This is a genomic window from Mesocryomonas lacus (genome assembly GCF_055730105.2).
This window is the reverse complement of record NZ_JBUZWF020000003.1, coordinates 447446-559846: the sequence shown is the minus strand read 5'-3', so window position 1 is coordinate 559846 and position 112401 is coordinate 447446. Positions and strand designations below refer to the sequence as shown.

The following is a 112401-nucleotide window of genomic DNA, read 5'->3' as shown; positions in this document are numbered from 1 at the left end:
CGGCGGCGACTTCCGGCGTCGCCTCCATCTCGAACAGCGTGGATTTCTTCAGCCGGCTGCGGCGGACGGCGTCGACGTCGCCGAAATGCGCCAGCCGCTTCAGGCCAATCGCCGCGTTGTAGCGGTCGATCTGGTCGGTCTCGCGCGAGCGGTTGGCGATGACGCCGGCGAGCCGGACATTGTAGTTCTTCGACTTGGCGCGAATCGCCGCGACGATGCGGTTCATGGCGAAGATCGAGTCGAAATCGTTGGCGGCCACCACCAGCGCCCTTTCGGCATGCTGCAGCGGTGCCGCGAACCCGCCGCAGACGACGTCGCCAAGGACGTCGAAGATGACGACGTCGGTATCCTCAAGAAGGTGATGCTCCTTGAGGAGCTTCACCGTCTGGCCGACGACGTAGCCGCCGCAGCCCGTGCCCGCCGGCGGCCCGCCCGCCTCGACGCAGCGCACGCCGTTATAGCCCTCGAAGACGAAATCCTCGGCGCGCAGCTCCTCGGTGTGGAAGTCGACGCCTTCGAGAATGTCGATGACCGTCGGGATCAGCGACTTGGTGAGGGTGAAGGTGCTGTCGTGCTTGGGGTCGCAGCCGATCTGGAGCACCCGCTTGCCGAGCTTGGAGAAGGCGACCGAAAGGTTCGAGGAGGTCGTCGACTTGCCGATGCCGCCCTTGCCGTAGATCGCGAAAACTTTCGCGGCGCCGATCTCGACGGAAGGGTCGAGCAACACCTGGACGCTGCCCTCCCCGTCCAGATGTTCTGCGGCAACGGCTGCGTCGCGGGCGACGCGGGGATGGGTGAACACGTTCATGCGGCGACCCCTATGCCTTCGACCCGGTCTTCCAGTTCTTCCCCGGCAAGGCGCAGCGCCTCCAGCATGGCGGGATCGGGCGTCCAGTAGTGGCGCTCGTGCGCCTCGATCAGCCGGTTCGCCATCTTCGCCGAGGCCGTCGGGTTGAGCGCCGACAGCCGCTCCCGCATCGCGGGATCGAGCACGAAGGTCTCGGTCAGCTGGCGGTAGACCCAGGGCTGCACCGCGCCGGTCGTCGCCGACCAGCCCATGGTGTTGCGCACGTGCTCTTCGATCTGCCGCACGCCCTCATAGCCATGGCCGAGCATGCCCTCGTACCATTTAGGGTTGAGCATGCGGGTGCGTGTCTCGATCGCCACCTGCTCAGACAGCGAGCGCACGACGCCCTCGCCGCGTGTCTGGTCGCCGATATAGACCGGCGCCGCCTCGCCCTTGGCGCGCCGCACCAGCCGGCTGATGCCGCCGAGCGTATCGAAGTAATGGTCGACGGTGGTGACCCCGAGCTCGACCGAGTCGAGATTCTGATAGGCAAGGTCGACACCCGCCAGCACGCTGTTCAGGAGCCGCCCCTGTTGCGAGGCGATGCCCGTCCGTCCGTAGGCGAAGCCCTTGCGGCGCGAATAGGTCTCGGCCAGTTCGTCCTCGTCGTACCAACCGCCGTTCTCGATGAGGTGGTTGACGTTGGAGCCATAGGCGCCCTCGGCATTGCCGAAGACCCGCAGCGCTGCGGTCTCGAGATCGCAGCCGGCCTCGGCCATGTGGGCGAGCGCATGCCGGCGGATGAAGTTCATCTCCTCCGGCTCGTCGGCCGCGGCGGCCATGAAGGCCGCCTCGGCCAGCAGCTTAATCTGCAGCGGCAGGAGGTCGCGGAAAATGCCGGACAGAGTGGCGATGACGTCGATACGCGGCCGGCCGAGTTCCACGAGCGGCACCAGCGTCGCGCCGGCGATGCGGCCATAGCTGTCGAACCGCGGCCGCGCGCCGATCAGCGCCAGCGCCTGGGCGATGGGGCCGCCCTCGCTTTTCAGGTTGTCGGTGCCCCAGAGCACCACGGCGACCGTTTCCGGCAGCGCGCCGCTGTCCTCGACATGCCGGTCGAGGAGCCGCTGCGCTTGCCGCGCGCCGTCGGCCATGGCGAAGGCGCTGGGAATGCGGAAGGGATCGAAGCCGTGGAGGTTGCGCCCGGTCGGCAGGATCGACGGCGTGCGCAGAACGTCGCCGCCGGTGACCGGGCGGATGAAGCCGCCGTCGAGGGCGTGCAGCAGCGCCGGGATCTCGTGGTCGGCGGCGAGCAGTCGGTCGGTCGCCGCAAGCGCGCGCAGGGCCGTCAGCAGCGCCTCATCCGCGGTCCGGCCGGCCTGACCAAGCGCGGCTTCCGGCGTCGCACCAGCGACGATCGCGTCGGCGATCGATCGCTCCAGCACCAGGCCATGTCCAGCATCGGCCGCCGCCAGCATCATCTCCGCCCTTTCGGTCGCGGAGGATGCCGTGCCGACAACATGCAGGCCGTGCGGGATCAGCGTGTATTCGAGATCGAGAATGGCCCGGCCGAGCCGCTGCACCCGCTCCTCCGCCGCATCGGCAAAGGCCGGTTCCGCCTCGGCGAGGTCGAGCGCGGCCGCTTGCGCCTGGATCAAAACGGCGAGGTCGGCGCGCTCGTGCACGGCGTCCGGTGCCACGCTCCGCCACCGCTCCAACGAGGCCTTCAGGTCGACAAGCCCGCGGTAGAGCCCGGCATGGGCGATCGGCGGCGTCAGGTAGCTGATCAGCGTCGCGCCCGCGCGCCGCTTGGCGATGGCGCCCTCGGAAGGATTGTTGGCGGCGTAGAGATAGAGGTTCGGCAGGTCGCCGATCAGCCGGTCCGGCCAGTCGCGGGCGGAAAGCCCGGACTGCTTGCCCGGCATGAACTCCAGCGCCCCATGGGTGCCGAAATGCAGAACGGCATGCGCCGCAAAATCCTCGCGGAGATAGCGGTAGAAGGCCGAGAAGGCGTGCGTCGGCGCAAAGCCCTTCTCGAACAGAAGGCGCATCGGATCGCCCTCGTAGCCGAACGCCGGCTGGATGCCGACGAAGACATTGCCGAACTCGGCGCCGAGCACGAAGATCGAGGACCCGTCGCTCTGCTGGCGACCCGGCGCCGGCCCCCATTGCGCCTCGATCTCGGACAACCAGCGCTCGCGCCGGACATGCGTGTCGACCGGCATGCGCAGGTGCACGTTGGCCGGGGCTCCGAAACGTTCGCGGTTGCCATCGACGATCTTGATGCGCAGCGCATCGACGCTCGCCGGCACCTCGACCGTATAGCCGGCGCGCCGCATGGCCGTCAGCGTGGCATGCAGGGAGGCGAAGACCGAGAGATAGGCCGCGGTCCCGGCATTGCCGGCATTTGGCGGGAAGTTGAACAGGACGATGGCGACGCGGCGGTTTGCCCGCTCCGTCCGCCGGAGCGCGACGAGCTTCTCAATCCGCGCCGCCAGCATGTCCGCGCGCTCGGGGCAGGCATGCATGTCGCGGCTGGCCTCGCCTGGCTGGAACCGGCAGCCGCGCTGGCAGCCGGTGCAAGGCCGTCCCGCATGATCCGAGCGGCCGCCGAAGACGATCGGCCCGGTGGCCCCGTCGAGTTCGGGGATCGCCACCATGATCGTGGACTCCACCGGCATCAGCCCGCGCTCGGAAGCGCCCCATTGCTCAAGTGTCTGCAGTTCCGCTGGATGCGCCGCCAGATAGGGCACGTCGAGGCGGGCCAGCACGTCCTCGGCCGCCCGGGCATCGTTGTAGGCAGGCCCCCCCACCAGCGAGAACCCGGTGAGCGAGACCAGCGCGTCGATCGCCGGGCGCCCGTCCTTCAGAAAGAAAGCCTCGATCGCCGGCCGCGCATCGAGGCCGCTGGAGAAGGCCGGAATGACGGAAAGGCCCCGCGCCTCCAGCGCCCGGATCACGCCGTCATAGTGATCGGCATTGCCGGCCAGCATGTAGGAGCGCAGGCCGAGAATCCCGACAGTGCCCTTGCGCCCCTCCGCCGGCAGCGCTTCCGCCCGGGCGGCGATCCGGCCGGGCATGCGGGGATGGTAGACGCCGACCTCGGGATAGGTCACCGGCGCCCCGACGGCGAGCGCGCCGCGCAGCGCGAGGCGCGGGCCTGCGGCATAGCGGTCCACCAGCGCCCGGACGAGATTGGCCATGTTCTCGTCGGAGCCGGCGAGCCAGTATTGCAGCGTCAGGAAATAGGCCCGCACGTCCTGCGCGGTACCAGGAATGAAGCGCAGGATCTGCGGGATGCGCTTCAGCATCTTCATCTGCTTGGCGCCGGCGCTGGCGGTCCGATCCTTGCCGCTGCCCTTCAGGCGCTTCAGGAAGGACAGCGCCCCGCCCTGCGGTGAGTCCATGCGGAAGCGCCCAAGCCGGGTCAGCCGCATCACCGGGCCGTCGGACATGATGCTGACGATGGCGTCGCAGTCGGCCGCCCGCGCCGTCAGGTCGGGCAGGATCTCGGCGTAGTGCGCTTCCATGAACAGCATGGCGCAGAGGATGACGTCGGCGCGGGCGATGTCTGCCCGGCAGCGCGCCAGCGCCGTCGCATCGCCGGCCCATTCCGTCGCCGCGTGCAGTGCGAGGGAAAGCCCCGGCATCTCCCGAACGAGTTCGGACCGCGCGCGGTCTGTTGCGCTGGCGAGGTGCGTGTCCATCGTCACGACGACGACGCGCAGCGGGGTCGCCTCAGCGACTGTAGTAAGCTTTCGCATCGTACAAAGCCTCGACGGTAATGGTCGCCAGTCCCTTTTCGGCGGCAAAGCGCTCGGTGTTGCGCCGTGCCTTCCCCCTGACGAAGAAGGGGATCTTCCTCAATTCCCGCTCGGCCTCGTCAGCCCATAGCTGCGGTCCGTCCGGTCCTTCTCGCGGCGGGGTGGTGGTGGTCTCGCCTACCGGCGGCGCCAGGCTGTCCGTCGCCAGCAGGTGCGAGGGAGCGACGCTGTCGTTGAACTCAAAATCCTCGCGGAACATCTGCAGGAGATGCTCCTCCAGCCCCATCATCAGCGGATGGACGAAGGCGTCGAAGATGACGTTGGCGCCTTCCTCCCCCATCTGCGGCGAGTAGCGGGCCGGAAAGTCCTGCACGTGCACCGGCGCCGAGATCACCGCGCAGGGAATTCTCAGCCGCTTGGCGACATGGCGTTCCATCTGCGTGCCCAGCACCAGTTCCGGCTGCGCGGCGACGATCGCATCCTCGACGGCCAGATGGTCGTCGGTCACCAGAGCCTCGAGGCCATGGCTTGCGGCAGTGGCGCGCACCTCCCGCGCGAACTCGCGGGAGTAGCTGCCGAGGCCGCAGACGGTGAAGCCGAGCTCGTCGACGGCGATGCGTGCGGCAGCGATCGCGTGCGTCGCGTCGCCGAAGATGAAAACCCGCTTGCCCGTAAGATAGGTCGAATCTACCGACCGGCTGTACCAGGGCAGGCGCGAGACCGGCGCCGGGCGCGCCGACGCATCGAGCCCCGCGGCGTCGGCGACGGCGGTGAGAAAATCCTCGGTGGCGAGCGTGCCGATCGGCGGAAGCGTCACCGCCCGCTGGCCGTGCGCACGCTCTAGCCAGCCGGCAGCGACCGCGGCGATCTCGGGATAGAGGACGATGTTGAAGTCCGCCGCAAGCAGCCGCGCCAGATCGTCGACGCTGGCGCCGAGCGGCGCGACGACGTTGACGGTGATCCCCATGCGTTCGACCAGCCTGCGCACCTCGACGATGTCGTCGCGGTGCCGGAAGCCGAGCGCCGTCGGGCCGAGGATGTTGCAGACGCGGCCGGGCGGCCGTGGCGCGACCAAGCCAGATGGAGCCGGCGCAAAACTCCGGACCAGGCGGTAGAAGGTCTCGGAGGCGCCCCAATTCTCCTTCTTCTGATAGGAGGGCAGCTCCAGCGCGATGACCGGAATGTCCAGCGCCAGCGCCGCGGCGAGACCCCCGGGATTGTCCTGGATCAGTTCAGCGGTGCAGGAGGCACCGACCAGAACGACGTCAGGCCGGAACCGCTCGACCGCCTCGCGGCAGCAGGTTTTGAAGATCTCGGCGGTGTCGCTGCCGAGATCACGCGCCTGGAAAGTGGTGTAGGTCACCGGCGGCCGGGTGTCCCGCCGCTCGATCATCGTGAACAGCAGGTCGGCATAGGTATCGCCCTGCGGCGCGTGCAGCACGTAGTGCACCCCGCGCATCGAGGCGGCGATCCGCATCGCGCCGACATGGGGAGGCCCTTCATAGGTCCAGACGGTGAGCTGCATCAGACCCTCACCTTCAATCTTTCGCGCCGCGCGAAAGGCCGGCAGAACAGTTCGGCAAGGTCTCCCGCCTGCTCGTAGCCCTGGATCGGCGTGAAGCTCAGCTCGATCGACCACTTCGTCGCAAAACCTTCGGCCTCCAGCGGGTTGGCAAGGCCGAGACCACAGACGACGAGATCCGGTCGCGCGGCGCGGCAGCGCTCCAGTTGCCGGTCGACATCCTGCCCCTCGCTGACGAAGACGTTGTCGGGCAGCAGCGCGAACTCGGCGGCCAGATGCCGGCGGTGGAGGAACGGCGTGCCGATCTCGACGATCTCGCAGCCGAGCTCGCGGTACAGAAACCGCGCCAGCGCCGGCTCGGTCTGAGAGTCCGGGAAGAAGAAGAGGCGCTTGCCTTCGAGAACAGCCCGATGGCGCGACACCGCCTGCGCGGCCCTGTCGCGGCCGGGTCCGGTAATCGCCTCGAAGCGGCCGGGGTCGACACCGAAAGCGTCAGCCGCCGCACGCAGCCAGGCCGTGGTGCCTTCCCCGCCGAGCGGAAACGGCGCCGGCAGCAGCTGCGCACCGCGCGCCTCCAGCGCGAGAGCGGCAGCGCCAAGGAAAGGCTGCGCCAGAAGGAGCCGTGTTTCGGGGCCGATCGGCGGCAAGGTGGTGGACGAGCGCGACGGCAGGAAGGCGACGGGCCCGATTCCCAGGGCGTCGAAGATGCGGCGGAACTGGTCCTCGACGACATCGGCGAGCGCCCCCGCGATCAGCAGCGACGGCCTCGCGCCGGCGGGCTCGGCGGGAAGGTCCCGGGTCAGCGCCGCCAGAAAATTGTCCTCGCCCTGCGTGAAGGTCGTCTCGATGCCGCTGCCTGAATAGTTGAGGAAGCGGACCGCCGGCCCGTGCCGCGCGCTGAGCCGCTCGGCCGCCTTGGCGAGATCCAGCTTGATCACCTCGGACGGACAGGAGCCGACGAGGACGAGCATCCGGATTTCGGGCCGGCGCGCCAGCAACCGGGCGACCACCGTGTCGAGCTCGGCATGCATGTCGGCCATGCCCGCGAGATCCCGCTCCTCGATGATGGCGGTGGCGAAGCGCGGCTCGGCGAAAATCATCACCCCGGCGGCCGACTGCAGCAGGTGGGCGCAGGTACGCGAGCCGACCACCAGGAAGAAGGCATCCTGCATCTTGCGGTGCAGCCACATGATCGAGGTCAGTCCGCAGAACACCTCGTGCTGGCCGCGCTCGCGCAATGGCCTGACCTGGACGGCGCCAGTCGGCGCGAGGCCCGAGGCGACGCCGTCGCCGCTCACAGCGCCGGCTCCAGCTTGGAAACGTGGGGTGACGCTGCCGACAGCCGGGCCGCCCTCAGCTTCAGCACGAACTGCGCGGCATTGACGGCGTAGCTGGCGTAGGAGCAGAGCGCGAGCATCATCAGCGGACGGTGCGCGAGCCAGCCGCCGAACCAAGCGGCGAGGTAGGCGGTGTGGAGGGCCAGCACCAGCATGCTGACCATGTCTTCCCAGTAGAAAGCCTCGGCGAAGAGATAGCGGCCGAAGACCTCCTTCTCCCAGATCGAGCCGGTGATCATGATGGCGTAGAGCAGGATGGTCTTGAGGACGACCGAGGATGCCGCAAGCGCCAGCCCCTCGCCGGTCGCGAGGTACCGTAGGATCAGCCCGACGCTGACGAGGCAGACGAGGAACTGCAGCGGTGCGAGAACGCCCTGGACGAGGGTCCAGCGTGATGCATCGCGGCGAAGCCTTTGCTCCGGTGTGTAAAGGGGCTTGAACGGCTTTGCCGGCCTCACAGGACTGACGCGCCCCGGCTGCGGCCGAAGAGGCTTAGCGGGCTGCTGGGCGTCACGGCGGGGCGTCTGGTTGTGCAACGTCATCGTCAACCACCTCCCATCCCTACCACTTCCACCTGCATTACCCCGAGCCTATCGCCGCAAAAATGTTGTTGTCAATCCAAAATGACGTAAAACAATATTTACACTTTTGGGTGCCGACGGGCTGGTGTCGCGGTCGCGTGCATCGTATGAATCACTGGCTCGGCGGTTCCTTGGAAAGGGGAGCCGGCACTGCGGAGATCCCTTCGGGCGTTTTCGAAAGGCGCGACGGCGGTGCGGACATCGGGACGGGCAAAGGTCGGGGAGACGCCAGGCATGGGGTACGCGACGAGGATTTCGGCGGAAGCTTCCGGCCAGCCGGGGGACGATCCGCATCGACCGCGGCGTCGACTGGGCACCGGAGGCGACGGTCCGGCGACCCCGCCCCGCCGCCCCGCGCCGCCTGCCGCCGGCAGCGGCGAGGCGGCATCGGACCGAACGGCGCTGTCGTCCGAGGCATGGGCGCCGGCAAGCGCTGGGATCAAGAGCCTCGCTGCGAAATGGCGGGATATTCACGGGCCCGTGTCCCATCAGCCAACGCCGACCTCGCTCGAGCGGCTCCGGTCGCGGGAGGCCCGGCGCATCGCCGATCTCGTCCAGGCCCTCTATCGCGCCGAGGACGAAACCTGCCATCGACTGGTCGCGTGGGCGGCTGGCGACAGCGGCAGCCCACAGGATCTCGCGCGCATGCTGCTTGGCCCCGCCGCCCGCCTGACGGGCGAACACTGGTCGGCGGACCTGACGGATTTCCTGCGGGTGACCATGGCGGTATCAAAGCTGACCTGCCTTTTCCGCGAGGCTTGCCTCTCGGCGCCGCCCTCCGGTCGCTATGATCCCCGGCGCCGGATGCTCCTCGCCCCGGCGCCCGGCAACCAGCACGGTTTCGGCCTTTGCGTGGCGGAGGACGCCTTTCGCCGTGACGGCTGGCTGGTGGAGGGCGGCGATACCGCGTCGGAGGTGCTGGACCTTGTGGCCCGACACCCCTACCGGATCATCGGCCTCTCCATCGGCACCGAGCACGATATTGCAGGGTTGAGGAACTTCGTCACCGCCCTGAAGCAGCGCTCGCGCAACCCCTCGGTCGCGCTGATGGCCGGTGGGTGCCTTGCCGCCAGCCACCCCGCCGCAATCTTCGCCGCGGGCTTCGATCTCGTCCCCACCGATGTCGCCATGGCAACCCGGCAAGCCGCCGCGATTGCGGACGGACGCGCTGTGTTGCACTGCTAGCGAAAGGACCCGGCCATCATCGACGACCAGCGTGTGTCCTGTGCGGTGTCCCGCTCCTTCCGATCCCATGACCGTGTCTTTGCCGGCCTGAGCGCCGACGCCCTTGCGGCATTGACGACGGTCAATTCGGACGTTTCCGTCATCCTGTCCTGGGAAGGCGACGTTCTCGATGTCGCCTATCGCGACCCTGAACTCGCCGAATGGGGTATCGACGACTGGGTCGGCTTGCCCTGGCGCGAGACGGTGACGCCCGAGAGCCGCGACAAGATCGAGGAACTGCTGTCCGATGCCGTCGGGGCGTCGCCGACCCGCTCGCGCCAAGTCAATCACCCCGGCAGGACCGGTGCGGATCTTCCGGTCGGCTATCGCGTCGTGTCCTTCGCCGGCTCGCCCTACCGCATCGCTTTCGGCAGCGACCTCAGGGCGATGGCCGAGATGCAGCAGCGGCTGGCGGCCGCCTACGCCGCAATGGAGAAGGACTATCGCAAACTGCGCGACATCGAGACGCGCTACCGCGTACTCTTCCATCTGGCCGTCGAGCCGCTGGTCGTGGTCGACGCGCAGAGCCTGAAAATTCTCGATGCCAATGAGGGCGCGGCCAGACTTCTCGGCAGGCCGGCCGACGCGATCGTCGGCCTCTCCGCCGCCTCCGTCTTTAACCGCGAGGACCAGGCCCGGGCAACCGAAGCGTTGCGCGGGGCCAGCGGTCACGCCGAGATGTTTCGCGCCCGGCTCGCGGCCGGCGGCCGGGAGATGAGCGCGGCGGTCACGCCGTTCCGCGAACTCGGGCGCACCATCCTGCTCGTCCGCCTTAGCAGCGAGGATTTCGGCGACGACGATGCCCGCCCTGTCGCGGACAACCACATGGGCTCGGTCGCTGAGAAACTGCCGGAGGGCGTCGTCATCGTCGACCAGCACGGCAATATCGTACAGGCGAACCCCGCCTTTCTTGACCTTGTCCGGGTCATCAGCACCGACCGGATCGAAGGCAAGCCGCTCGATACCTGGCTGGGCGGCTCTAGGGTGGATCTGCAGGTGCTGATGGCGAACCTGCGCGAGCACGGCACGATCCGCCGCTTCTCCTCCGTCGTGCGCGACGCGCTCGGCACCAGCCAGCCCGTCGAGGTCTCGGCAGCAACGATCGCCGCCCGCGACGGCCCGCTCTACGGCTTCTCCATCCGCGAAATTCCGGAAGGACGCCGGGCGGGGATCGGACACCCGGTCGGCACGACGACGCACCTCACCGAACTCGTCGGGCGCGTGCCGCTGAAGAGCCTCGTGCGCGATACCGCCGACATCATCGAAAAGCTGTGCATCGAAGCAGCCCTGCGGCTGACCGAGAACAACCGCGCCTCGGCCGCGGACATGCTCGGGCTCAGCCGCCAAAGCCTCTACCTCAAGCTTAAGCGCTTCGGCATTTCCGATGGCGAGCCGCCAGACGGTACTTAGGAATTTCTCGAATCGACGACGTGATGATGTCAACCTTGAATGACGTCGTATCTTGAACCGACTGGGAGCCTGCGAATGTTCGAGCCCTTCGCTTTGGGTCACCGGCAAGGCCTGCCCAAGGCTGCGGCCGTGCTCGAATTGCTGAAGCCGATCACCTGGTTCGCGCCGATGTGGGCTTATGCCTGCGGCACTGTCTCCTCCGGCGCGGAGCTCAGCGAGCGCTGGGTCTATGTGGCCGGCGGCATTCTCCTGGCTGGCCCGCTAGTGTGCGGCACCAGCCAGGCGGTGAACGACTGGTTCGACCGCGAGGTCGACGCGATCAACGAACCCGGCCGCGTCATTCCCTCCGGCCGCATGCCGGGCCAGTGGGGCCTCTGGGTCGCCATCGCCAACACCGCCCTCTCGCTGGTGGTGGGCGCCCTCCTCGGTCCGTTTGTGCTCGGCGCCGCCGTGCTCGGTCTAGTGCTCGCCTGGATCTACAGCGCCCCACCCTTGCGGTTGAAGCGCAGCGGCTGGGTGGGACCGGGCGCCGTCGGGCTCTGCTACGAGGGGCTGCCCTGGTTCACCGCGGCCGCCGCAGCATCCGGCGGATTTCCCGGCTGGCCGACGGTGGCGATCGCCGCGCTCTACAGCCTCGGCGCCCATGGCATCATGACGCTGAACGACTTCAAATCCGTCGAGGGAGACCGGCAGATGGGGCTGGCCAGCCTGCCGGCACGCCTCGGGGTCGACGCGGCGGCACGGCTCGCCTGTGCGGTCATGGCGGTGCCCCAGCTGGTGGTGATCGTCCTCCTCCTGCGCTGGCAGTTCGATGTTGCCGCCCTGATCGTCACTTTCCTCCTCGCCGGGCAGACCTTCTTGATGCCGCGCCTCCTCGGCAATCCGCTGCGCCATGCCGCCTGGTACAATGCCACCGGCACGACGCTCTTCGTCCTCGGGATGATGGTGTCGGCCTTCGCGCTGCGTGCCATGGCCATTCCGTGAGCCCGGCCTACGACGTCGTCGTCGTCGGGGGCGGGCCAGCCGGCGCAACGGCGGCCGAAACGCTGGCACGCGACGGCCGGCGGGTGCTGCTCGTCGACCGCGCCGGCCGGATCAAGCCCTGCGGCGGCGCCATTCCCACCCGCCTGATCCGCGACTTCGCCATTCCGCCCGCGCTGCTGACGGCGCGCATCCGGTCGGCCCGCATCATCGCCCCTTCCGCCGCCGCCATCGACATGCGGATCGACAGCGGTTTCGTCGGCATGGTCGACCGCGAGGCCTTCGACCCGTTCCTGCGCAACCGCGCCGCCGCGGCCGGTGCCGAGCGACTGACCGCGACGTTCCGGTCGGCCGAGCGCGCCGCCGGGGGCGGGCTGGACCTGTCGCTAACGCGGCAGGACGGCACACCGGTCCGTGTCTCGGCCCGCCTCGTCATCGGCGCGGACGGGGCAGGCTCCCGCGTGCGGCGCGCTTTGTTCAACGAGGAGAAGAAGCCGCCCTTCGTCTTCGCCTATCACGAGATCGTCCGCTCGCCGCTGGCCGCCGCCTCTGCCACCACAGGGTTCGATCCCCAGCGCTGCGACATCCACTACCCCTCGCGCCTCTCGCCGGACTTCTATGGCTGGGTTTTCCCGCATGGCGAAACGACGAGCGTCGGCGTCGGCAGCGCCGTCAAGGGCTTCGACCTTCGGCAAGCAACGCGTGCGTTGCGCGAAGCGGCAGGCCTTGCGGGACAGCCGACCCTTCGCCGGGAGGGAGCACCCTTGCCCCTGAAGCCTTTGAGGCGCTGGGACAATGGCCGCGACGCGCTGCTCGCCGGCGATGCCGCCGGCGTCGTCGCCCCCGCTTCAGGCGAGGGCATCTACTACGCCATGCGGGGTGGCCAGCTCGCAGGAGAGGCGGCGCACGCCTTTCTGTCGACCGCGAAAGCCGGTGCCCTGGCGCAGGCCCGCCGCCGGTTCATGCGCGAGCATGGGAAGGTGTTCCTGGTCCTCGGCCTTATGCAGGCCTTCTGGTACCACAGCGACCGGCGGCGCGAACGCTTTGCCGCCTTGTGTGGCGATGCCGACATCCAGCGCCTGGTCTGGACATCCTATCTCGACAAGACTCTCGTCCGCGCTGAGCCGATGGCCTATCTGCGCGTGTTCCTCAAGGACATGGGGCACGTCTTCCGATTGATCGCCGAATGAGCCCGTCCGACCTCGAGGCGCTTTTCCGGGACGGCAACATCGCCTTCATCGCGAGCGGCATTCTTCTCGTGGAGGCGCTCTGCCTCGTCCTCATCGCCCGGCGACCCGCCGTGACCGTGATCGCCAACGGTCTGTCGGGCCTGTTCCTGATCCTCGCCCTCAACGCCTCGCTCTCGGGCGGCGGCTTGCCGTCCGTGGCGCTCTGGCTGTCGCTCGGCGGGCTTGCCCACGTCGCCGACGTCATTGCAAGGCTTCGGCCCTGAGGCTCAGGCGGCGCCGAAGGCGCCTGGATTGCGGCGCCAGACCGACCAGTTGAGGCAGCCGGCAATGCTGACCCACACGAGATACGGCGCGAGCATCCACGCCGCCATGGCGCTGACGGAAGCAAAGCTTGCGATCGTCGCGGCAATGCCGAGCCAGAGAGCCGCAAGGTCGACGAGGGCCAGATCGGGCCGGCGCCGACCGAAGAACAGCCAGGACCACATGGCGTTCAACACCATCTGTACCGCAAAGGGCGTGAACACCGCGACGTCGGCGCCAACCTGCCGCCAGACCAGCCAGCCGGAGACGGCCATCAGCAGGAAAAGGATGCTCCAGACCACGGGAAACGCCCAGTTCGGCGGCGTCCAGTCGGGCTTGGCCAGGCGCGCATACCATTCGCCCGGCCGGAAGATCGCGCCGGAGCTCGCGACGGCAAGCGACAGGAGAATGAAGAAGCAAAGGGCCAGGAAGGATGACAGGGTCATACGCGCTCGCGAGGTCGTTAAGACCCAACACTTACGCCCTTCGCCGCCGTTTTCCAGCCGCCAGCCTGCAATCGTGACCAACTCTCCGTCGCAGCAAAATGTCAGGGCTTGGCGATCATGACGTAGAGCGCCGCCACCAGCGGGACCGTGGCGATGATGCCCCAGATCAGCCATGCCCGAGAGTCCCTGAAGTAGCGCTCCGGGATATCGCCGCCGCCGGCAAAGCTGCGCGCCATCCGCCCCTGGCGGATCTGCAGGGGCACGAGCACCAGAAGCCAGATAAGACCGGACAGCCCGAACAATGCCTCGCCGGCGATCAGCCAATCGGCGCCGAGAAGCGGCATCTCGGCGACACGGGCCGCTCCGATCCCGCCTCCGAGGATGAGAAGAATTCCCACCAAGGTAAAAAGCCAGTCCGCAACGGCGACGCCGCGCTGCGCGTGCGCGATCACGACGGGGTTGCGGCTCATGTCGGCCAGGACCTTCCAAAAGGCGGTGATGGTCACGTTGCCGAGGAGGACGACGACGCCCAGCACGTGGAGCATCTTGAAGATGTCATACACCGGTCGCTCCGATCGTGCTGCAGGTCTCAAGGTACCCTGCTGGCGACAGGATGCACCAGAACGCTTTCCAATGTTGTGTCGGTGACCAGGCTGCTGGTCGATTTCTCGCGATCATCGGGGCAATGCTCACGCCATCGGCGACGCGACGACGGAATAACCAGGAGCCACTTGCGCGGCCGCGGCCTCCTGCAAGGGATGGACGGTCTGGCCAAAGGCGGGATAGCGCCCGCCCCGCCTCGCCCAGCACCTTCGGATCAGGTCTGCCGGAGCATCATCGATGGGGTGCATGCACCCCATCGAAGATAGACTTTGACGGGCAGAAGGGCAGAGCGCCCTCCCGCACCATTGTCGACGGATGGCGCCTTACTGGCAGCCCGCGCCCACCGGCTGGCCCTCAATGATCCGGCAAGTCCGGCTACCACCTTGCCGATCCTCCCTGCCCTCGGAATTGCGCACCGGCGGCGTGTAGCCGCGCGGAGGACGCTGCGGGGCACTGGCGGCTTGGCGCGGCGGCGGTTCCTGGATCCGGACAGTCGCCGGCGACGATCGGCCGGGCGGGTTGCGGTCCGCGCGGTCTCCCCGATCGCGCCCGTCGCCCCGGTCACGGTCGCGGCGGTCATCCCTGTCGCGGCGATCGTCGCGCCGGTCGTAGCGGTCGTAGCGATCCCGGCCAGGACGCCCATAGCCATCGCGGTAAGAGCCATCGCGATAGTAGGGTGGCGGGATGCGGCGATCGGAGTAGCGGTAGTCCGGCTCGACCCGGTAGACATTGGGGCGATCATAGCCCCGCGGCCCCTCGTAATATCCGTCGCTCACCGTCTCGCACCCGGCGAGCGCCACGACCGCCAGCCCAAGAGACAGCACTGTTGCCCTGAAATTCACGTCAGCCCTCCCGAAGGATGATCCTTCTCAGGGCGAATATAATCCGAAGACGAGAGGCGCATAGCGGAATCGTAACAAAGGGTAAGCGGCAAACGCGCGGGGCGGCATTGCCCCGGTGTGCCCCGAGGCGTATCGCTCCTGCGGTTATGCAATGAGACGAACGGACCCATGCGCCTTAAATCCCTTCTCGACCGCATTCCCCTCGACCGCTTCCTGCTGCTGCTCATCCTGACAGTGGTCCTTGCCGCCGTCATTCCGGCCCGCGGCCAGGCGGCGGAAGCGCTGGATTGGATCACCTACGGCGCGATCGCCTTCCTGTTCTTCCTCTACGGTGCCAGGCTGTCGCCGAAGGCGGTCTGGGCAGGCTTGCTGCACTGGCGCCTCCAGGGGCTCGTCTTCTCCTCGACGTTTATCCTGTTCCCGCTGCTCGGACTTGGCGCCGCCGCCCTCGCCGCGCCGTTCCTGCCGCAGGAGCTGCTGCTCGGCATCATCTTCCTTTCCGTGCTGCCCTCGACCGTGCAGTCGTCGATCGCCTTCACCTCGATGGCCGGCGGCAACGTGCCGGCCGCGCTCACCAGCGCCTCGGTCAGCAACCTCCTCGGCATGATCGTCACGCCGATCCTGATCGTCCTCCTCGCCCGCAGCCAGCAGAACGTGCTCAGCCTCGACGCGCTCGAGAAGATCGCACTGCAACTGCTCGCGCCGTTCGTGGCCGGACAGCTCGTGCGGCCGCTGATCGGCGCCTGGCTGCTGCGCCACAAGACGCTGACCTCGGTCGTCGACCGCGGTTCGGTGCTGATCGTCGTCTATGCCGCGTTCAGCGAGGGCATGGTCGCCGGCGTCTGGGGGCTGCTCGGCTGGCAGGAACTCGCGATCATCGCCGGCATCGACGTCGTGCTCCTCGCCATCGTGCTGGTGGCGACGACCGTCTCTGCCCGCAAGCTCGGCTTTTCCAAGGAAGACGAGATCGCCATCGTCTTCTGCGGCTCAAAGAAAAGCATGGCGACCGGCATCCCGATGGCCGGCATCCTCTTCCCCGGCCAGGCGATGTCGATCATCGTGCTGCCGCTGATGCTGTTCCATCAGATCCAGCTGTTCGCTTGCGCGACCATCGCCCAGCGCTATGCCCGCCGCCTCTCGGCCGCACCCGCGACCTTGCCGACGGATGCCGCGACCGGCTCGGCCACGCTGCCGGGCGCGCCGGTGCTCGAGGCGAGCGTTCGCGCGAAATAGCGCGGGCGCCTCGCCCCTCCTCTCAAACTAGAATGGCCGGAGAGCGAAATGCTCTGCCGGCCATTTTTATAATGTGCAGTCGGTTCGTTGGTGGCGTCAGTCGAGCTGACGCACCGCGCCACGGGCGGCGCTGGTCGCAAACTTCGCATAGGCCTTCAGCGCCGTCGTGACCTTGCGCTTGCGCACCTCGGCCGGCACATAGCCCTTCTCCGCCTGCGCCAGCCGGCGCTCGGCCAGCACGCTGTCGTCGACGGCGAGGTGGATCCGGCGGTTCGGGATGTCGATCTCGATGATGTCGCCCTCTTCCACGATGCCGATCATTCCGCCTTCGGCCGCTTCCGGCGAGACGTGGCCGATCGAGAGGCCCGACGAGCCGCCGGAGAACCGTCCGTCGGTGATGAGGGCGCAGTCCTTGCCGAGGCCCTTCGACTTCAGATAGCTCGTGGGATAGAGCATTTCCTGCATGCCCGGCCCACCACGCGGCCCCTCATACCGGATGAGCACGATGTCGCCGGCCTTGATCTTGTTGCCGAGAATCGCCTGCACCGAGGAGTCCTGGCTCTCGAAGATGCGCGCCGGCCCCTTGAAGGTCAGGATCGAGGCGTCGACGCCGGCTGTCTTCACGATGCAGCCGTCCTCCGCGAGATTGCCGTAGAGCACGGCAAGGCCGCCATCGGTGGAATAGGCGTGGGCGAGATCGCGGATGACGCCGGTGGCGCGGTCGCTGTCGACCGCATCGAACCGCCGCTCCTGGCTGAAGGCGACCTGCGTCGGCACGCCGCCGGGCGCCGCGCGGAAGAAGTCGTGCACCGTCCGGCTGTCGGTGCGCATCACGTCCCAGCGGTCCAGCGCGGCGCCGAGGCTCTCGGCATGCACCGAGCCGACATCGGTGTGGATCAGCCCGGCCCGGTCGAGCTCGCCGAGGATAGCGAGCACGCCGCCGGCGCGGTGGACGTCCTCCATGTGGACATTGGCCACCGCCGGCGCGACCTTGCACAAGACCGGCACGCGGCGCGACAGGCGGTCGATGTCGGCCATGGTGAAGTCGACCTCGCCCTCGTGCGCGGCGGCGAGGAGATGCAGCACCGTATTGGTCGAGCCGCCCATGGCGATGTCGAGCGTCATGGCGTTCTCGAAGGCCTCGAAGCTCGCGATCGCCCGCGGCAGCACGCTCATGTCGTCCTGCTCGTAATGGCGCTTGGCGAGATCGACGATGAGGTGGCCGGCCTCGACGAAGAGGCGGCGGCGGTCGCCGTGCGTCGCCAGCGTAGAGCCATTGCCCGGCAGCGACAGGCCGAGCGCCTCGGTCAGGCAGTTCATGGAGTTGGCGGTGAACATGCCCGAGCACGAGCCGCAGGTCGGGCAGGCCGAGCGCTCGATGGTCGCTACGTCCTCGTCCGAGATCCGCTCGTCGGCGGCGGCGACCATGGCGTCGACGAGGTCGAGCTTCTTCTCGGTATTGTCCGGCCAGATCACCTTGCCGGCCTCCATCGGGCCGCCCGAGACGAAGACGACGGGAATGTTGAGGCGCAGCGCCGCCATCAGCATGCCCGGCGTGATCTTGTCGCAGTTGGAGATGCAGACCATGGCGTCGGCGCAGTGCGCGTTGACCATGTACTCGACGCTGTCTGCGATCAGCTCGCGCGAGGGCAGCGAGTAGAGCATGCCGTCATGGCCCATCGCGATGCCGTCGTCGACGGCGATGGTGTTGAACTCCTTGGCGACACCGCCGGCCGCCTCGATCTCGCGGGCGACGAGCTGGCCGAGGTCCTTCAGGTGGACGTGGCCGGGCACGAACTGCGTGAACGAGTTGACGACCGCGATGATCGGCTTGCCGAAATCGCCGTCCTTCATGCCGGTGGCGCGCCACAGGCCGCGGGCGCCGGCCATGTTGCGGCCATGGGTGGTGGTGCGGGAACGATAGACGGGCATCGGAAACCTCGCGGGCATGTCGAAGAGCCGGGATGCCGAGCGCATCCCGCTTCGGAATTTCAAAGGACGAATGTCGCCGCTTCTACCGCCAAGCGGCCGAGGACGGCAAGGCGATGCGGGTGGGAACCATGGTTTTGCGACAGACGGTCGCCGCTCTGCCACCGTTGCCGGCGTCGTCTTCCGGCATCAGCGCTTGAAGCGCTCCGTCGCCGTCAGCCATTGCACGAAGGGCTCGGCGCGGCCCTGGTAGATTTCCTGCTGCAGAAACAGGATCTCGGCCGCGTGCAAATCCTCGTCCACTTCGGTCCACCAGCTCTTCAGCTGTCCGTTGCTGCCGTCGCTCCAGCGATAGCCGCGTCCCTTCAAAAGGTCCTTGGTGTGGAACGGGCTGTTTTCCGCCCAGATCCGCGCGCGGCGGCGCTGCGACGAGGCGAGGAGATGGGCGAACGCGGTGTCGTCGCGGCCGGGCAGCTGCGCCGCCAAGACCTCGAGCAGGGCATGGCAGTCGTCAACGGCGCGGTGACCGTTGTGGAACCAGCCGCCCTGGGAGACGAGATAGCCGAGCTTGGTTCCCTCGAAGCCGAAACCCGCCCAGCCGATTTCCGCCACCGAGCATGCCCACGGCTTGGCATCGAGACCCGGCAGGAAGCGCTCGCAGAACGGCCGGTCGAAGCGGGCATTGTGCGCGATCACGAGGTCGGCAGGTGCAACGAAAGCGGCGACCGCTTCGAGGTCAAGCGCCTGACCCGCCACCATCTCGTCGGTGATGCCGGTGATGCGGGTGATCTCCGCCGAGATCGGCTGGCTCGGCTGGTGCAAGGCGCTGAAGACGTCGATCACCCCGCCGATACCGGCCTCGTCGTACAGGAAGGCGACCATGCCGAGTTCGATGATCTCGTCCTTGCCGTGATCGAGCCCGGTCGTCTCGGTATCGAGGATGATGCCGACCCGTGTCCCGTCGCCAGGTTGCGGCCAGGCCGCCATGGCCGGACGCGGCAGCAATTGCCGGAGGATGCGGTAGCGCCCGGTCTTGGCGAGCCTCTCTGCCATCGCCTCGTCGGCGTCGATTCGCGGGAGCGCCGCTCGTCCGGCGACTTTTACCTGGACCTTTTCCGCGCGCAGGGCCGGTCGGCGGGCGCCGGCGATCTGGTCGAGGGCGAAGAGTTCGTTCTGGTCGGGATCAGGCAGTTTCATCGGGCATTCCGCATTCTGCGACGCGTGCTTCAACCATTCAATGCCGATCGCATCAAGGCAGCGTCGTTCCCTGCAACCGCCGTCCCACAAGTCTGTCGGTGGGAATGACAGCAACGATTGCAGGGTTCAAGTCGGGTTTGCCTTGATAACGGGCATATCGACGAACTCAGTGCATCTTGACCGCGCAAGGATTCGTGTCATTATTTAGCTATCGTTAACTGCGCCGGGCAAGGACGTAAGCGATGATCGCTCCAGCAAACCGCGCCAACGATCTCCACGACACGATCATTCCGGCTTTGCTGACGACAGCCAAGATGATCCGCTCGATGATGGCGATCAACTTGTCCGCGCTTGGACTGCAGATCGGCCAGGAAGAAGTTCTGCTGGCGTTCGAGCGGTCACGGCCCATGTCGCCCGACCAGTTGGCTGCCAAGCTCAACATACGGCCGGACACCGCCGCCAAGCTGCTCTCCCGTCTGGTCCAGCAGCATCTGGCGATGCGGGTCGAGGATACGACCGATCCCAATGCGATGGTGGTAGTGATCACGGCATCCGGGGCGGAAATGCAGGTCCGCCTGCGGATCATGCTGGAGTCGATCGACCGTGAACTGCATTCGGCGCTCGACGGCTCGCTCGTTGACGCCATGCATTCGGAAGTCGCCTTGCTGAACGCCCGCCTGTTCACCTTGCTGACGCCCCAGCGTCCGGCTCAGGATGCCCTCGCCGTCGGCTCTTTAACGCCGTAGAGCCTTTTGCGGCTCGTCTCGCGCTGGAAGGGTGCGTTCAGGCTTCACGCCGACGCCCTGCCCTGTCCGTCAGTTCGCGCCAATGGTCTCGGGGCCGGCGGAGTCTGCGTGCCCGAGAGCGCCTTGCATCGGAAAAGATGCTGAGGGAAATCTCTTGCTGAAGCTGAAACAGATTTCCTCGGTTGGGTAAATCCATCCCATCGAGCATGCCCTAATAGGCACTCGATCGCTCCTGCGCCGGCGCGTAAAAGTCGTCCGCATCTCCGTCGAACCAGTCGTCATGACCCGTCACGAAGATGGTCTCGATGCCGTAACAAAGAAAGACGTCGTTGACGGTGCCGACGACCGTAACGGCAAGACGCGTATCGAGCATGACGCAATCGACCTGACCGGTCGAATGAATGTAGCGAAGTGCTTCTTCAATATCGGGGACCGGCCCGAGCGCCACGCCCGATTCAGCCATAATCGATCGCCGCAACGCCGCCGCGGGCTCGACTTCATCCTCGATAATCAAAATACGCCGCCCTACCATCGTCTGCGATACAAGGCTCAGCATTGATCTTTCCCCCCAGTATATCAGTAAGATCGGCAGCAAAGATCAAACGACATGACTCGCACACTTGCAGGCAAGATCACAACGCTACGCGCAACCGTTTCGGTGGCGCGCATCGAGAATTCTGCCTGAAAATTGCAAATCAGCAGCGGTTCGCCGTCGGCGTTTGTCTTTGTCTTTGTCTTTGTCTGCAGATGAAAATTAAATAAAATAAATCAACGACAAGGACAAGCGCCGGGGACATGCAGGCAGCCAAGCTCTCCAATGCGCGGACTGCATGGCTGATGATCGGCGCGTAAGAGATCGACCCCCGTTCTTTCTGACCGGGGAACGCCAAACCCTTGTGCCGCAGCACTGTGGATGCGTTCAGTGGCTTCGACGAGGGCAGACCTGACGATGAAGGTGACAATAGCAGTCTTGTTTTAATCAAGACCGGAGAGGCCGCGTCTTGCACTGACGCGGAACAGTTGTTGCTAATTTGTCATGGAAGGTTTGCTGCTTTAACGCCGTCGTTGACCTCAGCATTGACCGACCAGACCTTGCGGAACGGCACGATCGGCTCGGGAGGACACCGCCTGCCTCTCTGATGCCGCCGTCAGTTGCCGCGGACGTCCTGTTCGTCGCGCAAGGCACGGGCGACGGCGGGGTCGACCGGTGCGGGCTCTTTCACTGCCGTTGCAGGCGTTGCTGCTTCGGAGCTTCCGGTTACCGTTGTCGGGATGCTGCCGGTCTTGATCTGATCCGGGGCCGTCGGCAGGGGGGTCATCGGCGCGGTCGCTGACGACGGGCGACCATAGAGGCGGCCCTTGCGGTAGTTCTGGGCATAGTCGAGGCAACCTTCGACGACCGGCGTGCACACCGTATTACGCCCCCGCGGACCGTCATTGTCGCCGGAATAAGCCAGGCGGTCGAGACGGCCGTCGATGAACCGCATCTGCACCCGGCAATTGCCGCCGCCCGGCAAGGAAACATTGGTATTGGCGGCGCCGAACAGCACCGGCGCCGACACGTTGATGCCGCCGGAGCGCGACGGCCCGTCATAGCTCCAGATCGTCACGCCGTCTTCGGTGAAGCTGCGGTTCGGAAACCCGGCGCACATCCGGATGTCCTTCTGGTCCATGCCGAGAAGCGCGGTCTTGGCCACCTCGACCGCGTTGAAGCTGTAGCGGGCGGCGCACCCGCCCGCGATCAGGACGGCCGCGAACAGACCGATGCGGGACAGGACGCGTAGAAGCATCGCTCCGCCTTTCTCATTGCCGTCTCCGGGCCTCCTGCGATCGGGCGAACCGGCCCGTCAGAGAAGCCCCCGGAATTGAAAAATACGGGCCGCCATTGCGTCCGCCTGGACACACCGCGCTCCGAAGCAGATGGGGACCGCCGCCTGCATAAGGCGCCTCCGCTGGTCCGGTATGCCGCTCGACGTACGGTCCACGACGAACCGTTCGATGGCTTCATGCTGCAGGGCAACATGACCATTCCTCTGGTGAATGCAAGGCAGAGTGATCAATTCGGCCGGCCGATACGATCACGAAACGGGGTGCGGAAAACGCCGAAGGGCCAGCCTACGTGCGTCGACGGGTGGCCCAGAAAAGGCGACGAGAAGCTTCAATAAAGGCGAGTGGGCGTCAGCCCTGCCGGCCAGCCCAGGGCATGTTCCAGACGATGGCCCTGGGGAGAGTCTCGGGGACAATGCGGTGGACGTGCCCCGGACTGGCGCTGTCGGCCAGCGGCGATGCCGCCACGGCCGGCACCAAGGGAAAATGCGCGGCCTGCTCGTCGTCTTCGGACACGACGTCGAGAAAACGAATGCCCGCCAGCATGCCCCGGCGGTAGACGAGACGCGCCGGCCGCTCGACCTTTTCTTCGCCGATGATGATATCGAAGACCTTCGGCAGATGCGCCGCCTCGTCGATGGTCAGCAGCGCGCCGGTCGATGAAATGTTGCGAACGATGCAATCGAAGGTCGAGTAGTGGTTGTTGAACAGGATTTTCGCGCGCTTCAGCGTGCGGACTCGCGGCGCAACGCGGCGTTCCGATCCGTCGGCTTCCCGTTCGGGCAGGTTGGTCATGGTCTGCCTCCTGTTTCGTTCACCCACTCATTATCCGCATGAAAGGCTAACGAACGATCAAGATCAGCTATAAAGCCGGCACGGACAAGCCATGGCCTTCCTGATATCCGGCAAGACCTGAACGAAAAAGGCCGATGGATTCTCCACCGGCCTCTGCATTTCGTCGGAAGGGCCCTCACCCGGTATCTTTAAAACGCCCGGAGGGGCCGCATTCTTTGGTTCTGCGGCAGCTCTTTGACGGGGCGCGACACCCCATCGAAGCTTCTGTTAGTTGCGGGTCTTGTCGACCAAGGCGTTCGACTTAATCCACGGCATCATGCCGCGAAGCTTCTCGCCGACTTCCTCGATCTGGTGACGGTCGTTCATCCGGCGGATGCCCTTAAAGCGTGCCTGGCCGGCCTTGTTCTCCATCATCCAGTCCGAGGTGAACTTGCCCGACTGGATGTCGTGCAGGACGCGCTTCATTTCGGCCTTGGTCTCGGCGGTGATGATGCGCGGGCCGGTGACGTACTCGCCCCACTCGGCGGTGTTCGAGATCGAGTAGTTCATGTTGGCGATGCCGCCTTCATAGATCAGGTCGACGATCAGCTTCACCTCGTGCAGGCACTCGAAATAGGCCATCTCCGGGGCGTAGCCGCCCTCGACGAGGGTCTCGAAGCCAGCGCGAATGAGTTCGACCAGGCCACCGCAGAGCACGGCCTGCTCGCCGAAGAGATCGGTCTCGCACTCTTCCTTGAAGGTCGTCTCGATGATGCCCGAACGGCCGCCGCCAACGCCACAGGCGTAGGACAGAGCCAAGTCGAGCGCGTTGCCCGAGGCGTCGTGGTCGATGGCGACGAGGCACGGCACGCCGCCGCCCTTCTGGTATTCGCCGCGCACGGTGTGGCCCGGGCCCTTCGGCGCGATCATCACGACGTCGACGGTCTTCTTCGGCTCGATCAGGTTGAAGTGGACGTTGAGGCCGTGCGCAAACGCGATGGCGGCACCGTCGCGGATGTTGTCGGCAATGCTTTCCTTCCAGATCTCGGCCTGGAGTTCGTCCGGGGTCGCCATCATCATCAGGTCCGCCCAGGCGGCGGCCTCGGCGACGGACATGACCTTGAGGCCATCGGCCTCGGCCTTCTTGGCGGTCGCGGAACCCGCTCGGAGCGCCACGGCGATCTCGGTGCAGCCGGAATCCTTGAGGTTCAGCGCATGGGCGCGACCCTGGCTGCCATAGCCGATGATCGCGACCTTCTTGGACTTGATGAGGTTGAGATCGGCGTCACGATCGTAATAGACACGCATGGGGTTTCCTTCCCTTTGATCGTCGGGGAACCGTTCGGCCTCCCCGCTTGGTAGAACAGTCAGCGGCGGGGGTCGCCCGCCGAAGGTGAGCCGTGCAGCGTGAAGAACTGCTGCGTTGCACGGGCGGCCTCGCGGCCGATGTCGTCCGGACCGAGCGTCAGCCGCTCGCCGAGGAGGAGACGGATCTGCATGTCGCGCACGACGAGGCCGAAGAAGGTCCGGTAGGCAGCATCGACGCTGTCGAAGGCGAGGAGACCCGCCGCCTGTCCGGCCTCGAGCACCGGGCCGAGCCTTCGCCGCATGGCGAAGGGCCCGTTCTCGAGGACAATGGCGCCGAGGTCGTGCTTGTCCGAGCCGCCCTGCCCTACCGCCAGACGGTTGAGCGCGACAGAGGTATCGCTCGACAGCACCGCCAGCCAGTCGCGCGCGAAGCCCTCGAGGTTGGAGAACAGGGCCTCGCGGTCCAGGCCGTCCGGCGATAGCGGCACGGAGCGCACCTTGGACGCTTGGAACTGCACGGTCGCGGTCAACAAGCCGTCGCGGCCGCCGAACCATTTGTAGAGCGTTTCCTTGGAGCAGCTGGCACGCTGGGCGACGGCGCCCATGGTCAGCGACTCCCGAGAGTCGACGAGGAGTCCCAGCGCCGCGTCCAGCACTTCGCGCTGGCGGTCGGTCAGGGGCGTGTCGTCGATCTCAGCCTGCTGCTGCATTCCAGCTCCGGATGACGGCCCCCGAGGTCGAAGGCGACCACACGCGTACCGTACGTTACGGTACTGCCTACAGGATCGCGTTTGGCCTGGCAAGACGCCGTCGCGGAACCGCGTACGATTTGCCTTCGCGAGCCATTGCGGACCAGCGATCGCGCTTTGACCCTGTCGGCCGCGTCAGGAAATTGGAGCCTGACGCAGCGTTGGCATCCGCTGATGCGGGGATCAGATCGCCTGGCCGCAGGCACGGCGGAAGCGCCGCACCGTTTCGGCCATGCCATATTCTAGCGCGTCTGCGGTGAGGCCGTGGCCGATCGAGACCTCCGCAAGGGCCGGGATGCGATGGACGAGGGCCGGCAGGTTCGCGACCGTCAGGTCGTGACCGGCGTTGACGCCGAGCCCGTTGTCCAGCGCGGCATCGGCGGTGGCGCCCAGCCTTTCGATTTCAGCTTCCGCCGCCGCTGCGTCATCGAACGTGCCGCCATAGGGCCCGGTATAGAGTTCCACGCGGTCGCAGCCGGTCTTCGCCGCATCCGCCATCGCGGAGGGCACCGCGTCGGCGAACAGCGAGACGCGGGCGCCGCCGGCCTTCAGCCGGGCCACCACGTCCGCGAGCAGCGCGGCGTCGCGGACGAAGTCCCAGCCGTGATCGGAGGTCGGCTGCGAGGGGTCGTCCGGCACCAGCGTGACCTGTTCGGGCCGAACGCTCTCGGCCAGCACCAGGAACTCTTCCGTCGGATAGCCCTCGATGTTGAACTCCGCGCCGGGAAACTCGGCGTCGATCAGCGCCCGGATGTCCGGCAGGTCGGCGAAGCGGATGTGCCGCTGGTCCGGCCGTGGATGAACCGTCAGGCCATGCGCCCCGCTGGCGAGGGCGATGCGGCTGAGATGCGTCAGGCTCGGCCAGGGCAGGTCTCGCCGGTTGCGCAGCATGGCGATGGCATTGATGTTGACGGAGAGTTGCGTCGGCATGCGGGCCTCCTCGAATCGCCGCCGATCCATAGACCCGTCGCCCGGAGAGAGCCAGCGTTCTGGGGACCGATGTCCCGTCCTGCCGGCGCGGAAAGTAGCTCAGCCGGCGTCAGAGTTGCTGCGGGCGTCCGGCCATCGCCTCGGCGCATCCCACGTGGTGACGGCTTCTCCGCGGCGGCTTGCCACATCGTCCGGTTTGCGTGGTTGACAGGCGCTGCCGAGACTTGTTCCCTGACCGCATGGGCCTGGGAGGGCCGTTTGGGAGAATGAAATGGGTAGCTCGAGATTCCTGCCGCTGGTGATCGCCGGCCTGATCGGACTGTTCGTCGGATGGCTGTTCGGCCCTGATGTCGACGACATCGAGGACGCACAGACCGCGCGCTTCGATCAGCTGGACGCACGGGTCGCCGCGATCGAATCACCGCTCGCCGGCCTTCAGACAACGATTAACGCACAAGCCGCCGCCAGCGCCGGCCCCGCCGAGGCGATCGCCGCGCTCGGCGCCAAGGTCGATGCCGCAGCAGCGGCCGCAACGGCCGGTCAGGCCTCCGGCGAGACGATTACCCAGAGCATCGCCGCCCTGCAGGCCAAGCTCGATGCGCTCGCGGCAGCGCCGCCGCCGGCACCTCCGGCAGCCGCGCCCGCCGGCGGCGGAAAGGCCGACGCGCTCGCCGCTGAAATCGGCAATACGGGCGCCGTGCTTCTCGCCGGCCAGACGGCGATCTTCGGCAACAAGCGACTGACCGTCGCGGCTGTCAGCGACACGGGTGCCTCGCTCGGCGCCGAGGGCGCAGCTCCCGCTGAAACCGCCACAGGCGGAAAGATCGACCTCGGCGGCGGCTGCAACGTGACGCTCGCCGGCGTGTCGGGCACCGCGGCCTACCTCGCCCCGACCGACTGCAGCAATGCAGGCGCGCCTGCAGCGCCGGCGGCACCAGCCGCCCCTGCTCCGGCTGCGGAAGCTGCACCGGCGGCACCCGCACCCGCTGCTGCCGCGCCCGCCCCCGCTGCTCCGGCTGCTCCCGCACCGGCTGCTGCCGCGGCGCCTGCCGCCGCTCCGTCGCCCGACGGAACCTCGATCATGGTGGGCCAGACCGCGATGTTCGGCAGCAAGGGCGTTTTCCTGACCCGGCTCTCGCCCGACGGCAAGGCCTTCCTGTTCCTCGCCGGCAGCCAGGGCAAGGGACAGATCCCCGTCGCCACCGGCGCCGCCGCTGATCTCGGCGATGGCTGCAGCGTCACGCTGGTGAAGATCGACGGCCGTACCGCCACCTTCAAGGCTACCGGCTGCGGTGGCGAGGCGGCTGCGGCTCCAGGCGCCCCCGCTCCTGCTTCTGCCCCCGCAGCACCGGCTCCGGCAGCCCCCGCCGCACCGGCACCGGCACCGGAAGCTGCCCCTGCGCCCGCACCGGCTGCTCCGGCGCCAGAGCCTGCAGCGGCCGCACCGGCTCCGGCAGCGCCGGCCCCGGCGGCTGCGGCAGCACCTGCAGGCGCCGAGGCTCCGGCTGGCGAGGCACCCGCCCCGACACAGGCCACCGCCGGAGGCCCCGCCGCCCTGACGATCGGACAGACGGCGACCTTCGGCACGCAGCGCATGTTCCTCTCCCGCCTGACGCCGGAGAAGGCCTTCGTCGTGGTCGTCGGCAGTGGCAACAAGGAAGTGGCTGTCGGCGCGGCGCTCGACCTTGGCGGCGGCTGCACCGCCAAGTTCGACGGCATCAGCGACAAGACAGCGAATTTCACCCCGTCGGGCTGCTGAACCTTCTCCAGTCACCTTACAGAAAAGCGGCGGTGGATCTCTCCACCGCCGCTTTTCTGTGTCCGGATCGCTCGCGTCGCAGCTATTTGACGATGGTGAGTTTTTCCGCCGCCCGCGTGATCGCGGTATAGAGCCAGCGCTCGCGGCTGTCCTTGAAGGCCCAGCTCTCGTCGAACAGCATCACGTCGTTCCACTGCGAGCCCTGCGCCTTGTGGACGGTCAGCGCGTAGCCGTAATCGAAATCGTCGTAACGCTTCTTGGTCGCCCAGGCGACTTCCTCGTCCGGCGCCTCGAAGGCCGACTTCAGCAGCTTGATCTTCGCCGCGCCCTGGTCGACGTCGTCGTCGTCCGGCCGCACGATCAGGTTGATGCCGGGCTTCACCGTCTCGGGCGATGCCGTCATCACCTGCCAGAGCGAGCCGTTGAGCAGCCCCTTAGCCGGGTCGTTGCGCAGGCACACCAGCTTGTCGCCGGCATAGGGGAGAAAGCCCTTGAACCCTTTGAGCTCGCGCAGCCGCGCATTGTAGCGCCGGCGGGTGCGGTTGGTGCCGACCAGCACCTGGTCGGCGGCGAGCACCCGGTCGCGGTCGACGTCCTGCTTCGAGATGATCTGCGCTGCGCCATAGTCGCCGAGCATCAGCGGCTTGCCCTCGCGCACGTCCATGGCGAGCGCGATGATCGGGTTGTCGCGCGCTTGGCGGTGGATCTCAGTCAGCAGGAAATCCGGCGGCGCCTCGGTGAAGAAGCCGCCCCCGGTGACCGGCGGCAGCTGGCCGGGATCGCCGAGGACCAGCACCGGCGTTCCGAACGACAGAAGGTCGCGACCGAGTGCCTCGTCGACCATCGAGCACTCGTCGACGATGATAAGCTTGGCCTTGGCGACCGGGCTCTGGCGGTTCAAGGAGAACGTCGGCGAGACGCGGGCGGTGCCGGCGGTGTCGTCGGCGATCACGTCCTCCCCGCGCGGGCGGTAGATCAGCGAATGCAGCGTCCGCGCGCTCTTCGCGCCCTTTGAACGCAGCACCTGCGCCGCCTTGCCGGTGAAGGCGGCGAACTGCACGCTGCCGTCGATGCCCTCGGCAAAGTGTTTTGCGAGCGTCGTCTTGCCGGTCCCGGCATAGCCGAAAAGCCGGAAGATCGGCTGGCCGCCATCCTGCAGCCACGTGGCGACGGCCTGGAGGGCCTGATCTTGCTGGGGCGAGAATTTCATTCTGCCGACAGACAGGATTCCCGAGATGAGGGCAAGTCGGAGACCGCGGGTTTACCCCTTATCCCGCCCTTCGGGGCACCCGGCCGGCAGCGATCGGACGCGATAGACCCGGACGAACCAGCCGTTTCCGTTTTCATCCCCGGTCGGCCCCCTGCGGCGGGTTGCCGGCCGCAGATCCGGAGAAGAGGTAGGTAACATCGCCGAAGCCGTCGACCGGGAAGACGTAGAGGACGCGCGCTCGCGCGGCCGAGACGTTCCGCGAGCCGTGCTCGGCCATTCCTGGGATGAAAAGGCAGTCGCCTTTGGCAATCTCGCGGTCGACACCATCGATCGTCACCCGCACCTGTCCTTCCAGGACGAAGTAGATCTCGTCCGGCGCGTGCCGGTGCGGCGCCAGGAAACCTTCCGGCTCGAGCGTCGCAATACCCGCCGTCAGTCCCGCCGTCGGCGTCAGTCCTGCCGAGATCAGCGTCTGCCAGCCGATGACGCCGCGTCCCTCCGGTTCGTTCCACCCTTCGGGACAGTGGCCGCTATCGGCGACGACGCAGGCTTCGGTCGCTGTCGCTCCGGCATGGTTCATGTCCGCTCTCCCCCTGACCGCGCTGGCCCCGCAGCCCGATCTAGCCACAGATCATGGCCGGATGCGACGCCTGTCGGTGCCGGATGCAACACGGCTTGCCGGCCGCAGGGCCTAAAGAAGGATCGGGACCACCGTCAGGGCGAGCAGCACCCCCATCGCGATGTTGAACCACTTCAGCCGAACGGGATTGGACAGGAAACCCCGCAGCGCGACGCCGAAGCCCGCCCAGACCGAGACGCTCGGAAAATTGACGAGCCCGAAGGCGAAGCCGACGACGAAGACGGACGTCACCGGATGGTCGGCGCTGGTGTAGGCACCCATCGCGACCAGCGCCATCGCCCAGGCTTTCGGGTTGACCCACTGGAAGGCCGCCGCCTGCAGGAAGGTCATCGGCACGGCGCCCGCCCTGCCCTCGCCGAGGCCCCTCGAGTTGCCGATCTTCCACGCAAGCCAGATGAGATAGGCGGCACTCAGCCATTTCAGAGCCGTCTCGAGGACCGGAAGAGCGGCTAACAGGGCGCCGAGGCCGAAACCAACGGCAAGCAGCAAGGCGACGAAACCGACCGCGATGCCCAGCATGTGCGGGATCGTGCGCAGGAAGCCGAAATTCACGCCGGACGCCAGCAGCATCATGTTGTTCGGCCCCGGCGTCACCGACGAGACGAAGGCGAAGGTGACCAGCGCGAGAAAGACGTCGAGGGACATCGTTTTTCCTTCGGGGCCGACCGCGGTCGCCCGCGCACCCCGGTGAAGGAGAGGCCGCCACGCCTCCCGGTGAAACCTACATCCCGTGCCGGCCGCGCGAGAGGGCAGCGACGCCGGTGCGGCAGAGCTCGACGAGGCCGAGCGGCGCCATCAGGGCGATGAACTGGTCGACTTCCCAGACCCGGCCGGTGATCTCGAAGATGAAATGCTCCACCGAGGCGTCGATGATGCTGGCGCCCAGCGCATCGCTGAGGCGCAGGGCCTCGGCGCGGTTCTCGCCGGAACAGGCCACCTTGACGATCGCGAGTTCGCGCTCGATCGGGCTGTCCATCGTGCCGTCGCGGCCGTGCAGCGTCAGGTCGACCACCCGGTGCACCGGCACGACGCGGTCGAGCTGGCTCTTCAGCTGTTCCAGGAGGTGTGGCGTGCCGCGGGTGACGATGGTGATGCGCGATAGGTGCTTGGCGTGCTCGGTCTCGGAGACGGTGAGGCTCTCGATGTTGTAGCCGCGGCCGGAAAATAGACCGATGACGCGGGCCAGAACCCCCGGCTCGTTGTCGACGAGAAGCGCGAGGGTGCGCGTCTCGACCGCCTCCTTCTCCTGGGTGATGAAATAGGCAGAGGCCGGCGGCTGGATCGGGCGGTTCATGGGGTTCTCTGGCGTTGGCGGCGCGGGTCGGCGCGGCGTGAGACGGGCGGCAAAGGCACGCGCCACCTTTCGGCGGCGCGTGCCCGATACCTCAAACGAGAGCAGCGCCCTTGGCGTCGATGGCATTGGCGACCGCGTCGTCCGTCGCCTCGTCGGGCAGCAGGATCTCGTTATGCGCCTTGCCCGACGGGATCATCGGGAAGCAGTTGGCAAGGTTCTCGACATGGCAGTCGAAGATCACCGGCCGGCGCACGTCGATCATCTCCTGGATCGCCGCGTCGAGGTCTCCCGGCTTGTCGCAGCGGATGCCGACGCCGCCATAGGCTTCCGCGAGCTTCACGAAGTCCGGCAGCGCATCGGAGTAGGAATGCGACAGACGGTTGCCATGCAGCAGCTGCTGCCACTGCCGGACCATGCCCATGTACTGGTTGTTGAGGATGAAGATCTTGATCGGCGCGTCGTGCTGCACCGCCGCCGACATTTCCTGAATCGTCATCTGCACCGAGGCGTCGCCGGCGATGTCGATCACCAGCGCGTCGGGATGGGCGATCTGCACGCCCAAAGCCGCCGGCAGGCCGTAGCCCATCGTCCCCAAGCCGCCGGAGGTCATCCAGCGGTTCGGCTCCTCGAAACCATAGAACTGCGCGGCCCACATCTGATGCTGGCCGACCTCGGTGGTGATGTAGGTGTCGCGATCCTTGGTCAGCTCGTAGAGCCGCTGGATCGCGTATTGCGGCATGATCAGCTGGTCGTTCGGCTTGTAGGCCAGGCAGTTGCGGCCGCGCCAGGCGTTGATCCGCGCCCACCAGTCGGCCACCTCAGGGTCTGCGCGCCGGCTCTCGGCCTTCCAGGTCGAGACCATGTCGGCGAGGACATGCGCGACATCGCCGATGATCGGCAGCTCGACGCGGACGATCTTGTTGATCGAGGACGGGTCGATGTCGATGTGGATCTTCTTCGAGTTCGGCGAGAAGGCGTCGAGGCGGCCGGTGATGCGGTCGTCGAAGCGCGCGCCGATGCACAGCATGACGTCGCAGTCATGCATGGCAAGGTTCGCCTCGTAGGTGCCGTGCATGCCGAGCATGCCGAGCCAGTTCTCGCCGGACGCCGGATAGGCGCCAAGCCCCATCAGCGTCGAGGTGATGGGGAAACCGGTGACCGCGACGAGCTCGCGCAACAGACGGCTCGCCTCAGGCCCCGAATTGATGACGCCGCCGCCGGAATAGATGATCGGCTTCTTGGCATTCGCCAGCATCTCGATCGCCGCACGGATGCGCTCGTGGTCGCCCTCGAGCTGCGGCCGATAGCTCTCGTGCCGGTGGATCGGCTGCGGCGGCGTGTAAGTGCCGGTCGCGAACTGGACGTCTTTCGGGATATCGACGACGACCGGGCCGGGCCGGCCGGTGGTGGCCACGTGGAACGCCTCGTGCAGGACGCGGCTGAGATCCTCGACGTCCTTCACCAGCCAATTGTGCTTGGTGCACGGCCGGGTGATGCCGACGGTATCGCATTCCTGGAAGGCGTCGGAGCCGATCAGCATGGTCGGCGCCTGGCCGGTGATGCAGACCATCGGAATTGAATCGGACAGCGCATCCTGCAACGGCGTCACCATGTTGGTGGCGCCGGGACCGGAGGTGACGAGGACCATGCCGGGCTTGCCGGTCGAGCGGGCATAGCCCTCGGCCGCGTGTCCCGCGCCTTGCTCGTGCCGGACGAGGATGTGCTTGATCGCATCCTGCTGGAACAGAACGTCGTAGATCGGCAGCACCGCTCCGCCGGGATAGCCGAAGAGATGCTCGACGCCGTGGTCGACCATCGCCTGCACGACCATCTGGGCGCCCGTCATTTTACGTTGTCCGGCAGTCATCGTTTCGGTCCGTTTCCTGGTCGATCGATCCGCTGCATCCCGTAGTCCGGGTTTTCGCTGAGAGATCGTCGAAGTGGCTGAAAAGGCGGAAAATGCGAGCAATAAAAAAGGCCCCTGAAGGGCCTTGGGCAGCGCACACGTGGCTTTCGCCGGACGGTCCCTAGACCGTCTCGCGTGTGCGCCCTCGTACTACGATTAGAATCTTGCTCATGGTGAAGACGTTAATCGCAACGGAGAGGCGCGTCAACGCCCCTCCGTCACGCGATCAAACATCCACCGATCAGCCGGCGGACACCTCGATGCGACGATAGCGCGCCTGGGCCAGCGCGTAGACGCCGAAGGCCATCAGTCCGAGGCCAGTCGCGGCCAGGAAGGCCCAGCCGTAGCGCCAGTCCGCCATAGCGTCGAGCGCGGTGCCAAGGCCCGGCGTCTCGCTGTCGGCATAGGACACCGCCCCGGTGAAGATCAGGAAGCCGAGCAGCAGAAACGTAGCGCCACGGGCCATGAGGCCAACCTGGCAGACCGGCTTCAGCCAGCTGCGGTCGGCCGGAAACCGCATGTATTTCTCAAACCCCGCGGTGGCGCCCTTGAAGATGTGAGCCAAGCCCGCCACCAGCATGATCGCGGCGGCAGCCAGCGTCAGGGCCCGGCCAAAGCCCGCGGCATAAGCCATGGAGATGCCGTCATGCATCATCCCGCCGCCGCCGGAACCGGCGCCGATGGCGAGGGTCGCGGCAAACAGCGCCAGCGCGCCGTAGGACACGCCGCTCGCCAGAAGACCGGTCCGCACGAAGAGGCCCTTCGCCCCCGTACCATGTCGGTCCGGATCGAGACCGGCCTGCAAGAAGCGCCAGAGCGAGAACGCCAGCAAGGCCACGACGAGAACGGAGAGAAGTACGACGCCGCCGACCGAGCCAAAAACCGTACCGATCGCTTCCTTCGAGCCCATCGCCCGTCCGGTGGAATAGGCAGCCTTGAAGGCGAAGTAGCCGATGATCAGATAGACCGCGCCGCGTGCGACATAGCCGGCGCGGGCCGCCTTCTCGATCGGACGCCGGTGCTGGTGAAGAACGTCGGTGGCGGACATGAAAGCTTCCAGGCTGCCGCCGGGATGACCGACAGCGTTTCGACAATGGTCGGCCGAAACCGCTTGTCGGCGGATCGGTTCCGGCGCCGGCTGATATCGTCAGGCGCAGATGCGGTTTCGGCCGGATTGCTTGGCGTTGTAGAGATTGATGTCGGCGCGCTTGTAAAGCGATGCCGCGTTCTCGCCCGGCCGGGCCTCGGCGAGGCCGATGGACATGGTGATGCGCAGCCGCACGTTGCCCGACTGGATCCGCAGCCGCTCGACGGCGAGCCGCAACCGGTCGGCGAAGTCACCGAGATCGCGCGGGCTCATGTTCGGGACGACCACCGCGAATTCCTCGCCGCCCAGTCTCGCGACGGTGTCGTGATGGCGCGTGTAGTCCATCAGGCACTTCGAGACCTTGCGCAGTACCTCGTCACCGACATCGTGGCCGTGGGTGTCGTTGATGCCCTTGAAGTGATCGAGATCAAGGATCATCAGGCCCAGCGGCTCGGCACTCCTGTCGAAGGCGCTGAGTTGCTGGTCCAGGGCATCGTCGAAATGCCGACGGTTCGCCAGTCCCGTCAGACCGTCGGTCAGAGCCGCCTGCTCCATCTCCTTGGTGCGGCGCCGAAGGACACTGGTCAGCATGGAGAGCTTGCCGTGCTCGCGCGACTGCGCCCGCAGGAAGGGCAGCACGAAGACAAGGGCGACAATAGCGGCCGTGATCAGCAGGCCCTCGATGGAGAGGTAAAGGAACCGTATATAGTCCCCGTTCGGAACCCCGCCGGAAACCGCCAGCTGGCGGCCGAACTCGCCCGCCATCTCCGAAACGAGGACCGCAGCCGCGAAAATGACCGCCAGCAGCACGACGAATGAAATCTCAACTTTTCTCGATGTCATTCTCACCCATGCCATGCCTGACGTCCGTGGATGAGACTTAGCTGCCTGAAGGTTTACTGAACTTAAAGTTTTGGAGCACTTTGCCGAGATCGGCATCCAATTGTTCGGTCGGCTGCAGACGGCCGCCGTCGAACTGGTGCCGGAACCAGGTTTCCTGCCGCTTGGCATATTGCCGACTGCGGGTGACCGCGCGGTCCGTCGCCGCATCGAGGTCGAGCCGCCCCTCGAGGTGCTCGACAAGCTCGGCAACGCCGATGGCCTTGCCCGCCGTCCCGGCGAGCGCGCCGGGGATTTTAGCAAAGGCTTCCGCCTCGGCCAGAGCGCCGGCCGTCAGCATGGCGTCGAACCGCTGGCGGATCTGATCGCGCAAAACCGGACGCGGCGGGGTGAGGAGGATCGTCAGCGCCGAGTCCGCCGCGATCAGCGGGGCGCCGGCGCCCCGCTGCAGCGCCGCCAGCGGCTCGCCTGTGACCGCCAAGATCTCCAGCGCCCGCAGGATCCGCTGCGGATCCCCCGGCCGCAGCCGCGCTGCCGTCTCGGGATCGCGCCGCGCGAGTTCGGCATGGAGGGCTTGCGGCCCCTCGTCCGCCATGCGGGCCCGCCAGGCCGTCCGGACGGCATCGGGCACTGCGGGCATCGCGTCGATGCCGCCGAGCAGCGCCTTGAAGTAGAGGCCGGTGCCGCCGCAGATGATCGGCATCCGGCCCTCGGCAGCAAGCGTCGCCAGAAGCGGCGCAACGTCCCGCGCCCAGGCGCCGACGCTGTAATCGGCATCCGGCGGCACGTGGCCGTAGAGGGCATGCGGCGCGGCGGCGAGATCGGCGTCGGACGGTCGCGCGGTTAGGAGCCGCAGGCCGTCATAGACCTGCATGGAGTCGGCGTTGACGACGACGCCGCCGAAAGCCCTCGCCAGCTGCACGGCCAGCCCCGACTTGCCGCTCGCGGTCGGCCCGGCTATCAGGACCGACCGGATTTGTCCGGCTGGTTGGGACATTCGCGCCATGCTCGTCGTCACGCTCATCTCCGCCCGGCACAGCCTGCCCATCGCCCGCGACGTCGCGGAAAGCCTTGGCGGTGCGCTGACCTGGCTGCAGCCGGACGTCGCCTGCGACATCCATCTGCCCGGAGCGCCGACGGCGGCGGCGATGGCCGAGGTCCGCGCGCTCGCGGCCGCCACCAAGGTCGACTGCGTGGTGCAGGAGGCGGCCGGTCGGCGCAAGCAGATTCTGATCGCCGACATGGATTCAACGATGATCGGGGAAGAGTGCATCGACGAGCTCGCCGCCCTTGTCGGGCTGAAGACCGAGGTCGCCGAGATCACCGCGCGGGCGATGAACGGCGAGATCGACTTCGAGCCGGCGCTCATCGCCCGCGTCGCGCTGCTGAAGGGGCTCCCAGAAAGCGTCATCGCCGACGTCATCGCCTCGCGCATTACCCTCGCCCCCGGCGGCGCCACGCTCGTCGCCACGATGCGCGCCAACGGTGCCTATGCTGCGCTGGTGTCGGGTGGCTTCACCGCCTTCACCTCGGTCATCGCGGCCCGCCTCGGTTTCGACGAGAACCGCGCCAACAGGCTCGACATCACCGATGGCCATCTCGCCGGCACCGTCGAAGCGCCTATCCTCGGCCGCGAGGCCAAGGTCGAGGCGCTCCGGCAGATCGCGGGGATGCGCGGCCTGACGCCTGCCGACGCGCTGGCCGTCGGCGACGGCGCCAACGATCTCGGCATGATCGGCATCGCCGGCACTGGCGTCGCGATCCACGCCAAGCCCGCGGTCGCCGCCGCCGCCCCGCACCGGATCGACCATGGCGACCTCACCGCCCTGCTCTTCCTCCAGGGCTATGCGGCGACCGACTTCGTCGGATGATCCCGTTCGAGACCGAGCGGCTGATTGTCCGCCGCTGGATGGACCGCGACCGCGCGGCGTTTCACCGGCTGAACAGCGACGAAACGGTGATGCGTTTCTTTCCCTTTCGCCGCGACCGGGCCGAGTCCGATGCCGCCCTCGACCGCTTCAACGCCATGCTCGACCGCGACGGCATGACCTTCTTCGCGCTGGAGGCCAAAGAGGACGGGCGGGTCGTCGGCATGACCGGCACGGCCCGGCTCGATGCCAATATGCCCCGTGCCCCGGGGGTCGAGATCGGCTGGCGGCTTCTGCCGGAAGAATGCGGCAATGGATTTGCCACAGAAGCGGGCCGCGCCTGCCGCGACTTCGCTTTTGCCGGCTTCGACATCGGCGAGATCGTCAGCTTCTGCGTCGTCGACAATATTGCCTCGGAAGCGGTGATGTTGCGCCTTGGCTTGGAGCGGGTTGCCGACTTCGACCATCCCAAGGTCGATCCAAGGACCCATCCCCATCTCGTCCGCCACAAACTCTATCGCCTTTCGCGGGGGCAATGGTCGGCGCTTGCGACTCACCAAAGCTAGACGGCTTTACGAGACACGCGCCCTCGCCTCGTCAAAGCCGGTGAAGCGATGGCGCTGGTCCGGCGGCACCAAGGTGCAATTCTCGCGCCGACCGAACCAGCGATAGCGTCGCCGTGCGACGAGATCATAAGCGCTGTCACGCCAGGAGCGCGGGACGATGCGCAAAAGCCCGAGCCAGCGCCAGGGCGCCTTCAGGTACCGGCTGATCTCGATCGCCGCATCGGATCGCATCAGGCCCTTACTCACCACAACCAAGAAGGTCGCATCGAGGTCTTCGGGCGTGAGCCCATGGGCCGCAGCGAGCCCCGCGCCCTCCGGCGACCAGGCGCCAACGAAATGCAGCGCCGCATCGCGCTCGAAGCGCAGCACAAACGCGACCATCCCGCTGCACAACACGCAGTCGGTATCGAAGACGATCACTGGATGGGGCACCGGAACGGGCTTTGCCCCGGCCTCCGGCGCCAGAGTCACGACGTCAATCGATCGGCACCACCACGAAGCGCAGTTCGCCCGTCGCGGTGGCAAGCAGCAGCAGCGCGTTTTTGCGGCCGCTGGTCTTCAGGCTGGCGATCTTCTTGGCGATGTCGGCGGGCTTTGCCACTTGCTCCTGCGCGACCTCCCGGATGACCATGCCGGGCTCGATCCCCTTCTCGGCCGCGCCGGACGACGGCGCGACGGCGGTGATCACGACGCCTGACACGTCGGCGCCGAGCCCGAACTTCGTGCGGGCCGCCTCGTCGATCTCGTCGAGAGCCAAGCCGAGCACCTCGACACCCTCCTGCGCCTTCGCGCCGGGCTGGCTGTCCTCGGTGTCCGCCTTGTCCTCGTCACCCATCAGCTTCTCGCCGTCCTCGAGCCGGCCGAGCGTCACGTCGACGTCGATCTGTTGCACGGGATCGGAGGTCTTCGCTTCCTTACGCAGCAGCTTCACCACGACCTTCTTGCCGACCGGAGTCTCCGCGACGATGCGCGGCAGGTCGCGCGAGGTCAGGATGTCCTTGCCGTCGAAGGTGACGATGACGTCGCCGACCTTTAGCAAGCCGTTGTCGGACGGGCCTTTCGGGACGACGCCCATCACCAGCGCGCCCTTGGCGGCCGGCAGGCCGAGGCCCTCGGCGATGTCGTCCGTCACCTCCTGCAGACGAATGCCGAGCCAGCCGCGCCGCGTCTCGCCGAACTGGCGGAGCTGGCCGATGACGTTGGAGGCGATCACCGAGGGAATGGAGAAGCCGATGCCGATCGAGCCACCGGTCGGCGAGATGATGGCGGTGTTGATGCCGACGACATCGCCATACATGTCGAACAGCGGGCCACCGGAATTGCCCCGGTTGATCGCCGCATCGGTCTGGATGAAGTTGTCGTAGGGGCCAGCATTGATGTTGCGGCCTCGGGCCGAGACGATGCCGACGGTCACCGAACCGCCGAGCCCGAAAGGGTTGCCGATGGCCATCACCCAGTCGCCGATCCGCAGCTTCTCGGAATTGCCGAACTTTACGGCCTTCAGCGGCGTCTTCGGTACGACCTTCAACAGCGCAATGTCCGTCTTGGTGTCGACACCGACGAGTTCGGCATCGAGCTTGGAGCCGTCGGCGAAATTGGCGGTGATCTCGTCGGCGTCGGCGATGACGTGGTTGTTGGTGACGATGTAGCCGGCGGGGTCGATGACGAAGCCCGAGCCCAGCGACTGCACCTTGCGGGAATCACTGCCGTCGCCGTCCTTCAGGAGATCGTCGAAGAAGTCCTGAAGCGGCGAGCCTTCGGGCGCCTCGAGCCGCGGCACGTTGCGCGAGGAACCCTCGACGGTCTGGGAGGTCGAGATGTTGACCACGGCGTCGAGCAGCGGCTCGGCGACATCGGCAACGGATTCCGGACCGTTCGACCGATGCGGCGTCGCGGGAACGCCGGGGGCTGCGGGATTGACGGTGTCGGCGACCGGGGGCTGCGGGGCTACCGTCTGGCCTTGGGGCGGCGGCGCGATCACCCCTTGCGCGCCGGCGGGCACTGCGAGACCGAGGAGAAGAAGACCCGTCAGGGCGTGCAGCGGGCGGCGGTCGGACATAGCGGTTCCCGTGGTTCTCGCGCCCGGGCCGTCGCCGGCATGGGCCCCGGAGATCGCGCCCTGCGCACCCGATCGAGGCAAACGGAAAAACATGGCCGAAGCAAGAAGATTACGGCCACTTCACGGCTTTGCACCGCCGACGTGACCCGCTCGGCAGCCCTAAAATGAAAATGCCGGGCGGTGGAAGCCGCCCGGCATAAAGACTTACTGTGCGGGCGCCGAGGCCGGCGCTTCTGCGGGCGCCGGCGTCCCGGCTGGCGCCGGTGCTTCCGCGGGAGCCGGTGCATCTGCCGGCGCTGGCGTATCCAGCGCCGGCGCCTGCAACGCCGCGGGGGCGCCTGCGGGTGCCGGTGCGTCCGCTGCCGGTGCTGTCGGCGGCGTTGCGGCTTCCGCAGCGGCTTCGGCTGCAGCGGCCGCGACACCCGGGGGCACCGCGACGGAAGCCGTGGCGCCGGCCGCACCATCGCTCTTGAAGTAGCGGAAGAACTCAGAGTCCGGGCTTAGGACCATCGAGGGTCCGTTGCCGTCGAGCGCGGTCTTGTAGGCCTGCATCGAGCGGTAGAACTCGAAGAACTCCGGGTTGCGCCCGAACACCGCGGCGAAGATCGCGTTGCGCTGGGCCTGGCCGCCGCCCTGCAGGACAGCTGCCTCGCGGCGTGCGCCGGCGAGGAGCTCGGAGGATTCACGTTCAGCGGCGGCGCGGATCTCGCGGGCCGAAACCTGGCCGTCGGCGCGCAGCCGCTCGGCCTCAGTCAGACGCTCTGCCGCCATCCGGCGGTAGGTGTTCTCAGACACTTCGCTGGTGAGGTCGGTCCGGCTGATGCGGATGTCCTCGAGGCTGATGCCGAGCGCCGAGGCCTCCGGCCGAACCTGGTCGCGGATCTCGACCATCATTTCCGCCCGCGCCGAGGAGAGCGCCGCGTCGAAGCTGCGCTTGCCGTAGGTGGCGCGGATGGCGGAGTTGAAGCGCGTCAGCAGCCGCTGCTCGGCGATCTCCAACTGGCCGCCCTGGACGCCGGCCCGGAACTTGCGGGCATCGGTGATGCGGTAGACCATGAACGCATCGACGACATAACGCGCGCCGCCGGACACCTGAACCTCGAGGTCGGTGATGTCGGAGCGCAGCAGGCGGTCCGGCAGCATCTGGACGATGTCGGCATTGGCGAAGGCGAAGGGCAGCTTGGCGTAAAGGCCGGGCTCGGTGATCACCCGCTGGATCTGACCAAGGCGGATCACCACGGCCTGCTCGCGCTCGTTGACGACGAAGATCGAGCTCCAGATGATGAACAGGACGACGGCGAAGCCGAGCAGGCCGGCATAGAAACGGTTGCTCATCAGTTGGCTCCCTGGCTGGCGGTCGCGCCGGTGCTGGTCGAGCCGTAGTTCTGGTTCGGGGTGTTCGGGGCAACGGTCGTCCCGCCGCGCCGCTGCAGATCGTTCAGCGGCAGGTAGGGCACGACACCCTGTCCGTTGGTGCCGGACTCAATGATCACCTTCTTGGCGTCGCGGTAGACGCCTTCCATGGTCTCGAGGAAGATCCGACGACGCGTGATTTCAGGCGCCTTCTCGTACTCGTCCAGAATGGCAGTGAAGCGCTGCGATTCACCTTGCGCGTCCTGGATCAAACGGTTGCGCTCGGCGGCCGCGTCTTCGCGGATCTGAACGGCCTGACCACGGGCTTCACCCAGCTGCTGGTTGCGGTAGAGGTTGGCTTCTTCGACAAAACGGGTCTGGTCCTGGCCGGCGCGCTGCACTTCCTCGAAGGCGGTCGCAACCTGCTGCGGCGGCGCCGCGTCCTCGATGGAGACGCCGCTGATGCGCAGGCCCGAGCCGTAGCGGTCGAGGGCATCCTGCATGATCGCGCGGACCGACTCGGCAATGCCGGCGCGGTTGTCGCGGAACACCTCGTCGACAGGCCGACGTCCGACGACTTCACGCATCGCGCTCTCGGCGACTTGCCGCAGCATGCCCTGCGGATCGTCGACGTTGAAGAGATAGGCTTGCGGATTGTCGATGCGGTAGAGCACGGAGAACTGGACGTTGACGATGTTCTGGTCGCCCGAGAGCATCTGCCCTGCGAGAGCGCCGGAGCCATCCGGGCTGGCACTGCCGATGCGCAGCTGGTTCTCGACGGCCGGCACGGTCTGGAACGTCTCGAGCGGCCAGGCGGTGAAATTCAGGCCCTCGCTGGCGAGTTCCTGGCGTGGCTTGCCGAGGAAGATCTTCACGCCGTATTCGCCGGGCTGGACGGTATGGACCGCGTTGAAGACCCAGATCAGCGCGAGGACGACGAGAATAAGGCCGCCGAAGGCAAAACCGCTGGCCGCTCCGCCGGGAGGACCACCGCGACCGCCGCCGCCACCGCCACCACCTGGGATGGCGCGCCGAAGACGGTCCTGGCCGCGCCTCAGGATTTCCTCGAGGTCGGGAGATTTCCCGCCGTTACCGGGGCGCGGGCCTTGGCCCCAAGGGCCGTTGCCATTGCCGTTGCCGCCGCTGCCTTTATAGCCGCCGCCACCACCGGTCTGATTGCTCCAGGGCATGCATGTCCTCTCGATTGACATGAAGGACACGGGAACTGCCCCGCATCGTCGATCATTCGTCCAAAACCCTTATAGGAACTGGCTTGAGCCCTTTCAACGCGAGGACGCGGTTTTACCGGTCGCGCCGCCGGTCATCGTTACCGGATGCCTGCCGCCCAGGCGGCAAACGGCGGCCCCTCGAGGGTGATCTCAGATCCGGTCGTAGATGACGAAACGGCTGGCTGCGCTGTCCCGCTCGCCAGCGGAAACATCCTCGTACTGCACGATTTTCCACCGCAGCGGATCGATGGCCGGAAACAGCGTATCCCCCTCCGGCCTCGCCTCGACATGGGTGACGTAAAGGCGCTCGAGCCGGTCCATGAACAGGGTATAGATCTCTGCCCCGCCGGCGATCACGATCTCGTCGGCGCCGCGTTGACCGGCAAGCTCCTCCGCAAGAGCGAGGGCCGCCTCCGGCGTCGCGACGGCGTGCGCACCGGCGATCGGCAAAGTTGCGCTCCGAGTCAGCACGACCGAATCCCGCCCGTCGAGCACCCGCCCGATCGAGACCAGCGTCTTGCGTCCCATGATCATCGGCTTGCCCATGGTGAGCCGGCGGTAGCGCTTGAGGTCGGTGGCGAGGCGCCAGGGCATTTCGCCGTCCCGGCCGATGACGTTGTTTTCGGCCATGGCGACGACGGCGACCAGTCGGGTCATGCCGCGTCCCGCTGCAGGCCGCGGGCCAGCGCCGGACGGACCGACATCCGCTCGGCATGCGCCCGGAGCACTTCGAGGTCCGGCATCAGTGAGGCCGACCACTGCATGACGCTGGCGACCAGGATGTCGGCAGCCGACACGGTGTCGCCGAGCAGATAGTCGTGCCGTGAGAGGGTCGCCTGCAGCCTTTCCCCGAGTTCGTCGAATTGCCGGGCGAAGAGCGAGCCCGGCGTCGCGATCTGCAGCTGCCGCGCGGTCACCGCCGGCTCGAGGACGCCGGCATAATAGGCGAGCCATGTCAGGTAGGCGCCGCGTTCGGGGTGGCCGATCGGCCGTCCCATCTCGGAATCGGGGAAGAGATCGGTGAGGTACAGCACGATGGCGCTGGACTCCGAGATCACTGCGCCGTCGTGCAGCAGCGCCGGCACCTGTCCGGCCGGGTGCGGGTTGGCGGGATCGCGGGCACCGGACCCGTCCATGCGGCGGATGCCGACATAGCGGACGTCGTAGGTCGCGCCGAGCTCCTCCAGCAGCCAGAGAATGCGCGTCGAGCGCGACTGCGGCGAATGAATCAAGGTCAGCATCGCGTTTCTCCCGGCGTCAGACATCGGAAATTGCGCCAGAACGGATTGTGAAACCAGCCCTGACGGTTGCTCAGACGGCGATGGGCGCCTTGATGCTGTCGTGCGCCTGGTAGTTCTCGATGGTGATGTCGTCGAAGCCAAAGGCGAAGAGATCGGTGACCGCGGGGTTCAGCCGCAGCTGCGGCAGCGGCAGCGGCTCCCGCGTCAGCTGCAGCCGCGCCTGCTCGAAATGGTTGGCATAGAGATGCGCGTCGCCGAGCGTGTGGATGAACTCGCCGGGCCGATATCCCGTCGCCTGGGCGATCATCGCCGTCAGCAGCGCGTAGGAGGCGATGTTGAAGGGCACGCCGAGGAAGATGTCGGCAGAGCGCTGGTAGAGCTGGCAGGACAGTTTGCCGTCGGCGACGTAGAACTGGAACAGGCAATGGCAGGGCGGCAGCGCCATCTCGTCGACGAGGGCCGGATTCCAGGCCGAGACGATCAGCCGGCGCGAATTCGGGTTCCGCTTGATGGCCTCGACGACGCCGGCGATCTGGTCGATGTGGCCGCCCTGATAGTCGGGCCAAGACCGCCACTGCGCCCCGTAGACCGGGCCGAGCTCGCCGTCCGCATCCGCCCACTCGTCCCAGATCTTCACGCCGTTGGCGTTGAGATAGGCGATGTTGGTGTCGCCCTTCAGGAACCAGAGCAGCTCGTGGATGATCGAGCGAAGGTGGAGCTTCTTGGTGGTGACGAGCGGAAAGCCGGCGGCGAGATCAAACCGCATCTGACGGCCGAACACCGAACGGGTGCCGGTGCCGGTCCGGTCGCCCTTGTCGGCGCCGCCGGCCAGAACGTCGGCCATGAGATCGAGATAGGCACGCATCGAAACCTCGGAAAGGAAATGTCGGCGACTATCTCGCCGGCTTAGAATGGCTTGGCGCTTTCGGCCTTTTCAGATGGCAGGGAACTGCCTATATTCGTCTCGCCGGTGCAAGCCGGCTATAGCGATAAACGGACGATGAAATAAGCCATTCGGACCCGGGGGCGGTACCCGGCGCCTCCACCTGAACCCTTCCGCAGTGGAAAAGTCCTCCCTCATCGGGGGTCAATCTTCCACGGGAAGGGTTGAGGCGGGGGCGAAATAGGATCGACGAGGGTGTAAAGATCGAACTTTTGCTCGGCATGGTACCACCGTCATCGGGCTATATAGTAGTTGCCAATGACAACTATGCGGAAGCACGTCTCGCAGCCTAAGGCTGTGCGATAGCTTCAAATCAAGCCCTGGGGGTTCGCACTTCTAGGCGGGGTTCGGAGGCACCTGGCAACAGAAGCCTCCACTGATTTACGGGCCCGCCGTCCCGGCAAGCCCCCGAGAAGAGCAGTCAGAGCGTCACGATGGGCCAGGATCTAATCCGCTACGATATTCTCGCGCAGGATGCCCTGCGCGGCGTCATCCGGAAGGTCTTGAACGAAGTCATCAAGACCGGACTGCCGGGCGAGCATCACTTCTTCATCACCTTCCTGACCTCCGCACCCGGCGTGCGGATTTCGTCGCGGCTGCGCGAAAAATACCCGGAGCTGATGACGATCGTCATCCAGCACCAGTATTGGGACCTTGCGGTGACCGATACGACCTTCGAGGTCGGCCTGTCCTTCTCCGACATCCCGGAGCGCCTGCTGATCCCGTTCGCAGCGATCCGCGGCTTCTACGATCCGGCCGTCAACTTCGAGCTCGAGTTCGACGTGCGCGAGGTCGAGGCCGCCAATGGATCGAGCGACGACGCGCCGGTGTCGATCGCGCCGCCCGCCTTGCAGGAAGTGCCGAAGACGCCGCGCGCCGCGCCGGCGAAGCTGCCGGCCAAGGCCCGTTCCAAGGACCAAGGCGAGGCGCCGACCGAAGAAAAGCCAGCCCCTGCTGCGGCCGAAAAGAAGAACGCCGAGGTCGTGTCGCTGGACGCGTTTCGCAAGAAGACCTGAGCCGGCGCATGGCCGAGATCGTCAATCTCCGGCAGGCGCGCAAGCGGCTCGCGCGGGCCGCGGCGGCCGATCAAGCCGATGCCAACCGTACGGCTTTCGGCCTTCCGAAGCGCTTGCGGGAGGCGGCGAAGACCGAACGCGAGACGCTCGCGTCACGCCTCGACGGGCGTAGACTGGGGAAGCCGCAGACCGATGCGGGCTCGAACGGCTTCGCCGATACGGCTGCCGACACCGCCACTGTCCCCTCAACGCTTACCGAGGGCCCGGCGGATACTCGCTCGGCCGACTGAAAGCCGGCGATGATCGTCAAGCGCTCGATCAGCATTCGCGGCCACCGGACGTCGATCAGCATCGAGGACGCGTTCTGGGCACGCCTCCAGGCGATTGCCGCCGATCGGCGGACGGCTCTGGCCGCCCTCGTCGCCGGAATCGACACCGCCCGAACACCCGGCACCAACCTTTCCTCCGCCATCCGGCTGTTCGTGCTCGACGAAGCCCTGGCCGCCCGAGGCGAGACTGCACCACCTCGCCCGGCTGCGCCTGTTGCGCACGAGGTGGCAGCGCGCGATTGAGGCGGCTACCACACCGGTCAGGTCCCGTCGGCGTACAACCGAGCGCAGCGCCGGTTGTGGGAGGTCAGATCAGGCCCGTATCGGAAAGCCTATTTCCCGCCGCGCCTTGGGGTGCAGTGCCGCAGTTCGATCAGCGGGGCCATTCGGCGCTGTTTGCAGGACACGCGAAGCGCCTAGGTCGACGCAGGCCCTCCCCTCATCTCACCGAAGCGATCATCTCTCATGAGGCTGACGCGGAGGGCACCACATCCCTTCGACCGGCAACGAGGCAGCGACGTCATCGCCTCGCCGACCCAACGCCTGAGCCTGAGCCTGAGCCTGAGCCTGAGCCTGAGCCTGTAGCGAGGCACACCTTATCTCGGTCCGAACTGCAACGGGTTCTTCACGCCGGGTAGCGAAGGAAAATCCCTCGGCGCTTCGGTCGGCGGCGCGAGTTCGAGCGGCCGGGTGATCTGGTCGGTGTCGAGCGTGCGCCGCTCCGTCGGCGGCGTGGTGGCCTCGCCCGCACCCGCATTGCCGGCAGCGCCGCTGTCATCTTGCTCAGCCTTTGCCCGGGCTGCCGCGCGTGCCGCCTCGCGAAGGCGCGCCTCGGCAATCGCCTTGGCGGCCGCGGCTTCCTGTTCTGCCTCTGCAGCCGCATCGGCCCTCGCCGCTTCTGCTTCCGCAGCTGCCGCCCTTTCGGCTGCCTGTTGCGCGGCGTCCCGCCGCTCCGCCGCCAGCCTGTCCGCCAACGCCTTCTCGGCAGCCGCTTTCTCGGCCGCGGCCTTGTCGGCGGCCACACGGTCGGCCAGGGCTTTTGCCACCGCGGCTCTTTCAGCCGCAGCTGCGGCCGCCGCCGCCTTCGCCTTGGCCGCCGCTTCTGCCGCCAAGCGTTCCTCTTCGGCCTTGGCCGCGGCCTTCTCGGCTTCGACCCGCGTCGCCTCGGCCCGCGCCTGCTCTTCCTTCAGCCGCACTTCCTCGCGCGCAGCTTCGGCCGCCGCGGCCTCTTGTGCCGCAATCCGGCTGGTCTCGCGCCAGCGGTAGTAGCGCGCCTCGCGCCGCAGCCGCAGCCGCTCCTGAAGTGCCTCCTGCATGGCCTCGACCCGTGCCTGCTCCCGCTCATAGGCGCGCACCGAGAGGTAACTCGCCAGCGGCTGGACGTCGGCCGTCAGCGTTGGCCGGGAGATCGGACCGGACAGGCGGTAGAGGATGGAAGGCGCCGCGCCCTCCACCGCATCGTCGCCGGCCTGCATGTCGAGCCTCAGATCGGCGGAAACGCTGAGGTTTTTCAGATCGAGCGCCGCACTGCCCGTCAGCGTCTCGGCGTCTCCCGGCAGCGTGGTCGCCGCGAACCGGGCGACCCCGCCCGCCACGGTGAAGTCGGTCTTCGCCGCCGCCACCGGGTAGCGCGCGCCTTCGTCAAGGTCCGCCACGAGCCGCGACGCGGTGTCGGCGCCGGGGACAAAACCCTCGGCATCCGCCGCCTTGAGGATCGGCCTGAACATGCCCGGCCGCACGCCGGCAAAGGACGCATCGCTGACGCTCACCGTGCCGGCGCCGGTCAGCGACGAGACCAGCGCCCGATAGGACTGCCCGGTGCCGTCGAGCTTGACCGTCGCGTCGATGGCCCCGGCCACGGCCGCGTCGGGCCCGTCCGGGTCGTTCTCTTCCGCCGCCGCGTCGTCATCTTCCCCCGCACGCCCAAGTGCCAGGGCGCCGGCATCGATGCCGCTCAGCTGTGCCTGCAGCGAGAGCCCGCCAATGCCGTTGGCGTTGCGCAGCACCGCCTCGCCGGCGACATAGCCGCCGGCGACCGATGCCTGCAGGTTCCGGAACGCCAGCTGCCCGTCGGAGGCAGCGAGGGTCGCCGAGAAATCCCGAGCCGCGACACCGTCTGCCAGCCGCAGCCGCTCCGCCGTCACCCCCAGCACCATCTCCATCGGCGGCAGCAAGGGCGCGGGAAAGCTCTCCGCCGCGCCGCCAGCGTCTTCCGGCGAGCGGCCGTAGGCCAACGTCGCGAGCCAGGGCAGCGACAGGTTCCGCGCGAAGACGTTGCCGGTCAGAGGTCCGTCGCTGTCCTTTTCCAGTTCGGCCGAAACCTCGGTGCCGCCGGCGGACCCCGCGAGGTTGCGCAGCGCCAGCGTCTTGCCGTCGAAGGCGAGGTGCGCACCGAGATCGATCGGCAGCGGATCGAGCTGCGACTGGCCGATGGCGGAGCCCGTGGTGATCAGCCAAGGCCCCAAATCCTGGCTCTTGGCGGTGAGGCCGAAATCGGCCGCGGTGATGGTGCTGGCGGCAAGGTCGAACGTGCCCTCGGCATTGAGATCGGTCCCCGGCGCGCGCAGCGCCGCACTCGCGGCCACCGGCCCCGCGGTTCCCGCCGAGAGGGACAGCTCGAGCTCCAGCGGCGACGGCGCGCGCACCGGCAGCGTCTCCAGCCCGAGCTGACCGAGCAGCGTCGCCGGCACCGTGTTGGAGAGCTTCAGCTCCAGCCCGAAGCGCCCGTTGGTCCCTGCGGCATAGAGGCCATTGCCGAGCGAGAGCTGCATGCCAATGTCGGTTCCGGCGGCCTTGCCCGTCAGGTCGGCAGCGAGCGAGGGCTTCTCGCCCGGCGCATCCTCAACCGTGCGAACCTCGCCGCGCAGGCTCAACGGCCCGAGCGCGGGCGCCCGCACGCGCAACGCCTCCAGCGCCGGACTGCGCGGCAGCCGCTGGACGAGCGCCTCCACCAGCCGTTCCGGATCGGCCGCATCGAGCGCCACGGTCAACCGCCCGGCGATATCGCTGGCGAGGTCGCCGAGCTCGCCGGAGACCTCGAGGTCGGCACCGTCGACATCGCCGAGCGCGAGCTTGCGGATCGCCAGCTGGCGGCCGTCATAGCCGATGTCGGCATCGATCCGGGCGGCGGTCGCGCCGGCATAGCGCACCGGTCCGGCGGCGATCCTGAGGTTGAGCCGATCGGCTCGCGCCAGTGTATCGTCCTCGCCGGTGAACAGGCGCGAGAGCGCGAGCAAGGCGTCGAGGTCCATGCTGCCGGCGGTGAAGTCCGCCGTCATCGCGCGGTCCTGCCGTGGTCCGCTTCGCGCCAGGCTGCCGCGCAGCGTGTCTCCGCCGACGTCGACTTCCAGATCGCGAAACTGCTGCGCCTCTCGGCTGAGCTCGACCTTGCCGGAGAAGCCCGCCTGCGGCAGGGCGCGGATGGCCGGATCGACCGTCCCGGTCAGCCAGCCGGCGAAGCCCGACGGCTGGCGCGAGGCGACGAGCAGATCGCCTTTGAACTCGATCGCCCGGTCAAGCGTCATCACGCCGGACGCCTCCATCCGGGTCCGTCCCGGCAGTTCGGCACCGAAACGCTCGACCGACCAGCCGGTGTCGGTCGGCGAAACCGTGAAGGCGACGTCGCGGATCGTCGTGTCGCCGGCGACCACGATCGGCAGCGCCACCTTGACCGTCCCGGGGATCCTCGGTTTAGGCACGGCGGCAAACACCGCGCGCGCCGCTTCCAGCCGCTGGTCGAAGGTCACCGTGTCGGGTCGGGCGGTGGCCTTGCCCGCGATCTTGTCAACGTCGACCTGCTCGCCCTTGAGGTCGAGATCGAAATGCGGCAGCTGCGACAGGCCGATACTGCCGCTGCCGGTGAGGATATAGGGAACCTCGCCACTGCCGGCAGCCAAACGTATATCGCTCAGCGCCAAGGCATCGGGCGTGCCGGCGATCGCCGAGGTCAGCGCAAAGGGAGGCAGCAGCTTGACCGCCGGCGCGTCCTGGCGGATCGGCGCCTTCTCGGCGGCGGCGAAGGGCTCGACCGACTTCGGCAGCGCAACCGGCAGCGGGCTCGCCACCTGCAGCTTGCCGGCGAGCGTCGGACGGCGCTCCGCCAGATTGACTGAGCCGTCAAAGACGACGCTGGCGTCGAGATCCGGCGAGTCGACCGTCAGCTTGAACGGCAGTCCGGTCTCCGGCTGCAGCGGCCCGGACGAGATGCCGAAAGAGAGCGGCTTTCCCCCGGCGGTGAGCATTCCCGTCCCGCTGAACGGACCGCTCAGCGACTTCGCCGAGAACCGTCCCCCCACGGCGGCGAGATCATAGCTTCGGCCGGTCAGCCCGTTCTCGACGGTGACCGCCCCGTCGACGACCTCAACGTCCTCGAGCACCACTTGTGCCGTGGTCGGCAGGCGGGCGCGGCTGCCGACGAAGGCGAGCCGTCCATCCGCGCCCAGCGGAACCCGCAGCCTTGGGCGGTCGAGCCGCATGGAAAAAATCCGGATCTCGCCCGACAGATAGGGGGCGAGCTCGGCGTCCATTCGGAACTTCGCGATGCTCATCAACGGCTTGGTGCCGTCGCCCGGATCGGCGACGACGACATCCGAGAATGTCACGCTCGGAAACGGCAGCAGCCGGGCGGACGCCTCGCCGCGCACCGTGACGGACTGGCCGAGGATCTGGCTCGCCTCGCGCTCGAAATCGGCGCGGTAGGCGGTCCAATCGACGAACCACGGCGCAATCAACACGCCGAGCAGAGCGACGACAAGCAGCCCGCCGATCGCGACAAAGGCTCTGACCAGGGTCCATTCCTCCGCTGAACGACCCCATCCTTCCGGACCTCAGGTCGCTGCTTCCCGACACATCATCGCGGCGCTGAGGCGCACGGCGACAGACGCTCCATCCGATAACCCGGCGGCTTAGCGCCGGGCTCCGGTGACGATAGGCCAGAATGCAGCGGCTTTGTCGATTCAGTCGGCCATGAAGATCTTGCCGGGATTGAGGATATTGCGCGGATCGAGCGCCTGCTTGATCTGCCGCATCACTCCCAGCGCTTCGCCGAGCTCATCCTCGAGATAGCCGCGCTTGCCCTGGCCGACGCCGTGCTCGCCGGTGCAGGTGCCGTCGAACTTCAACGCGCGCTGCGACAGCCGGGCAATGAAGGCCTCGGCGCGGTCGATCTCCTCCGGGTTCTCGCGGTCGAGCAGCAGCGTCACGTGAAAATTGCCGTCGCCGACATGGCCGACGATCGGCGCGATCATGCCGATCGCGGCGATGTCGTCCTGGGTCTCGCCGATGCAGTCCGACAGCGACGAGACCGGCACGCAGACGTCGGTCGCGATCGCCTCGGCGCCCGGCCGCAGCGTCATGCCGGCCCAGTAGAAGTCGTGCCGCGCCTTCCAGAGCTTCGCGCGTTCTTCGGTGCGCGTCGAGCTGGCGAAGGTCCCGCCGCCGTTCTCGGCGGTGATCGCCTCGAAGAACTCGGCCTGCTCCGCCACCGATGCGGCCGAGCCGTGCAGTTCCACGAAAAGGCACGGCGAGTGCGGCAGGTCGATCTGCGAATAGTTGATCGAGGCCTGCACCGCGAGCGCGTCCAGAAGCTCGATGCGGGCCACCGGAATGCCCGCCTGGATCGTCTGGATGACCGCGTCGCAGGCCTGCCGAACGCTGGGAAACGGGCAGACGCCGGAGAGGATGGTGTCGGGAATGCCGTAGAGCTTGAGGTTCAGCTGGGTGATGATGCCGAGCGTGCCTTCCGAGCCGACCAGCAGCCGCGTCAGGTCGTAGCCGGCCGAGGTCTTCTTGGCGCGGCGCGCGGTGCGCACGATCCGCCCGTCCGCCATCACCGCCGTCAGCCCGATCACGTTGTCGCGCATCGTGCCGTAGCGCACCGCGCTCGTCCCACTCGCCCGCGTCGCGGCCATGCCGCCGAGCGTGGCGTTCGCGCCGGGATCAATCGGAAAGAACAGGCCGGTGTCGCGCAGCTGGGCGTTCAGCGCTTCGCGGGTGATGCCCGGCTGGACCGTGACGTCGAAATCCTCGGGGTTGAGCTGCAGAATCCTGTCCATGCGCGACAGGTCGACGGAGATGCCGCCTTGCGGCGCGTTGACGTGGCCTTCGAGCGACGAGCCGATGCCGAAAGGCACGATCGGGCAGGAATGCTGATGGCAGACCAGCACGAGGTCGCGCACGTCCTCCTCGCTTTCGGCGAAGAACACGGCGTCGGGCATCTGGTTGGGGATGTAGGTCGTCGTGTGCGCATGGGCACGTCGGACATCCGCGCCGGTCGACAGCCGCTCGCCGAACTTCTCCTTCAGGGCCGCCACGGCCGTGGCCGTTCCCGTCCGAGGCTCTACGCTCTCGCGCCTGATGTCGGCCAGTGTCATGCCCGTTCTCCTGCTTTTCTCAGACGGGCATGCCATAAAGCGGCGGGGTCGCGCCAGAGGTCTGGGCTGCGCGTTTGCGCCGCTACCGCCAGGCCGCCAGCCGACCGGGCTCGTCGCCGCTCAGCGGGTCCATCACCGGCAGCGCGAGCTGGCCGATCGACCGCGCAGCGACCACCAGCGCCATCGCGCCGGCGCGGGTGATGGCGCCATTCTGGTCGGGCGGATAGGCGCCGACCACCTGGAAGTCGGGCGAGGCCGAAAGCCGCTTGTGCCCGACGCCAGCGGGAATGATCACGGCATCGCCGGGCGTCATCTCCACTTCCTCGCCGGTATCGCCGCCGAAACCGATGCGGGCATGCCCGGCAATGCAGACGAGAACCTCGTGCCCGGCCGCGTGATAATGCCAGTAGTCGTAGACCGTGTAGGTCCACGTTCCCTGCCAGCCGTGGCTGCGCAGGAGATCGTGGACGGCATTCTCCGACAGATCGGGACCGACAGCCCCCGCCGCGACGATCAGCGGCAGCGTGCTGTTCGGCATCTCGCCGAGCGGATCGGGATGCAGGTAGTGCAGCATGGGCCCTCCTCAGCTGAGCTTGGTCCTCAGGAATGTCGTCGTGCGCTCGAAGGCGAGATCGGACGCCGCCTTGTCGTAGCGGGCGACTGATGTGTCGTTGTTGAAGGCATGGTTGACGCCATCATAGACGAAGATCTGATGCTCGACGCCTGCCTTCTCGAGGGCATCGCGGTAGGCGGGAATGCCGGCATTGATCCGGTCGTCGAGGCCGCCATAGTGCAGCATGACCGCAGCCTTGATCTTCACCACATCCTCGGCCTTCGGCTGGCGGCCGTAATAGGCGACGCCGGCGGCGAGGGCAGGATCGGCGACCGCGAGGTCGTTGACGAGACCGCCACCCCAGCAGAAGCCGACGGCGCCGACCTTGCCGTTGACGCCGTCGGCCTTCGTCAGCCAGTCCGCCGAATCCTTGGCGAGCGCCGTGGTCACCGAGGGATCGAGCGTGCCGATGAGGTCGCGTGCCTTGTCCTCGTCCGGCGGGGTGCCGCCGTTCGCCGACAGGAAGTCCGGCGCCAGCGCCACGAAGCCGGCCTTGGCGAGCCGCCGTGCCACATCCTGGATATGCCCGTTGAGGCCGCGGTTCTCGTGGATCACCATGACGCCGGGAAGCGAACCCGCCGCATCCTTCGGCCGCGCGAGATAGGCCTTCATCTCGGTCTCGCCGGCGCTGAAGAGGACCCAGGACGTCTCGATGCCGGGATCGCCCTCCGGCACGATCGCCGCCTCGGCGTTGGAGGCCCCCAGCATCGGCGCGATCGCGGCGGCAGCGGCCGCCGAACCGGCAAGGCCGGTCAGCTTCTGCATGAAGCCCCGTCGGTCGAGCGTCAGATGGGTGTACTCGTCATAGGCGTTGATCATCGCCTGGGTGATGGCGGGCGTCTTGGTCATCTCGTATCTCCCTGGTTTGGTCCTCAGCTTAAATGCTGACCCCGCCGGATCAACCACGGCGCGACCAAATATCTGGAAGATTGCCGCAGATGGCAGCGCCCGCGCCGGAGGACGGCGGGAACCGAGGTGTGACCGCGTTCCCCTAGTGTTCCGGCGAGCGGCCGATTAGATAGGGAATATGAGCGATTCCAGCATTCCCCGCCGGCCCGACGGCGCGTCCCGGCCCGACGGCGAGAGCCGGCCCCCGGCCCCCCGCGCCGGCGGCATCGCCGCACGCGCGCTGGCCGCCCGCGGCGGACCGAAAGCGCCGGACTATCTCGAGGGCCTCAACGCCGAACAGCGGGCCGCGGTCGAGGCGACCGAGGGGCCCGTGCTGGTGCTCGCCGGTGCCGGCACCGGCAAGACACGCGTTCTGACTACGCGCATCGCCCACATCCTCGCCACCGGCAAGGCCTTCCCCAGCCAGATCCTTGCGGTGACCTTCACCAACAAGGCGGCGCGCGAGATGAAGACGCGCATCGGGCTTCTCGTCGGCGGCGGCGCGGTCGAGGGCATGCCCTGGCTCGGCACCTTCCACTCCATCGGCGTCAAGATCCTGCGCCGGCACGCCGAGCTGGTCGGGCTGAAGTCGAACTTCACCATCCTCGACACCGACGACCAAATCCGGCTGATGAAGCAGCTGATCCAGGCCGAGAAGCTCGACGACAAGCGCTGGCCGGCACGCGCCTTCGCCGGCCTCGTCGACGGCTGGAAGAACAAGGGCCTGACGCCGAAGGACATTCCCGAGGGGGATGCGCGCGCCTTCGCCAACGGCCGCGGCCGCGAGCTCTACCAGGCCTATCAGGACCGTCTCGTGGCGCTCAACGCCACCGATTTCGGCGACCTCCTGATGCACCCGATCGCCATCTTCCGCGCGCATCCCGACGTCCTCGCCGACTACCACCGGCGGTTCAAGTACATCCTGGTCGACGAGTACCAGGACACCAACATCTCCCAGTACCTCTGGCTCCGCCTCCTCGCCCAGCGCCCGAAGCGGCGGGATCAGGCACAGTCGATCTCCCCCCTTGAGGGGGAGATGCCTGGCAAGGCAGAGGGGGGCGCGCGAGATGCAGCGCTTGCGAATAGCGCAACAGCAGAGGTGGGCGGCAGCTCGCCCCCCTCTGGCCTGCCGGCCATCTCCCCCTCAAGGGGGGAGATCAGCGCGTCAGCGTATGACGACCTCGTTGACGACGGCGACAACACCCCTCCCCCCTGGGGCGAAGCCTCCGGTGGCCGATCGGCCGTAGCGGCTGCGGAAGCCGAGCCCCGCCGCTACAGCGCGAGCGACAGCGTCAACATCTGCTGCGTCGGCGATGACGACCAGTCGATCTACGGCTGGCGCGGCGCGGAGGTCGACAACATCCTGCGTTTCGACAAGGATTTCCCCGGCGCCACCGTCATCCGCCTCGAGCGCAACTACCGCTCCACCGCCCATATCCTCGGCGCGGCGTCCAAACTCATCGCGCACAACGAGGACCGCCTCGGCAAGACGCTGTTCACCGAAAAGTCCGACCCCGCCGACGACAAGGTCGAGGTGCATGCCGGCTGGGATTCGGAAGAGGAAGCGCGCGGCGTCGGCGAGGAGATCGAGCAGCTTCAGCGCCAGGGCCATAAGCTCAACGACATGGCGATCCTGGTGCGCGCCTCGTTCCAGATGCGCGAGTTCGAAGACCGCTTCGTCACCCTCGGCCTCAACTATCGCGTCATCGGTGGCCCGCGCTTCTACGAGCGGCAGGAGATCCGCGACGCGCTGGCCTATTTCCGCATCGTGGTGCAGCCGGCCGACGACCTCGCCTTCGAGCGCATCATCAACACGCCGAAGCGCGGCCTCGGCGACGCCGCCATCCGCTTCCTGCACGACCACGCGCGGGCCCGCGGCATCCCGATGATGGCCGCCGCAGAAGAGGTTGCCGCCACCGAGGAATTCAAGCCGAAACCACGGAAATCGCTGCAGGAGGTGGTGGCCAACTTCCAGCGCTGGTCCGGCCTCCTCGCCACGATGAAGCACACCGACCTCGGCGAGATGATCCTCGAAGAGAGCGGCTATACCGAGATGTGGCAGAACGACCGCTCCGCCGAGGCGCCGGGCCGGCTGGAAAACCTCAAGGAGCTGATCCGCTCCATGGACCTCTACGAGAGCTTGCCCGGCTTTCTCGAGCACGTCTCGCTGGTGATGGACGCCGAGCAGAACGCCGAGCTCGACGCCGTCTCGATCATGACGCTGCATTCGGCGAAAGGCCTTGAGTTCGAGACGGTGTTCCTGCCTGGCTGGGAAGAGGGCCTCTTCCCGCACCAGCGGGCGCTCGACGAGGGCGGCCGCTCCGGCCTCGAGGAGGAGCGACGGCTCGCCTATGTCGGCATCACCCGCGGCAAGAAGCGGGTGAAGATCTGGTTCGTCTCCAACCGGCGCATCCACGGCCTCTGGCAGTCGACCATCCCCTCGCGCTTCCTCGACGAGCTGCCGGAGGCGCATGTCGAGGTGATGGAGCCCTCGACCTCCTATGGCGGCTACGGCGCCGGCGGCATGGGCGGCTACGGCGCCTCGCGCTGGGATGCCGACGCCTTCTCCACCACCTCCTACCAGACCCCCGGCTGGAAGCGGGCACAAGCCGCGCGCGCCCAGCAAGGCGGCGGCGCCGCCGGCGGCCGCGACACCGCCTGGGGCAACCGCTCCGGCCCGAAGGACACCGCGATCAGCTACGGCGAGCGCGGCGCGACCGGCGCCAACCCGCGCAGCAACGTCTCCGCCAAGGCCGACCGCTACGCCGCCGAAAGCGCCAGGAAGGCCGGTTTCGAGGACCACGAGTTCTCGCAGGTTCCGCCCGACGACAACGACGACGAGTTCGGTTCGAGCGGGGGCAGCGGCTCTTCGCACGGATACAGCAACACGTCCGGCCCGTCCGCCGGTGCGCGCCACGCTTCCGGTTCCGCCGCTGGCGCCCGCACCGCCGCCGGCAGCGGCGGCCAACCCGGCTTCAGCGACGCCACCGGCTTTGCCGGCCGGATGCAGCCGCCGGCCCGCGGCAGCGTCTCGCCCGGCTCCAACCAGCCGCCGCCGCGCCAAGGCTTCCACGCCGCCGCGCGCGCCGGCGGCCCGCGCGAGATCCAGGGCGAGCTGGTCGCCAAATCCGTCATCCAGGAGGCCAGCCGCTTCACCATCGGCGACCGCGTCTTCCACCTGAAATTCGGCAACGGCACCGTCGCGGTCGTCGAGGGCAACAAGCTGACGGTCGACTTCGACCGCGCCGGCCAGAAGCGCGTGCTGGACGGGTACGTGCAGGGGGCGTGAGGGCCCGGTCACGGTCAAAGGTTTGCCGGGCATGCAAGGTCTAGCGTCGGCGCTGCCACGATGTATGCTTTGGGCATCCGAGTGAGATCGAGAGACCAATCTATCGATTTCGCGGGAGGCGCGCAGGCCAGACATTATTCTGACAGCAAGTCGGGAGGGTTGGCGCATGAACCACTTCCGATCCGTGGATCCCGCCGAATGGCGTCGACCCTTCGCGGCGCTCAAGAGGACGTTGCGGCGGGCGCTGATGCGTCTCGCACCCCTGCTCGGATCGAAGGGCGCCGGACCTCACCAGACTCAGCCGGAGAACGATGACCCGCCACTATCGCCCCGCGACACAGAAGCGTTCGCGCCCGAGGTCCATTCCCTTCGACGCTATGCTTCGAAGAAAGCCCGTTTCAACAATCTGACGCATCTCGATTATTATGCTTATACCAAAGAATTCGACGAGACGATCGATGCCCTGTCCATGCTCGACGAGGCGGAAGCGGATTTCTTGGCCAGCCGTCTAAGCAAACTCAAGGTCGATCGCCGCGCTCAAACTCAACATGCAAAACATCTTCTGGCGGCCAGCCTGCAAGGTTGTGCCGCCGGTGGCGTCGCCGTTTCATTTCTGATCGACAACTCCGGCAGCATGCGCGGAGAGAAGATCGCTAAGATCGTTTGCTGGATCTCGGAGATATCGAGCGTACTTTCCGGTCTTGGCATTGCCCATGAAGTCCTCGGCTTCACGACCAGAGAGTGGATCGGTGGTCGCTCGCGAGCGCTGTGGATTTCCGATGGGAGGCCGCCCTCTCCAGGCCGTCTAAACGATCTTCGACACATCGTGTACAAGAGCTTCGAGGCACACGGTGATGCGGACCGGACGTTTGCCTTGATGCTGTCCCCGGCGATTCTGAGAGAAAACGTCGACGGCGAGGCTCTTCTGTGGGCGTATTCACGGCTTTCCGTGGTGCCACAAACGCGCAAAATCCTGCTCGTCATTAGCGACGGGGCACCCGTTGACGACTCGACGCTGAACGAAAATTCGGAAAAGATACTTCGTCAACACCTCCTCAAGACGATCGAATGGATCGGAGCAGGATCAAAAATAGAGTTGTACGGAATTGGGATCGGCTTCAGAGTACAAGACTATTATGATGAGCATGGATTCCTAATTGAAGATGAACACGGCTGGCCTAGATTTGCAGCTATTATAATTAATATCTTATCCCGTAGAGCACACGCGCAATAGCTTTACTTTTGTAAGCCCCTTGTAAATGCGCTTAGCGTAGCACGAATGCCAGGAATGCACTCAAGGCATCCACTTTCGGTTCACTGGTCTGACGACGTTAATTTCCTTGCGCTGCAACCAACATCGCTTTTTAAAGGCCTTTGCCGCGCAAGGTTGGATGCGCAAGCTTCCAGTTCCCGCCAAAAGATTATCGCGGAGACGAATGCTCGTTGCCGTTCTAGCTCGGAACATAGCTCCCTTCGTCCAGCGAGCGCAGCATACCGCTGGCATCCGCAGCGCAGGGCGGAATCTTCCAATCGCGAATTCGCTCGAGCATTCTTCGCGCTGCGACCGGCTCGACCGCGAGCAAGGCGATGGCGGCATTGAGCCTTGCTCGATCGCTTCGATGGTGGAACAGCGCCATCAACGCCCGCCGCCCATCGCTTGGCCGCCGACGCAGTTCTTTCTCTACGGCCTCGCGCATGACAAAGAGCCGATTGAAGCGCGCAATCTCGTCATTAAGTTCGGCGTCGTCTTGTGCTGTGCCGATATCGGCAAAGCGCTGGACGAGTTCACTTGTGCTCAATTTCTTAAGATCAGAACAATTTAACTGCACAACCATCATGGCAACAGAACTCCCCTGCTGATAAGCTCCTCGATTCCAACTTTATAGCGCTCGTCCCAACTCCTCCCCCGAAGATAATCTCTTGGCGACAATTCATCAAAACGCTGATTTCGACGTTGAAACCAAGCATTGATCTCATGATGCTTGAATTTCGGAACCCGTACCAAGTTGTCCCTACCATTGATCTGTGACCACGGAAAACCGTCTTTAGCAGCGCTTTCCTTCTCGACGATGTGGTGGATCTCATACCCCTTCTGTCCGGGCACCGCCAAGCGCTTCAAGTCGTCCAGTGTTCTGGGTGGATCAAAATATGATTGGATCTCTGGATAGTGCTCGTCCAACCATTGTACCACTCGGATCGCGTCGATGAAGATGCGGATTGGCAACGGCGCTCGGCGGGCCAGCGCCATGGCGATCCACTTGACCACCTTCTTAACGATCAGGTTCCTTGCTTTCACCGTTGCAGGTGCTTGGGAGGGAAGGGTCAGTGGATTGTCGGGCGGCAGGTCGACTGCGCCTTCTCCCTCGGAGCCGGGCGTCCGCACCCGTGACCCCTTCGGCGGCGTCTTCGGGTCCTCCGGCGGCAACGGGATGTTGACCTCAATCCCGGCCAGCCGGCTTCCTTCCTGCCGCCTTCCCTCGTCCCGCCATTGCCCGCTGATGTCGCCGCTGCCCTTCGGCCAGCGGGGCTGACTTTCCCGGTATCCGGACTTCAACGTCAGCCGGTGCAGGGTGGCGAACGCGAGCAGCACCTGTAGGCCGCGACACTCCATCCGCTGCGCCAGCAGCGCGGGGAGTGTCTCGAAGTATTCCCTTCCTGCCCCCATCAAACCCTCCCGTTGCGTTTCCGGATTTTATTCCGGTACAGCGGGGAGGCGGAAAACTTTCAGGAGGGGCACATTTGAAGTCTCTACCCTGCCCAAGAGCACTGAAAATTTGCTAAAACCGGCACCTGAACAGGCGCAAACATCGCCTCGCCTCGCGATCAAAGCCGGTGAATATCTAAGACCCTAGATGCCTAAATAAGATTAATTTCCTTTATGTTCCCTCCCCCGCTATCTTCCCCTCACCGCTGTCCCCGCGAGGGACGCGAGTGATCACCGGGATCGCTCGGGGGATGGCGGGCGGTGTCCGGGCGTTGCTCTCTCCGGGGAGCGGTAGCCGGCCTCCCCGGAGAGGCCGCCTTTGGCACGGGCGGCGGCGCCGGTATCCGGTGGCGGCGCGCCCGTGGCAACGGCGCGGCGGCGGCGGAGTGGGAGGATGGGTGGAGCGTCGGGCGGCCGGAAAGGCCCCCACAGCTCGGCCGGGCGCCGCGCGGAACGCCGGAGGCGCTTCGCTTTCATCCAACCCCGCGCCTCCGGCGCCCGCTGTCTTTTCGGAGCGTCGGGACGGATGCCGGAACCCCTGCAAAACCCGGCTCGAACGCGAGGGCGGGAACCCTTCGCTTGCCCGCCGCAAGGAAAGTCCGACCAGCCTCGATGCCCTGGCGGCCCCTCGCGGCTCGCTCCGCCGCCCCGGCTCTCAGCCGGCGACGGCGCCGATCGCGACCGGCGCCGGCGCCGTACCGCGGGTGATCCAGCCCTCGCCGCTCCATTCGCGCACGGCGATGTCGATCCGCTGCGGGCCGATGGCGACGAGGTTGTAGGCGTTCGGCTCGCCGCGCAGCCGGGTCGAGATCGAGGTCGAGGCCTGCGCGACGATCATCGCCGGTGCGCCCCCCTCCCCGACGACGACGAGGCCCGGCGGGTGATGGCGGACGTAGGACATGTGGAAATGCCCGGAGAGCACCAGCCGCACGCCCAGCCGGGCGAATGTCGCGAGCGCGAGATCCGCCCGCTTGACCAGGCGGATCGACACCGGCACCTCCGGCTGCATCAGCGGATGGTGCGCGACGACAATGCGCACAGCGCCCGGCGCGCTGGCCACGAAGCGCTGCTCGAGCCGCTCGAGTTGGCGCCGTCCAATCGAGCCGTTCGCCCAGTTCCAGCCCGGCCGCACCCGCCGGGCGGTGTTCAGTCCGGCAATGGCGAGAGGACCGATCTCTCGGAACGGCTCGAGGTCGTCGGCGATGAACTGGCGGTACCGCCCATAGGCGTCGGCGAAGCGCTTGTAGACATTGCGCGCCGGCACGTCGTGATTGCCGGGCACCGCGAAGACGGGCGCGGTCAGGCGATCGAGGAAGGCGCGGGCCGCCGCAAATTCGCGCCGGCTGCCGATCTGCGCAAAATCCCCGCTGATCACCACGAGATCGGGCGCCTGCTCCTCGACGTCGGCGAGCAGCGTTTCGGCAAGCCTCGTATCGTGACGTCCAAAATGCAGGTCGGAGAGATGCGCGATGCGGAACGTGTCGGCCAAAAGGTCCCTCTTCCGGTGTCGCCGCTCGTCACCGCTGTGCTGGACGGGGTTTTCCAGGAGAACCCGACATCCGCGCCCCGATTAGCGCGTCCTGGCGAATTCGTGAAGATGCGGGCATCCGGCAGGGACCAGCGTCGGGCTGCTTGCGCACGGTGACCTTACGTTAACGCTGCCGCGCGGGTTGGCAGGGCAAACGTCCATCCCAGGCTCCCTTCAGGAACCGTTCATGTGGGGAATGGTTAGTCGAAGAACATCCAATGACAAAATCGGAGAACAGGCATGCGCATTTTCAGGTCGCTGGCGACCAAGGTTTTGGCGGTAGCACTGGCATTCTCGGTGGTCCCGGCGGCAATTCCGTCGAACGTTCCGGTGGTCGGCATCAGCAAGGCCGAGGCACGTGATCATGGCGGACGCCGCTATCACGGCGGCAGAAGCTATGGCGGCGGGCGCCATTACCGCGGTGGCCATTCCTACCGTGGGGGCCGCTCGTACCGCGGTGGTCGCTACTACGGCAACAACCGCCGCTACTACAACCGCCGCCACCACCGCAACAACAGCGGCGCGCTGATCGGCGGCGCGATCCTCGGGCTCGGCGTCGGCGCAGCGATCGCCAACTCGAACCAGCCACGCGCCTATCGCGGCGGCAGCTATGCCGTCCGCAGCCAGGCATGGTACGATTCCTGCGCCGCCCGCTACCGCACCTTCGACCCGCGCAGCGGTACCTACCAGCCGAACAACGGCCCACGCCGCATGTGCCGCTAACCGGCACTGACACGGTCGACCCTTCAGAAGGCCCCGCGAGATTTTCGCGGGGCCTTTTTCATTGCGCTCTCGAAGGTGCGACCATGCCGTACTTCACTGGCGACGGGCTGTGGCCCTCTCAGAAACCCGGACGGGAAACTCATCGCGCGGCGCGGAAAAATCCGTGCGTGTTCTTGGCAGAGACGCTGGATAATTCTCCTGCAGGAAACCCATCATCGCCTCGCGTACTTCGCAGCGCAGATCGAAAGCCTTGCCGGAATTGTGCGCGCTGACGAGCATGCGGATTTCCACCGTGCTCTCCTTGAAGTCCGTCACCTGTAGATTGACGACCTTGCCGTCCCAGAGCGGCGAAGCGCGGGCGATCTCCTCGAGCTTGGTGCGCAGCGCGGCCACGGGGACGGTGAAGTCGGTGTAGAGGAAGACGCTGCCGATCAGTGCCGAGCCCTCGCGCGTCCAGTTCTGGAACGGCTTCTCGATGAAATGGCTGAGCGGGACGATCAGGCGCCGCCAGTCCCAGAGACGGACGACGACGTAGGTCGCTGTGATCTCCTCGACATTGCCCCATTCGCCCTCGACCAGAAGCGCGTCGTCGATCCGGATCGGCTGGGTGATCGCCAGCTGGATGCCGGCGACGAGGTTCTTCAGGATCGGCTGGAGGGCGAGGCCGGCGACAAGGCCCGCCGCACCCGCCGAGGCGAGAAGGCTGACGCCATACTGGCGAACGCTGTCGAAGGTCATCAAAGCGGCCGAGACCGTCACCACGAGGATCAGCGTCTCGGCGACCCGCTGCAGGATCCGCGACTGCGTGGCGTGCTTGCGGGCGAGAAGATTGTCCTCGGAGTCCAGCTTGAACCGGCGGAGGTGAATGGTCGTCCAGATCTGCAGCGCCGTCCGCGCGAACCAGCCGACGAGGATGACGAAGGCGACCGTCGTCAGGCGCGCGACCACGACGGCGGCCTCGTAGGGCAGCGGTGCCGCGGGCGCCACCGCCGCGACGGCCAGCGTCATGAAGGCCAGGCGCGTCGGGTTCTTGGTCCGTGACACCAGCGAGCGGGTGAACAGGCTGCGGGTCTGCACGATCCGCATGACCGACTGGAAGACGATCCGGTGCAGTCCCCAGGCCAGAAGCACCGCCACGCAGAGGATGATGGTGCTGGAGACCCAATCCGGTGCCCAGGACAGGTAGCGGTCGATCTCGATCGGAAGTTCGTCCATGCTGGCCTCGCTTTTCCAATCCCTTCCAAAGGGCCCGCGAGTCCGAACCGTTCCGCACCGCAGCATGCCGATTTCGCAAGTGCAGTATGCGGGAAGGACATCACGCCCGAGGGCAGCCGGTGCTCTCCCCCCGCGCGCGCAAACGCTCTGATCGACGGCGCAAGCGTACCGGCGGGCGGGACTTAGGCCTTCCCGCCCGCTGCCCGGTCAGCGTTCCAGTGGCGCCGTTGCAGTCGCCAGCCATTCCCCTGTCTCGGCATCGACGACGGGCGTCAGCAAGGCCGCGACCTCCGCATGATAGCCGTCGATCCAGGCGCGCTCGCTGGCGTCGAGCAGGCCGGGGACGATCAGCCGCCGGTCGATCGGGGCGAAGGTCAAGGTGGAGAACGAATGCATCGGCAGGTCGCCACCCTCCGGCACCTCGGCCGGTTCGATGTGGATGAGGTTCTCGATCCGGATGCCGAAAGCCCCTTCGCGGTAGTAGCCCGGCTCGTTCGACAGCATCATTCCGGCCTCCAGTACCGCGATGCCGCGCTTCGAGATCGACTGCGGCCCCTCGTGCACCGCCAAGTAGGAGCCGACGCCATGGCCGGTGCCGTGCGCATAGTCGCAGCCGGCCTTCCACAGCGCGATGCGGGCCAGCGGGTCGAGGTCGACGCCGCGGGTGCCCTTCGGGAAGCGGGCGGTGGAGATGGCGATCATCCCCTTCAGCACCAGCGTGAATTTTTGGCGCATCTCCTCCGTCGGCGTGCCGATCGGCACGGTGCGGGTGATGTCGGTGGTGCCGTCCTGGTACTGCGCCCCGGAGTCCAGCAGGAACAACTCGCCCGCACCGAGCATCCGGTTGCTCTCGCGGTTGACGCGGTAGTGGACGATCGCGCCATTCGGCCCGGAGCCCGAAATGGTGTCGAAGGAAATGTCGCGCAGCGCCATGCCGTCGGCGTCGCCCGCCTTCCGGCGAAAAGCCTCCAGTGTTTCGGCGGCGACGATTTCGCTCACCGTCCCCGGCGTCTGGCGGTCGAGCCAGCACAGGAATTGCGTGATCGCGGCACCGTCGCGGCGATGGGCGGCGCGGGAGCCCGCCAGTTCCACCGCGTTCTTGATCGCCCGCGGCAGCCGCGCCGGGTCGGTCCCCTTCAGGACCGTCGCCCCGCCCTCCTCCACCAGCGTGGCAACGCGCGCCGCCGCCAGTTGCGGATCGAGCATCACGGTGCCGCCGAGCCTGCGCAGCGCCGGCTCGAAGGCGGCGGGTTCGGCAAGATCGGCGAGACCGTTGAGATAGGCCCTCGCGGCCGAATCGAGCTTGTCGGGATCGATGAAGAGGCTCGGCCGCCCCGCCGCCCGCAGCACCGCGAAGGCGAGCGGCAAAGGGGTGTGCGAGACGTCGGTGCCGCGGATGTTGAAGACCCAGGCGATCGAGGACGGATCGGTCAGGACGACGCTGTCGGCGCCCTCCCGTGTCAGCACGGTGGATAGCGCCGCAAGCTTTTCGGCCGCGGGCACCCCGGCATAGCGCTCGGGATGCGGGCTGACCGCGCCCTTCGGCGGCGCCGGCCGGTCGTTCCACAGCCGGTCGACCGGGTTGCCGGCGAGCGTCACCAGCGCGCCACCCTTCGGCTCCAGCGCCCCGGAGAGCTGGCGCACTTCCGCCAGCGTATGCAGCCAGGGATCGACGCCGATCTTCAGGCCGCCCGCATGCTCCTTGAGGAAGGCCGGCAGCGAGGTCTCGACCGAGTTCCACGGCTCGAACACCTGAAGGTCGACCTGATCGCGGACCTGCAGCGTATAGCGCCCGTCGACGAAGATTGCGGCCCGGTCTGCCAGCACCAGCGCGACGCCGGCCGAGCCGGTGAAGCCGGTCAGCCAGGCCAGCCGGGCGGCCGAGTCCGGGATGTACTCGCCCTGGTGCTCGTCGGCGCGGGGGATGACGAAGCCGTCGATCCCCTGGTCGGCCATGATCTGACGCAGCCGCGCGACCCGCCCGGCGCTCTGGCTGAAGTCGATGGCGTCGTCGAAGTTCTGGAACATGGAAATCCTCGCATCGCATCGGCCGGCACCGGCCCGCCGGCCTTAGACCATATCCGCCGTTGCCATGGAAAGTACCGGGGCCGTCCCGCCCGGCAAGCTTTGCCACCCACCGAACCAGGCATGGACACTCCCGCCCCGGCGTTTTTAAGTAAGGCGAAGCAGTGCCGGCGCCGGCCTATCGGCCCGTCCCGACAGTTCCCTGAGGAGAACCGCATGCCGACGATCCATACGCAGGACGGCACCGAAATCTTCTACAAGGACTGGGGCAGCGGACAGCCGCTCGTCTTCCACCACGGCTGGCCACTCTCCGCCGACGACTGGAACAGCCAAATGCTGTTCTTCGTGCAGCACGGCTTTCGCGTCATCGCGCACGACCGTCGGGGCCACGGCCGCTCGGGCCAGACGACCACCGGCAACGAGATGGACACCTATGCCGACGATGTCGCCGCGCTCGCAGCGGCGCTTGACCTCCAGAACGCCGTGCACATCGGCCATTCCACCGGTGGCGGCGAAGTCGCGCGCTATCTCGGCCGGCACGGCACCAGCCGCGTCGCCAAGGCCGTGCTCATCGGCGCCGTGCCGCCGATCATGCTGAAGACGGAAGCCTATCCCGGCGGCTTGCCGATGGCGGTCTTCGACGGCCTGCGAAAGGCACTGGCCGACGACATGGCGCAGTTCTACCGAGACCTCCCGGCAGGTCCCTTCTACGGCTACAACCGCGCCAACGCGAAAATCTCCGAGGGCGTCAAGGAGAACTGGTGGCGGCAAGGCATGATGGGCTCGATCCACGCCCATTACGAGTGCATCAAGGCCTTCTCCGAGACCGACTTCACCGAAGACCTGAAGTCGATCGACGTGCCGGTGCTCGTGATGCACGGCACCGACGATCAGATCGTCCCCTACGCCGCCTCGGCCCCGCTTGCCGCAAAACGGCTGCCGAAAGGCACGTTGAAAACCTATGAGGACTTTCCGCACGGCATGGCCACCTCCCATGCGGACGTGATCAACGCCGACATCCTGGCCTTCCTTAAAAGCTAAAACGGCGGGCGCCCTGAAGGCCCCCCGAAGGGCGCTCCGTCTTCCGAGCCCTCGGCCGGTTCAGCCGAAACGCGCGAGCGAAAGCGCCGGCTGGGCAGGCTCGAAGCCATTCATCAGGCCGGCAACGCGCTCGCCGGTGAGCGGGCCGAGGGTCAGGCCGAGATGCTGATGGCCGAAGGCGTAGAACAGGTTTGCGGCCTGCGGGGCTCGGCCGATGGCGGGGAGATAATCGGGCAGCGTCGGCCGCGCCCCGACCCAGCGGCTGAAGGGGCCTGCCACTGGCAAGCCGAGCTCGGCGACGTGTCGTTCCAGCGTCTCCCACCGGCGCGGATTGCCGGGTTTGTCGAAGCTGCCGAACTCGACGAAGCCGGCCGCCCGGAGGCCGCTCTCGAACGGCGTGACGATCATAGACCGCTCCTCGAACACCACCGGCGGCAGGCCTTCCGGCCAGCGGTGGTCGGCGGCCTGGATGTGATAGCCGCGCTCGGCGATGATCGGCACCGACAGGCCGAGCGGCCGCAGAAGCTCGCCGGACTCGACGCCCGCAGCGATCAGCAGCGCTTCCGGCGACAGCTTGGCGCCAGAAGCAAGATGCAGCACCGCCTTGCCGTCCTCCAGCCCGACGCCCCGAACGAGGCCGGCAAGGACGGTGCCACCCGCTGCCGCGAACGCCTGTCGCAACGCCACCATCACGGCGCCGGGATCGGTGACCTGGCCGGTGTTCTCGAAGATGACCGCGGCCGTCGGCGGCTGCGCCATCACGCGGCCGAGCGCGGCCCGCTCTGCGGCATCCGCCACATGGAAGCGCGCCGTCCCGGTATCAGTCTGCTGCCAGGCGGCGACGCCGGCGGCGGCGGCACGAGGATCATGCCAGACGACGGCATGGCCGTTCTCGATGAGGACACCCTCTGCGCCAAGGCTTCCCGCCAGACGATGCCAGGCCGGCATTGCCCCGGCCAGCAGCCCCGCCAACACCGCATGGCCCTCGGCAAGGCGGGCCGGCGTCGAGGCCCTTGCGAGGCGCAGCGCGAAGGGCAGCCAGCGCCGGACGTCGCTCGGCGGCAGCGACAGCGCCCCGCCGCGCACGGTCAGCCGGCGCGGCGCGGACGTCAGTGTCGCCATCGACGCCAGCGGCACCACCTGCTCGATCGCGACATGGCCGGCATTCCCCCAGGATGCCGGCGGCACGGCGCGCGCGGGATCGACGAGCAGCACCGGAACGCCCTGCCGCTGGAGCGCCAGCGCCGAACACAGGCCGACGATGCCGCCACCCACCACCACCGTCCGCTTGTCGCCCACTTGACACCCTCCGCTTCACAGTATCGTATATATTATACGATTTTGAGATCAAGAGGAGCCCGAGATGGCGAAGACCGGTTGGCATGGCGTATTTCCCGCAGTCACGACGCAGTTCCGCGAGGACATGTCGGTCGACGTCGAGGCGACGCAGGGCGTGCAGGATGCGCTGGTGCGCGACGGCGTCAACGGCCTGATCCTGATGGGCACCTGCGGCGAGAACAACTCGCTCGACGGCGAGGAGAAGCGGACGATCCTGAAGGCCGCCGTCGAAGTCGTCGCCGGCCGCGTGCCGGTGCTGACAGGCGTCTCCGAGTTCGACACCCGCCGGGCCGTCGCCTATGCCAAGGACGCCGAGAAACTCGGCGCCGACGGCCTGATGGTGCTGCCGGCCATGGTGTACGTGCCGAAGCCCGCAGAGCTCGTCGCCCACTTCCGCGCCGTTGCCGAAGCGACCAGCCTGCCGATCATGCTCTACAACAACCCGCCGGCCTACCGCGTCAACATCGGCGCCGACGTGCTGCGGGCGCTGGAGGACGTGCCGAACATCCTCGCGGTCAAGGAAAGCGCCCCGGACCCGCGCCGCTTCACCGACCTCATCAACGATTTCGGTGATCGCTTCGACCTCTTCGCCGGCCTCGACGACGTCGCGCTGGAAGGGCTGATGCTCGGCGCCAAGGGCTGGGTCTCCGGCCTCACCAGCGCCTTCCCGGCCGAGTCGGTACAGCTCGTCGCCGCCTGCGACCGCGGCGACTGGGAGACCGCGCGCATGATCTACCGCTGGTTCATGCCGCTCCTGCACCTCGATGCCGAGCACGACCTCGTGCAGTCGATCAAGCTGGCCGAAGAGATCATGGGCCGCGGCTCCGAGCGCGTGCGTATGCCCCGCATGCCGCTCACCGGCGAGCGGCGCGCGGAGGTCACCGCCATGGTCGAGAAGGCCGCGGCGACCCGGCCGACGCTGACCATGTCCAAGGCCGCCTGATGCGCCACACCTTTTTCTGCATCGACGGCCACACCGCCGGCAATCCGGTTCGGCTGGTGGTCGGCGGCGCGCCGCTGCTGCAGGGAAGCTCCATGTCGGAGCGCCGCCAGGATTTCCTGGCGCGCTTCGACTGGATCCGCACCGGCCTCTGCTTCGAGCCACGGGGCCACGACATGATGTCGGGCGGCTTCCTCTACCCGCCGACGCAAGCGGACACCGACATCGGCATCCTGTTCATCGAGACCAGCGGCTGCCTTCCGATGTGCGGCCACGGCACCATCGGCATGATCACTTTCGGCCTCGAGCATGGGCTGATCCAGCCGCGCACGCCGGGCCGGCTGCGCGTCGAGGTGCCGGCCGGGGTGATCGACATCGGCTATGCCACCGAGGGCGCCAAGGTGACCTCGGTGAAGATCACCAACGTTCCCGCCTACGTCGCCGCGCGCGGCATCGAAATCGACGTGCCGGACTTCGGCCCGCTCACCGTCGACGTCTCCTATGGCGGCAACTACTACGCCATCGTCGAGCCGCAGGGCGCCTATACCGGGCTCGACGCGCTGGGCGCGAGCCGCATCGTCGAGCTGTCGACGCTGGTCCGCACACTGGTCCGGGAGAAATTCGAGCCGGTGCATCCGCTCGACCCGACCATCCGCGGCGTCAGCCACGTGCTCTGGGCGGACGTGCCGCGCGGCGACGGCGCCGATGGGCGCAATGCGGTGTTCTACGGCGACAAGGCGATCGACCGCTCGCCTTGCGGCACCGGCACCTCCGCCCGCCTCGCCCATCTTGCCGCTACCGGCCGACTCCAGCCCGGACAGACCTTCGTCCACGAGAGCTATATCGGCAGCCGCTTCGTCGGCACCGTGGAAGCCGAGACCACGCTCGGTGGCGAGACGGCGATCGTGCCGTCGATCGAGGGATCGGCTGTCGCCACCGGCTTCAACACGATCTGGATCGACCGCGAGGATCCCTTCTGGCAGGGCTTCCAGGTCGTCTGATGAGCCTGATCGTCAAGACGGCGCTGGCCGACCGCATCGTCGACATCCTCCGCGACCGGATCATCGCCGGCAGCATTCCTGCGCATGCGGCGATCCGCCAGGATGCGCTGGCGACCGAGCTCGGCGTCTCGAAGATCCCGCTGCGCGAGGCCTTCGCCAAGCTCGAGCAGGACGGGCTGGTGCTGTCGGAGATGAACCGCGGCTACTTCGTCCGGCCGCTCTCGGCCATCGAGGCCGAGGACGTCTTCGATCTGCGCCTGAAGATCGAGCCAGACGCCGTCGGCGCCGCGTCGCAAAGGCTGACGCCGGACGACATCGCGCAGGCGCGCGCCGCGCTGGACGGGCTGAACCGCGCCGCGCGGGAGCACAGCACCAGCGCGGGCACGCTGAACCGCGCCTTCCACATGGCGCTGATCCGGCCGGGCGGGCGCCCGGTGACGGTGCAGACGGTGGAGCGGCTGCAGGTGATCGCCGAACGCTACGTCGTCAAGCATCTCGAGCCCCGCGGCCGCGCCGAGCGGGCCATCGACGAGCACGAGACGCTGTTCGACGCCTGGGCGGCCGGGTTGAGAAGCGAAGCCGCAAGGCTCAGCACCGCCCACATCGCCAGCACCCGCGACGATCTCGACGCCGAACTTCGGCGGGCCGCGGCAAACGCCTGAACGGCCCTTGCCCCTATCCCGCCCCGCGCCGCCGCCGAAACGGGTTGACGACCTCTCGCAAGAGGATTACCAGACTGATAGCCTAGCTAACTAGTTTGGACATCCGCCATGTTGTCGCTCGAGGATTTCGGCCTCAAGCTCCACCTTCTCTCGCGGCTCCTGCGGCGGGAGATCGATGTGCTGCTGGAACCGCACGGCCTCTCCGAGGCGAGCTTCCTGCCGGTGCGCTATCTCGCCCGCTTCGGCGAGGGCCTGCGGCAAGTGGAACTTGCCGATGCCATGGGCATCGAGGGGCCGACCCTCGTGCGGGTGCTCGACCAGCTGGTGAAAGCCGGGCTCGTCGAGCGGATCGACGATGCGGTCGACCGCCGCGCCAAGCGCGTCCACCTCACCACCGAAGGCGAAGCCTTCCATCGACGTTTCCAGGAGACTTTGCTGGAGCGTCGGCAAGTTTTGTTTGCCGGGGCGACCGCCGAAGATCTGGAGGCGGCGCTTCGCGTCTTCGACGTGCTGGAGACGACGCTGCGAAAAAGCCGCTCGTCCTGATCTTTTCCCAGTCTTTTTCAAGCCGGAACCAACGCCGCCATGAGCGCGGCGAAGCCGGTCCAACTCTGTGTGTGTAAGGAGAATTCGATGATAGCGGTCATAACAGGCTGGGTTGTCGCGCTGGTGGGCGCGGCGATCCTCGCGGCGGGGGTTTACCTCGTCTCGCTGGGCGGCAGTCCCTTCTATATCGTCATGGGCCTTGGCTTGCTTCTGTCGGCTTTCCAGCTGATCCGCCGCCGCCAGTCGGCGCTGACGGTCTTTGCCGTCGTCCTCATCCTCACCTTCGCCTGGACGCTCTGGGAAGTCGGGCTGGACAAGTGGCAGTGGATCCCGCGCGGCGCGCTGATCACCTTCATCGGCCTCTGGATGGCGCTGCCCTTCGTCACCGGCACCTTGCGCCGCGCCGATGCCGCCCGCGGCACGTCGCCGTCTGCCGCCGCCGGCCTCTTGCGCGGCACCGTCGCTGCCATCGCCGTCCTCGCCGTCGGCGCCTGGTTCTACGATCCGTTGCTCGTCGCCGGCGAGCTGCCGCGCGAGGCCGCCGCGGCGCCACCGGCCGCCGTCGGCACACCCGCTTATCCAACAGACGACTGGACGGCCTATGGCGGCACCAATCTCGGCCAGCGCTATTCGGCGCTGTCGGACATCAACCTCGATACGGTCAAGAACCTGAAAATCGCCTGGGAGCACCATACCGGCGACCTGAAAGGGCCCGACGACGCCTCAGAATATACCTTCGAGGCGACGCCGCTGAAGGTCAACGGGATGCTCTACCTCTGCACCCCGCACAACATCGTCGAGGCGCTCGAGCCCGAGACCGGCGCGGTGAAGTGGAAGTTCGATCCCGGCCTGAAGCCGAACGCGGTTTACCAGCACCAGACCTGCCGCGGCGTCTCCTATCATGACGAGGCGACGGCACCGGCTTCGCAGCCCGCCTCCGCCGAGACCGCCGCCGCCATCGCCGCCTGCCCGCGCCGGGTCATCGCGACGACCGTCGATGCCCGGCTGTTCGCGATCAATGCCGACACCGGCGCGCTTTGCGCTGGCTTTGGCGACAACGGCTACGTCAACCTCCTCGACCAGATGCCGAACGTCCGCGAAGCCACCTACATGCAGACCTCGGCGCCGCTGGTGACCAAGGGCCTGATCGTGCTCGGCGGCTCGATTGCCGACAACTACTACAAGGACAACGCGTCCGGCGTGATCCGTGCCTATGACGTCAGGACCGGCCAGGTCGTCTGGAAGTTCGATGCCGGCAAGCCGGACGAGACCGCGCCCCTGGCGCCCGGCGCCACCTACGAGGCGAACTCGCCGGTCGCCTGGACGACGCTCAGCGCCGACGAGGCGCTCGGCCTCGTCTATGTTCCCTTCGGCAACAAATCGCCGGACATGTTCGGCCAGACCCGGACGGCAGAGGACGAGCGCTTCGTCGATGCGCTGACCGCGCTCGACATCACCACCGGCCAGCTGCGCTGGACCTTCCGGTCGTCCTATCACGACCTCTGGGACCGGGATAACCCGTCGCAGCCGACGCTGATCGACCTGCCGGTGAACGGCGCGAATGTGCCCTCGGTGGTGCTGCCGACCAAGAACGGCAACCTCTTCGTTCTCGACCGCCGCGACGGCAAGCCGGTCCTTCCGGTCTCGGAGCAGCAAGTGTCGACGGTGACGGACGTGCCGAACGAGCACCCGTCGCCGGTACAGCCGATCTCGTCGCTGAACTTCACCCCGCCGCCGCTCACCGAGAGCGACATGTGGGGCATCTCGCCGATCGACCAGATCCTCTGCCGCGCCGAGTTCCGCCAGCGGCGCTATGACGGCAACCCGTTCACCCCGCCGACCATCGCGGGATCGCTGACCTATCCCGGCAATATCGGCGTGTTCAACTGGGGCAGTATCGCCGTCGATCCCGTCAACAAATGGCTGATCGCCACGCCGCTCCGCCTCTCCTACCTCTACAACGTGCTGCCGCGCCCGGCCGGCAACACCGACGAGCGGCTGGTGACGAAGGAGGGCACGCGGCCGATCAACGAGAACATGGGCGGCCCCTATGCGGTCTCGATCCAGAACTTCCGCTCCGGCCTCGGCCTGCCCTGCCAGGCGCCGCCTTGGGGCCTGATGGCCGGCGTCGACCTGAAGACCGGCAAGACCGCCTGGACGCGCCGCAACGGCACGGTAAAGGACCAGAAGATCATGGGCCTCACCTGGCCAATCCCGATGCCGATGGGCATCGTCGCGCATGGCGGCACACTGACGACGGCGGGCGGCGTCTCCTTCACCGCGGCGACACTCGACAACTATCTGCGCGCCTACGACATGAGGAGCGGCGAGAAGGTCTGGCAGGCGCGCCTGCCGGCGGGCGGCCAGGCCACGCCGATGACCTATCGCGGCAAGGACGGCAAGCAGTACGTCGTGCTCGCCGCCGGCGGTCACGGCTCGATCGGCACGACGCCGGGCGACAGCGTCATCGCCTACACGCTGCAGTAGCGCGGCGAACATTCAGGAGAGGGGCAAGGACGGCACGTCCCGCCCCTCTCCCATCCGCCTTTGCTGCGACCGGCGGCAAGCCGGCAGGTCGACAAACTTCCGGGATTGGTCTGGCGCCCGCCAGCGTTGAATCGTATGTAGCCCTTGCATTTAACCGGGGCAGAGACCTCGTCGTGCCCGAAGGCCCCGCTTATGGCTCCCCCTCCGCCTCCCAGTGCCAGTGCCAGTGCCGATGCCGCGGCAGCCGTGCCCGCCGCCTCACCGGCGAAGACCGCCCCTAATTTCCGGACCATCGCCATGATCGTCGCCTCGGCGATGTTCATGGAACAGCTCGACGCGACGATCCTCGCCACCGCGCTGCCGACCATGGCGCGCGACTTCGCCGTCTCGGCACCGGCGATGAGCATTGCGCTCACCTCCTATCTCATCAGCCTCGCCGTCTTCATCCCGGCCAGCGGCGCGATGGCCGATCGCTTCGGTTCCCGCACCGTGTTCCGGGCCGCGATCGGCGTGTTTCTCCTCGGCTCGATCCTCTGTGCCCTCGCCCCGACGCTTTCTTTCCTTGTCTTCGCCCGGCTGCTCCAAGGCGTCGGCGGCGCGATGATGATGCCGGTCGGCCGGCTGGTGCTCCTGCGCAGCGTCGCGCGCAAAGACCTCGTCTCGGCGATGTCCTGGCTGCTGGTGCCGGCGATGATCGGGCCGATCCTCGGCCCCCCGGTCGGCGGCCTGATCGTCACCTATGCCGACTGGCGATGGATCTTCTACATCAACCTGCCGATCGGCATCCTCGGCATGGTCCTCGTCACCTTCTTCATCGAGGACGTGAAGGGCGAGCGCGCGGGACGGTTCGACTGGCTGGGCATGGGCCTTTCCGGCGTATCGCTCGGCTCCCTGCTGTTCGGCTTCGAGATGGCCAGCCGCGACGGTGAGGGCCTGTTCGCGCTGGTGCTCTCCCTCGTCGGCCTGGCCTTCGGCCTCATTTACATCCGCCATGCCCGCCGCCACCCCGCCCCGATCCTCGACCTGTCCCTCATGCGGGTGCCAAGCTTCGGGACCTCGGTGATCGCGGGATCGCTGACGCGGATCACCCAAGGGGCGCAGCCCTTCCTGCTGCCGCTGATGATGCAGTTGGGCTTTGGTCTGTCGGCCGCCACCAGCGGCGGCATCACCATCGCCACCGCCATCGGCTCGCTGGCGATGAAGGCGGTGGCGCCGAGGATCCTGCGCCGCTTCGGCTTCCGCAACGCGCTTCTCGTCAACGGCATCTTTGCCAGCCTCGGCTACGGCGTCTGTGCTGCCTTCCGGCCGGACTGGCCGCTGTGGACGATCTTCGGCGTGCTGCTCGCCTGCGGCTTCTCGATGTCGTTCCAGTTCACCGGGTACAACACGGTCGCCTACGACCAAATCTCGGCCCGGCAGATGAGCTCGGCGACGAGCTTCTACACGACCTTCCAGCAGCTGATGCTCTCGCTCGGCATCTGCGTGGCGGCGCTGGCGCTGCACGGTGCGATGCAGATGCACGGTCACGCGCAACCGCAGCTCGGCGACTTCTCCGCCGCCTTCATCCTGGTCGCGGCGATCTCGCTGACCGCCACCGTCTGGAACCGCCGCTTCGCCGCCGATGCCGGCCAGGAAATCAGCGGCCACGGCGCCGTCGCCGATACCGTCAAGCGCCCGGCAGCCGTCGCGGCCGACAGCGTCGACCAGACGCGATGAGGGCGGAACAGCAAAAGGCATCGTGCTGGTTTTCGGAATTGGACGCGGTGTCGCCGAGATGACGGTTCGTCAGCGTCGACGCGAACTCGGCCGCGGCTGCAGGGCGTCGAGCGCGTCGTCGTTGCGCCGCCCCCAGTCGTAGAGCATCTCGACAGGCTCGACGAAGCGCCGGCCGAGCGGCGTCAGGGCGTAGTCCACCCCCGGTGGGACCGTCGGGTGGACGATGCGCTCGACCAGACCGTTCGTCTCCATGCCCCGCAGCGTCTGCGTCAGCATCTTCTGTGAAATGCCGGGCAGGCTCCGCAACAGCGCGCTGGAGCGGCAGCTGCCGCCGTGGCGGGCGTGCAGCGTGTGCAGCACCATGCTGGTCCACTTGGTACCGAAGAGTTCCAGCACGCGGCGCGGCGCGCAATCCTCGGTCCAGTCCTCGTCCGGCGCTGCCTTTTCCATCCGATGGATACCCTTTGGTGCCGTCTTGATACACAGGCTGGTCTTACCCTAGTTCGCCACAAAACGAACAGGAGAACGACATGACGAAGACGGCACTGGTGGTGGGTGGAACCGGGATCATCGGTCGGGCGACGATCGCCCTTCTGGAAAAGGAAGGCTGGGACGTCGCTGGCCTGTCGCGCAGCCCGCAGCCGGGCGGCATCGCGGCTGACCTCCAGGATCCGGCCTCGCTCGCCGCGGCGCTGAAGGACAAGCGGCCGACGCATGTCTTCATCACGACCTGGGCGCGCCAGGCAAACGAGGCGGAGAACATCCGCGTCAACGGCATGATGGTGCGCAACCTCCTCGACGCGCTGCGGCCCGCCGGCGGCGTCGAGCACGTGGCGCTCGTCACCGGGCTGAAGCACTACCTCGGACCGTTCGAGGCCTACGGCAAGGGCGTGCTGCCGCAGACGCCATTCCGCGAGGAGCAAGGCCGGCTCGACGTCGACAACTTCTATTATGCGCAGGAGGACGAGGTCTTCGCCGCCGCCAAGCGGGACGGCTTCAACTGGAGCGTCCACCGGCCGCACACCGTGATCGGCCATGCCGTCGGCAATGCGATGAACATGGGGCAGACGCTCGCGGTCTATGCCAGCCTGTGCAAGGAGACCGGCCGCCCCTTCCGCTTCCCGGGCTCGGCCGCACAGTGGAACGGCCTCACCGACATGACCGATGCCGGCATGCTGGCCAAGCAGCTGCTCTGGGCTTCGACGACGCCGGCCGCCGCCAACGAGGCGTTCAACATCGTCAACGGCGATGTCTTCCGCTGGAGCTGGCTGTGGACGCGCATCGCCCATTGGTTCGGCCTTGAGCCCGCCCCTTTCGACGGCACCGTCCTGCCGCTGGAAGTGCAGATGGCCGAGGACGCGGCGCTCTGGACCGAGATCGCCGAGCGCGAGAACCTTCAGGAGACAAATCTCTCCCGGCTCGCTTCGCCGTGGCACACCGATGCCGATCTCGGTCGCCCGATCGAGGTGGTCACCGACATGTCGAAAAGCCGCCGTCTCGGCTTCACCGCCTATCAGGCGACGGACGACGCGTTCTTCGCGCTGTTCGAGCAACTGCGCGCCGACCGCTACATCCCGTGATCACGGGCTGACGACACCCGTCGCGGCGGTCGATCGAAGCATCGCCGCGACGGAGAAGGACCGAATCAGGCTACACCGAAAAGGTCGGGCAGTCCGCCATCCCAAAGCCCTTTTTCCTGGCGCGCGGCCGCTGCCGCCCCCGGCACACACGTCAAACTCCGCTATGCCGCAATGCAGCAAATGCGGAGGTGCTATGCGGCGCCGGGGATGGCAGACGTTCCGCATTGCCAGCATGATCGTATCGAGCGGGAGGGTTGATTCGAAAGCTGGAGTTCGACGCCATGCCGACCCGCGCAGACTTCCCCGCCCGCCCCGCCACGCGCGCCCAACATGCCCCTTTTTCCGCTTTCGACTGGCGGCACGAAGGTCGGCGCCTCACCTCGGCAGCGGCCGCCTATCTCGGTGTCGCCCATCCCTGCCGCTTCGAGGTAGAGCCAGCATCGCTCTGCGACATCGTCTTTCCCGAGCGCCGCTGAGACGTCCGGCGATGGGCTGAGCTAACGCCATGCAGCAGCCGCTTCCGGATCAGAGGGACAGGTCGCCGATGGGGCAATCTCTGCGGTGCGAGATCGATGCGCCGCTGCAAGCACGGCGCCGTGAGACCCACTGTCCCCACTGAACGACCGCCCGGGAGAACGCTCCGTGGCTATTCTGCGGCATCCTGGTGGGCATTGGCGTTGTCACCCCTTGGCTTGCGGCCAAGGCGGAACTTCTTTGCCAGCGCCGAGCGCGAGGCGGCGTAGTTTGGCGCCACGATCGGATAATCGTCGGGCAAGCCCCATTTGCGGCGATACTCATCCGGCGTCATGCCGAGATTGGCCAAATGGCCTTTCATCGACTTGAAGCGTTTTCCGTCCTCGAGGCAGATAATGTAGTCGGGTGTCACCGATTTCTTGATCGGGACGAACGGCTTCAGCACGATCTTTTCAATTTTTTCCGGCGTGCCGTTGGCAGCCGTCTTTAATGCCGTATAGACGCTGGTGATCAGGTCCGGCAGATCCGCCGCAGCGACCTTGCTTTGCTGTATACAGGCATTGACGATTGTCGCCGACAGCTCGAGCAGCAGGGTTCTTTCAGCATCTACGGTTTCCATTGACACCCCAAAACTTAGAAAATCATCTTAGGGTGATACTAAAAGCCCCCAGCTTGTTCAAATAATTTGATTGAAGGTGGCTGATGAATAAAAAAACGGAACAATAGATAATGTTACCTTACGTAATTTTTGTCGGTCTATCGGCTCAGCGCGACAGATGCAGGGTCACCCACTCGCCCCGACGCAAGGTCTCGCGGTGCACCAGGCCTTGCGTGCGATAGGCTGCGAGCACCGCCTGACGCTGTCTTTCGAGGATTCCCGACAGGATCACGTCGCCTCCCGGGGCCAGCTGACGCTCGACCGCCGGGGCCAGCTTGATTAGCGGCTGGGCCAGGATATTGGCAACGACGAGGTCATAGGGCGCGAAGGCGCGAATGTCATGCGAGGCCATGCCGGTGGCGACGACGGCGCGCACGAGGTTGCCGACGCCGTTGTTGACGATGTTCTCGCGCGCCACGGCGATGGCGACGGGATCAATGTCGGTCGCCAGCACCGGCACCCGGGCAAGCTTGGCAAGGCCGATCGCCAGGACCGCGCTGCCGGTGCCGAGATCGAGCGTGTTGGTGAACTGCCGGCGGCGCACCAGCCGGTCGATCATCGTCAGGCAACCTGAGGTCGTGCCGTGATGTCCTGTGCCGAAGGCCTGGCCGGCCTCGATCTCGATGCCGAGGTCATTGGCGCGAATCATCCCCCTGTCATGCGCGCCATGCACGATGAAGCGCCCTGCTCGCACCGGCTTCAGCTCCGCCAGCACCGCCTTCATCCAGTCGGTATCGGGAATCGCCTCTACCGAGATCGGGGGGGTGTCGAGCGCGGACAGCGCTGCCGTCACGTCCGCAAGCCGATCGGCGCCGCCGGTCTCGTCGTCGAAATAGACCGAGACCTCGTGGATATCGGCGGCCTCGTCGATCTCGGTGACGCCGACCGGGGCATCCTCGTCCTCGAAGGCCGCATCCAAGGCGTCAAAGATGCGCTGGGCCAGCAGCTTGCCGGTGCGGGTGTGATAGCGGGTCTGGGTCACAGGTCTACCGAGGTCAGAGGGCAGCGAGACGGTCGAGCTTTTCCTTCGCCGTCTTCGGGTTCTCGCCATAGGCGATGGTGCCGGAAAAGCGGCCGGCCGAGTCGAGGAGGAAGGTGGTCGCGGTGTGGTCCATGGCATATTCCGGACCGTCGCCGACCTTCTTGGCATAGACCCCCCAGCCCTTCAGCATCGCGGCAACCTTGGTGGGTTCGCCGGTGATCGCGGTGATGTCCGGTGAGACGGCGCCGAGGTAGTTCTTTAGCACCGCCGGCGTATCGCGCTCGGGGTCGACGCTGACGAACACCACCTGCAGGTCCTTGCCGTCCTGCTTCAGCGCCTTCTGGTATCCCGCGAGCTCGGCGAGCGTCGTCGGGCACACGTCGGGGCAATGGGTGAAGCCGAAGAACACGGCCGAGGGCTTGCCGTTGCGCAGCGCTGCCTCGGTGATCTCCGCGCCGTTCTGGTCGACGAGGCTGAACGGTGACCCGTAAGCCGCCTCTTCCTGGCCTGTTTCGCTGCCGTAGTAATAGACACTGATGGCCGCGCCGGCGCAGAGCGCGACGAAGGCCCAGAGGCCGATTCGGAAGAGAGCGATGCCGCGCATGGTGAACTCCGTGAAACGCGGCTCGGGCCGCCCTTTCCCCGGCGATACAGCAGCCGCCGCCGGACCGCAAAGAAGATCGGCGTGAGACCGCGCTGATCCCCCTCTGCCGAACGCAATGCGGCTTTGCCGCAGCGCCTTGGCGCTCCCTGAAGAAGCGTCAGCGTGCCGGCGAGGCGTCGGCTGCGGCGTGCTGACGAAGTATCAGCCCCTGCGTTCACCGACGAGGAGGTAGACGAGGGCCATCGCCGGGAAGGCGACGCCGAGCACGCAGATGCCGGGCCAGCCGAAGGCCTGGAGAACCGGGCTAGTCAACGCCGAGCCGACGGCGCCGCCGATGAAGAAGGTGGTCATGTAGACCGCGTTCAGCCGGTTGCGGATCTCGGCATCGAGCGAGAAGATCTCGCGCTGGCCGACGACGAGATTGGCCTGGACGCCGAGATCGATCAGAATGCCGGCCGCGACGAAGCCGGCGAGCGTCGCCAGGCCCGCGATCGCAAAGCCCGCCATCACCGTCAGCATGGCGCCAATGGTGGCCGCCCGGCCGTGGCCGCGGTCGGCGAGCCGCCGAGCCACCGGCGCCGCGAGGATTCCAAGGACGCCGGACAGCGAGAACAGGGCGACCTCGGTCGCCGAGTAGCCGTCCGCGAAGAGGACGAGGGGCGTGCCGGTCCAGAACAGCGAGAAGCTCGCAAAGATCGCGGCATGGAACAGAGCGCGTCGCCGCAGCACCCGCTCGCGCACGAACAGCTTGCCGAGCGAGGCGATCAGCGCGCCGTAGGATTCCGTGACGGTCGGGCGTCGCTGCGGAAACAGCAGCATGCCGGCGCCGAGCAAAACCGTCAGCAGCGCCGCCGAGGCGCCGAAAACGCCGCGCCATCCGATATGCTCGGCGAGGATGCCGGCGAGCGGCCGGGCGAGGAGAATACCGGCGATGAGGCCGCTCATCACATTGCCGACCACGCTGCCGCGCTTCTCCGGCGGGGCCATGCCCGCGGCCAGCGGCACCAGCATCTGCGCAGCGGTCGACGTCATGCCGACCACCAGCGTCAGCGCGAACAACGCGAAAAGGCCCGGCAGCACCACGAGGCCGATCAGGCTGAGGACGTTGGCCGCCATGGTCAGCAGGATGACGCGGCGGTTCTCGAAAACGTCGCCGAGCGGCACGAGCGCCACCAGGCCCAGGCCGTAGCCGACCTGGGCCGCCGTCACGAGCCAGCTCTCGGCCGAGGGCGCCAGCCCGGTCTCGGCACCGATCAGCGCCACCAGCGGCTGGGCATAGTAGATGTTCGCCACCAGCGCCCCGCAAGCCAGGGCGAAGAACAAGGTGAGTCCGGGCCCGAGGCCGGGATGGGCCGCGGGCGGCGTGGCGGGAAAGCTGGTCATGGCATGTCCGTTCGAGCGGCGCTGCGGGCGCTATGTCCCGGCGGATATAGGACAACGCGGCTTGACCCGCTATCGCCGGTGACGCAAGGCTGCCGCCCACCGGGCGCCAGCCCGCCGGCTTTCCGGAGTACAACGCCGGATCTGACGAAGTCTTGCGCGGCCGTTCCGAGCCGATAGAGATGGCCGCCGGTGCTACCGGACGACGCCGCCGCCCCCGGAAGCCAATAGCGACGGGCGACACGGCGCCCATCAAAGCCGGGAGGCGCGACACCTCTCCCGCCCATTCGAGTGGAGCCCCGCCATGTCCCTTGCCCTCTACCAGGTCGACGCCTTCACGGACACGCGCTTTGCCGGCAACCCGGCCGCCGTCGTGCTGCTGGATGCCTGGCTGCCGGACGCGCTGCTGCAGCAGATGGCGGCCGAGAACAACCTGTCGGAGACCGCCTATCTCGTGCCGGCCGGCGACAGCCGCTGGGAACTGCGCTGGTTCACCCCGAAGGTCGAGGTGCCGCTCTGCGGCCACGCGACGCTCGCCAGCGCCTTCGTGCTGGCCGAGGTTCTCGGCATGGCCGGCCCGGTGATGACGTTCGCCACCCGCTCCTCCGGCGATCTGACGGTGACGCGCGAGGGCGGGCGCTTCGCCATGCGCCTGCCGATAAGGCGGGTCGCCTCGCCCCGGGCCATCGACCCCGTCGCCGCAGCGCTCGGCGCACGGCCGCTCGAAGTGCTGACGGTCCCGGCCGCGGGCGACGACACGGCGCTGGCGGTGTTTGCGACCGAGGCCGAGGTGCGCGCGCTGCAGCCGGACATGCGGGCGCTCAGCGCCCTCCCCGTGCGCAACGTCATCGCCACCGCCAAGGGCACGTCCTCGGACTTCGTCTCGCGCATGTTCGCGCCGAAGGCCGGCATCGACGAGGACCCGGTCACCGGCTCGGCGCACTGCGCTCTGGTGCCATTCTGGGCCGAAAGGCTCGGCGGCAGGACGTTTCACGCCCGCCAGGTCTCGGCCCGCGGCGGCGACCTCTACTGCACCCTCGAAGCCGATGCGGTGATCGTCGCCGGCTCGGCAGTGCTCTACCTCGATGGCAGGATCCATCTGCCCGCCTGAGGCTCCACCCATGTGGCGATCGGAGGCGGCTTACTGATAGGTGATGGTGACGGTGACGATGTCGGCATAGTTCCCCGATGGAACGTCCTGAGGCTGGACGCGTCCATAGACGGGTACGGAGACCGTCCCAGCCACCCCGGTATCAGTCACCACCGCCCCGACAGTGCTTCCCCAAGGCTGCGTGCGGCTCACATCGGAATAGAGGCCGTAGAGCAGCCGGTTGACCCCCGAGAGCATCACCCGTGCTTCGGGATCGCCCGACCCATTGCGGCCAGTGCCGAGCGCGATCGCGTAGTCCACGCCCGGCGTACAGGTAACCCCGACAGCCCCTTGGCCATCGACCGGCCGGGTGATCCGCCCATGGGTCCCGAAATTGACGTCCCGGGTGGTAATGCGACAGTTGGCGGCAATACTTGCATCGGCCGTGAAGGAGGCCTGCGTGGTGGTGCCTCCCGCTGGCGCTGCGCAGTCGAGCGCGCCCTCCGCGTAGACGAAAGCGGCGTCCCCACCGGCGAAGGTCGAGAGATAGGTCCCCCTTGGCGCCCCCCCTTGCTCGATCGCGACGCGGCCGTAGACCGTCGCGGTGCCCGAGGCCTCTGTGCCGTTGACCGAGAGCGGGATCAGCCGCGGATCCCCGAGCGCCGGCTCGGACACGCTGCCCCAGGAAATCGTGCGGCCGGCATCCGCGTAGAGGCCGAACAGAAGCGCGTCACTCCCCTGTGCGAGCTGCCGCGCGCCGCCGGTGCTCGGCGCGCTGCCCCGCCCGAGACTTGCGCAGACCGACACCGTGCTGGTGCCGGCCGCAACCTCGGTGCAGGTGACGGAAATGGTCGCACTGCTGTCATCCGGAAAGTCGCTCAGCGTGTCGACGGGGCCGAAGCTGAGGCTGGACACGGTCGCGCTGCAGTTGGCAGCCTGCGCCGTCCCCGGCAAAAGCCAGAACGTACCGCTGAAGAGGATTACGGCGAGAAGCCGCCTGAGATCAGAGAGGGCGACAGACCGCATCTGGAATACTTACCTGTCGTCCCTTGCGGGAGGAGTAGGCGAAATCGGCGGCGCACGCGCTGCCATCGGTTCGCGTGATGGCGACACGGTTTTGGGCCGTCAGTCCGTCGATCATCGCCTGACCGTCGTAGCCGATGACGAAAGGCTCGCCATCGGCGCCCAGCCGGGCCAGGGCCCCCATCTCGATCGGGGTGCCAGCGGGGTCGGTGAAGGTGACCAAAGCGACCGCCGCCGCATCGCTCACCCCGAAGCGCAGGACGACGCCGGCCCGATCGGCGGGCACGACCTCATCCCGCGTCTTGTTCACCACCGCGTCCAGCGACAGGCGGGTCGGGTCGATGGAGATCTGGTTGGGCTCGTAGGCCCTCAGGCGCGGCAGCAGCAGCTTGCCGTTGCGGCCCGATCGGCCGGCCGGCCGGTTCTCGTAGCTGACCTCGACATCGGGCGCCCCGACATCGACGATGGCAAAGGCGTCGTCGATGCGGTTCGACAGGAAGACGTCGCCGCCGGCCGCGACCACTGCCCCCTCCATGCGGCCGCTCGCCCGGTACTGGTCGTCCTGGGCATCGACCCGCGCGGTCAGCAGCGCGAAGGGCGCGCGGTAGCTTCCTTCGCCCGAGCTGACGGGATCGTCGATCCCGTCGCGCCGGACCCGCCAGCCGTAGTCGCCGACCCGCTCCCCTTGCGACTTCGAGACCTCCGACGAGATGCCGAGGCCGTCGCGATCGGCCGCGGCCGAGACGGAGCCGCGGACGCCGCCGCCGAGCGGCATGGAAAGCGTGGCGTAGAGGCCGAAACGGTCGTCGTCGAGATCGGTGAAGGCCGAGACGGACCCGGTGAGGTTGGCGTAGAGCGTGCGGCTGTAGCTGAGGCTCGCCAGACGCTGCTCCTCCCCCTCGACGGTCACCAGCCGGGTGTAGCCGAGATTAAGAAAGGACGCATCGAACACCAGGGGCACCGAGAGGGAGATCTGGTCGAGCGCGCGTGGCGGCCGGGCGGACAACAGGAGGACTTCGTTGTCCCGGCGCGAGACCGGCTCGGCGGTGACCGAAGCGATGTCGTCGTAGTCGCCGAACGTCCGCTGCACCCGCCCCTGCATCCGCACGCCGACGAGGTCCATTTCCACGCCCGCATCGGCGAGATAGCCGGTGCCCGCCTTGCTGCGGCTGGCGGCGCCGGCGAGCGATCCGACACCGAGCGCGCCGAGGCTGAAGACAGCGCCGGCCCCCGCGTTGATGAGGTCCTCGCCGCCTTCCGCATGCGCCTCCACGGTCAGGCGGTCGGCGATGCCGTAGCGGACGCTGGCCGAGCCCATCGGACGCCCGTCGTAATCGTTGGAGTCCCGGCCAAAATCGTTACGGGCGAAGCCGGCCTCGGCGGAAAAGTCGAGGAGGCCGGGCGCCAGCATCTTGCTGGAGGCGTAGAAGGCGCTTTCCGTCTCCACCTCCTGTCCCTGCGCGTCCCGAACGACGATGCGCGCCCTTCCATTGCCGGTGGAAATCGGCAGGTTGACGATCTCGAACGGTCCCGCCGGCACCGCGCCGGAATAGCGCCGGGCATTGTTGAGATAGACGTCGACGGTCGACGGGACGGCGGCGCTGCCCGACAGCTCGGGCACCGGGATGGTTACGAGATCGGACCGCAGCGAGAAACTGCGCTGGATCTGCGCGCCGCCGAGCCGGCTCGGACGCGTCCAGCCGAGACCACCGGTGATGAGGTCGCCGCCCCGATAGGTCACGAGGGATCCCGGATCCGAATAGGACCAAGTGCTCTGAAGTCGGGTCGAATCGTAATAGGCATCGTCCGACGTGCTGGCGATGAAGCCTTGCGAGAAGACGCCGTAAGGCCCGTAGGTCCGCGCCTCGAACGCGCCGGACACCCCCTGGAAGGCATAGGGGCGACGCTTGGCGGCGTTGTCGACGCTGGACGTCAGCGAATAGTTCATCAGCGCGCCGTAGCCGGACGGGGTCACGAGAGGAGCCTCTTCCGCCTCCGGCGTCTTGCCCCGCACGTCGACCTTTCGGGCGGCGCGCCCGGCGTCGGACGCGGTGAAGTCGAGGGATTGCAGGGCTGCGTCGTAGACGAAGGAGACTGCGGGCAATTGGTCGAGCTGGACCCGCCCGTCCGGGCGCAAGGCCGACGGCACGGGGATGATCCCGACATTGCGCAGCTGGTCGCTCGCTATCGACAGCGTCCCGTCCGCGTCCTCCTGCACTTCGGCGATCAGACCAGACTCGACACCATTGATCGAGACCGCGAGGTAGAGAAAGGCCTCCGGCTGGAGCGCCTCGTCGACCGCCACCGGATCCGGCACCGGCACATCCTGTGCCGGCGCCGCGGTGGTCACAAAAAGAGCCGCCAGCGTGCCGAGAAGGTTTGCCCGGCACGCCAAGACCGCGACCGCCTTCAGGGCGCGAAGCGGACGGGGATGGAATGGCGAACGACGATGTTCACCGTCCCGGCCGCCGGGCGCTTCGCGCTCGGCAACTGGTCGACCATCAGGCGGTAGTTTTCTTCCTCGCCGAGAGGCCGCTTGGTCACCCGAACGACCCGGATGAGGTTTTCGCTGCCGCCGGCGAGCTTCGTCAGCGGCGGGCTGACGACCACGTCGGTCGTCGCCTCGAAGCGATCCTTCCCGCCGACCTTCGTCCAGCGGAAGATCCGGACTTGGACGCTGACCGGCGCCTTCTCCTCGTTCCACACCCGGATCGTCGAGGCGGCAGTGCCGCCCCGCAGATCGAGACCGGTCGGAGAGACCCGCAGAGACGCGGCCCCAGCGTGCGAAAGACCAAGCCCCAAGGCAAGGCCGACGGCCACCAACCGTTGGATCATCATTTCACTCTCTCCTTGTTGGAAGCCGTCAGACGAAAGCTCAATAGGTGATCGTGGCGAGGACCGAGTCGGCATAGGTTCCTGTCGGCACGACCTGTCCGGCCGGCACGGTGCCATACGCGGTGAACTCTTCGCCGGCTTCCGTTGCTGCCGCGACAGCAAGGGTAGCGGTGGGGCTCCACGGCAGCGTGTTCGCTGCGTCCTGATAGATCATATAGTCGATGGTGTTCGCGCCGCTCGTCATCTGACGCAGCGTATCGGTTGCGCCGGCGCCGCCGCCGATGCTCAGGGCGATGGCGTAGGGCGTGCCCGGCGTGCACTGGACCGTCAGTTCCGCGGTGGCGGCAAGGTTCGCGTCGATCAGGCCGGTACCGGTAAAAGCCATGGCCGTTGTGGCGAGGGTGCACTCGGCGGCGACGACCATGCTGACCCCCATGGGGGCATTTGCCGTCTGGGCTCGTGCGGCACTCGAAACGCCGACGAGGCAGGCCATGCCGAGCATGACCGTGAGAGACATGTTCATGGAGAACTCCTTAGAGGCGCGTATTCGCAGCGCTGCCGTCAGCAAAGATATCCCCGCCAGGCCCCTTATCAGTATCTAATAAGCCTAACACATCAAAACGATAATCAGTAATTTCGAGTAATTTACTCTCGATATATTTTCCTGACTATCTAAAGTCATAAATAATAATTCGCGAATGTATCATTAAAGCTAGGCTCACTGAGTATTTTGAATCAAATAGAGGGTTTTTTGTTTGGACTTACTGAGCACCCATCCTCGCGATGCCGCGCTTCTGCAGCCCTCTCCGGGCTGCAGTGCGTCCTGTTCAGCTGGTGCGAAGGTACCTGCTCCACCTGGCTTTTGCAGCGGAATGGCGAGTCTGGCGGCACATGAAGTGACGCTCGCGAAACCACCGATAAAATGACGTTCGACGTCTACACATTGCCGGCGGCGCTTCTTACATTCGAGAACACCAAGATCTTTCAGCCGAGGAACCGCCTTTATGTTTTCTACCCGGAAGCTCCGCTTCGCAGGCGTGTTCGCGGTTGCCGCGATGGCCTTCTCCATGGTTGCGGTCGACCATGCCGACGCGCGCCGGATGGGCGGAGGCGGCTTTGGCAGCCGGGGCGCGAGGACCTATCAGTCGGCACCGCCAACGGCGACAGCGCCGAGTGCCGCGGCGCCGGTCCAGCGCTCGATGACGCCGAATGCCGGCCCGCAGACGGCAAATGCTGCACGTAATGCCGGGCAGCAGCGCCCCGGCTTCTTGAACGGCTTCGGCGGCTCGCTGCTGCGCGGCCTCGCCATCGGTGGCCTAATCGGCATGCTGTTCGGCGGCGGCTTTGGCGGCATGGCCGGCCTGTTCGGCATGATCCTGCAGATCGCGCTGATCGGCGGCGGCATCTATCTCCTGATGCGCTTCCTGCGCTCGCGCTCGTCGTCCACCCCGGCCATGGCCGGCGGCCCGGCTGGCGGCAACGGCATGAACCGGTCCGGATATGAGCCGCAGTCGTCCAACCGGCCAGCGGCCGGCGGCCTTGGCGGACAGGGCGGCGGCCTTGGCGGTGGGCTCTCGGGCCTCAGCGCCAAGCTTGGCGGCCAGAAGGCCTCGATCGGCAATCCCGACGAGATCGGCGTCTCCCCGCAGGACCTCTCGACCTTCGAACGCATGCTCGCCGACATCCAGGGCGCTTACGGGCGCGAGGATTACGCTAGCTTGAGGGCTGCGACGACGCCGGAGATGATGTCCTACTTCTCCGAGGAACTCGGCACCAACGCTTCGAACGGCGTGAAGAACGAGGTGTCGGACGTCAAGCTGCTGCAAGGCGACGTGTCGGAAGCCTGGCGCGAGGGGCAGACGGAGTATGCGACCGTCGCCATGCGCTATTCTTCGATCGACGCGACGCGCGAGCGGGCGACAGGCCGGGTCATCGAAGGCAATGCCGAAACGCCGAGCGAGAGCACCGAGGTCTGGACTTTCACCCGTCAGGGCCGGGGCGCTTGGCTCCTGTCGGCGATCCAGTCGGTCTGATTGATCTACAGTCTTGGAAGAATGCTTTGCGGGCGCCGAGAGGCGCCCGTTTTGCTGTCGGCCTTTGTCAGAACCCTGCCGCGCGGGCCAGCGCCACGAAGGCCGTGCCGATGGCGACCACGGCGATCACCGGCAGCCTCAGCGACAGGACGCCTGCGAGCAGGATGGCGACGCGCTCCGGCCAGTCGCCAGTGATAAGGACCGGCGCGACGATGGTGGTGATCACCGCCGCCGGGACGGCGTTGAGCGCCGCCTCGAGCCTTGGCGGGATCCGCTCGACGCGGGCCAGCAAGAGATGGCCGGCGAAGCGGGTGACATAGGTGAGGCCGGCGCTTAGCCAGATGATCCACCAGATGTCGCTCATGCGCCCACCTCCCGCGAGGAGCGTCCGTCCGGGGCGGCCCCTTTAGGCAGCGGCGCCAGCACGGCGTAGAGGATGCCGCCGAGCGCGCCGACGGTCACATGCCAGGGCGGCCCAAGCGTCAGGTAGCTCGCGATGGCGGCAGCGGCGCTGGCCATCACCACGGGATAGAAGGCGGCCCGGGCGCGAAAACCCATCAGCAGCGTCAGGAAATAGACCGGCAGGATGAAGTCGAGCGCGAAGGCCTTCGGGTTCTCGATCAGACCGCCGAACAGCGCGCCGATGAGCGTCGACAGAAGCCAGGCGGCATAGAGCGCGAGGTTGTAGGCGAAGTAGAAGCTCTTGGTGAGCGGCCCCCGCGCTGCGCGCGCCTCGGCCTCGGCAAAGGTCGGGTCGGTCAGGAGGAAGAAGGCGGCGGCCTTCTGCACCGGCGAAAAACGCGTCAGCCGCCGGCCGATCGAGGCGGAGTAGAGCACGTGGCGGAAGTTCAGCGCGAACACCGACAGCGCCACGACGAGCACCGGCGAGCCGAGGCCGATCATCTCGATGGCGACGAACTGGCTCGCGCCGCCATAGACCGTGGCGGAGAAGCCGACGGCCTGGAACACGGTCAGGCCGGCATCAACCGCAATCGCGCCGTAGACCATGCCGAAAGGCAGCACGGCGACGAGAACGGGCAGCACCTGGCGCAGGCCGGCGCGGGCTTCTGAGACTTGGATCAAGGGCGGAGCTCACCGGTTGAGGGGCGTGCGCTGGTGCAACGACGGCGCAAGGCGTCGTAGCCGACCGGCCGGCGACCGGCAACGCGCAGCACCGCGTTCATCTTGCCAAGAGCAGCTCTTCCCTGGGAAAGCGGGTTGGAGCGCGACGGAAAGGAGGACCCTGGCGGCAACCTTCAGCGGAGCGGCGCTCTACCCGCGGAACATCTCCACGAGCTTTCTGGCTTCCTTCCGGTTGTCGGAGAGAAGGTCCTTGAGATCACCGGCCTTCAAGAGCTTCACGTGCCGGCACTCCGGCCGGAAGCGGGCGCCGATGCAGCCGCAGAGGAGTTGCGGCGCGGCGCCTGGCTTCAGTTTCAGGCGGATCTCGTAGGGCGTGCCGCTGGAGCCCTTCACCACGAACAGCCCGGCCTCCGGCGGCTGCGGCGTGCGCACCGCGTTCAGCGCCTCCAGCGCCCTTGCGGCGATGCCGCCCTTGGCCAGCGACGGCAGCGCCGGATGGTTCTTGCGCAAGCCCATGGCGAGGGCCAGTTCGGCGACGCCCTTGGCCTTCCTCGCCTTCACGCCGGCCAGCGCGATCGCCGCGCAGGCGAAAGCATCTTCGCCGGCGTGGTGGTGCTGGAAGCGGACCCCGAAGCGATCGGCGAGCGCGTTCAGCCGGTGGCTCGGCTCGGACGGCCAGAGCTGGCGGGCCATGCCGAGCGTGCAGCTGGACGACAGCGCCGGGCGGCCGAGTCCGTAGGACTGGAGGCAAGCATTCAGCACAGAGACGTCGAAGCTTGCATTGTGCGCGAGCAGCAGCGCGCCGTCAAAGGCCGCGGCGAACTCGCGGTAGACGTCAGGAAACTGCGGCGCGTTGCGTACGTCATGGGCGGTGATGCCGTGGATCGAGGTGTTAATCGCCTCGAAGCGCAGCTCGCGCGGGCGGATCAGCCGGTATTCCCGCCGCGTGACGGTGCCGCCCTCGATCCAGGCGAGGCCGATCGCGCAGGCGCTGTCGCGCCGGTTGGTGGCGGTCTCGAAATCGATCGCGATGATGGTCATGCCCGGCCCGCCCGCATGCGGCGGCATCCGCATGGGCCAACCGGAGCCGTCATGCTTGCCCCGCCAGCTGGCGCCACTCGTCCTCGGAGATCACCTTGACGCCGTGCTTCTTGGCATCGGCCAGCTTCGACCCGGCGCCGGGGCCGGCGACGACGAGATGCGTCTTGGCCGAGACCGAGCCGGACACTTTCGCGCCAAGCGCTTCGGCCTGCGCTTGCGCCTCCGGCCGCGTCATCGTCTCCAGCGAGCCGGTGAAGACGATCGTCTGCCCGTCGAATATCCGCTGCGACGCATCCGCGGTCTTCCAGGTGACCTTCACCTGTTCCAGCAGCTCGGCGACTGCGACGCTGTTGTGCTCCTCGCCGAAGAAGTCGATCAGCGAGAGCGCGGCCACCTCGCCGATATCGGCGCCTTCCGCGAGCGTCCGGAAGACCGGGCCGGGCTCCTGGCTGACCGCCTTCTGCAGCGCCACCCGCAGACCGTCGCCTTCGCCGTAATGCTCCTTCAGCGCCAGCCGCTGGCGGGTGTTTAGCTTGGCGGTCTTGTCGCGGATCGGGTCCCAGGCCGCGTCGCCTTCGTGCATCCGCGCGGCCTCGATCATCCGGTCGAGGGTGATTGTGCCGACCGAGTTCACCGAGCCGAGCTCCAGCCAGTCGTCGCCGGGGCGCTCGCTGGCGGCGATCCGCACGGCCTCGATGACCTTTTCGACGGTGCCGTAGAGCTTCACCAGCGCCTTCGACGTGGTCTCGCCGACATCCTCGATGCCCAGCGCGAAGAAGAAGCGGTCGAGCGCGATCTCGCGGCGGCCGTCGACGGCGGCGAGGAGGTTCTTGATCGACCGGTCCTCGTCGTCGCCCTTCTTCTTGGCCGCCTTCTTCACCGGCTCGGCCTTGCCGCTGGCAAGTCGCTTGGCTTGCGCCAGCTCCGCCCGCCGGTCGCCGATCACCTTCTTCAGCGGCTCGAACTCCAGCTTGAAGATGTCGGCGGGTCCCTTGACCAGCCCGGCGTCGAACAGCGCCTCGACGTAGATGTCGCCGAACCCCTCGATGTCGAAGGCATTGCGCGAGACGAAATGCTTCAGCCGCTCGCGCCCCTGCGCCGGACAGGTCAAGCCGGCGGTGCAGTGGGTCTTCGCATCGTGCCGGCCGATGCGCGGGTTGAAGGCGCGAACCGCGTGGCTGCCGCAGCTCGGGCAGCGCGTCGGGAAGCGGAACGGGGTGCTGTCGTCCGGGCGCTTCTCCGGTAGGATGTCGACGATCTGCGGGATCACGTCGCCGGCGCGCTGGACGATCACCGTGTCGCCGATGCGGATGTCGCGGCCTTCCCGGAGAGGCGCACCGTCCGGGCCGATGCCCTTGATGTAGTCCTCGTTGTGGAGCGTCGCGTTGGAGACGACGACGCCGCCGACGGTGACTGGCTGGAGCTTTGCGACCGGCGTCAGCGCGCCGGTACGGCCAACTTGGATCTCGATGTCGCGCAAGACGGTCGTCGCCTGCTCGGCCGCGAACTTGTGGGCGATCGCCCAGCGGGGGCTGCGCGAGACGAAGCCGAGCCGCTTCTGGAGCGCGAGATCGTCGACCTTGTAGACGACGCCGTCGATGTCGTAGCCAAGGCTCGCCCGCTGTTCCTCGATGGCGTGGTAGTGCGCGATGAGCCCGTCGATGGTGTCGAGGCGGCGCATCAGGGGGTTGACGGCAAAGCCGAGCCGGCCGATGGCGGCCACCACCTCGGTCTGCGTCGCCGCAGCCTCGCCGCTCTCGGCGAGCGGCAGCGCGCTTGCCTCGCCCCAGGCATAGGCGAAGAAGCGCAAGGGGCGCGCGCGCGTGATCTCGGCGTTCTTCTGGCGCAGCGAGCCGGCGGCGGCATTGCGCGGGTTGGCGAACTGGCGGATTTTTGCCGTATCCGCCTCGCTTTCACTTGGCTCGTCACCATCCGCGGCGGCCGTATCGCCGCCCTCGCCCGCCAGCCGCGCATTCAGCGCGGCGAAGTCGGCATGCGACATGTAGACCTCGCCGCGCACCTCGAACACGTCCGGCTTCCAGCCGCTGAGCCGGTGCGGGATGTCGTCGACGGTCAGCGCGTTGGCGGTCACGTCCTCGCCGACGGCGCCATCGCCCCGCGTCGCCGCCGAGACGAGACGGCCCTTCTCGTAGCGCAGCGACAGCGAGAGGCCGTCGATCTTCGGTTCGGCGGTGATCGCGAGCGGCGCGTCGTCCGCGAGCTGCAGGAAGCGGCGGACGCGACGGCCGAACTCGGCGACGTCCCGATCGTCGAAGGCGTTGTCGAGCGAGAGCATCGGCAGCGCGTGCGTCACCTTCGCGAATTTCGATGAGGGCGCGGCGCCGACACGGGCCGAGGGCGAGTCGGCGCGGATGAGATCGGGAAACCGGCGCTCGATCGCGGAATTCCGTCGGCGCAGGGCGTCGTAGTCGGCATCGGAGATGGTCGGCGCATCGTCCTCGTAATAGCGAAGGTCGTGTCCCGCCATCTCCAGCGCGATCCGCTCCAGCTCGGCGGCGGCTTCGTCGGCGGTGAGGTTGTCGATCTCGGTCATGGGATACGCCGTTGCAAAGGGGGTCGATCTCCCCCCTTGAGAAGGAGATGCCGGTGGGCAGAGGGGGGCGAACTGCTGCCCCACGCGAGAATAACGTTCGAAGCGGGGGGAGGCTACCGCCAGAGGCGGCGTTGCACGTCTCTTGCAAAGGCCCCGCCTTTCGGCGCCCTCCTCTGGCCTGCCGGCCATCTCCCCCTCAAGGGGGGAGAGCGGCAGCTCACGTCGCCCCGATCAGCTGCGCCGCGGCCGCCCTCGCCTCGGCGGTCACGTGCTCTCCGGCCAGCATGCGCGCGATCTCCTCGGTGCGGAACTCGCCGGCGATGGGCTCGACGCGGGTCGCCAGGCGTTCGTCGTCGGCGCGGGTCTGCGCCTTGGAGATGAGGAGATGGGTCGAGGCGCGGGCCGCCACCTGGGGCGCGTGGGTGACCGAGAGCACCTGGACGCGGGCGGCGAGGCGCGCGAGCCGGCGACCGATGGCATCGGCGACTGCGCCGCCGACGCCGGTGTCGATCTCGTCGAAGACCAAAGTCGGCGCCGAACCCTTGTCGGCGAGCGCCACCTTCAGCGCGAGCAGGAAGCGCGACAGCTCGCCGCCGGAAGCGACCTTCATCATCGGGCCGGCGCGGGTGCCGGGATTGGTCCGGACCCAGAACTCGACGGTGTCGATGCCGGCGGCGGTCGGGCTTTCGGGATCGCGCTTCATGTCGGCGATGAAGGCCGCGCGCTCGAGCTTCATGTCCGGCAGCTCGGCCATCACGGCGGCCTCGAGCAGCGCAGCGGTGGCGACGCGCTTGTCCGACAGGTCGACGGCCAGCTGGTCGAGCTTCTCGCGGTGGGCGTGCACCTCCGCCTCCAGCGCGGTCAGCTTCTCCTCGCCCGCGTCGAGATCGGCGAGGTCCTCGATCATCCCCGCCATCAAGGCTGGCAAGGCATCGACGGGCCGCGAGAATTTCCGCCCCGCAGCGCGCAGCGCGAAGAGGCGCTCCTCGGTCTGCTCCAGGGCGCGCGGGTCGAATTCGAGGTTGCGCAGCGCCGTCTGGAGGCTCATCTGCGCGTCCGACAGCGCGTCGAGCGCTGTGTCCAGCCGCTCGATCGCCTCGTCGAGCAGGCCTGGCAGCTCGTCTTTCTTTCGGTCGAGTCGCTTCAGGAGGCCGGCGAGACCGGGGATCGGCGAGGAATGGCCGGAGAGCTCCTCGTGCGCGTCGCCGACATCGGTCGCGATCTTCTCCGAGCGCATCATGATCTGGCGGCTGGCGGCGAGCTCCTCCTCCTCGCCGACGACGGGGGCGAGTTCGGAGAGTTCATCGACCGAGGCGCGGATATAGTCGGCCTCGCGGGCGGCCGCCTCCACCTTGGCGCGGTGGCGGACGAGCTCGGCCTCGGCGCGCTTCCAGTCGGCATGCGTGCGGGCGACCGCCTCGGCTTCGCCTCGGAGCGCCCCGTACTCGTCGAGAAGCCGCCGGTGCGCCTCGGGATCGACCAGCGCACGGTCATCGTGCTGGCCGTGGATCTCGACGAGGCTGACGCCGATGTCGCGCATCAGGCCGACACTGGACGGGCGGTCGTTGATGAAGACGCGGGTGCGTCCGTCAGCGCTCTGGATCCGGCGCAGGATGACATCGCCGTCGTCGTCGAAGCCGTTCTCGGTGAGGAGCTTGCGCGAGGGATGGGCGGCCGGCGGATCGAACACCGCCACCACCTCGCCTTGCTTGGCGCCGTGCCGCACCAGGCTGCCGTCGCCGCGGCCGCCGAGGGCCAATGCCAGCGCATCCAGAAGGATAGACTTGCCCGCACCCGTCTCGCCGGTGAGCACGGACAGGCCGTCGCTCAGCTGGAGATCGAGGCGTTCGATCAGGACGATATCGCGGATCGAAAGGTGAACAAGCATGCGCGCCGATGGCTAATCGCTGTCCGGTCGAAAGGCAACCGGCGGGATGGAAGATATGTGCGGTCGAACGCGAAACGCCAATGGGCGAGCACCGCCGTAACCGCCTCCGCCTACGAAAAAACCGGGTTGGAAGGCCCGGCCATGAAAAAAGCCGGGTCGCCCCGGCTTGCTTCCGTTCTCGTTCGCTCTGCCGCACCCGGGGGCGCGCCCCTTCAGGAAGGGTCGCCGCCGCCGGTGATGGCGTTGGTCGCCTTGACGAACCAGGAATTGCCGCCGGTGCTGGCGCGCGGCTCCAGGCCCTTGGACTGCAGCAGCGAATAGCTGTCCTTGTACCACTGCGATTCCGGGAAGTTCTGGCCGAGCACCGAGGCCGAGGCCTGGGCTTCCTGGACGAGGCCCATGGCGTAGTAGGCCTCGGTCAGGCGGGCCAGCGCCTCCTCGACATGGCGGGTCTGCGGGAAGGCCTCGACGACACGCTTGAAGCGGTTGATGGCGGCGATGTACTCGCGGCGCTCGAGATAATAGCGGCCGACCTGCATTTCCTTGCCGGCCAGCTGGTCACGCGAGACGCGGATCTTGGTGCGGGCATCCTCGGCATATTCTGAGTCGGGATAGCGGTCGACGACCTCTTGCATAGCGGCCGCGGCGCGCGCCGTCGCCTTCTGGTCGCGCGTCACGTCCGGGATCTGCCGGTAATAGGCGAGGCCGATGATGTACTGGGCGTAGGCGGCTTCGCTCGTGCCGGGATAGGTGTTGAGGTAGCGGCGCGAGGAAGTGACCGCCTCCTCGTAATCGCCGGAGCGGTAGCTGGTGAAGGCGCTCATCACCAGAGCCTTGCGGGCCCATTCGGAATAGGGGTGCTGGCGGTCGATCGACTTGAATTTCGCCGCAGCCTCCTTGAGGCGGCCGCCTTCGAGGTTGGCGAGGCCCTGGTTGTAGAGCACATCCGGCGGATCGGTCTCGGCGGCCAGCGCCAGAACGTCGATGTCGTCATCCTTCCCGGACATGCAGCCGGAGAGGACGAGGGGCGTGGCGACGAGCACGAGGCAAGCCGAGAGCCGCGCCAGGCGTGACGTCGCTCGCAATGGCGTCGAGATCAGCATCAATCGGATTCCCCTGCGTGTTTCCTGCGGCCCCAGCGCTGTCTAGAACAGACACCGGCCCCCGGCAACGTTTGAAGGGGGCGCAAGGCGCCTTTTTTATGGCACCGGGGAGCGTCATCCCATGCAAAGGCGCCGCGCATCCCAAGATGTCGCAGCGCCCTGCACCAGCATAAACAGTATTGAAGAGAGAACTGTCAGTCTAACGACGAATCGACACGCAGATTCTTGTCTTGAGACGACCGAGCGCCGCCTTAAAGAGTCTGCGGGCCGTAGGCAGGCGCGGCGACGGCCGCGGTGATCAGCGGCGAGTGCCGAACGATTTCGCGGCGACGCGACGGCATCTCGACGATCTCGTAGGCGGTGCGGTCGGCGAGCAGCGCCTGCAGCGCCAGCGCGTTCAGCTTGTGGCCGCCGCGATAGGAGCTGTAGCAGCCAAGAATGCGGCCGCCGGCCAGCGCCTGGTCGCCGATCGCGTCCAACGCCTTGTGCCGCACGAACTCGTCGACGAAGCGAAGGCCGCCCTGGTTGATGATCCGGTCGTCGTCGCCGATAACGACGGAATTTTCCAGCGAGGAGCCGAGCGCGTGGCCCGAGGCCCAGAGCCGCTCGACATCCTTCATGAAGCCGAAGGTGCGGGCGCGGGCGAGCTCGTCGCGGAACATGCGCGCCGAGAGGTCGGCCTTGAACGTCTGGCGGCCGATGGCGGCGGTGGGGAAGTCGATCTCGATCTCGAAGCGGGTACCAGCATGCGGCGTGTACTCGGCCGAGCAGCCGTTCATCTCGACGCGAACCGGCTTCAGCACGCGGATGTAGCGGCGCATCGTCGCCTGGCTGCGCAGGCCGACGGACTCGATCGCCGCGACGAAGGCCGCCGAGCAGCCGTCCATGATCGGGATCTCGTTGCCGTCGATCTCGATGACCGTGTTGTCGACGCCCATGGCGTAGAGCGCTGCCATCAAATGTTCGATGGTCGCCACATGAACGCCATGAGGGTTGCCGATGATCGTCGACAGGTCGGTGGCCGGCACGTTCGAGGAGATCGCCTTGATGGTCTTCGGCAGGCCGGGACCGCCGCAAACGCGGAAGACGACGCCGGTATCGGCGGGAGCGGGCAGCAAGGTCAGTTGCACGGGGTTGCCGCTGTGGACGCCGACGCCGTCGAAATCGATGCGTGCGCCGAGCGTCTGCTGATACATTGTCACGTGCGGTAGTCCCTTTCACTTGCCTCGCCGAAGCGGGATGCACCGGGCATCACCATCTCTCGCGAGAAGGGCTCCTGCGCTGTCCCTGGCCCCCTCCCCAGGAAGGCCATGGCGCCGAAGCCCCGAATTCTTGATGTTAAAATAGGCCGGGGGACCACCTGAGCCAAATCACGGATTCTTACCCCGTATTACCATTCGATCCATTTCGATTGAGTAAAAATCAACATAAACAATACCTTAACGAAAAAGGCCCGCCGTCATGTGACGGCGGGCCTTGTGTCAAGCTTGCAACGGTTGGGATCAGTTGGACTGGCGGCGCAGGAAGGCCGGGATTTCCAGCTGCTCGTCGTCGCTGATCGCCCGCTGCGGGGCAGCCGTCGGACGCGCCGCGGATTCGGCGGCCTGCCGGCGCGGTGCGTAGGGGTTCTGCTCGGCCGGGGCTGCAGCGCGGCGGGGCTCGACGCGGGCCTGGCGGGCCAACTCGTTCTGCTCTTCCTCGCTGTGGCGCGACAGGCCGGTGGTCAGGCGACGCAGCAGGCCCATCGGACCCTTGTCCTCACCCGAGACCGGGTCGACGGCAGACTTGGCACCGTATTCGGCCTGCACCATCGGCGGGAAATCCTCGACGCGGGGCATGCGGGCGGCAGCGACGGGTGCCTCGCGGCGCAGGCTGTGGTTTGGTGCCATCGGCGCCGGCGTCCGGATCTGGACCTCGGCGATCTCGGCCTCGAGGGCGCTGGTGAAGTCGTCCTCGACGTCGTCGATCGGCATTTCCTGGTAGACCGGCGCGGCGCGCGGCGCCTCGGCGACCATCGGCATCGGCTGCGGCGCCATCGGCTGCTGAACCTGCTGGACCGGGGCCTGCGCGGCGACCGGGCGCTGCATCATCGGCGCATGGCGGATCTCGATCGGACGGTCGTAGGCTTCCTGCGCCGTCTTATCGATGCCGGTGGCGACGACGGAGACGCGGATGACGCCCTCGAGGCTCTCATCGAAGGTGGCGCCGAGGATGATGTTGGCGTCCGAATCGACTTCCTCGCGGATGCGGGTTGCGGCTTCGTCGACCTCGAAGAGGGTGAGGTCACGGCCACCGGTGATCGAGATGAGGAGGCCCTTGGCGCCCTTCATCGAGATCTCGTCGAGCAGCGGGTTGGCGATCGCAGCTTCCGCGGCGGCCATCGCACGGCCCTCGCCCGAGGCTTCGCCGGTGCCCATCATCGCCTTGCCCATCTCGCGCATCACCGAACGGACGTCGGCGAAGTCGAGGTTGATCAGGCCTTCCTTGACCATCAGGTCGGTGATGCAGGCGACGCCGGAATAGAGCACCTGGTCGGCCATGCCAAAGGCGTCGGCGAAGGTGGTCTTGTCGTTGGCGATCCGGAAGAGGTTCTGGTTCGGGATGACGATCAGCGTGTCGACGTTCTTCTGCAGGTCTTCGATGCCCTGCTCGGCGATGCGCAGGCGGCGCTGGCCTTCGAAGTGGAACGGCTTGGTGACGACGCCGACGGTGAGGATGCCCTTTTCGCGGGCAGCGCGGGCGACGACCGGTGCTGCACCCGTGCCGGTGCCGCCGCCCATGCCGGCGGTGACGAAGCACATGTGCGAGCCCATCAGGTGATCGCAGATCTCGTCGAGCGACTCTTCGGCGGCGGCGCGGCCGACTTCCGGCTGCGAGCCGGCGCCGAGGCCCTCGGTGACGGCAACGCCCATCTGGATGACGCGCTCGGCGCGGGAGGACCGCAGGGCCTGCGCATCGGTGTTCGCGATCACGAACTCGACGCCCTCGAGGCCGGCATTGATCATGTTGTTGACGGCATTGCAGCCACCGCCGCCGACGCCGAAGACGGTGATCCGGGGCTTGAGTTCCGTGATGTCCGGCTTTGCGAGGTTGATGGGCATGGTCCTGTTTCCTCTTCGCTGTGGTGGCCGTCTCGCCGCGTCGGCCTGACGTCTGTGGGGCACTAAGGCGCGCGGCGCGCGACTTTTCGGTCCGGCGGGGCGTACCCCGCCGGTATGGCTAGAAACTCTTCCGCAGCCAGGAGCCGAGACGGCCGACCTTGGTGGTTTCGTCGAAGGCGAAGCTCGACGCCGAGTTGTCGGCGAAGTGCTCCATCACCGCGACCTGCGGATAGATCAGGAGCCCTACCGACGTGGCGAAAGCAGGGCTCTTGTTGGCGGCGCTGAGCCCGGCGACGCCCACGGGGCGTCCGAGCCGGACATTGCGCTGCATGATGGTGCGGGCCGTGTCGCTGAGACCGGCGAGCTGGCTGGCACCGCCCGTGAGGACGACGCGCTTGCCGATGACGTGGCCGAGACCCGAGGCCGCGAGCCGGTCGCGGATCAGCTCGAGCGTCTCCTCGACGCGCGGACGGATGATGCGGGCGACCAGCGAGCGGGCGACCGAGATCGGCGCCTCGAAGCCGTTCTCGCCGAGCGGGGCGACTTCGACGGTGTCTGAGTCTTCCATCAGCTCGCTCATCGCCGAGCCGTGCATGACCTTCAGGCGCTCGGCATCTTCGGGCCGGATCGACAGGCCGCGGGCGAGATCCATGGTGATGTGGTGGCCGCCCATGGCGACGCTGTCGGCGTAAACGAAGCGGCCGTTCTGGAAGATCGCGATGGTGGTCGCGCCGCCGCCCATGTCGATGCAGGCCGAGCCCATTTCCGCCTCGTCGTCGACGAGCGTCGACAGGCCGGAGGCGAAGGGTGTGGCGACGAAGGCCTCGACCACGAGGTGGGCGCGGTTGATCGCGGCCTCGAGGTTGCGCAGCGGCGTCTCCTCGGCGGTGAGGATGTGCATATCGGCGCCGAGCTTCTGGCCGATCATGCCCTGCGGGTTCTCGAGGCCCGTCTCGCCGTCGAGCGAGACGTCGAACGGGACGGAATGCAGGATGATGCGGCCCTGATCGAGCGGCGCCCGTGCCGCCATGCCGAGCACGCGCTTCAGATCGGCGCTCGACACCTCGGCGCCGTGCATCGGCAGCTCGGCCTTGCCGCGCACGCTCTTCAGCCGGCCCGCGGTGAGCGAGACGATCAGCGATTCGATGGTGAGGCCGGCCATGCGCTCGGCCGCGTCGACGCAGAAGCGGATCGACTTCTCGGCCGCGTCGAGGTCGACGACGACGCCCGACTTGATGCCGCGCGAGCGCTGGTGGCCGATGCCGATGACTTCGATCTCGTGGGTGCGGCCCGGCAGGATCTCGCTCTCGGCACGCGGCTTCAGCCGGGCGATCAGGCAGGTGACCTTGGTCGTGCCGACGTCGAGGATCGAGATGATGCGGGTCTTGCGTCCCGGCAAGGCGCGCATGCGCGGCAGGCCGCCGGCGGATCCGGAAAAGAACGTCATGCCGGGTTCGCCTTCTGACTGCGCTTGATCACCTTGGCGCGCTCCTTGAGGGCGGCATCGCGCCGCACCAGGGCATCGGGCGTCAACCGAATGACCATCCGGTCCTCGATCCGCATATCCACCACCAGAATGTCACGCGACAACAAGCCGATATCCCTATCCATCCGCGCGACTTCCGCAGCGGCTTCCACCGCCCCTTCCTCGGGCAGACGCAAGGTCTTGCCGTTGTCCAGGCGCAGGTCCCAACGTCGGTCCCCGACGCGGATGTAGGCCTTCACCCTTGCGCGAAGCTCAGGTACCGCATCCATTTTGTCGAGAAATTCGGCGGCATGCTTGGCCGCGCCGACGCCCACCACGAACGGCAGGTTGGAAAAGCGGTTGGCGGCATAGGGCACGATCTCGCGGCCATCGCGGTCGATGACGAAGAGCTCGCGGCCCTTCTGCCAGAGAGCGAACGGCTTGCGCTCGGTCAGCTTGATGGCGACGCGATCGGGATAGGTCTTGGCGACCGCCGCCTTCTCGATCCACGGCATGGCTTCCAGCGTCTGCCGGGCGGCATCGGGGTTCAGCGACGGAAGGCTCTCGGCCCCGGTCTGCCAAAGCGCCTGCAGTACGTCGATCTCCGAGGTCTCGGTGTTGCCGGACACGTCGATCGTCTCGATCGAGAAGCCGAGCGGCTCGGCGACGGAGTCGATCACCGCGGTCGTATGGCCGCCGAGCGACATGCCGTAGAGCCCGGTCGAGGCGAGAAGGATCACGGTCAGCTTGCCGAAGGTCAGTTGCGGCATGCGCGCCAGGCTTTCGCCGGTCGCGGCGAGCCGGCGGCCGAACATCGACAGCTTGAGGGCCAGACGGTTGCGCGGGCCGCGCTCCGGGCGATCGGCATTCAGCGATGACATGACGCGTCTCCCACCAGCCAGGCCAGCAATTCGCCGAAGGAATGTCCGGCCTCGCGGCCGATGTCGGGCACCAGTGAGGTCGGGGTCATGCCGGGCTGGGTGTTAATTTCGAGCCAGACCAGTTCGCCGCCCTCGCCAAAACGGTCGTCGTAGCGAAAGTCCGAGCGGCTGACGCCGCGGCAGCCCATCGCGGCGTGCGCGGCCAGCGAATATTCCTGCACACGGCGGGTGACGCTTGCCGGGATCTTTGCCGGGATGACATGGGTCGAGCCGCCTGGCAGGTATTTCGAATCATAGTCGTAGAAGGCACTGCCCTCGGTGGTGATCTCGCAGACGCCGAGCGCGACGTCGCCGAGCACCGCGCAGGTCAGCTCGCGGCCGTGGATGAACCGCTCGACCATCACCATGTCGCCGAAGACCCAGTCGGACCCATGCAGCTGCTGCGGCGGGTGCGCCTGGTCCTCGCGGACGATGAGGACGCCGAAGCTGGAGCCTTCCGCGATCGGCTTGACCACATAGGGCGTCGGCATGACGTGTTTCTCGGCGACGACGCGGCGGTCGAGCACCTTGGCCTCGGCCAGCGGAATGCCGGCAGCCTTGGCGATGGTCTTCGCCTTGACCTTGTTCATGGCGAGCGCCGAGGCGAGGACGCCGGAATGGGTGTAGGGAATGCCGAGATATTCGAGCACGCCCTGGATCGTGCCGTCTTCGCCGAACGGGCCGTGCAGCGCGTTGAAGGCGACGTCCGGCTTCAACTCGGCCAGCACCGTCATGATATCGCGGCCGACATCGACACGCGTGACGCGAAAACCCTCGGCCTCCAGCGCGTCGGCGCAGGCATTGCCCGAGGACAGGCTGACTGGCCTCTCGCTCGACAACCCACCCATCAACACCGCCACATGCTTCGTCATCAACCGCCGTCCCCAAGCCCAAAATGGCGTGTTTGCTATTCATGGCTGACGATGGTTAAGCGAAAGTTAAGGCCCGTGGCTGATCGAAACAAAATCGTAACGGCGTTGGAAGGATTGCGGAAACCCCTCTGGACCGCGGCTTTTGGGTCACGCCGGCGGGCGCGCAAGGCCGTCGGAGGGTAAGAATGGTTAACGGAGGTTAACGCCCTGCAGGTGCCAACGCAGCTTCTCAGATGACGCGCAGCCGCGGGTCGAGCTTAGGCGAAAGCGTGTCGTAGATGTCCCGAAGCGACAGCGACGCACCGATCTCCGCCAGGTCGACCGCCTGATCCAGATCGTCATATCTCTCGACATTCCAAAGGCCCGCTGGATCCCGCCGGTAAAGCTTGACGGCCACCAAGTCGGGCTCGACCAGCATGATCAACCGGAGGCCACGATGCACACGGTACTCATCCAGTTTATCGGTGATATCGATGCTGGAGGTCCGCGGCGACGAAACCTCGACCACCACAACGGGCCGAATGGCCTCTCGCGCGGAAGGATCGCGCGGTCCGCAGTCGACGACGACGTCGGAATAGCGGATATCGCGTGCGCCGGTCCTGACCGCCGTATCGCTCGACGTTGTTCGACATCCGTTTCGCTTCGCCTGCGGCGCCAGCGCGACCAGGATGTTACTGGTGACCACGGCATGGTTCTGTTTCACACCGGCCATCAGGCGGACGGGCACACCATCAACCAATTCATGGCATTGATCCTGAGCCTCAATCCAGACGAGAAACTCATCGGCGGACATCGAGATTTGTTCAGGATCAGCCATGAAGCCCTCCCCCATGCCGTCAGATCCTAGACCCAGGGGAAGAACAGCTCAAAGGAAATAGGGGCGCTGCGGACGGCGACCTTGCGGCCTCCCATCGCGCTCGGGCTCAGGCCGCGAACGGCGCCACGGCCTGCCCGTCGAGGAAACGGCCGAGCCGCTTGATCTCCCAGTGCAGCTCGATGCCGGAGGCGGCGAGCACCCTCGCCCGCACCGTCTCGCCCAGCAGTTCGAGGTCGCGCCCGGTCGCGGTGCCGGTGTTGATCATGAAGTTGGAGTGGAGTTCGGACATCTCGGCGCCGCCGATGGAGAGCCCGCGGCAGCCGGCCCGGTCGATCTCCTTCCAGGCGGAGGTGCCTTCCGGATTGCGGAAGGTCGAGCCGCCGGTCTTCTCGCGCACCGGCTGGACGGTCTCGCGGTGATGCTGCACCTCGTCCATCCGCGCCCGGATCACGTCTCGTTCGGCCGGCTCGCCGCCGAGGAGGACGGAGGTGAAAATCAGGTCGTCCGCCGCACCGGAATGACGGTAGCCATAGCCCATATCGGCATTGGACAGGACGTGCAGCCGCCCCTGCCGGTCGACGGCGCGCACCTCGCGCACCCGCTCGCGGGTCTCGGTGCCGTTGGCGCCGGCGTTCATCCGAAGGGCGCCGCCGATAGAGCCGGGAATGCCGTGGTAGAAGTGAAAGCCGCCGATGCCGGCCTCGAGCGCCACCGCGGCGACCCGCTTGTCGGAGGCCGCGGCCCCGGCGCGGATGGTGGTGGCATTGATCGCCTCGGCGGTGCCGAAACCTTTCGCGGACAGCCGGATCACCACGCCCTCGATGCCGCCGTCGCGCACCAGGAGGTTGGAGCCGATGCCAACGGGCGTCACCGGGACGTCTGCGGGAAGCGCGGCGAGGAAGGCTGCGAGATCTTCCTCGTCGGCGGGCTGGAACATCAGTTCCGCCGGTCCGCCGGCGCGGAACCACGTGACCTTATCCATGCCGGCATTCGGCGTCAGCCGCCCGCGGATATTGGCTACGCTGTCGCCGAGGCGCGCGAGCAAGGCTGCGCCATCGATCGGGCGCCCGGCAGCCGTCGCGGGCATCAGCCGCGCTTCGCCGCGAGGGCCGTCAGTTCCTTCGGCAAGGCGTAGGCCCATTGCGTGATCGAGCCGGCGCCGAGGAAGACGACCATGTCGCCCGGCTGCGCCAGCTGGTCGATCAGCGGTGCGAGCTCCTCCGGGCCGTCGACCAGCCGCGCATCGCGGTGGCCGCCGAGCTTCATGCGCTCGACCAGCATTTCCGAGTTCACGAACTCGATCGGTTCCTCGCCCGCGGCATAGACCGGGGCGTGGATGACGGTGTCGGCATCGTTGAAGCAAGCAGCGAAGTCGGCGAAGAGGCTCTGCAGCCGGCTGAAGCGGTGCGGCTGCACCACGGCGATCACCCGGCCCTTGGCCGAGGAGCGCGCGGCGGCGAGCACGGCGCGGATTTCGACGGGGTGGTGGCCGTAGTCGTCGTAGATCTCGACGCCGTTCACCGTCCCGGTATGGGTGAAGCGCCGCTTCACGCCGCCGAAGGCACCGAGTCCGGTCTTGATTGCCTCGGCCGAAATGCCGATGCGCGAGGCGACGGCGATCGCCGCGGTGGCGTTGGAGACGTTGTGACGGCCCGGCATCGGCAGCACGACATCGCGGATTTCTGAGGTCGTGCCGGTGACGCGGTCGCGCATCGTGACGTCGAACACCGAGCGCGGTCCGTCGACGCGCAGGTTCGAGAAGCGCACGTCGGACTGCGGGTTCTCGCCATAGGTGATGACGCGGCGGTCCTCGATCTCGCCGATCAGCGTCTGCACCTCGGGATGGTCGAGGCACATCACGGCGAAACCGTAAAAGGGCACGTTCTCGACGAAGGCTTTGAACGCCTCCTTCACCTTGTCGAAGCTCCCGTAATGGTCGAGGTGCTCGGGATCGATGTTGGTGACGATCACGACGTCGGCCGGCAGCCGCAAGAAGGTGCCGTCGGACTCGTCGGCCTCGACCACCATCCAGTCGCCGCCGCCCATGCGGGCATTGGTGCCATAGGCGTTGATGATGCCGCCATTGACGACCGTCGGGTCAAGCCCGCCGGCATCGAGCAGCGTCGCGACCATCGAAGTCGTCGTGGTCTTGCCGTGCGTGCCGCCGATGGCGATCGCCTGGCGGAAGCGCATCAGTTCGGCCAGCATCTCCGCCCGCCGCACGATCGGCAGCAGGCGCTCGCGGGCCGCGGCGAGTTCCGGGTTGGCGCGGCGGATGGCGGTCGACACGACCACCACCTCGGCAAGGCCGAGATTGTCGGCGTGGTGGCCGATGTGGACGGTGACACCCTTCTCGCGCAGCCGCTGGACGTTGGCGTTTTCGCTCTGGTCGGAGCCTTGCACGGTGTAGCCAAGCGTCACCAGCACCTCGGCAATGCCCGACATGCCGATGCCGCCAATGCCGATGAAGTGCACCGGGCCGATATTGGGCGGCATCTTCATGGGGTAGTCTCCGTGCAATTCTTCAAAGGACTGGTTTTCAGGCAGCTGAGGTGGGGCGGGACATAGACTCAACGAGATCGGCTAGCAACCGTGCGGCATCGGGAATCCCGGTCGCGCGCGCTGCCGCCGCCATGCCCGCAGCCCGCGCCGCATCGTTGGCGAGCCCCTCGATCAGACCGGCCAGGCGTGTCGGCGACAGCTCGGCCTGCTTGACGACGATCGCCCCACCGGCCGCTTCGATGCGCGCCGCATTCGCCGCCTGGTCGTGGTCGAGCGCGTAAGGGTAGGGCACCAGGATCGCCGGCCGTCCGATCACTGCGATCTCCGATACGGTCGAGGCGCCAGAACGGCTGACGACAAGGTGCGCGCGGCCGATGCGCTTGGCCATGTCGGTGAAGAAGGGCGAGACGTCGGCCTCGACGCCGGCGGCGGCATAGAAGGCGCGCACGCGTTCCTCCTGCTCGGGCCGCGCCTGCTGCGTCACGTGCAGGCGGCGGCGCACGGCCTCGGACAACAGCGGGATCGTCTCCGGCATCACGTCGGAAAAGAACTGCGCGCCTTGGCTGCCGCCGAAGACGACGAGGCGGAAACGATCGTTCGGACCGCTCGGCTTGTAGGGGAAGCCCGCCGATTCCAGCACCGCGGGCCTTACCGGGTTGCCAGTAACGGTGATTTTGGCGGAAAATGGCGAGCCGTCCTGCGGGATGCCGGCGGCGATGCGCGTCACGCGCGGCGCCAGGAACTTGTTGGCGCGACCCATCACGGCGTTCTGCTCGTGCACCAGCGTCGGCCGCCCGGCCCGCACCGCCGCCATCATCGGCGGGATCGTCGGGTAGCCGCCGAAGCCGACGACCACCGACGGGCGAATGTCGCGGATTACCTTGCCGGCGGTGCGGAAGCCCCGCCAGAGTTTTGACAGCGAGGCCAGCACCTTCACCGGGTTCTTCGAGCCGAAAGTGGCGGAGGGCACGACGTGGATCGTCTTCACCGGAAACCGCTCGGCGTATTTTCCCGCCCGCTCGTCGGTCGCCAGATGCACGTCGAAGCCGCGCGCGACGAGTTCATGCGCCAGCGCCTCGGCAGGGAACAGATGACCGCCGGTACCGCCGGCGGAGAGAAGGATGGGTCCGTTCATGGCGCCGCTCCGTGATTGTTGCGCATCACCAGACGACGCGTCAGCGGGTCGGCATGGATGTCTTTATCGCTGGAAAATCGGGAAGCGACCCGTTGGCCTGCAAGCCCGTTCAGCGAAGCGGATGCTTTGATGATCCAGACTTTGCGTCAATGCGTGCGAGGTCGCGGTCCTGTTGCCAAACGACGAAGTGCGCGATGAGGACCGAACCGACAGGCAGGGCCAGCGCCGCCAAAGCGTACAAAATGAAATCGTTCATCTGTCCAGCCCTCCCAAAACCTTCGTCGCTATCCAGTGAATATAGGGGCTGGCAACAAAGCTGAACAGGAAAAGTGAAGCAGCGATCAGGAGTTCCGAAGGAGTTTGGGCATTGAAGGCTATCGTGGTCGGCAGGGAAAGGCCGCCCACGAGGACAAGGCCGATGGACAAACCATTGAGATAGGTTGCCCTCAGCTTGATCCGCTTGCGCTGGCCCTCGCTGAGGTCGGGCATGGCCACCTCCCCCGCCCTTCCATCAGATACCGTGCAACGCCATGGTTCGATCCATCAGCCGGTCGGTCTGCGAGCTGTTCTCCGGCTTGCGACGGGTCAGCGCCAGGATGAAGCCGGCGGCGATCGCCACCGCCATCATCGACGAGCCGCCATAGGAGATGAACGGCAAGGTCATGCCCTTGGCGGGCATCAACTGCAGGTTCACCGCCATGTTGATGATCGACTGCAGGCCGAACAGGAAGACGAGGCCGGAGATCGCGAGCCTGGCGAAGACGTCGCGCTGGGCAAAGGCGACGGACAGGCCGCGGATGACGATGAAGCAGAAGATCGAGGCGAGCAGCATGCAGGTGATGATGCCGAACTCCTCGGCGATCACCGAGAAGGCGAAGTCGGTATGGCTGTCCGGCAGCATGCGCTTCACGGTGCCCTCGCCCGGACCCTGGCCGAGCCAGCCGCCGCGCATGATGGCCTCGCGCGCCGTGTCGATCTGGAAGGTGTCGCCCTCGCCGGTGAGGAAGCGGTCGATGCGGCTGGCGACGTGCGGAAAGAACGAGTAGGCGGCGACGAAGCCGCCCGCCGCGATGCCGCCAAGGCCGGCGATCCAGAACCAGGGCATGCCGGCCATGAAGAACAGGCCGCCCCAGGCGCCGGCGGTGAGGATGGTCTGGCCAAGATCCGGCTGGGCCACCAGCAGCGCGCAGACGATGAAGAGGAGGATGATGGCGAAGAGGTTGCCCGGAATATCCGGCCGCCGCGCCTTCTCAGCGAACAGCCAGGCGCAGATCACGACGAAGGCCGGCTTCATGAACTCCGACGGCTGGATGCTGAGCGGGCCGAGCTCGACCCAGCGCCGTGCGCCCTTCACCTCGACGCCGAAGAACAGCGCGAAGATCATCAGGACAATCGCGCCGCCGAGGATCAGCAGCGACGCCCGGCGGATGCCGCGCAGCGACAGCATCGACGTCAGGATCATCACCGCGATCGACGGGAGCAGGAACACCGCATGCCGCTTGACGAAGTGGAACGGCTCGAGACCGATCTTCTCGGCCACCGGCGGGCTCGCGGCGAAGGACAGGACGAGCCCGCCGATCATCAGCACCAGGAAGGCGGCGAGGAACCAGCGGTCGACGCTCCACCACCAGTCGGTCAGTGTTCCCCTCTTGGCACGGGCGTTCATGGTCATCCCTTCCGGAAGAGTTGGATACCGTCGAGGCGCCCCACGGCCTCGCGGAAACTGTCGCCCCGCACCTCGAAATTGCGGAACTGGTCGAAGCTGGCGCAGGCGGGTGACAGAAGCACCACCTCCGGCCCGCCTGTCTCGGCAGCATCCCGGGCAGCGTGCGCAACGGCATTCTCGAGAGTAGCCGATATTTCGTAAGGAATTCGTTCACCAAGAGTCGCCGCGAAGGCAGGTGCGGCCTCGCCGATCAGATAGGCCTTGGCGATCCGCGGGAAGAACGGCGCGAGTGCCGCGATCCCGCCCTCCTTGGGCAGGCCGCCGGCGATCCAGTGGATGCGCGGGAAGGCCGCAAGCGCCGGTGCGGCCGCCTCGGCATTGGTCGCTTTCGAGTCGTTGACGAACAGCACCGCGCCGACCGTGCCGATCTCTTCCATGCGGTGCGCAAGGCCCGGAAAACTCTTCAGCCCCGCGCCGATCTCGGCGGACGACAGCCCGCTGGCGGTCAGCGCCGCGACGGCGGCGGCGGCGTTCTGGCCGTTGTGACGTCCGCGCAGCGAGCCGATGCCGGCGAGGTCGTAGCGGGCGATGACCTCGTTCTGCCGCCGGTGGACAATCGCGGTGCCGTCGAAGAACACGCCGGTGGAGAGTTCGGTCGCCTGCGAGATCCGCACGACCGTCCGCCCGGCCGCCTCGAGCTCGTCGGCAATCCGGCGAGAAATGGCATCATCGACGCCGACGACGCAGACGCCGGCCTGCTGCAGCAGCCGTGCCTTCACCGCGGCGTAATGCTGCAGCGTGCCGTGCCGGTCGAGATGATCGGGCGTGACGTTCAGGAGCAGCGCCACCGAGGGCGCGACGGTCGGAGCGAGGTCGATCTGGTAGGACGAGCACTCGACGACGTAGAAGCGGTCCGGCGCGGGCGGATCGAGCGTCAGCACGGCGACACCGATATTGCCGCCGAGCTGCGTGTCGCGGCCGGCATGGCGAAGGCAGTGGGCGATCAGCGCCGTGGTGGTCGACTTGCCGTTGGTGCCGGTGATCGCCACGAACGGCGCCGTCGGAGCATGGGCCGCGCGCTCGCGGCTGAACAGCTCGATGTCACCGATCACCTCGGCCCCGGCTGCGCGCGCGAGGTCGACCGTCCAGTGGGGCTTGGGGTGCGTCAGCGGCACGCCGGGCGAAAGGATGAGCGCGGAGAAGCCGGACCAGTCGGCGGTCCGCAGGTCGGTGCAGGTGATGCCGGCGGCCTCGGCGGACGCGACGCTCGCCGGGTTGTCGTCGTGTGCGGCGACGTCGGCCCCGCCAACGATCAGCGCCAGCGCCGTCGCCTTGCCGGAGCCGCCGAGGCCAAAGAGCGCGACCCGCCGGCCGCTGAAGGAAGTGACCGGGATCATCGCGCCGCCCTCACCGCAGCTTGAGGGTCGACAGGCCGACGAAGGCCAGCATGAAGGCGATGATCCAGAACCGCACCACAACCTGGCTCTCGGTCCAGCCGAGCTTCTCGAAATGGTGGTGGATCGGGGCCATCAGAAACACGCGCTTGCCCGTCAGCTTGAACGAGGCGACCTGGATGATGACGCTCATCGCCTCGATCACGAACAGGCCGCCGATGATCGCCAGCACCAGCTCGTGCTTGGTGGCGACAGCGATGGTGCCGACCATGCCGCCCAGCGCCAGCGACCCGGTATCGCCCATGAAGATCGCCGCCGGAGGGGCGTTGAACCAGAGGAAGCCGAGGCCCGCGCCGATCACCGCGCCGCAGACGACGGCGAGTTCGCCGGTGCCGAAGACGTAGTGGATCTGCAGGTAGTTGGAGAAGTTCACATTGCCGGCGAGATAGGCGATGAGGCCAAAGGCGGCGCAGGCGATCATGATCGGGACGATGGCGAGGCCGTCGAGCCCGTCGGTAAGGTTCACCGCATTGCCCGCGCCGACGATCACGAAGGCGGCGAAGACGACATAGAACCAGCCGAGGTCGATCAGCAGCGATTTCACGAAGGGGAAGGCCAGCGAGGAGGCGAAGCTGCCGGTGCCAGCATAGACGATCAGCGTGCAGGCGATGCCGGCGATCAGGAATTCCAGCGCCAGACGGGCCTTGCCGGAGAAGCCCTTGTGCGACTGCTTCGTCACCTTGAGATAGTCGTCGTAGAAACCGATGCCGCCGAAGCCGACGGTCACGAGCAGCACGGTCCAGACGTAGATGTTGGTGAGGTCGGCCCAGAGCAGCGTCGAGGAGATGATGCCGGTGAGGATCATCAGCCCGCCCATGGTGGGCGTGCCGGCCTTCTTGAAATGCGTCTGCGGGCCGTCGGCGCGGATCGGCTGGCCCTTGCCCTGGCGGATGCGCAGGTTCGCAATGATCGCCGGGCCGAACAGGAAGACCACGATGAACGAGGTGATCATCGCGCTGCCGGTGCGGAAGGTGATGTAGCGAAAGACGTTGAAGGCGGCGATGTCTTCGGAGAAATGACCGAGATATTCGAGCATCGATCAGCTCTCCTGATGCGGCGCGGCGTCCGGGGCGCGGTCAGGCGCGGCCGGTGCCGGAGAAAAAGTCGCGATCAGGGTCTCCACCAGTTTGGATAGTCCGATGCCGTTCGACGCCTTGACCATGATCACGTCGCCGGCGCGACCGTCCTTCACGAGGCTTGCGCGAAGCTCGTCTCGCGTTTCGTGCCATTCGCACGGCAGCGTGCCGTCGAGTGCGTCGTCGAGCGCCTTCATCTCCTCGCCGAGCAGATAGACCTTCGCCGCCCCCGCCCCGATCAGCGCATCGGCAAGCCCTGCATGCAAAGCCTGCGACTGCTCGCCGAGCTCCAGCATGTCGCCGAGGACGGCGATGCGGCGTCCCTCGCCGCTCGGCACGCTCGAGGCCAGCACGTCGATCGCCGCGCGCATCGAGACCGGGTTGGCGTTGTAGCTCTCGTCGACGAGGGTCAGCGTACCGCCACCCGGAAGCGTCAGGACGTGACGCTCGCCGCGACCCTTGCCGGTGCGCCAGGAGGAAAGCGCCGTCGCGGTGACCGTGAGATCGGCGCCGGCGAGCTTGGCGGCGCCAAGGACGGTCAGCAGGTTGTCGGCGATGTGCCGGCCGGCGGCCGCCAACGCAATGTCCACGCTCTCGCCGTCGATCACCGCGCGCAGCCGCGCGCCCTCGGCGGTCGGCGTATAGGCGGCAAGCCTGTAGTCGGCCGAGGCTGCCTCGCCGAACGTCTTGATCTCGGTCACCCCGGCGGCCCGCGCCATGTCGGCAAGCGCCGGGCCGAAGGGATCGTCGGCATTGACGATGGCGGTGCCGCCCGGTTCCAGCCCCTCGAAGATCTCGCCCTTGGCGACGGCGATCTCCCCGAGGTCCTTGAAGAAGCCGAGATGGGCCGGCGCGATCAGCGTGACGATCGCCGCATGCGGCCGCACGAGCTTGACCAGCGGCCGGATCTCGCCGGGATGGTTCATGCCGATCTCGAACACGCCGAAGCGCGTGTTGCGCGGCATGCGCGCGAGACTCAGCGGCACGCCCCAGTGGTTGTTGAACGAGGCGGCGGAAGCGTGGACCGGTCCGGAAGCGCCCAGCGCATGGCGCAGCGCGTCCTTGGTGGTGGTCTTGCCGACGCTGCCGGTGACCGCGATGATCCGCGCCTTCGAGCGGGCGCGCGAGGCGGCCGCGAGCCGTCCCAGCGAGGCCAGCACGTCCTCGACGACGATCAGCTGCGCCTGCACCCGGCCGAGCGCCGGCAGCTTGCTCTTGGCGACGACCATCACGCCGGCGCCGCCAGCGGCAGCGGCCGTCAGGAAGGCGTGGCCGTCGAACTTGTCACCCTTGATGGCGAAATAGGCCTCGCCCGGCTGCAGCGTGCGCGTGTCGATCGACAGGCCGGTGACACCTGCCGGCATGGTGCCGATCGGCCGGCCACCCAAGGCCTCAATCAGCGCATCGGTTTCCCAGAGCCAGTCGGTCATCGGGTCGCCTCCGCAATGGCGGTTCGCACTTCGTCGTGGTCGCTGAACGGATGGACGGTCGCGCCAACGGTCTGGCCTTGCTCATGGCCCTTGCCGGCGACGACGACGGTGTCGCCTTCCCGGGCTTCGGCAATAGCGGTGCGGATCGCCAGCCGGCGGTCGCCGATCTCGCGCGCGCCGGTGGCCGCCTCCATGATCGCCGCGCGGATCGAGCCTGGCTCCTCGGAGCGCGGATTGTCGTCGGTGACGATGACGATGTCGGCAAGGCGCGCGGCGATCTCGCCCATGATCGGGCGCTTGCCGCGATCGCGGTCGCCGCCGCAGCCGAAGACGACGATGATGCGGCCGGTGGTGAAGGGCCGCACCGCAGACAGCACGTTCTCCATCGCCTCCGGCTTGTGCGCGTAGTCGACGAAGACCGGGGCGCCCAGCGCCGTCGTGCCCGCAAGCTCCAGCCGGCCGGGCGCGCCCTTCAAATCCTCCAGCGCTTCCAGCGCGACGCGCGGCTCGACGCCGGTGGCGATCGCAAGGCCGGCAGCGACCAGCGCGTTGGCCATCTGGAACTCGCCGGCGAGCGGCAGCACGATGCGGTGGATCCGTCCCTCGGCCTCGATCTCGGCGATCTGGCGGTGCCGCTCGTGCTCCAGACGCTTCAGCGTCAGAAACGTGCCCTTGCGCCCGACGGTCAGGACGTCGGCGCCCGAATGCAGCGCCGTCGCCAGCGCCCGGTCGGACCACTCGTCGTCGGCGTAGATTACCGCCGGCGCGCCCTTCGGCAGCAGCGTATCGAACAGCCGCATCTTGGCGGCGAAATAGTCCTCGATGGTCGGGTGGTAGTCGAGATGGTCGCGGCCAAGATTGATGAAGCCGGCGGCCGCCAGCGTCACGCCGTCAAGCCGGCGCTGGTCGAGGCCATGGCTCGACGCTTCCATCGAGACGTGCGTGACGCCCTCGGCGGCGAGTTCCGCCAGCAGCCGGGCGAGTTCCACCGGGTCCGGCGTCGTGAGCGAGCCGTATTCGTCGCGCGTCGGGGATACGACGCCAGTGGTGCCGATCGACGCGGCGGCCTGACCGGCGGCCGCCCAGATCTGACGGGTGAAGGCCGCGATCGACGTCTTGCCCGACGTGCCGGTGACGGCGACGATGGTGTCCGGCTGGCGGCCGGCGAGACGCGTGGCCATCAGTGCCAGCACCCGCCGCGGATCGGCGACCCGCAGCACCGGCAGCGTCGTCTCGATCACGTCGTTCTCACCCGCCAGCACCGCCACCGCCCCGTTCGCCTCGGCGTCGGAGACGAAGCGTGCGCCGTCAGCCTTGCTGCCCGACAGCGCGGCGAACAACGTTCCCGGCCGGACCGTCCGCGAGTCGGCGGAGATCGCGGTGATCTCTGCGTCCCCTGCGCCGCCCGCGGCAAGGCCGTCTGCAAGATCGGAAATTTTCATTCACCATAACCCGTCTGTTACGAGAAAGCCGGCAGTCACCCGCCGGCTGTCAGAACTGCGTCGCCCGTTCTAGCCCCAAAAGCCGC

At 67.2% G+C, this 112401-nt stretch carries 99 protein-coding genes and 1 other RNA gene (1 of these 100 running past the window's edge); 28 read left to right on the top strand and 72 right to left on the bottom strand.

Annotated elements, in window-relative coordinates; genetic code table 11:
- The 5 genes in view from bchL to bchF are tightly spaced (each overlapping or abutting the next) and all read right to left on the bottom strand, a layout consistent with a single transcriptional unit that may run on beyond the window.
- On the bottom strand, positions 1-808 hold the 5' portion of the coding sequence (gene bchL / locus ACZLZQ_RS12425; protein ID WP_472949617.1) for a ferredoxin:protochlorophyllide reductase (ATP-dependent) iron-sulfur ATP-binding protein. 110 nt of this gene lie to the left of the window's left edge; only the first 808 of its 918 coding nucleotides appear in the window; it begins with the start codon at positions 806-808; the stop codon falls past the left edge of the window.
- A complete protein-coding gene (locus tag ACZLZQ_RS12420; RefSeq protein WP_472949616.1) occupies positions 805-4551 on the bottom strand; it encodes a magnesium chelatase subunit H in 3747 nt (1248 codons plus the stop codon). The genes bchL and ACZLZQ_RS12420 overlap by 4 nt, the downstream gene beginning before the upstream one ends.
- Positions 4526-6076, bottom strand: a complete 1551-nt coding sequence (bchB, locus tag ACZLZQ_RS12415; protein ID WP_472949615.1) for a ferredoxin:protochlorophyllide reductase (ATP-dependent) subunit B — start codon at positions 6074-6076, stop codon at positions 4526-4528. The genes ACZLZQ_RS12420 and bchB overlap by 26 nt, the downstream gene beginning before the upstream one ends.
- On the bottom strand, positions 6076-7371 hold the full coding sequence (locus tag ACZLZQ_RS12410) for a ferredoxin:protochlorophyllide reductase (ATP-dependent) subunit N (RefSeq protein ID WP_472949614.1): 1296 nt from the start codon (positions 7369-7371) through the stop codon (positions 6076-6078). Before ACZLZQ_RS12410 ends, bchB begins: the two co-directional genes overlap by 1 nt.
- Positions 7368-7952, bottom strand: a complete 585-nt coding sequence (gene bchF, locus ACZLZQ_RS12405; protein ID WP_472949613.1) for a 2-vinyl bacteriochlorophyllide hydratase — start codon at positions 7950-7952, stop codon at positions 7368-7370. The genes ACZLZQ_RS12410 and bchF overlap by 4 nt, the downstream gene beginning before the upstream one ends.
- Before the next feature lie 519 nt (positions 7953-8471).
- On the opposite strand from bchF, the gene ACZLZQ_RS12400 reads away from it, so the two are divergent.
- From ACZLZQ_RS12400 to ACZLZQ_RS12380, 5 genes are all read left to right on the top strand, one after another.
- Positions 8472-9176 carry a cobalamin B12-binding domain-containing protein gene (locus ACZLZQ_RS12400; protein WP_472949612.1) on the top strand — a complete coding sequence of 235 codons (705 nt, stop codon included), beginning with the start codon at positions 8472-8474 and terminating at the stop codon, positions 9174-9176.
- 111 nt (positions 9177-9287) lie between these two features.
- Positions 9288-10625, top strand: coding sequence for a transcriptional regulator PpsR (gene ppsR / locus ACZLZQ_RS12395; protein WP_472949611.1), 1338 nt, complete (start codon positions 9288-9290; stop codon positions 10623-10625).
- A 75-nt stretch (positions 10626-10700) separates the two neighbouring features.
- A complete protein-coding gene (gene chlG, locus ACZLZQ_RS12390; RefSeq protein WP_472949610.1) occupies positions 10701-11609 on the top strand; it encodes a chlorophyll synthase ChlG in 909 nt (302 codons plus the stop codon).
- Positions 11606-12796, top strand: a complete 1191-nt coding sequence (locus tag ACZLZQ_RS12385) for a geranylgeranyl diphosphate reductase (RefSeq protein WP_472949609.1) — start codon at positions 11606-11608, stop codon at positions 12794-12796. Before chlG ends, ACZLZQ_RS12385 begins: the two co-directional genes overlap by 4 nt.
- The gene (locus ACZLZQ_RS12380; RefSeq protein ID WP_472949608.1) at positions 12793-13059 is read left to right on the top strand and encodes a hypothetical protein; all 267 of its coding nucleotides are present in this window, start codon (positions 12793-12795) and stop codon (positions 13057-13059) included. The genes ACZLZQ_RS12385 and ACZLZQ_RS12380 overlap by 4 nt, the downstream gene beginning before the upstream one ends.
- A 3-nt stretch (positions 13060-13062) precedes the next feature.
- Here the strand turns inward: ACZLZQ_RS12380 and ACZLZQ_RS12375 are convergent, their stop codons facing one another.
- From ACZLZQ_RS12375 to ACZLZQ_RS12365, 3 genes are all read right to left on the bottom strand, one after another.
- Complete coding sequence (locus ACZLZQ_RS12375) at positions 13063-13542, bottom strand: TspO/MBR family protein (RefSeq protein WP_472932528.1); 480 nt, start codon at positions 13540-13542, stop codon at positions 13063-13065.
- Between the two features lie 101 nt (positions 13543-13643).
- Positions 13644-14105 (bottom strand): DUF2269 family protein, encoded by a 462-nt coding sequence (locus ACZLZQ_RS12370; RefSeq protein ID WP_472949607.1) that lies wholly within the window; start codon positions 14103-14105, stop codon positions 13644-13646.
- A 363-nt stretch (positions 14106-14468) separates the two neighbouring features.
- Positions 14469-14987 carry a hypothetical protein gene (locus tag ACZLZQ_RS12365; RefSeq protein WP_472949606.1) on the bottom strand — a complete coding sequence of 173 codons (519 nt, stop codon included), beginning with the start codon at positions 14985-14987 and terminating at the stop codon, positions 14469-14471.
- A gap of 168 nt (positions 14988-15155) precedes the next feature.
- Here ACZLZQ_RS12365 and ACZLZQ_RS12360 point away from each other — a divergent pair, with 168 nt between their 5' ends.
- The gene (locus tag ACZLZQ_RS12360) at positions 15156-16220 is read left to right on the top strand and encodes a bile acid:sodium symporter family protein (protein WP_472949605.1); all 1065 of its coding nucleotides are present in this window, start codon (positions 15156-15158) and stop codon (positions 16218-16220) included.
- A 96-nt stretch (positions 16221-16316) separates the two neighbouring features.
- On the opposite strand, the gene ilvD is transcribed toward ACZLZQ_RS12360, so the two are convergent.
- Positions 16317-18152, bottom strand: a complete 1836-nt coding sequence (gene ilvD / locus ACZLZQ_RS12355) for a dihydroxy-acid dehydratase (RefSeq protein WP_472949604.1) — start codon at positions 18150-18152, stop codon at positions 16317-16319.
- A gap of 186 nt (positions 18153-18338) precedes the next feature.
- Positions 18339-19346 (bottom strand): 3'-5' exonuclease, encoded by a 1008-nt coding sequence (locus ACZLZQ_RS12350; protein WP_472949603.1) that lies wholly within the window; start codon positions 19344-19346, stop codon positions 18339-18341.
- A gap of 242 nt (positions 19347-19588) precedes the next feature.
- Here ACZLZQ_RS12350 and ACZLZQ_RS12345 point away from each other — a divergent pair, with 242 nt between their 5' ends.
- The gene (locus ACZLZQ_RS12345) at positions 19589-20092 is read left to right on the top strand and encodes a MarR family winged helix-turn-helix transcriptional regulator (RefSeq protein ID WP_472932538.1); all 504 of its coding nucleotides are present in this window, start codon (positions 19589-19591) and stop codon (positions 20090-20092) included.
- 211 nt (positions 20093-20303) lie between these two features.
- Here ACZLZQ_RS12345 and ACZLZQ_RS12340 read toward each other — a convergent pair whose 3' ends face one another.
- The 6 genes from ACZLZQ_RS12340 to ACZLZQ_RS12315 form a co-directional block, all read right to left on the bottom strand.
- Positions 20304-20648, bottom strand: coding sequence for a response regulator (locus ACZLZQ_RS12340; protein ID WP_472932540.1), 345 nt, complete (start codon positions 20646-20648; stop codon positions 20304-20306).
- 592 nt (positions 20649-21240) lie between these two features.
- Positions 21241-21882, bottom strand: a complete 642-nt coding sequence (locus tag ACZLZQ_RS12335; RefSeq protein ID WP_472949602.1) for a hypothetical protein — start codon at positions 21880-21882, stop codon at positions 21241-21243.
- Positions 21883-22270: 388 nt separating this feature from the next.
- Positions 22271-22714, bottom strand: a complete 444-nt coding sequence (locus tag ACZLZQ_RS12330) for a PilZ domain-containing protein (protein ID WP_472937149.1) — start codon at positions 22712-22714, stop codon at positions 22271-22273.
- A 267-nt stretch (positions 22715-22981) separates the two neighbouring features.
- Complete coding sequence (gene ilvC, locus ACZLZQ_RS12325; protein ID WP_472932546.1) at positions 22982-24001, bottom strand: ketol-acid reductoisomerase; 1020 nt, start codon at positions 23999-24001, stop codon at positions 22982-22984.
- 59 nt (positions 24002-24060) lie between these two features.
- A complete protein-coding gene (locus ACZLZQ_RS12320; RefSeq protein WP_472949601.1) occupies positions 24061-24711 on the bottom strand; it encodes a TetR/AcrR family transcriptional regulator C-terminal domain-containing protein in 651 nt (216 codons plus the stop codon).
- Positions 24712-24933: 222 nt separating this feature from the next.
- On the bottom strand, positions 24934-25680 hold the full coding sequence (locus ACZLZQ_RS12315) for a pyridoxine 5'-phosphate synthase (RefSeq protein WP_472949600.1): 747 nt from the start codon (positions 25678-25680) through the stop codon (positions 24934-24936).
- A 271-nt stretch (positions 25681-25951) separates the two neighbouring features.
- Between ACZLZQ_RS12315 and ACZLZQ_RS12310 the strand changes: the two genes are divergently transcribed.
- On the top strand, positions 25952-27439 hold the full coding sequence (locus ACZLZQ_RS12310) for a hypothetical protein (protein ID WP_472949599.1): 1488 nt from the start codon (positions 25952-25954) through the stop codon (positions 27437-27439).
- A gap of 82 nt (positions 27440-27521) precedes the next feature.
- On the opposite strand, the gene ACZLZQ_RS12305 is transcribed toward ACZLZQ_RS12310, so the two are convergent.
- The 8 genes from ACZLZQ_RS12305 to miaA form a co-directional block, all read right to left on the bottom strand.
- Complete coding sequence (locus tag ACZLZQ_RS12305) at positions 27522-28649, bottom strand: ATP-dependent DNA helicase (RefSeq protein WP_472932554.1); 1128 nt, start codon at positions 28647-28649, stop codon at positions 27522-27524.
- Between the two features lie 133 nt (positions 28650-28782).
- Positions 28783-29229 (bottom strand): cupin domain-containing protein, encoded by a 447-nt coding sequence (locus ACZLZQ_RS12300; RefSeq protein WP_472949598.1) that lies wholly within the window; start codon positions 29227-29229, stop codon positions 28783-28785.
- 111 nt (positions 29230-29340) lie between these two features.
- Positions 29341-29934 carry a LysE family translocator gene (locus tag ACZLZQ_RS12295; RefSeq protein WP_472949597.1) on the bottom strand — a complete coding sequence of 198 codons (594 nt, stop codon included), beginning with the start codon at positions 29932-29934 and terminating at the stop codon, positions 29341-29343.
- 76 nt (positions 29935-30010) lie between these two features.
- Positions 30011-30583 carry an acetolactate synthase small subunit gene (gene ilvN, locus ACZLZQ_RS12290; RefSeq protein WP_472932559.1) on the bottom strand — a complete coding sequence of 191 codons (573 nt, stop codon included), beginning with the start codon at positions 30581-30583 and terminating at the stop codon, positions 30011-30013.
- A gap of 91 nt (positions 30584-30674) precedes the next feature.
- Positions 30675-32450, bottom strand: a complete 1776-nt coding sequence (locus ACZLZQ_RS12285; RefSeq protein ID WP_472932561.1) for an acetolactate synthase 3 large subunit — start codon at positions 32448-32450, stop codon at positions 30675-30677.
- A gap of 280 nt (positions 32451-32730) precedes the next feature.
- Positions 32731-33537 (bottom strand): DUF1206 domain-containing protein, encoded by an 807-nt coding sequence (locus tag ACZLZQ_RS12280; RefSeq protein ID WP_472932562.1) that lies wholly within the window; start codon positions 33535-33537, stop codon positions 32731-32733.
- 99 nt (positions 33538-33636) lie between these two features.
- Positions 33637-34419: a GGDEF domain-containing protein gene (locus ACZLZQ_RS12275; protein ID WP_472932564.1), complete on the bottom strand. Its 783-nt coding sequence runs from the start codon at positions 34417-34419 to the stop codon at positions 33637-33639.
- A 37-nt stretch (positions 34420-34456) separates the two neighbouring features.
- Positions 34457-35413, bottom strand: coding sequence for a tRNA (adenosine(37)-N6)-dimethylallyltransferase MiaA (gene miaA, locus ACZLZQ_RS12270; protein ID WP_472949596.1), 957 nt, complete (start codon positions 35411-35413; stop codon positions 34457-34459).
- A gap of 7 nt (positions 35414-35420) precedes the next feature.
- Between miaA and serB the strand changes: the two genes are divergently transcribed.
- The gene (serB, locus tag ACZLZQ_RS12265) at positions 35421-36287 is read left to right on the top strand and encodes a phosphoserine phosphatase SerB (protein ID WP_472949595.1); all 867 of its coding nucleotides are present in this window, start codon (positions 35421-35423) and stop codon (positions 36285-36287) included.
- A complete protein-coding gene (locus tag ACZLZQ_RS12260; RefSeq protein ID WP_472949594.1) occupies positions 36284-36850 on the top strand; it encodes a GNAT family N-acetyltransferase in 567 nt (188 codons plus the stop codon). Before serB ends, ACZLZQ_RS12260 begins: the two co-directional genes overlap by 4 nt.
- Positions 36851-36856: 6 nt before the next feature.
- Here ACZLZQ_RS12260 and ACZLZQ_RS12255 read toward each other — a convergent pair whose 3' ends face one another.
- The 7 genes from ACZLZQ_RS12255 to ACZLZQ_RS12225 all read right to left on the bottom strand — a co-directional run bounded on the left by ACZLZQ_RS12255 (position 36857) and on the right by ACZLZQ_RS12225 (position 43597).
- Positions 36857-37270 (bottom strand): thiol-disulfide oxidoreductase DCC family protein, encoded by a 414-nt coding sequence (locus ACZLZQ_RS12255; protein ID WP_472949593.1) that lies wholly within the window; start codon positions 37268-37270, stop codon positions 36857-36859.
- A 55-nt stretch (positions 37271-37325) separates the two neighbouring features.
- Positions 37326-38909 (bottom strand): Do family serine endopeptidase, encoded by a 1584-nt coding sequence (locus tag ACZLZQ_RS12250; RefSeq protein ID WP_472949592.1) that lies wholly within the window; start codon positions 38907-38909, stop codon positions 37326-37328.
- A 204-nt stretch (positions 38910-39113) separates the two neighbouring features.
- Positions 39114-40244, bottom strand: a complete 1131-nt coding sequence (gene hflC, locus ACZLZQ_RS12245; protein ID WP_472949591.1) for a protease modulator HflC — start codon at positions 40242-40244, stop codon at positions 39114-39116.
- A complete protein-coding gene (gene hflK, locus ACZLZQ_RS12240; protein ID WP_472932576.1) occupies positions 40244-41452 on the bottom strand; it encodes an FtsH protease activity modulator HflK in 1209 nt (402 codons plus the stop codon). Before hflK ends, hflC begins: the two co-directional genes overlap by 1 nt.
- A gap of 189 nt (positions 41453-41641) precedes the next feature.
- On the bottom strand, positions 41642-42148 hold the full coding sequence (locus tag ACZLZQ_RS12235; protein ID WP_472949590.1) for a dihydrofolate reductase: 507 nt from the start codon (positions 42146-42148) through the stop codon (positions 41642-41644).
- Positions 42145-42732 carry a glutathione S-transferase family protein gene (locus tag ACZLZQ_RS12230; protein ID WP_472949589.1) on the bottom strand — a complete coding sequence of 196 codons (588 nt, stop codon included), beginning with the start codon at positions 42730-42732 and terminating at the stop codon, positions 42145-42147. Before ACZLZQ_RS12230 ends, ACZLZQ_RS12235 begins: the two co-directional genes overlap by 4 nt.
- A gap of 70 nt (positions 42733-42802) precedes the next feature.
- Positions 42803-43597, bottom strand: a complete 795-nt coding sequence (locus ACZLZQ_RS12225) for a thymidylate synthase (protein ID WP_472949588.1) — start codon at positions 43595-43597, stop codon at positions 42803-42805.
- Positions 43598-43659: 62 nt separating this feature from the next.
- Here ACZLZQ_RS12225 and ssrA point away from each other — a divergent pair.
- The 4 genes from ssrA (at position 43660) to ACZLZQ_RS12205 (ending at position 45263) form a co-directional block, all read left to right on the top strand.
- Positions 43660-44053: a transfer-messenger RNA gene (ssrA, locus tag ACZLZQ_RS12220) on the top strand.
- Positions 44054-44109: 56 nt separating this feature from the next.
- Positions 44110-44691, top strand: coding sequence for an SspB family protein (locus tag ACZLZQ_RS12215; RefSeq protein WP_472932582.1), 582 nt, complete (start codon positions 44110-44112; stop codon positions 44689-44691).
- An 8-nt stretch (positions 44692-44699) separates the two neighbouring features.
- Entirely contained in the window at positions 44700-44981 is a 282-nt protein-coding gene (locus ACZLZQ_RS12210) for a DUF4169 family protein (RefSeq protein ID WP_472949587.1), read from the top strand.
- A 9-nt stretch (positions 44982-44990) separates the two neighbouring features.
- Positions 44991-45263 carry a ribbon-helix-helix domain-containing protein gene (locus tag ACZLZQ_RS12205; protein WP_472949586.1) on the top strand — a complete coding sequence of 91 codons (273 nt, stop codon included), beginning with the start codon at positions 44991-44993 and terminating at the stop codon, positions 45261-45263.
- A 353-nt stretch (positions 45264-45616) separates the two neighbouring features.
- Here ACZLZQ_RS12205 and ACZLZQ_RS12200 read toward each other — a convergent pair whose 3' ends face one another.
- The 4 genes from ACZLZQ_RS12200 to ACZLZQ_RS12185 all read right to left on the bottom strand — a co-directional run bounded on the left by ACZLZQ_RS12200 (position 45617) and on the right by ACZLZQ_RS12185 (position 52853).
- A complete protein-coding gene (locus tag ACZLZQ_RS12200) occupies positions 45617-49777 on the bottom strand; it encodes an AsmA family protein (protein ID WP_472949918.1) in 4161 nt (1386 codons plus the stop codon).
- A gap of 198 nt (positions 49778-49975) precedes the next feature.
- A complete protein-coding gene (locus ACZLZQ_RS12195; RefSeq protein WP_472949585.1) occupies positions 49976-51391 on the bottom strand; it encodes an FAD-binding oxidoreductase in 1416 nt (471 codons plus the stop codon).
- Between the two features lie 82 nt (positions 51392-51473).
- The gene (locus ACZLZQ_RS12190) at positions 51474-51965 is read right to left on the bottom strand and encodes a cupin domain-containing protein (RefSeq protein WP_472949584.1); all 492 of its coding nucleotides are present in this window, start codon (positions 51963-51965) and stop codon (positions 51474-51476) included.
- A gap of 9 nt (positions 51966-51974) precedes the next feature.
- Positions 51975-52853, bottom strand: a complete 879-nt coding sequence (locus ACZLZQ_RS12185) for a dienelactone hydrolase family protein (protein WP_472949583.1) — start codon at positions 52851-52853, stop codon at positions 51975-51977.
- 178 nt (positions 52854-53031) lie between these two features.
- On the opposite strand from ACZLZQ_RS12185, the gene ACZLZQ_RS12180 reads away from it, so the two are divergent.
- Together ACZLZQ_RS12180 and ACZLZQ_RS12175 are read left to right on the top strand one after the other, a co-directional pair.
- On the top strand, positions 53032-56181 hold the full coding sequence (locus ACZLZQ_RS12180) for an ATP-dependent helicase (RefSeq protein WP_472949582.1): 3150 nt from the start codon (positions 53032-53034) through the stop codon (positions 56179-56181).
- Between the two features lie 166 nt (positions 56182-56347).
- Complete coding sequence (locus ACZLZQ_RS12175) at positions 56348-57415, top strand: cobaltochelatase CobT-related protein (RefSeq protein ID WP_472949581.1); 1068 nt, start codon at positions 56348-56350, stop codon at positions 57413-57415.
- Between the two features lie 217 nt (positions 57416-57632).
- Here ACZLZQ_RS12175 and ACZLZQ_RS12170 read toward each other — a convergent pair whose 3' ends face one another.
- The 3 genes from ACZLZQ_RS12170 to ACZLZQ_RS12160 form a co-directional block, all read right to left on the bottom strand.
- Positions 57633-58019 carry a DUF2019 domain-containing protein gene (locus ACZLZQ_RS12170; RefSeq protein ID WP_472949580.1) on the bottom strand — a complete coding sequence of 129 codons (387 nt, stop codon included), beginning with the start codon at positions 58017-58019 and terminating at the stop codon, positions 57633-57635.
- Positions 58016-58846, bottom strand: coding sequence for a hypothetical protein (locus tag ACZLZQ_RS12165; protein ID WP_472949579.1), 831 nt, complete (start codon positions 58844-58846; stop codon positions 58016-58018). Before ACZLZQ_RS12165 ends, ACZLZQ_RS12170 begins: the two co-directional genes overlap by 4 nt.
- Before the next feature lie 694 nt (positions 58847-59540).
- Complete coding sequence (locus tag ACZLZQ_RS12160) at positions 59541-60374, bottom strand: metallophosphoesterase family protein (protein ID WP_472949578.1); 834 nt, start codon at positions 60372-60374, stop codon at positions 59541-59543.
- Positions 60375-60653: 279 nt separating this feature from the next.
- Here ACZLZQ_RS12160 and ACZLZQ_RS12155 point away from each other — a divergent pair, with 279 nt between their 5' ends.
- Positions 60654-61136 (top strand): BA14K family protein, encoded by a 483-nt coding sequence (locus ACZLZQ_RS12155; RefSeq protein ID WP_472949577.1) that lies wholly within the window; start codon positions 60654-60656, stop codon positions 61134-61136.
- A 93-nt stretch (positions 61137-61229) separates the two neighbouring features.
- Here ACZLZQ_RS12155 and ACZLZQ_RS12150 read toward each other — a convergent pair whose 3' ends face one another.
- Positions 61230-62351, bottom strand: coding sequence for a mechanosensitive ion channel family protein (locus ACZLZQ_RS12150; RefSeq protein WP_472949575.1), 1122 nt, complete (start codon positions 62349-62351; stop codon positions 61230-61232).
- A 207-nt stretch (positions 62352-62558) separates the two neighbouring features.
- Positions 62559-64379, bottom strand: a complete 1821-nt coding sequence (locus tag ACZLZQ_RS12145; RefSeq protein ID WP_472949574.1) for an aminopeptidase P family protein — start codon at positions 64377-64379, stop codon at positions 62559-62561.
- Between the two features lie 213 nt (positions 64380-64592).
- Here ACZLZQ_RS12145 and ACZLZQ_RS12140 point away from each other — a divergent pair, with 213 nt between their 5' ends.
- Complete coding sequence (locus ACZLZQ_RS12140) at positions 64593-65417, top strand: alpha/beta fold hydrolase (RefSeq protein ID WP_472949573.1); 825 nt, start codon at positions 64593-64595, stop codon at positions 65415-65417.
- Between the two features lie 60 nt (positions 65418-65477).
- Here the strand turns inward: ACZLZQ_RS12140 and ACZLZQ_RS12135 are convergent, their stop codons facing one another.
- On the bottom strand, positions 65478-66716 hold the full coding sequence (locus ACZLZQ_RS12135; RefSeq protein WP_472949572.1) for an NAD(P)/FAD-dependent oxidoreductase: 1239 nt from the start codon (positions 66714-66716) through the stop codon (positions 65478-65480).
- Positions 66717-66780: 64 nt separating this feature from the next.
- Here ACZLZQ_RS12135 and ACZLZQ_RS12130 point away from each other — a divergent pair, with 64 nt between their 5' ends.
- The 6 genes from ACZLZQ_RS12130 (at position 66781) to ACZLZQ_RS12105 (ending at position 74107) form a co-directional block, all read left to right on the top strand.
- Complete coding sequence (locus ACZLZQ_RS12130; protein WP_472949570.1) at positions 66781-67698, top strand: dihydrodipicolinate synthase family protein; 918 nt, start codon at positions 66781-66783, stop codon at positions 67696-67698.
- A complete protein-coding gene (locus tag ACZLZQ_RS12125) occupies positions 67695-68696 on the top strand; it encodes a 4-hydroxyproline epimerase (protein WP_472949917.1) in 1002 nt (333 codons plus the stop codon). The genes ACZLZQ_RS12130 and ACZLZQ_RS12125 overlap by 4 nt, the downstream gene beginning before the upstream one ends.
- Positions 68696-69358 (top strand): GntR family transcriptional regulator, encoded by a 663-nt coding sequence (locus tag ACZLZQ_RS12120; protein ID WP_472949569.1) that lies wholly within the window; start codon positions 68696-68698, stop codon positions 69356-69358. Before ACZLZQ_RS12125 ends, ACZLZQ_RS12120 begins: the two co-directional genes overlap by 1 nt.
- A 108-nt stretch (positions 69359-69466) precedes the next feature.
- On the top strand, positions 69467-69904 hold the full coding sequence (locus ACZLZQ_RS12115; RefSeq protein WP_472949568.1) for a MarR family transcriptional regulator: 438 nt from the start codon (positions 69467-69469) through the stop codon (positions 69902-69904).
- Positions 69905-69991: 87 nt separating this feature from the next.
- Positions 69992-72391 (top strand): membrane-bound PQQ-dependent dehydrogenase, glucose/quinate/shikimate family, encoded by a 2400-nt coding sequence (locus ACZLZQ_RS12110; protein WP_472949567.1) that lies wholly within the window; start codon positions 69992-69994, stop codon positions 72389-72391.
- A 192-nt stretch (positions 72392-72583) separates the two neighbouring features.
- Positions 72584-74107, top strand: a complete 1524-nt coding sequence (locus ACZLZQ_RS12105; RefSeq protein ID WP_472949566.1) for an MDR family MFS transporter — start codon at positions 72584-72586, stop codon at positions 74105-74107.
- 69 nt (positions 74108-74176) lie between these two features.
- Here ACZLZQ_RS12105 and ACZLZQ_RS12100 read toward each other — a convergent pair whose 3' ends face one another.
- Complete coding sequence (locus ACZLZQ_RS12100; RefSeq protein WP_472949565.1) at positions 74177-74557, bottom strand: winged helix-turn-helix transcriptional regulator; 381 nt, start codon at positions 74555-74557, stop codon at positions 74177-74179.
- A gap of 80 nt (positions 74558-74637) precedes the next feature.
- Here ACZLZQ_RS12100 and ACZLZQ_RS12095 point away from each other — a divergent pair, with 80 nt between their 5' ends.
- Both ACZLZQ_RS12095 and ACZLZQ_RS12090 read left to right on the top strand, forming a co-directional pair.
- The gene (locus ACZLZQ_RS12095) at positions 74638-75687 is read left to right on the top strand and encodes an SDR family oxidoreductase (protein WP_472949564.1); all 1050 of its coding nucleotides are present in this window, start codon (positions 74638-74640) and stop codon (positions 75685-75687) included.
- 281 nt (positions 75688-75968) lie between these two features.
- Positions 75969-76163 (top strand): hypothetical protein, encoded by a 195-nt coding sequence (locus ACZLZQ_RS12090; protein ID WP_472949563.1) that lies wholly within the window; start codon positions 75969-75971, stop codon positions 76161-76163.
- Positions 76164-76333: 170 nt separating this feature from the next.
- Here the strand turns inward: ACZLZQ_RS12090 and ACZLZQ_RS12085 are convergent, their stop codons facing one another.
- The 4 genes from ACZLZQ_RS12085 to ACZLZQ_RS12070 form a co-directional block, all read right to left on the bottom strand.
- Positions 76334-76780, bottom strand: coding sequence for a Ros/MucR family transcriptional regulator (locus ACZLZQ_RS12085; RefSeq protein ID WP_472932626.1), 447 nt, complete (start codon positions 76778-76780; stop codon positions 76334-76336).
- Between the two features lie 145 nt (positions 76781-76925).
- Positions 76926-77801, bottom strand: coding sequence for a 50S ribosomal protein L11 methyltransferase (locus ACZLZQ_RS12080; RefSeq protein ID WP_472949562.1), 876 nt, complete (start codon positions 77799-77801; stop codon positions 76926-76928).
- A gap of 13 nt (positions 77802-77814) precedes the next feature.
- Positions 77815-78396 (bottom strand): SCO family protein, encoded by a 582-nt coding sequence (locus ACZLZQ_RS12075; protein WP_472933125.1) that lies wholly within the window; start codon positions 78394-78396, stop codon positions 77815-77817.
- Between the two features lie 210 nt (positions 78397-78606).
- On the bottom strand, positions 78607-79788 hold the full coding sequence (locus ACZLZQ_RS12070) for an MFS transporter (RefSeq protein ID WP_472949561.1): 1182 nt from the start codon (positions 79786-79788) through the stop codon (positions 78607-78609).
- Between the two features lie 301 nt (positions 79789-80089).
- Here ACZLZQ_RS12070 and ACZLZQ_RS12065 point away from each other — a divergent pair, with 301 nt between their 5' ends.
- Entirely contained in the window at positions 80090-80896 is an 807-nt protein-coding gene (locus ACZLZQ_RS12065; protein ID WP_472949560.1) for a PhzF family phenazine biosynthesis protein, read from the top strand.
- Between the two features lie 30 nt (positions 80897-80926).
- Here the strand turns inward: ACZLZQ_RS12065 and ACZLZQ_RS12060 are convergent, their stop codons facing one another.
- From ACZLZQ_RS12060 to ACZLZQ_RS12045, 4 genes are read right to left on the bottom strand one after another with little or no spacing between them, the layout of a single operon-like run.
- Entirely contained in the window at positions 80927-81901 is a 975-nt protein-coding gene (locus ACZLZQ_RS12060) for a Csu type fimbrial protein (protein WP_472949559.1), read from the bottom strand.
- Positions 81879-84293 carry a fimbria/pilus outer membrane usher protein gene (locus tag ACZLZQ_RS12055; RefSeq protein ID WP_472949558.1) on the bottom strand — a complete coding sequence of 805 codons (2415 nt, stop codon included), beginning with the start codon at positions 84291-84293 and terminating at the stop codon, positions 81879-81881. The genes ACZLZQ_RS12060 and ACZLZQ_RS12055 overlap by 23 nt, the downstream gene beginning before the upstream one ends.
- 14 nt (positions 84294-84307) lie before the next feature.
- Entirely contained in the window at positions 84308-84733 is a 426-nt protein-coding gene (locus ACZLZQ_RS12050) for a fimbrial biogenesis chaperone (protein ID WP_472949557.1), read from the bottom strand.
- Between the two features lie 40 nt (positions 84734-84773).
- Positions 84774-85256, bottom strand: a complete 483-nt coding sequence (locus tag ACZLZQ_RS12045; protein WP_472949556.1) for a Csu type fimbrial protein — start codon at positions 85254-85256, stop codon at positions 84774-84776.
- A 481-nt stretch (positions 85257-85737) separates the two neighbouring features.
- Between ACZLZQ_RS12045 and ACZLZQ_RS12040 the strand changes: the two genes are divergently transcribed.
- Positions 85738-86766, top strand: a complete 1029-nt coding sequence (locus ACZLZQ_RS12040) for a Tim44 domain-containing protein (protein ID WP_472949555.1) — start codon at positions 85738-85740, stop codon at positions 86764-86766.
- A 67-nt stretch (positions 86767-86833) separates the two neighbouring features.
- Here ACZLZQ_RS12040 and ACZLZQ_RS12035 read toward each other — a convergent pair whose 3' ends face one another.
- From ACZLZQ_RS12035 to ACZLZQ_RS11930, 22 genes are all read right to left on the bottom strand, one after another.
- The gene (locus ACZLZQ_RS12035) at positions 86834-87130 is read right to left on the bottom strand and encodes an AzlD family protein (RefSeq protein ID WP_472949554.1); all 297 of its coding nucleotides are present in this window, start codon (positions 87128-87130) and stop codon (positions 86834-86836) included.
- Entirely contained in the window at positions 87127-87846 is a 720-nt protein-coding gene (locus ACZLZQ_RS12030; protein ID WP_472949916.1) for an AzlC family ABC transporter permease, read from the bottom strand. Before ACZLZQ_RS12030 ends, ACZLZQ_RS12035 begins: the two co-directional genes overlap by 4 nt.
- Positions 87847-88038: 192 nt before the next feature.
- Positions 88039-88890, bottom strand: coding sequence for a 3'-5' exonuclease (locus tag ACZLZQ_RS12025; protein ID WP_472949553.1), 852 nt, complete (start codon positions 88888-88890; stop codon positions 88039-88041).
- Positions 88891-88939: 49 nt separating this feature from the next.
- Positions 88940-91444, bottom strand: a complete 2505-nt coding sequence (gene ligA / locus ACZLZQ_RS12020; RefSeq protein WP_472949552.1) for an NAD-dependent DNA ligase LigA — start codon at positions 91442-91444, stop codon at positions 88940-88942.
- A gap of 217 nt (positions 91445-91661) precedes the next feature.
- Complete coding sequence (recN, locus tag ACZLZQ_RS12015) at positions 91662-93332, bottom strand: DNA repair protein RecN (RefSeq protein WP_472949551.1); 1671 nt, start codon at positions 93330-93332, stop codon at positions 91662-91664.
- A 212-nt stretch (positions 93333-93544) separates the two neighbouring features.
- Complete coding sequence (locus tag ACZLZQ_RS12010) at positions 93545-94432, bottom strand: outer membrane protein assembly factor BamD (RefSeq protein ID WP_472933129.1); 888 nt, start codon at positions 94430-94432, stop codon at positions 93545-93547.
- A 254-nt stretch (positions 94433-94686) separates the two neighbouring features.
- Positions 94687-95631, bottom strand: coding sequence for a UDP-3-O-acyl-N-acetylglucosamine deacetylase (lpxC, locus tag ACZLZQ_RS12005; RefSeq protein WP_472949915.1), 945 nt, complete (start codon positions 95629-95631; stop codon positions 94687-94689).
- A 306-nt stretch (positions 95632-95937) separates the two neighbouring features.
- Positions 95938-97536: a cell division protein FtsZ gene (ftsZ, locus tag ACZLZQ_RS12000; RefSeq protein WP_472949550.1), complete on the bottom strand. Its 1599-nt coding sequence runs from the start codon at positions 97534-97536 to the stop codon at positions 95938-95940.
- A 118-nt stretch (positions 97537-97654) separates the two neighbouring features.
- Positions 97655-98983, bottom strand: a complete 1329-nt coding sequence (gene ftsA, locus ACZLZQ_RS11995) for a cell division protein FtsA (RefSeq protein WP_472937092.1) — start codon at positions 98981-98983, stop codon at positions 97655-97657.
- Positions 98980-99882, bottom strand: a complete 903-nt coding sequence (locus ACZLZQ_RS11990; protein WP_472949549.1) for a cell division protein FtsQ/DivIB — start codon at positions 99880-99882, stop codon at positions 98980-98982. The genes ftsA and ACZLZQ_RS11990 overlap by 4 nt, the downstream gene beginning before the upstream one ends.
- Positions 99870-100796: a D-alanine--D-alanine ligase gene (locus tag ACZLZQ_RS11985; protein ID WP_472932651.1), complete on the bottom strand. Its 927-nt coding sequence runs from the start codon at positions 100794-100796 to the stop codon at positions 99870-99872. The genes ACZLZQ_RS11990 and ACZLZQ_RS11985 overlap by 13 nt, the downstream gene beginning before the upstream one ends.
- A gap of 226 nt (positions 100797-101022) precedes the next feature.
- Positions 101023-101610 carry a Uma2 family endonuclease gene (locus tag ACZLZQ_RS11980; protein ID WP_472949548.1) on the bottom strand — a complete coding sequence of 196 codons (588 nt, stop codon included), beginning with the start codon at positions 101608-101610 and terminating at the stop codon, positions 101023-101025.
- A gap of 106 nt (positions 101611-101716) precedes the next feature.
- Positions 101717-102697: a UDP-N-acetylmuramate dehydrogenase gene (murB, locus tag ACZLZQ_RS11975; protein WP_472949547.1), complete on the bottom strand. Its 981-nt coding sequence runs from the start codon at positions 102695-102697 to the stop codon at positions 101717-101719.
- Positions 102697-104112 carry a UDP-N-acetylmuramate--L-alanine ligase gene (gene murC, locus ACZLZQ_RS11970; RefSeq protein WP_472949546.1) on the bottom strand — a complete coding sequence of 472 codons (1416 nt, stop codon included), beginning with the start codon at positions 104110-104112 and terminating at the stop codon, positions 102697-102699. Before murC ends, murB begins: the two co-directional genes overlap by 1 nt.
- Positions 104113-104149: 37 nt before the next feature.
- Positions 104150-105247: an undecaprenyldiphospho-muramoylpentapeptide beta-N-acetylglucosaminyltransferase gene (murG, locus tag ACZLZQ_RS11965; RefSeq protein ID WP_472949545.1), complete on the bottom strand. Its 1098-nt coding sequence runs from the start codon at positions 105245-105247 to the stop codon at positions 104150-104152.
- 109 nt (positions 105248-105356) lie between these two features.
- Positions 105357-105503, bottom strand: coding sequence for a hypothetical protein (locus ACZLZQ_RS11960; protein WP_472949544.1), 147 nt, complete (start codon positions 105501-105503; stop codon positions 105357-105359).
- Positions 105500-105736 carry a hypothetical protein gene (locus ACZLZQ_RS11955; protein WP_472949543.1) on the bottom strand — a complete coding sequence of 79 codons (237 nt, stop codon included), beginning with the start codon at positions 105734-105736 and terminating at the stop codon, positions 105500-105502. The genes ACZLZQ_RS11960 and ACZLZQ_RS11955 overlap by 4 nt, the downstream gene beginning before the upstream one ends.
- Before the next feature lie 22 nt (positions 105737-105758).
- Positions 105759-106913 (bottom strand): putative lipid II flippase FtsW, encoded by a 1155-nt coding sequence (ftsW, locus tag ACZLZQ_RS11950; RefSeq protein ID WP_472932662.1) that lies wholly within the window; start codon positions 106911-106913, stop codon positions 105759-105761.
- Positions 106914-106915: 2 nt separating this feature from the next.
- Positions 106916-108310, bottom strand: coding sequence for a UDP-N-acetylmuramoyl-L-alanine--D-glutamate ligase (gene murD, locus ACZLZQ_RS11945; RefSeq protein ID WP_472949542.1), 1395 nt, complete (start codon positions 108308-108310; stop codon positions 106916-106918).
- A gap of 10 nt (positions 108311-108320) precedes the next feature.
- Positions 108321-109403: a phospho-N-acetylmuramoyl-pentapeptide-transferase gene (gene mraY, locus ACZLZQ_RS11940; RefSeq protein ID WP_472932666.1), complete on the bottom strand. Its 1083-nt coding sequence runs from the start codon at positions 109401-109403 to the stop codon at positions 108321-108323.
- A gap of 3 nt (positions 109404-109406) precedes the next feature.
- The gene (locus tag ACZLZQ_RS11935; RefSeq protein ID WP_472949541.1) at positions 109407-110873 is read right to left on the bottom strand and encodes a UDP-N-acetylmuramoylalanyl-D-glutamyl-2,6-diaminopimelate--D-alanyl-D-alanine ligase; all 1467 of its coding nucleotides are present in this window, start codon (positions 110871-110873) and stop codon (positions 109407-109409) included.
- Entirely contained in the window at positions 110870-112315 is a 1446-nt protein-coding gene (locus ACZLZQ_RS11930) for a UDP-N-acetylmuramoyl-L-alanyl-D-glutamate--2,6-diaminopimelate ligase (RefSeq protein ID WP_472949540.1), read from the bottom strand. The genes ACZLZQ_RS11935 and ACZLZQ_RS11930 overlap by 4 nt, the downstream gene beginning before the upstream one ends.
- Positions 112316-112401 lie beyond the last annotated feature (86 nt).

Excerpts from the sequence above, each read along its gene's own strand:
- ACZLZQ_RS12420 (WP_472949616.1), bottom strand. The coding sequence starts at position 4,551 with ATGCGAAAGCTTACTACAGTCGCTGAGGCGACCCCGCTGCGCGTCGTC.
- bchB (WP_472949615.1), bottom strand. The coding sequence starts at position 6,076 with ATGCAGCTCACCGTCTGGACCTATGAAGGGCCTCCCCATGTCGGCGCG.
- bchF (WP_472949613.1), bottom strand. The coding sequence starts at position 7,952 with ATGACGTTGCACAACCAGACGCCCCGCCGTGACGCCCAGCAGCCCGCT.
- chlG (WP_472949610.1), top strand. The coding sequence starts at position 10,701 with ATGTTCGAGCCCTTCGCTTTGGGTCACCGGCAAGGCCTGCCCAAGGCT.
- ACZLZQ_RS12380 (WP_472949608.1), top strand. The coding sequence starts at position 12,793 with ATGAGCCCGTCCGACCTCGAGGCGCTTTTCCGGGACGGCAACATCGCC.
- ACZLZQ_RS12375 (WP_472932528.1), bottom strand. The coding sequence starts at position 13,542 with ATGACCCTGTCATCCTTCCTGGCCCTTTGCTTCTTCATTCTCCTGTCG.
- ACZLZQ_RS12360 (WP_472949605.1), top strand. The coding sequence starts at position 15,156 with ATGCGCCTTAAATCCCTTCTCGACCGCATTCCCCTCGACCGCTTCCTG.
- ilvD (WP_472949604.1), bottom strand. The coding sequence starts at position 18,152 with ATGCCCGTCTATCGTTCCCGCACCACCACCCATGGCCGCAACATGGCC.
- ACZLZQ_RS12350 (WP_472949603.1), bottom strand. The coding sequence starts at position 19,346 with ATGAAACTGCCTGATCCCGACCAGAACGAACTCTTCGCCCTCGACCAG.
- ACZLZQ_RS12345 (WP_472932538.1), top strand. The coding sequence starts at position 19,589 with ATGATCGCTCCAGCAAACCGCGCCAACGATCTCCACGACACGATCATT.
- ACZLZQ_RS12340 (WP_472932540.1), bottom strand. The coding sequence starts at position 20,648 with ATGCTGAGCCTTGTATCGCAGACGATGGTAGGGCGGCGTATTTTGATT.
- ACZLZQ_RS12335 (WP_472949602.1), bottom strand. The coding sequence starts at position 21,882 with ATGCTTCTACGCGTCCTGTCCCGCATCGGTCTGTTCGCGGCCGTCCTG.
- ACZLZQ_RS12330 (WP_472937149.1), bottom strand. The coding sequence starts at position 22,714 with ATGACCAACCTGCCCGAACGGGAAGCCGACGGATCGGAACGCCGCGTT.
- ilvC (WP_472932546.1), bottom strand. The coding sequence starts at position 24,001 with ATGCGTGTCTATTACGATCGTGACGCCGATCTCAACCTCATCAAGTCC.
- ACZLZQ_RS12320 (WP_472949601.1), bottom strand. The coding sequence starts at position 24,711 with ATGCAGCAGCAGGCTGAGATCGACGACACGCCCCTGACCGACCGCCAG.
- ACZLZQ_RS12315 (WP_472949600.1), bottom strand. The coding sequence starts at position 25,680 with ATGCCGACGCAACTCTCCGTCAACATCAATGCCATCGCCATGCTGCGC.
- ACZLZQ_RS12310 (WP_472949599.1), top strand. The coding sequence starts at position 25,952 with ATGGGTAGCTCGAGATTCCTGCCGCTGGTGATCGCCGGCCTGATCGGA.
- ACZLZQ_RS12305 (WP_472932554.1), bottom strand. The coding sequence starts at position 28,649 with ATGAAATTCTCGCCCCAGCAAGATCAGGCCCTCCAGGCCGTCGCCACG.
- ACZLZQ_RS12300 (WP_472949598.1), bottom strand. The coding sequence starts at position 29,229 with ATGAACCATGCCGGAGCGACAGCGACCGAAGCCTGCGTCGTCGCCGAT.
- ACZLZQ_RS12295 (WP_472949597.1), bottom strand. The coding sequence starts at position 29,934 with ATGTCCCTCGACGTCTTTCTCGCGCTGGTCACCTTCGCCTTCGTCTCG.
- ilvN (WP_472932559.1), bottom strand. The coding sequence starts at position 30,583 with ATGAACCGCCCGATCCAGCCGCCGGCCTCTGCCTATTTCATCACCCAG.
- ACZLZQ_RS12285 (WP_472932561.1), bottom strand. The coding sequence starts at position 32,450 with ATGACTGCCGGACAACGTAAAATGACGGGCGCCCAGATGGTCGTGCAG.
- ACZLZQ_RS12280 (WP_472932562.1), bottom strand. The coding sequence starts at position 33,537 with ATGTCCGCCACCGACGTTCTTCACCAGCACCGGCGTCCGATCGAGAAG.
- ACZLZQ_RS12275 (WP_472932564.1), bottom strand. The coding sequence starts at position 34,419 with ATGACATCGAGAAAAGTTGAGATTTCATTCGTCGTGCTGCTGGCGGTC.
- miaA (WP_472949596.1), bottom strand. The coding sequence starts at position 35,413 with ATGTCCCAACCAGCCGGACAAATCCGGTCGGTCCTGATAGCCGGGCCG.
- serB (WP_472949595.1), top strand. The coding sequence starts at position 35,421 with ATGCTCGTCGTCACGCTCATCTCCGCCCGGCACAGCCTGCCCATCGCC.
- ACZLZQ_RS12260 (WP_472949594.1), top strand. The coding sequence starts at position 36,284 with ATGATCCCGTTCGAGACCGAGCGGCTGATTGTCCGCCGCTGGATGGAC.
- ACZLZQ_RS12250 (WP_472949592.1), bottom strand. The coding sequence starts at position 38,909 with ATGTCCGACCGCCGCCCGCTGCACGCCCTGACGGGTCTTCTTCTCCTC.
- hflC (WP_472949591.1), bottom strand. The coding sequence starts at position 40,244 with ATGAGCAACCGTTTCTATGCCGGCCTGCTCGGCTTCGCCGTCGTCCTG.
- hflK (WP_472932576.1), bottom strand. The coding sequence starts at position 41,452 with ATGCCCTGGAGCAATCAGACCGGTGGTGGCGGCGGCTATAAAGGCAGC.
- ACZLZQ_RS12235 (WP_472949590.1), bottom strand. The coding sequence starts at position 42,148 with ATGACCCGACTGGTCGCCGTCGTCGCCATGGCCGAAAACAACGTCATC.
- ACZLZQ_RS12230 (WP_472949589.1), bottom strand. The coding sequence starts at position 42,732 with ATGCTGACCTTGATTCATTCGCCGCAGTCGCGCTCGACGCGCATTCTC.
- ACZLZQ_RS12225 (WP_472949588.1), bottom strand. The coding sequence starts at position 43,597 with ATGCGTGCCTATCTCGATCTCATGGCCGACGTTCTGGCCGGCGGCGCC.
- ACZLZQ_RS12215 (WP_472932582.1), top strand. The coding sequence starts at position 44,110 with ATGGGCCAGGATCTAATCCGCTACGATATTCTCGCGCAGGATGCCCTG.
- ACZLZQ_RS12210 (WP_472949587.1), top strand. The coding sequence starts at position 44,700 with ATGGCCGAGATCGTCAATCTCCGGCAGGCGCGCAAGCGGCTCGCGCGG.
- ACZLZQ_RS12205 (WP_472949586.1), top strand. The coding sequence starts at position 44,991 with ATGATCGTCAAGCGCTCGATCAGCATTCGCGGCCACCGGACGTCGATC.
- ACZLZQ_RS12195 (WP_472949585.1), bottom strand. The coding sequence starts at position 51,391 with ATGACACTGGCCGACATCAGGCGCGAGAGCGTAGAGCCTCGGACGGGA.
- ACZLZQ_RS12190 (WP_472949584.1), bottom strand. The coding sequence starts at position 51,965 with ATGCTGCACTACCTGCATCCCGATCCGCTCGGCGAGATGCCGAACAGC.
- ACZLZQ_RS12185 (WP_472949583.1), bottom strand. The coding sequence starts at position 52,853 with ATGACCAAGACGCCCGCCATCACCCAGGCGATGATCAACGCCTATGAC.
- ACZLZQ_RS12180 (WP_472949582.1), top strand. The coding sequence starts at position 53,032 with ATGAGCGATTCCAGCATTCCCCGCCGGCCCGACGGCGCGTCCCGGCCC.
- ACZLZQ_RS12175 (WP_472949581.1), top strand. The coding sequence starts at position 56,348 with ATGAACCACTTCCGATCCGTGGATCCCGCCGAATGGCGTCGACCCTTC.
- ACZLZQ_RS12170 (WP_472949580.1), bottom strand. The coding sequence starts at position 58,019 with ATGATGGTTGTGCAGTTAAATTGTTCTGATCTTAAGAAATTGAGCACA.
- ACZLZQ_RS12165 (WP_472949579.1), bottom strand. The coding sequence starts at position 58,846 with ATGGGGGCAGGAAGGGAATACTTCGAGACACTCCCCGCGCTGCTGGCG.
- ACZLZQ_RS12155 (WP_472949577.1), top strand. The coding sequence starts at position 60,654 with ATGCGCATTTTCAGGTCGCTGGCGACCAAGGTTTTGGCGGTAGCACTG.
- ACZLZQ_RS12150 (WP_472949575.1), bottom strand. The coding sequence starts at position 62,351 with ATGGACGAACTTCCGATCGAGATCGACCGCTACCTGTCCTGGGCACCG.
- ACZLZQ_RS12145 (WP_472949574.1), bottom strand. The coding sequence starts at position 64,379 with ATGTTCCAGAACTTCGACGACGCCATCGACTTCAGCCAGAGCGCCGGG.
- ACZLZQ_RS12140 (WP_472949573.1), top strand. The coding sequence starts at position 64,593 with ATGCCGACGATCCATACGCAGGACGGCACCGAAATCTTCTACAAGGAC.
- ACZLZQ_RS12130 (WP_472949570.1), top strand. The coding sequence starts at position 66,781 with ATGGCGAAGACCGGTTGGCATGGCGTATTTCCCGCAGTCACGACGCAG.
- ACZLZQ_RS12120 (WP_472949569.1), top strand. The coding sequence starts at position 68,696 with ATGAGCCTGATCGTCAAGACGGCGCTGGCCGACCGCATCGTCGACATC.
- ACZLZQ_RS12115 (WP_472949568.1), top strand. The coding sequence starts at position 69,467 with ATGTTGTCGCTCGAGGATTTCGGCCTCAAGCTCCACCTTCTCTCGCGG.
- ACZLZQ_RS12110 (WP_472949567.1), top strand. The coding sequence starts at position 69,992 with ATGATAGCGGTCATAACAGGCTGGGTTGTCGCGCTGGTGGGCGCGGCG.
- ACZLZQ_RS12105 (WP_472949566.1), top strand. The coding sequence starts at position 72,584 with ATGGCTCCCCCTCCGCCTCCCAGTGCCAGTGCCAGTGCCGATGCCGCG.
- ACZLZQ_RS12100 (WP_472949565.1), bottom strand. The coding sequence starts at position 74,557 with ATGGAAAAGGCAGCGCCGGACGAGGACTGGACCGAGGATTGCGCGCCG.
- ACZLZQ_RS12095 (WP_472949564.1), top strand. The coding sequence starts at position 74,638 with ATGACGAAGACGGCACTGGTGGTGGGTGGAACCGGGATCATCGGTCGG.
- ACZLZQ_RS12090 (WP_472949563.1), top strand. The coding sequence starts at position 75,969 with ATGCCGACCCGCGCAGACTTCCCCGCCCGCCCCGCCACGCGCGCCCAA.
- ACZLZQ_RS12085 (WP_472932626.1), bottom strand. The coding sequence starts at position 76,780 with ATGGAAACCGTAGATGCTGAAAGAACCCTGCTGCTCGAGCTGTCGGCG.
- ACZLZQ_RS12070 (WP_472949561.1), bottom strand. The coding sequence starts at position 79,788 with ATGACCAGCTTTCCCGCCACGCCGCCCGCGGCCCATCCCGGCCTCGGG.
- ACZLZQ_RS12065 (WP_472949560.1), top strand. The coding sequence starts at position 80,090 with ATGTCCCTTGCCCTCTACCAGGTCGACGCCTTCACGGACACGCGCTTT.
- ACZLZQ_RS12060 (WP_472949559.1), bottom strand. The coding sequence starts at position 81,901 with ATGCGGTCTGTCGCCCTCTCTGATCTCAGGCGGCTTCTCGCCGTAATC.
- ACZLZQ_RS12050 (WP_472949557.1), bottom strand. The coding sequence starts at position 84,733 with ATGATCCAACGGTTGGTGGCCGTCGGCCTTGCCTTGGGGCTTGGTCTT.
- ACZLZQ_RS12045 (WP_472949556.1), bottom strand. The coding sequence starts at position 85,256 with ATGAACATGTCTCTCACGGTCATGCTCGGCATGGCCTGCCTCGTCGGC.
- ACZLZQ_RS12040 (WP_472949555.1), top strand. The coding sequence starts at position 85,738 with ATGTTTTCTACCCGGAAGCTCCGCTTCGCAGGCGTGTTCGCGGTTGCC.
- ACZLZQ_RS12035 (WP_472949554.1), bottom strand. The coding sequence starts at position 87,130 with ATGAGCGACATCTGGTGGATCATCTGGCTAAGCGCCGGCCTCACCTAT.
- ACZLZQ_RS12025 (WP_472949553.1), bottom strand. The coding sequence starts at position 88,890 with ATGACCATCATCGCGATCGATTTCGAGACCGCCACCAACCGGCGCGAC.
- ligA (WP_472949552.1), bottom strand. The coding sequence starts at position 91,444 with ATGACCGAGATCGACAACCTCACCGCCGACGAAGCCGCCGCCGAGCTG.
- recN (WP_472949551.1), bottom strand. The coding sequence starts at position 93,332 with ATGCTTGTTCACCTTTCGATCCGCGATATCGTCCTGATCGAACGCCTC.
- lpxC (WP_472949915.1), bottom strand. The coding sequence starts at position 95,631 with ATGTATCAGCAGACGCTCGGCGCACGCATCGATTTCGACGGCGTCGGC.
- ftsZ (WP_472949550.1), bottom strand. The coding sequence starts at position 97,536 with ATGCCCATCAACCTCGCAAAGCCGGACATCACGGAACTCAAGCCCCGG.
- ftsA (WP_472937092.1), bottom strand. The coding sequence starts at position 98,983 with ATGACGTTCTTTTCCGGATCCGCCGGCGGCCTGCCGCGCATGCGCGCC.
- ACZLZQ_RS11990 (WP_472949549.1), bottom strand. The coding sequence starts at position 99,882 with ATGTCATCGCTGAATGCCGATCGCCCGGAGCGCGGCCCGCGCAACCGT.
- ACZLZQ_RS11980 (WP_472949548.1), bottom strand. The coding sequence starts at position 101,610 with ATGGCTGATCCTGAACAAATCTCGATGTCCGCCGATGAGTTTCTCGTC.
- murB (WP_472949547.1), bottom strand. The coding sequence starts at position 102,697 with ATGCCCGCGACGGCTGCCGGGCGCCCGATCGATGGCGCAGCCTTGCTC.
- murC (WP_472949546.1), bottom strand. The coding sequence starts at position 104,112 with ATGAAGATGCCGCCCAATATCGGCCCGGTGCACTTCATCGGCATTGGC.
- murG (WP_472949545.1), bottom strand. The coding sequence starts at position 105,247 with ATGAACGGACCCATCCTTCTCTCCGCCGGCGGTACCGGCGGTCATCTG.
- ACZLZQ_RS11960 (WP_472949544.1), bottom strand. The coding sequence starts at position 105,503 with ATGAACGATTTCATTTTGTACGCTTTGGCGGCGCTGGCCCTGCCTGTC.
- ACZLZQ_RS11955 (WP_472949543.1), bottom strand. The coding sequence starts at position 105,736 with ATGCCCGACCTCAGCGAGGGCCAGCGCAAGCGGATCAAGCTGAGGGCA.
- ftsW (WP_472932662.1), bottom strand. The coding sequence starts at position 106,913 with ATGAACGCCCGTGCCAAGAGGGGAACACTGACCGACTGGTGGTGGAGC.
- murD (WP_472949542.1), bottom strand. The coding sequence starts at position 108,310 with ATGATCCCGGTCACTTCCTTCAGCGGCCGGCGGGTCGCGCTCTTTGGC.
- mraY (WP_472932666.1), bottom strand. The coding sequence starts at position 109,403 with ATGCTCGAATATCTCGGTCATTTCTCCGAAGACATCGCCGCCTTCAAC.
- ACZLZQ_RS11935 (WP_472949541.1), bottom strand. The coding sequence starts at position 110,873 with ATGACCGACTGGCTCTGGGAAACCGATGCGCTGATTGAGGCCTTGGGT.
- ACZLZQ_RS11930 (WP_472949540.1), bottom strand. The coding sequence starts at position 112,315 with ATGAAAATTTCCGATCTTGCAGACGGCCTTGCCGCGGGCGGCGCAGGG.